105 protein-coding genes, 1 tRNA gene, 6 rRNA genes and 2 riboswitches (1 of these 114 running past the window's edge) are annotated in these 115,343 nt (G+C 47.2%); of the genes, 97 read left to right on the forward strand and 15 right to left on the reverse strand.

From position 1 onward, the window contains the following. The 6 genes from dnaA to gyrB all read left to right on the forward strand — a co-directional run bounded on the left by dnaA (position 1) and on the right by gyrB (position 6,431). Positions 1–1,347, forward strand: coding sequence for a chromosomal replication initiator protein DnaA (dnaA, locus tag NST33_RS00005; RefSeq protein WP_062327668.1), 1,347 nt, complete (start codon positions 1–3; stop codon positions 1,345–1,347). Positions 1,348–1,568: 221 nt separating this feature from the next. After that, on the forward strand, positions 1,569–2,711 hold the full coding sequence (gene dnaN / locus NST33_RS00010) for a DNA polymerase III subunit beta (RefSeq protein WP_017691408.1): 1,143 nt from the start codon (positions 1,569–1,571) through the stop codon (positions 2,709–2,711). Positions 2,712–2,727: 16 nt separating this feature from the next. Further along, complete coding sequence (yaaA, locus tag NST33_RS00015; RefSeq protein ID WP_036611994.1) at positions 2,728–2,943, forward strand: S4 domain-containing protein YaaA; 216 nt, start codon at positions 2,728–2,730, stop codon at positions 2,941–2,943. A 57-nt stretch (positions 2,944–3,000) separates the two neighbouring features. Continuing rightward, positions 3,001–4,113: a DNA replication/repair protein RecF gene (gene recF / locus NST33_RS00020; RefSeq protein ID WP_339306334.1), complete on the forward strand. Its 1,113-nt coding sequence runs from the start codon at positions 3,001–3,003 to the stop codon at positions 4,111–4,113. A 13-nt stretch (positions 4,114–4,126) separates the two neighbouring features. After that, complete coding sequence (locus NST33_RS00025; protein ID WP_017691405.1) at positions 4,127–4,375, forward strand: extracellular matrix/biofilm biosynthesis regulator RemA family protein; 249 nt, start codon at positions 4,127–4,129, stop codon at positions 4,373–4,375. Positions 4,376–4,520: 145 nt separating this feature from the next. Continuing rightward, on the forward strand, positions 4,521–6,431 hold the full coding sequence (gene gyrB / locus NST33_RS00030) for a DNA topoisomerase (ATP-hydrolyzing) subunit B (protein WP_076216622.1): 1,911 nt from the start codon (positions 4,521–4,523) through the stop codon (positions 6,429–6,431). Positions 6,432–6,525: 94 nt separating this feature from the next. On the opposite strand, the gene NST33_RS00035 is transcribed toward gyrB, so the two are convergent. Then, complete coding sequence (locus tag NST33_RS00035) at positions 6,526–7,473, reverse strand: YheC/YheD family protein (protein WP_339306337.1); 948 nt, start codon at positions 7,471–7,473, stop codon at positions 6,526–6,528. Positions 7,474–7,899: 426 nt separating this feature from the next. Between NST33_RS00035 and gyrA the strand changes: the two genes are divergently transcribed. The 6 genes from gyrA to NST33_RS00065 all read left to right on the forward strand — a co-directional run bounded on the left by gyrA (position 7,900) and on the right by NST33_RS00065 (position 17,903). Beyond that, positions 7,900–10,464, forward strand: a complete 2,565-nt coding sequence (gyrA, locus tag NST33_RS00040) for a DNA gyrase subunit A (RefSeq protein WP_339306339.1) — start codon at positions 7,900–7,902, stop codon at positions 10,462–10,464. 222 nt (positions 10,465–10,686) lie between these two features. Next, positions 10,687–11,805 carry an HD-GYP domain-containing protein gene (locus NST33_RS00045; protein WP_221820264.1) on the forward strand — a complete coding sequence of 373 codons (1,119 nt, stop codon included), beginning with the start codon at positions 10,687–10,689 and terminating at the stop codon, positions 11,803–11,805. Between the two features lie 466 nt (positions 11,806–12,271). Continuing rightward, a 16S ribosomal RNA gene (locus NST33_RS00050) occupies positions 12,272–13,824 on the forward strand. Between the two features lie 306 nt (positions 13,825–14,130). Beyond that, positions 14,131–17,058, forward strand: a 23S ribosomal RNA gene (locus NST33_RS00055). Positions 17,059–17,133: 75 nt separating this feature from the next. Further along, a 5S ribosomal RNA gene (rrf, locus tag NST33_RS00060) occupies positions 17,134–17,250 on the forward strand. Together the 16S, 23S and 5S rRNA genes form the textbook arrangement of a ribosomal RNA operon. Before the next feature lie 212 nt (positions 17,251–17,462). Beyond that, positions 17,463–17,903 carry a hypothetical protein gene (locus NST33_RS00065; RefSeq protein ID WP_221825878.1) on the forward strand — a complete coding sequence of 147 codons (441 nt, stop codon included), beginning with the start codon at positions 17,463–17,465 and terminating at the stop codon, positions 17,901–17,903. A 545-nt stretch (positions 17,904–18,448) separates the two neighbouring features. Here the strand turns inward: NST33_RS00065 and NST33_RS00070 are convergent. Continuing rightward, the gene (locus NST33_RS00070; protein WP_076216777.1) at positions 18,449–18,973 is read right to left on the reverse strand and encodes a hypothetical protein; all 525 of its coding nucleotides are present in this window, start codon (positions 18,971–18,973) and stop codon (positions 18,449–18,451) included. Between the two features lie 493 nt (positions 18,974–19,466). On the opposite strand from NST33_RS00070, the gene NST33_RS00075 reads away from it, so the two are divergent. The 12 genes from NST33_RS00075 to rsmI all read left to right on the forward strand — a co-directional run bounded on the left by NST33_RS00075 (position 19,467) and on the right by rsmI (position 29,089). Next, on the forward strand, positions 19,467–19,652 hold the full coding sequence (locus NST33_RS00075; protein ID WP_017691396.1) for a sigma factor G inhibitor Gin: 186 nt from the start codon (positions 19,467–19,469) through the stop codon (positions 19,650–19,652). A 259-nt stretch (positions 19,653–19,911) separates the two neighbouring features. Continuing rightward, positions 19,912–21,738: an aminotransferase class I/II-fold pyridoxal phosphate-dependent enzyme gene (locus NST33_RS00080; protein WP_339306342.1), complete on the forward strand. Its 1,827-nt coding sequence runs from the start codon at positions 19,912–19,914 to the stop codon at positions 21,736–21,738. 44 nt (positions 21,739–21,782) lie between these two features. Beyond that, on the forward strand, positions 21,783–22,325 hold the full coding sequence (locus tag NST33_RS00085) for a CidA/LrgA family protein (RefSeq protein ID WP_339306344.1): 543 nt from the start codon (positions 21,783–21,785) through the stop codon (positions 22,323–22,325). Continuing rightward, the gene (locus NST33_RS00090) at positions 22,295–22,987 is read left to right on the forward strand and encodes an LrgB family protein (protein WP_221825863.1); all 693 of its coding nucleotides are present in this window, start codon (positions 22,295–22,297) and stop codon (positions 22,985–22,987) included. Before NST33_RS00085 ends, NST33_RS00090 begins: the two co-directional genes overlap by 31 nt. A 217-nt stretch (positions 22,988–23,204) precedes the next feature. Further along, complete coding sequence (gene tmk / locus NST33_RS00095; RefSeq protein ID WP_221825861.1) at positions 23,205–23,852, forward strand: dTMP kinase; 648 nt, start codon at positions 23,205–23,207, stop codon at positions 23,850–23,852. Positions 23,853–23,913: 61 nt separating this feature from the next. After that, complete coding sequence (locus NST33_RS00100; RefSeq protein WP_017691391.1) at positions 23,914–24,243, forward strand: cyclic-di-AMP receptor; 330 nt, start codon at positions 23,914–23,916, stop codon at positions 24,241–24,243. Between the two features lie 343 nt (positions 24,244–24,586). Beyond that, on the forward strand, positions 24,587–25,030 hold the full coding sequence (locus NST33_RS00105) for a YaaR family protein (protein WP_076216772.1): 444 nt from the start codon (positions 24,587–24,589) through the stop codon (positions 25,028–25,030). Positions 25,031–25,039: 9 nt separating this feature from the next. Then, the gene (holB, locus tag NST33_RS00110) at positions 25,040–26,011 is read left to right on the forward strand and encodes a DNA polymerase III subunit delta' (RefSeq protein WP_221825859.1); all 972 of its coding nucleotides are present in this window, start codon (positions 25,040–25,042) and stop codon (positions 26,009–26,011) included. 117 nt (positions 26,012–26,128) lie between these two features. Next, the gene (locus NST33_RS00115) at positions 26,129–26,929 is read left to right on the forward strand and encodes a stage 0 sporulation family protein (protein ID WP_053778939.1); all 801 of its coding nucleotides are present in this window, start codon (positions 26,129–26,131) and stop codon (positions 26,927–26,929) included. 28 nt (positions 26,930–26,957) lie between these two features. Further along, the gene (yabA, locus tag NST33_RS00120) at positions 26,958–27,326 is read left to right on the forward strand and encodes a DNA replication initiation control protein YabA (RefSeq protein ID WP_017691386.1); all 369 of its coding nucleotides are present in this window, start codon (positions 26,958–26,960) and stop codon (positions 27,324–27,326) included. Between the two features lie 95 nt (positions 27,327–27,421). Then, complete coding sequence (locus tag NST33_RS00125) at positions 27,422–28,201, forward strand: tRNA1(Val) (adenine(37)-N6)-methyltransferase (RefSeq protein ID WP_221825857.1); 780 nt, start codon at positions 27,422–27,424, stop codon at positions 28,199–28,201. Continuing rightward, the gene (gene rsmI / locus NST33_RS00130) at positions 28,202–29,089 is read left to right on the forward strand and encodes a 16S rRNA (cytidine(1402)-2'-O)-methyltransferase (protein ID WP_221825848.1); all 888 of its coding nucleotides are present in this window, start codon (positions 28,202–28,204) and stop codon (positions 29,087–29,089) included. It abuts the gene before it with no gap. Between the two features lie 266 nt (positions 29,090–29,355). On the opposite strand, the gene NST33_RS00135 is transcribed toward rsmI, so the two are convergent. After that, positions 29,356–29,610: an AbrB/MazE/SpoVT family DNA-binding domain-containing protein gene (locus NST33_RS00135; RefSeq protein ID WP_017691383.1), complete on the reverse strand. Its 255-nt coding sequence runs from the start codon at positions 29,608–29,610 to the stop codon at positions 29,356–29,358. Positions 29,611–29,927: 317 nt separating this feature from the next. On the opposite strand from NST33_RS00135, the gene NST33_RS00140 reads away from it, so the two are divergent. The 14 genes from NST33_RS00140 (at position 29,928) to NST33_RS00205 (ending at position 42,886) form a co-directional block, all read left to right on the forward strand. Continuing rightward, on the forward strand, positions 29,928–31,205 hold the full coding sequence (locus NST33_RS00140; protein WP_237178564.1) for an HD domain-containing protein: 1,278 nt from the start codon (positions 29,928–29,930) through the stop codon (positions 31,203–31,205). A 332-nt stretch (positions 31,206–31,537) separates the two neighbouring features. After that, positions 31,538–32,308 carry a TatD family hydrolase gene (locus NST33_RS00145; protein ID WP_237178565.1) on the forward strand — a complete coding sequence of 257 codons (771 nt, stop codon included), beginning with the start codon at positions 31,538–31,540 and terminating at the stop codon, positions 32,306–32,308. Positions 32,309–32,549: 241 nt separating this feature from the next. Beyond that, positions 32,550–32,803, forward strand: a riboswitch (cyclic di-AMP (ydaO/yuaA leader). Positions 32,804–33,076: 273 nt separating this feature from the next. Then, positions 33,077–34,261, forward strand: a complete 1,185-nt coding sequence (locus NST33_RS00150; protein WP_339180974.1) for a ubiquitin-like domain-containing protein — start codon at positions 33,077–33,079, stop codon at positions 34,259–34,261. A gap of 155 nt (positions 34,262–34,416) precedes the next feature. Then, on the forward strand, positions 34,417–34,962 hold the full coding sequence (gene rnmV / locus NST33_RS00155; protein WP_076216767.1) for a ribonuclease M5: 546 nt from the start codon (positions 34,417–34,419) through the stop codon (positions 34,960–34,962). A gap of 4 nt (positions 34,963–34,966) precedes the next feature. Next, a complete protein-coding gene (gene rsmA / locus NST33_RS00160) occupies positions 34,967–35,869 on the forward strand; it encodes a 16S rRNA (adenine(1518)-N(6)/adenine(1519)-N(6))-dimethyltransferase RsmA (protein WP_307415471.1) in 903 nt (300 codons plus the stop codon). Positions 35,870–35,928: 59 nt separating this feature from the next. Next, entirely contained in the window at positions 35,929–36,825 is an 897-nt protein-coding gene (yabG, locus tag NST33_RS00165; RefSeq protein WP_017691377.1) for a sporulation peptidase YabG, read from the forward strand. 153 nt (positions 36,826–36,978) lie between these two features. Then, positions 36,979–37,254, forward strand: a complete 276-nt coding sequence (locus tag NST33_RS00170; protein WP_017691376.1) for a Veg family protein — start codon at positions 36,979–36,981, stop codon at positions 37,252–37,254. Positions 37,255–37,504: 250 nt separating this feature from the next. Beyond that, entirely contained in the window at positions 37,505–37,681 is a 177-nt protein-coding gene (locus NST33_RS00175) for a small, acid-soluble spore protein, alpha/beta type (RefSeq protein ID WP_017691375.1), read from the forward strand. A 150-nt stretch (positions 37,682–37,831) separates the two neighbouring features. Beyond that, positions 37,832–38,686, forward strand: a complete 855-nt coding sequence (gene ispE, locus NST33_RS00180) for a 4-(cytidine 5'-diphospho)-2-C-methyl-D-erythritol kinase (protein WP_036606140.1) — start codon at positions 37,832–37,834, stop codon at positions 38,684–38,686. Positions 38,687–38,783: 97 nt separating this feature from the next. After that, positions 38,784–39,611 (forward strand): pur operon repressor, encoded by an 828-nt coding sequence (gene purR, locus NST33_RS00185; protein ID WP_076216765.1) that lies wholly within the window; start codon positions 38,784–38,786, stop codon positions 39,609–39,611. 188 nt (positions 39,612–39,799) lie between these two features. Beyond that, entirely contained in the window at positions 39,800–40,084 is a 285-nt protein-coding gene (spoVG, locus tag NST33_RS00190; RefSeq protein WP_017691372.1) for a septation regulator SpoVG, read from the forward strand. Positions 40,085–40,167: 83 nt separating this feature from the next. After that, positions 40,168–40,362: a hypothetical protein gene (locus NST33_RS00195; RefSeq protein ID WP_221825846.1), complete on the forward strand. Its 195-nt coding sequence runs from the start codon at positions 40,168–40,170 to the stop codon at positions 40,360–40,362. Positions 40,363–40,430: 68 nt separating this feature from the next. Then, complete coding sequence (glmU, locus tag NST33_RS00200; protein ID WP_036606127.1) at positions 40,431–41,831, forward strand: bifunctional UDP-N-acetylglucosamine diphosphorylase/glucosamine-1-phosphate N-acetyltransferase GlmU; 1,401 nt, start codon at positions 40,431–40,433, stop codon at positions 41,829–41,831. 101 nt (positions 41,832–41,932) lie between these two features. Further along, positions 41,933–42,886 (forward strand): ribose-phosphate diphosphokinase, encoded by a 954-nt coding sequence (locus NST33_RS00205; RefSeq protein WP_017691370.1) that lies wholly within the window; start codon positions 41,933–41,935, stop codon positions 42,884–42,886. Between the two features lie 260 nt (positions 42,887–43,146). Here the strand turns inward: NST33_RS00205 and NST33_RS00210 are convergent, their stop codons facing one another. After that, the gene (locus tag NST33_RS00210; RefSeq protein ID WP_024633712.1) at positions 43,147–43,347 is read right to left on the reverse strand and encodes a hypothetical protein; all 201 of its coding nucleotides are present in this window, start codon (positions 43,345–43,347) and stop codon (positions 43,147–43,149) included. A 139-nt stretch (positions 43,348–43,486) separates the two neighbouring features. On the opposite strand from NST33_RS00210, the gene pth reads away from it, so the two are divergent. Both pth and NST33_RS00220 read left to right on the forward strand, forming a co-directional pair. Further along, entirely contained in the window at positions 43,487–44,047 is a 561-nt protein-coding gene (gene pth, locus NST33_RS00215) for an aminoacyl-tRNA hydrolase (RefSeq protein ID WP_221825843.1), read from the forward strand. A 98-nt stretch (positions 44,048–44,145) separates the two neighbouring features. Beyond that, positions 44,146–44,376 carry an anti-sigma-F factor Fin family protein gene (locus NST33_RS00220; protein WP_210110415.1) on the forward strand — a complete coding sequence of 77 codons (231 nt, stop codon included), beginning with the start codon at positions 44,146–44,148 and terminating at the stop codon, positions 44,374–44,376. Here NST33_RS00220 and NST33_RS00225 read toward each other — a convergent pair. Beyond that, positions 44,370–44,624 carry a hypothetical protein gene (locus NST33_RS00225; protein ID WP_339306353.1) on the reverse strand — a complete coding sequence of 85 codons (255 nt, stop codon included), beginning with the start codon at positions 44,622–44,624 and terminating at the stop codon, positions 44,370–44,372. The genes NST33_RS00220 and NST33_RS00225 overlap by 7 nt on opposite strands. Before the next feature lie 25 nt (positions 44,625–44,649). Between NST33_RS00225 and mfd the strand changes: the two genes are divergently transcribed. The 35 genes from mfd (at position 44,650) to NST33_RS00400 (ending at position 83,781) form a co-directional block, all read left to right on the forward strand. After that, positions 44,650–48,177 (forward strand): transcription-repair coupling factor, encoded by a 3,528-nt coding sequence (gene mfd / locus NST33_RS00230; protein ID WP_339306355.1) that lies wholly within the window; start codon positions 44,650–44,652, stop codon positions 48,175–48,177. Next, positions 48,161–49,321 (forward strand): peptidylprolyl isomerase, encoded by a 1,161-nt coding sequence (locus NST33_RS00235; protein ID WP_221825827.1) that lies wholly within the window; start codon positions 48,161–48,163, stop codon positions 49,319–49,321. Before mfd ends, NST33_RS00235 begins: the two co-directional genes overlap by 17 nt. Positions 49,322–49,652: 331 nt before the next feature. Next, positions 49,653–50,195 (forward strand): stage V sporulation protein T, encoded by a 543-nt coding sequence (gene spoVT, locus NST33_RS00240; protein ID WP_036606123.1) that lies wholly within the window; start codon positions 49,653–49,655, stop codon positions 50,193–50,195. Positions 50,196–50,362: 167 nt separating this feature from the next. Continuing rightward, positions 50,363–52,111: a polysaccharide biosynthesis protein gene (locus NST33_RS00245; RefSeq protein ID WP_221825825.1), complete on the forward strand. Its 1,749-nt coding sequence runs from the start codon at positions 50,363–50,365 to the stop codon at positions 52,109–52,111. 147 nt (positions 52,112–52,258) lie between these two features. Next, positions 52,259–53,752: a nucleoside triphosphate pyrophosphohydrolase gene (mazG, locus tag NST33_RS00250; RefSeq protein ID WP_339306358.1), complete on the forward strand. Its 1,494-nt coding sequence runs from the start codon at positions 52,259–52,261 to the stop codon at positions 53,750–53,752. Between the two features lie 307 nt (positions 53,753–54,059). Next, positions 54,060–54,332 carry an HU family DNA-binding protein gene (locus NST33_RS00255; protein ID WP_017691362.1) on the forward strand — a complete coding sequence of 91 codons (273 nt, stop codon included), beginning with the start codon at positions 54,060–54,062 and terminating at the stop codon, positions 54,330–54,332. Then, on the forward strand, positions 54,332–54,610 hold the full coding sequence (locus NST33_RS00260; RefSeq protein WP_017691361.1) for an RNA-binding S4 domain-containing protein: 279 nt from the start codon (positions 54,332–54,334) through the stop codon (positions 54,608–54,610). Before NST33_RS00255 ends, NST33_RS00260 begins: the two co-directional genes overlap by 1 nt. 172 nt (positions 54,611–54,782) lie before the next feature. Beyond that, positions 54,783–55,067 carry a sporulation protein YabP gene (yabP, locus tag NST33_RS00265; protein ID WP_076216757.1) on the forward strand — a complete coding sequence of 95 codons (285 nt, stop codon included), beginning with the start codon at positions 54,783–54,785 and terminating at the stop codon, positions 55,065–55,067. Further along, positions 55,064–55,633 (forward strand): spore cortex biosynthesis protein YabQ, encoded by a 570-nt coding sequence (gene yabQ, locus NST33_RS00270; RefSeq protein WP_237178573.1) that lies wholly within the window; start codon positions 55,064–55,066, stop codon positions 55,631–55,633. Before yabP ends, yabQ begins: the two co-directional genes overlap by 4 nt. Positions 55,634–55,644: 11 nt before the next feature. Next, on the forward strand, positions 55,645–55,980 hold the full coding sequence (locus NST33_RS00275) for a septum formation initiator family protein (protein ID WP_017691358.1): 336 nt from the start codon (positions 55,645–55,647) through the stop codon (positions 55,978–55,980). A gap of 198 nt (positions 55,981–56,178) precedes the next feature. After that, a complete protein-coding gene (locus NST33_RS00280) occupies positions 56,179–56,709 on the forward strand; it encodes a S1 domain-containing RNA-binding protein (RefSeq protein ID WP_017691357.1) in 531 nt (176 codons plus the stop codon). Between the two features lie 473 nt (positions 56,710–57,182). Next, positions 57,183–59,690, forward strand: coding sequence for a stage II sporulation protein E (gene spoIIE, locus NST33_RS00285; protein WP_221825818.1), 2,508 nt, complete (start codon positions 57,183–57,185; stop codon positions 59,688–59,690). An 85-nt stretch (positions 59,691–59,775) separates the two neighbouring features. Further along, positions 59,776–60,528 (forward strand): VWA domain-containing protein, encoded by a 753-nt coding sequence (locus NST33_RS00290; protein ID WP_221825814.1) that lies wholly within the window; start codon positions 59,776–59,778, stop codon positions 60,526–60,528. Next, positions 60,512–61,459, forward strand: a complete 948-nt coding sequence (locus NST33_RS00295) for a protein kinase (RefSeq protein ID WP_036668459.1) — start codon at positions 60,512–60,514, stop codon at positions 61,457–61,459. Before NST33_RS00290 ends, NST33_RS00295 begins: the two co-directional genes overlap by 17 nt. Positions 61,460–61,503: 44 nt before the next feature. Further along, a complete protein-coding gene (gene tilS / locus NST33_RS00300; protein ID WP_221825807.1) occupies positions 61,504–62,943 on the forward strand; it encodes a tRNA lysidine(34) synthetase TilS in 1,440 nt (479 codons plus the stop codon). 52 nt (positions 62,944–62,995) lie between these two features. Beyond that, the gene (gene hpt, locus NST33_RS00305) at positions 62,996–63,535 is read left to right on the forward strand and encodes a hypoxanthine phosphoribosyltransferase (protein ID WP_017691352.1); all 540 of its coding nucleotides are present in this window, start codon (positions 62,996–62,998) and stop codon (positions 63,533–63,535) included. Positions 63,536–63,635: 100 nt separating this feature from the next. Next, positions 63,636–65,681, forward strand: coding sequence for an ATP-dependent zinc metalloprotease FtsH (gene ftsH, locus NST33_RS00310; protein WP_036606115.1), 2,046 nt, complete (start codon positions 63,636–63,638; stop codon positions 65,679–65,681). Positions 65,682–65,980: 299 nt separating this feature from the next. Next, on the forward strand, positions 65,981–66,919 hold the full coding sequence (gene nadA, locus NST33_RS00315; RefSeq protein WP_091039121.1) for a quinolinate synthase NadA: 939 nt from the start codon (positions 65,981–65,983) through the stop codon (positions 66,917–66,919). Positions 66,920–66,954: 35 nt separating this feature from the next. Continuing rightward, a complete protein-coding gene (nadB, locus tag NST33_RS00320) occupies positions 66,955–68,604 on the forward strand; it encodes an L-aspartate oxidase (protein ID WP_339306362.1) in 1,650 nt (549 codons plus the stop codon). After that, the gene (nadC, locus tag NST33_RS00325) at positions 68,601–69,467 is read left to right on the forward strand and encodes a carboxylating nicotinate-nucleotide diphosphorylase (protein ID WP_339306364.1); all 867 of its coding nucleotides are present in this window, start codon (positions 68,601–68,603) and stop codon (positions 69,465–69,467) included. Before nadB ends, nadC begins: the two co-directional genes overlap by 4 nt. A gap of 6 nt (positions 69,468–69,473) precedes the next feature. After that, entirely contained in the window at positions 69,474–70,244 is a 771-nt protein-coding gene (locus NST33_RS00330; RefSeq protein WP_026081372.1) for a type III pantothenate kinase, read from the forward strand. Between the two features lie 73 nt (positions 70,245–70,317). Next, complete coding sequence (gene hslO / locus NST33_RS00335) at positions 70,318–71,238, forward strand: Hsp33 family molecular chaperone HslO (protein WP_339306366.1); 921 nt, start codon at positions 70,318–70,320, stop codon at positions 71,236–71,238. A 23-nt stretch (positions 71,239–71,261) separates the two neighbouring features. Further along, positions 71,262–72,212: a peptidyl-prolyl cis-trans isomerase gene (locus NST33_RS00340; protein ID WP_339306368.1), complete on the forward strand. Its 951-nt coding sequence runs from the start codon at positions 71,262–71,264 to the stop codon at positions 72,210–72,212. A gap of 344 nt (positions 72,213–72,556) precedes the next feature. Then, complete coding sequence (gene cysK, locus NST33_RS00345) at positions 72,557–73,495, forward strand: cysteine synthase A (RefSeq protein WP_036668448.1); 939 nt, start codon at positions 72,557–72,559, stop codon at positions 73,493–73,495. Between the two features lie 140 nt (positions 73,496–73,635). Beyond that, a complete protein-coding gene (locus NST33_RS00350) occupies positions 73,636–75,207 on the forward strand; it encodes an anthranilate synthase component I family protein (RefSeq protein ID WP_339306370.1) in 1,572 nt (523 codons plus the stop codon). A 50-nt stretch (positions 75,208–75,257) separates the two neighbouring features. Then, positions 75,258–75,833: an aminodeoxychorismate/anthranilate synthase component II gene (pabA, locus tag NST33_RS00355; RefSeq protein ID WP_036606106.1), complete on the forward strand. Its 576-nt coding sequence runs from the start codon at positions 75,258–75,260 to the stop codon at positions 75,831–75,833. A gap of 1 nt (position 75,834) precedes the next feature. Continuing rightward, the gene (locus NST33_RS00360) at positions 75,835–76,719 is read left to right on the forward strand and encodes an aminotransferase class IV (protein ID WP_339306372.1); all 885 of its coding nucleotides are present in this window, start codon (positions 75,835–75,837) and stop codon (positions 76,717–76,719) included. Continuing rightward, a complete protein-coding gene (gene folP / locus NST33_RS00365; RefSeq protein ID WP_221825802.1) occupies positions 76,716–77,579 on the forward strand; it encodes a dihydropteroate synthase in 864 nt (287 codons plus the stop codon). The genes NST33_RS00360 and folP overlap by 4 nt, the downstream gene beginning before the upstream one ends. A 115-nt stretch (positions 77,580–77,694) precedes the next feature. Then, positions 77,695–78,057: a dihydroneopterin aldolase gene (folB, locus tag NST33_RS00370; protein ID WP_036606103.1), complete on the forward strand. Its 363-nt coding sequence runs from the start codon at positions 77,695–77,697 to the stop codon at positions 78,055–78,057. Positions 78,058–78,066: 9 nt separating this feature from the next. Then, the gene (gene folK / locus NST33_RS00375) at positions 78,067–78,615 is read left to right on the forward strand and encodes a 2-amino-4-hydroxy-6-hydroxymethyldihydropteridine diphosphokinase (RefSeq protein WP_339306374.1); all 549 of its coding nucleotides are present in this window, start codon (positions 78,067–78,069) and stop codon (positions 78,613–78,615) included. Continuing rightward, positions 78,567–78,770 (forward strand): helix-turn-helix transcriptional regulator, encoded by a 204-nt coding sequence (locus NST33_RS00380; RefSeq protein ID WP_047844502.1) that lies wholly within the window; start codon positions 78,567–78,569, stop codon positions 78,768–78,770. The genes folK and NST33_RS00380 overlap by 49 nt, the downstream gene beginning before the upstream one ends. A gap of 96 nt (positions 78,771–78,866) precedes the next feature. Next, positions 78,867–79,886 (forward strand): tRNA dihydrouridine synthase DusB, encoded by a 1,020-nt coding sequence (gene dusB, locus NST33_RS00385; RefSeq protein ID WP_076216744.1) that lies wholly within the window; start codon positions 78,867–78,869, stop codon positions 79,884–79,886. Positions 79,887–80,132: 246 nt separating this feature from the next. Then, positions 80,133–80,612: a transcription elongation factor GreA gene (gene greA, locus NST33_RS00390; RefSeq protein WP_076216743.1), complete on the forward strand. Its 480-nt coding sequence runs from the start codon at positions 80,133–80,135 to the stop codon at positions 80,610–80,612. A gap of 116 nt (positions 80,613–80,728) precedes the next feature. Then, a complete protein-coding gene (gene lysS / locus NST33_RS00395; protein ID WP_047844500.1) occupies positions 80,729–82,240 on the forward strand; it encodes a lysine--tRNA ligase in 1,512 nt (503 codons plus the stop codon). 203 nt (positions 82,241–82,443) lie between these two features. Continuing rightward, entirely contained in the window at positions 82,444–83,781 is a 1,338-nt protein-coding gene (locus NST33_RS00400; protein ID WP_339306377.1) for a TrkH family potassium uptake protein, read from the forward strand. Between the two features lie 85 nt (positions 83,782–83,866). Here the strand turns inward: NST33_RS00400 and NST33_RS00405 are convergent, their stop codons facing one another. Beyond that, positions 83,867–84,457: a TetR/AcrR family transcriptional regulator gene (locus tag NST33_RS00405; protein ID WP_221825794.1), complete on the reverse strand. Its 591-nt coding sequence runs from the start codon at positions 84,455–84,457 to the stop codon at positions 83,867–83,869. Between the two features lie 87 nt (positions 84,458–84,544). Here NST33_RS00405 and NST33_RS00410 point away from each other — a divergent pair, with 87 nt between their 5' ends. The 15 genes from NST33_RS00410 (at position 84,545) to NST33_RS00480 (ending at position 101,129) form a co-directional block, all read left to right on the forward strand. Then, positions 84,545–85,096 (forward strand): hypothetical protein, encoded by a 552-nt coding sequence (locus NST33_RS00410; RefSeq protein WP_221825791.1) that lies wholly within the window; start codon positions 84,545–84,547, stop codon positions 85,094–85,096. A 439-nt stretch (positions 85,097–85,535) separates the two neighbouring features. Then, positions 85,536–87,088, forward strand: a 16S ribosomal RNA gene (locus NST33_RS00415). A 307-nt stretch (positions 87,089–87,395) separates the two neighbouring features. After that, positions 87,396–90,323: ribosomal RNA gene (locus tag NST33_RS00420) — 23S ribosomal RNA — on the forward strand. A gap of 79 nt (positions 90,324–90,402) precedes the next feature. Continuing rightward, positions 90,403–90,519, forward strand: a 5S ribosomal RNA gene (gene rrf, locus NST33_RS00425). Positions 90,520–90,886: 367 nt separating this feature from the next. Then, complete coding sequence (guaB, locus tag NST33_RS00430; RefSeq protein ID WP_237178627.1) at positions 90,887–92,344, forward strand: IMP dehydrogenase; 1,458 nt, start codon at positions 90,887–90,889, stop codon at positions 92,342–92,344. A 416-nt stretch (positions 92,345–92,760) separates the two neighbouring features. Beyond that, a complete protein-coding gene (locus tag NST33_RS00435; protein ID WP_221824802.1) occupies positions 92,761–94,149 on the forward strand; it encodes a D-alanyl-D-alanine carboxypeptidase family protein in 1,389 nt (462 codons plus the stop codon). 146 nt (positions 94,150–94,295) lie between these two features. After that, the gene (gene pdxT / locus NST33_RS00440) at positions 94,296–94,886 is read left to right on the forward strand and encodes a pyridoxal 5'-phosphate synthase glutaminase subunit PdxT (RefSeq protein ID WP_221824803.1); all 591 of its coding nucleotides are present in this window, start codon (positions 94,296–94,298) and stop codon (positions 94,884–94,886) included. 273 nt (positions 94,887–95,159) lie between these two features. Beyond that, complete coding sequence (gene serS / locus NST33_RS00445) at positions 95,160–96,443, forward strand: serine--tRNA ligase (protein WP_339306380.1); 1,284 nt, start codon at positions 95,160–95,162, stop codon at positions 96,441–96,443. A gap of 194 nt (positions 96,444–96,637) precedes the next feature. Continuing rightward, positions 96,638–96,726 (forward strand) — tRNA-Ser (locus tag NST33_RS00450). A 192-nt stretch (positions 96,727–96,918) separates the two neighbouring features. Continuing rightward, the gene (locus tag NST33_RS00455; RefSeq protein WP_036607297.1) at positions 96,919–97,257 is read left to right on the forward strand and encodes a hypothetical protein; all 339 of its coding nucleotides are present in this window, start codon (positions 96,919–96,921) and stop codon (positions 97,255–97,257) included. Between the two features lie 29 nt (positions 97,258–97,286). Next, the gene (locus NST33_RS00460; protein ID WP_017691325.1) at positions 97,287–97,463 is read left to right on the forward strand and encodes a hypothetical protein; all 177 of its coding nucleotides are present in this window, start codon (positions 97,287–97,289) and stop codon (positions 97,461–97,463) included. A gap of 21 nt (positions 97,464–97,484) precedes the next feature. Then, complete coding sequence (locus tag NST33_RS00465) at positions 97,485–97,637, forward strand: small acid-soluble spore protein P (RefSeq protein ID WP_036607296.1); 153 nt, start codon at positions 97,485–97,487, stop codon at positions 97,635–97,637. A gap of 234 nt (positions 97,638–97,871) precedes the next feature. Further along, a complete protein-coding gene (locus NST33_RS00470) occupies positions 97,872–98,966 on the forward strand; it encodes a hypothetical protein (protein WP_339306382.1) in 1,095 nt (364 codons plus the stop codon). Positions 98,967–99,120: 154 nt separating this feature from the next. Further along, complete coding sequence (locus NST33_RS00475) at positions 99,121–99,993, forward strand: AraC family transcriptional regulator (protein ID WP_237178624.1); 873 nt, start codon at positions 99,121–99,123, stop codon at positions 99,991–99,993. Positions 99,994–100,091: 98 nt separating this feature from the next. Beyond that, positions 100,092–101,129 (forward strand): ABC transporter substrate-binding protein, encoded by a 1,038-nt coding sequence (locus tag NST33_RS00480; protein WP_339306385.1) that lies wholly within the window; start codon positions 100,092–100,094, stop codon positions 101,127–101,129. A gap of 121 nt (positions 101,130–101,250) precedes the next feature. Here the strand turns inward: NST33_RS00480 and NST33_RS00485 are convergent, their stop codons facing one another. After that, the gene (locus NST33_RS00485) at positions 101,251–101,820 is read right to left on the reverse strand and encodes a GNAT family protein (protein WP_339306387.1); all 570 of its coding nucleotides are present in this window, start codon (positions 101,818–101,820) and stop codon (positions 101,251–101,253) included. Positions 101,821–101,869: 49 nt separating this feature from the next. Then, the gene (gene tadA, locus NST33_RS00490; protein ID WP_339306389.1) at positions 101,870–102,370 is read right to left on the reverse strand and encodes a tRNA adenosine(34) deaminase TadA; all 501 of its coding nucleotides are present in this window, start codon (positions 102,368–102,370) and stop codon (positions 101,870–101,872) included. 333 nt (positions 102,371–102,703) lie between these two features. Here tadA and NST33_RS00495 point away from each other — a divergent pair, with 333 nt between their 5' ends. Both NST33_RS00495 and NST33_RS00500 read left to right on the forward strand, forming a co-directional pair. Then, entirely contained in the window at positions 102,704–105,043 is a 2,340-nt protein-coding gene (locus NST33_RS00495; RefSeq protein ID WP_339306391.1) for a PAS domain S-box protein, read from the forward strand. 18 nt (positions 105,044–105,061) lie between these two features. Beyond that, positions 105,062–105,763 (forward strand): pseudouridine synthase, encoded by a 702-nt coding sequence (locus NST33_RS00500; RefSeq protein ID WP_339306393.1) that lies wholly within the window; start codon positions 105,062–105,064, stop codon positions 105,761–105,763. Between the two features lie 214 nt (positions 105,764–105,977). Here NST33_RS00500 and motB read toward each other — a convergent pair whose 3' ends face one another. Continuing rightward, complete coding sequence (motB, locus tag NST33_RS00505) at positions 105,978–106,796, reverse strand: flagellar motor protein MotB (RefSeq protein ID WP_237178619.1); 819 nt, start codon at positions 106,794–106,796, stop codon at positions 105,978–105,980. Continuing rightward, a complete protein-coding gene (motA, locus tag NST33_RS00510; protein WP_211085594.1) occupies positions 106,783–107,583 on the reverse strand; it encodes a flagellar motor stator protein MotA in 801 nt (266 codons plus the stop codon). Before motA ends, motB begins: the two co-directional genes overlap by 14 nt. A gap of 233 nt (positions 107,584–107,816) precedes the next feature. Between motA and NST33_RS00515 the strand changes: the two genes are divergently transcribed. The 4 genes from NST33_RS00515 to rbsK all read left to right on the forward strand — a co-directional run bounded on the left by NST33_RS00515 (position 107,817) and on the right by rbsK (position 109,685). Next, entirely contained in the window at positions 107,817–108,110 is a 294-nt protein-coding gene (locus tag NST33_RS00515; RefSeq protein WP_076216998.1) for a hypothetical protein, read from the forward strand. A 64-nt stretch (positions 108,111–108,174) separates the two neighbouring features. After that, a complete protein-coding gene (locus NST33_RS00520; protein WP_339306395.1) occupies positions 108,175–108,330 on the forward strand; it encodes a hypothetical protein in 156 nt (51 codons plus the stop codon). A gap of 30 nt (positions 108,331–108,360) precedes the next feature. Further along, positions 108,361–108,657: a 4a-hydroxytetrahydrobiopterin dehydratase gene (locus NST33_RS00525; protein ID WP_062838136.1), complete on the forward strand. Its 297-nt coding sequence runs from the start codon at positions 108,361–108,363 to the stop codon at positions 108,655–108,657. Positions 108,658–108,701: 44 nt separating this feature from the next. Then, the gene (gene rbsK / locus NST33_RS00530; RefSeq protein WP_339306397.1) at positions 108,702–109,685 is read left to right on the forward strand and encodes a ribokinase; all 984 of its coding nucleotides are present in this window, start codon (positions 108,702–108,704) and stop codon (positions 109,683–109,685) included. A gap of 77 nt (positions 109,686–109,762) precedes the next feature. Here rbsK and NST33_RS00535 read toward each other — a convergent pair whose 3' ends face one another. The 5 genes from NST33_RS00535 to NST33_RS00555 form a co-directional block, all read right to left on the reverse strand. Beyond that, the gene (locus NST33_RS00535) at positions 109,763–110,119 is read right to left on the reverse strand and encodes a cytochrome c (RefSeq protein WP_036607288.1); all 357 of its coding nucleotides are present in this window, start codon (positions 110,117–110,119) and stop codon (positions 109,763–109,765) included. 150 nt (positions 110,120–110,269) lie between these two features. Beyond that, positions 110,270–110,764 (reverse strand): GNAT family protein, encoded by a 495-nt coding sequence (locus NST33_RS00540; RefSeq protein WP_339306399.1) that lies wholly within the window; start codon positions 110,762–110,764, stop codon positions 110,270–110,272. A 355-nt stretch (positions 110,765–111,119) separates the two neighbouring features. Then, complete coding sequence (locus tag NST33_RS00545; protein ID WP_223199955.1) at positions 111,120–111,554, reverse strand: C40 family peptidase; 435 nt, start codon at positions 111,552–111,554, stop codon at positions 111,120–111,122. 39 nt (positions 111,555–111,593) lie between these two features. Further along, positions 111,594–111,731: riboswitch (cyclic di-AMP (ydaO/yuaA leader) on the reverse strand. A gap of 245 nt (positions 111,732–111,976) precedes the next feature. After that, positions 111,977–112,828 carry a hypothetical protein gene (locus NST33_RS00550; protein WP_339306401.1) on the reverse strand — a complete coding sequence of 284 codons (852 nt, stop codon included), beginning with the start codon at positions 112,826–112,828 and terminating at the stop codon, positions 111,977–111,979. A gap of 10 nt (positions 112,829–112,838) precedes the next feature. Further along, entirely contained in the window at positions 112,839–114,830 is a 1,992-nt protein-coding gene (locus tag NST33_RS00555) for a M1 family metallopeptidase (protein ID WP_339306403.1), read from the reverse strand. A gap of 101 nt (positions 114,831–114,931) precedes the next feature. On the opposite strand from NST33_RS00555, the gene NST33_RS00560 reads away from it, so the two are divergent. Next, positions 114,932–115,343, forward strand: the 5' portion of a protein-coding gene (locus tag NST33_RS00560; RefSeq protein WP_017691308.1) for a YwhD family protein. Its footprint extends 92 nt past the window's final position; only the first 412 of its 504 coding nucleotides appear in the window; it begins with the start codon at positions 114,932–114,934; its stop codon lies off the right edge, out of view.

Here is a 115,343-nt window from a genome sequence, read left to right on the forward strand (position 1 = left end):
GTGGACAGCCATACTTCTGATTTATGGCAGCAAATTTTATCAATCATACAAAACAAACTCAGCAAACCCAGCTTTGACACCTGGTTCAAAGCAACCAAAGCGACCAAGCTGAATGACCGTTCAATCGTCATTTCCGCACCAACCACGTTTGCCGTCGAATGGCTGGAGAGCCGTTACACCAAATTGGTTGGCTCGACGGTATACGAGCTGCTTGGCAAGCAAGTCGATGTGAAATTTGTCATCGAAGAGAACAAGCCTGTTGAACCGGATCCGCAACTGCCAGCACCAACGCCTACAGTTGTCCAGGAAGAAGCGGTACTCAGCATGCTGAATCCGAAATATACGTTCGATACATTTGTCATCGGGCCGGGCAACCGTTTTGCCCATGCCGCATCGCTGGCGGTCGCTGAAGCGCCCGCCAAAGCTTACAACCCTCTCTTTCTGTATGGAGGGGTAGGTCTCGGTAAAACTCACTTGATGCATGCGATCGGACATTATGTTCTGGAGCATGATCCGGGCAGCAAAGTCGTTTATTTGTCGTCTGAGAAATTCACGAACGAATTCATTAACTCGATCCGTGACAACCGCGGGGAGAGCTTCCGTAACAAATACCGGAGCGTCGACATTTTGCTCATTGATGATATTCAGTTCTTGGCGGGAAAAGAATCGACACAAGAGGAATTTTTCCATACGTTTAATGCGCTGCATGAGGAACGGAAGCAGATTATCATCTCCAGCGACAGACCACCGAAGGAAATTCCGACACTGGAAGAACGTCTTCGTTCTCGCTTTGAATGGGGGTTAATTACGGATATCCAGCCTCCAGATTTGGAGACGAGGATTGCAATTTTGCGTAAAAAGGCACGTGCGGAAAACTTGGATATTCCGAATGAAGCGATGATGTACATTGCCAACCAGATTGACACCAACATCCGTGAACTGGAAGGCGCCCTGATTCGGGTCGTTGCTTATTCTTCACTGACTAATCAAGATGTAACCACTCATCTGGCAGCTGAAGCACTGAAGGATATTATTCCGTCCAGTCGTCCCAAAATGATCACTATTCACGACATCCAACAAAAGGTCGGCGAGTATTATAGCCTTAAACTTGAAGATTTCAAAGCACGGAAACGGACCAAGGCAGTTGCTTTTCCAAGACAGATTGCCATGTATCTCTCTCGTGAACTGACAGACTTTTCTCTGCCCAAAATTGGGGAAGCATTCGGAGGACGAGATCACACCACTGTCATACATGCTCACGAAAAGATCTCCCAAGCGATTAAAAACGATCAGGATCTCTATAAAGTTATCAACAACTTAACCGAAAAAATTAAGAATCCAACCTGAACAAGTCCCAAGCCTATGCACAACGTATACACATGTGGATAGGCTTGGGTGTACGGGTTTATACCCACTTATCCACATATTCAGTGCCCCTATTACTATTATTACTAAAAAGATCTTAAAGATATCATCTCCAAAATAGCCATTTCGGAGCTTAGCCTTCGGCCTTGAAAAACACCTTTAAACACCCCAACACCCAAAAAAAATCAGCTAGGAGTGAAACCATGAAAATCAGCATAATGAAAAACTACTTAAACGATTCCATACAGCAAGTATCCAAAGCGATCTCAAGCCGTACAACGATTCCGATTCTGAGCGGTATCAAATTCGACGTGAATCATCAAGGTGTAACGTTGACAGCAAGTGACACCGATATATCCATTCAATCCTTCATCCCGCTTGAAGATGGGGATAAAAGCGTAGTTCAGGTAGATCAACCCGGCAGTGTAGTTTTGCCAGCCAAGTTTTTCGTGGAGATTATCAAGAAGCTGCCATCACAGGAAGTACACATGGAAGTCAAAGAGAACTTCAACACCTTTATCTCCGCAGGTGCTACCGAGATTCAACTGGTAGGTCTTGATCCGGAAGAATTCCCGGTACTGCCAAGCATCGAAGAAAACCAAACGGTCTCCATTCCAGGAGATTTGCTGAAAAATATGATCAAACAAACGGTCTTCTCCATTTCCACACATGAGACTACTCCAATCCTGACAGGTGTACTCTGGAGTTTGGGTGACAACGAATTGAAATTTGTGGCAACAGACCGTCACCGTCTTGCTACTCGATCAGCAATGCTGGATAATGCAGAAGGTATCCGCTTCAACAACGTGGTCATTTCCGGTAAAACGCTGAACGAGCTCAGCAAAATTGTTCCGGATCAAAATACCCTTGTGGATATCGTTGTTGCAGATAACCAGGTCCTGTTCAAAATCGACCGTGTATTGTTCTACTCCCGTATTTTGGACGGAACATATCCGGATACTTCTAGAATTATTCCAACGTCATACAAAACAGAACTTGTTTTAGATACAAAAAAATTAAGTGAATCCATTGACCGGGCTTATTTGCTGTCGCGTGAAGAGAAAACAAACATCGTGCGTATGCAGACGATGGATTCGGGATCCGTTGAAATTTCTTCAAGCTCTTCTGAGCTAGGTAAAGTAAGAGAAGAAATCGAACCTGCCGAGTTTACAGGAGATCCGTTAAAAATCTCGTTCAACTCCAAATACATGCTGGATGTGCTGAAAGTTGTTGAAAGTGAGCAGCTGATGATCGCTTTTACAGGAGTCATGAGTCCAATTATCTTGAAACCGCTGGATGACAGTCACAGCCTTTACGTGATATTGCCATATCGGACGACCAACTAACGAAAGGAAGATCACAGTGAACCAAGTTACGATTCGTACGGAATATATTAAGCTTGATCAATTTTTGAAACTGGCTGATTGCATCCCAACTGGAGGTATGGCCAAAGCTCTGCTTCAAGAAGGACTTGTACGTGTGAATAAAGAGCCTGAGGAACGTCGGGGACGGAAGTTATACCCTGGGGATATCGTTGAAGTGGACGGAGAAGGCACATTCGAAGTTGCTGCAGAATAAGAAGACCAGTTCGATCCTGCTGCCTCCTGACGGACGGGATAAAAGGGAGGTTACCGCGTGTTTGTGAACAGCATTGATCTGCAGAATTTCCGCAATTATGAACATCTGAGACTGGATTCTTTTGGTCCCGTAAACTTGTTGATCGGGCAAAATGCCCAAGGCAAGACCAATCTTGCAGAGGCGATTTTTGTACTCGCACTCACCAAAAGCCACCGTACATCCCGTGACAAGGAACTGATTCGTTTCGGTGAGGAACGTGCCAGACTTGCAGCAGAGGTCGACAAAAAGTACGGATCGGTCAAGCTTGAACTATCTTTGTCGCAACAAGGCAAAAAAGCAAAGATTAACGGCTTGGAGCAGCGCAAGTTAAGTGATTTTGTCGGAGCGCTCAATGTTGTGATGTTTGCACCGGAGGATCTGGAGATTGTAAAAGGCACACCGGGGGTCCGCCGCCGGTTTCTTGACATGGAGATCGGACAGGTTGCACCAGGCTACCTGTATCACCTGCAGCAATATCAAAAAGTGCTCGTACAACGAAATAATTTGCTTAAGCAGTTATGGGGAAAAGGGGCATCAGCCCAGACCATGCTTGAGGTGTGGAACGAGCAATTGGTGGAGCACGGTGTTAAAATCGTCAAAAAAAGGAAACAATTCATAAAGAAACTGCAAAAGTGGGCAGAAACGATTCATCAGGGGATCACCGGAGGCGGAGAAGTCTTGCGGCTGGCCTACCTTCCTTCCTTCAGCGAAGCCGCTGAGGAACATGAAGCTGTCTTAATGGACCAATTTATGATAAAATTATCACAAATGAAAGAGCAGGAGATTCGCCGAGGCACAACCCTTAGTGGGCCGCATCGGGATGACCTGTCCTTTTTCATTAACGATCGGGAAGTACAAACATATGGCTCGCAGGGGCAGCAGCGCACAACGGCGTTGTCCCTTAAACTTGCGGAAATTGAACTGATTCATGAAGAAATCGGAGAATATCCAGTTCTGTTGCTGGATGATGTTCTGTCTGAGCTGGACCCTTTTCGCCAGACGCAGCTGATCGAAACGTTCCAGAGCAAGGTGCAAACCTTTATTACGGCTACGGGGATCGAGAGCCTGAACGTTGACAAGCTCAAAGATGCCAGTATTTATCACGTTCATGCCGGACAGGTTGAACGCTAAGGAGTGAGGGCTTATGTACATTCATCTGGGCGGTGAGAAGATCATCCGTTCTTCCGAATTGGTCGCTATTTTTGATATATCGATTGAAAAATCCTCAAAGATCTCCAAGCAGTATGTCACGCATGCCGAGCAGGAAAAAACCGTGGAACATATCGGCGAAGAGGAAGCCAAGTCCATTGTGGTGACCAAAAACATTGTGTACTACTCGCCTATATCCTCAGCCACGCTGAAGAAGCGGGCTCACATTTTTCCGGATCTCTAGCATTGTATGGCATAAAAGATATCTCTTTTGCTGCTTGTCTTTAAATTTGGATAGCTGGCTGAAATGAAGGACGTTGCCTATTTCAGCAAACATTATTAGTTAACGCATATTTACGATATTGAATCTATAGAAGTAGGTGAAAGGCATGTCTATGAATCAACCGTCATATGATGCGAATGAAATTCAGGTCCTTGAAGGATTGGAAGCCGTACGGAAGCGTCCGGGCATGTATATCGGTTCCACCAGTTCCAAGGGCCTGCATCATCTGGTCTGGGAAGTAGTGGACAACAGTATTGACGAAGCGCTTGCAGGTTACTGCGACCACATTGAGGTCAGTATCCATGAAGACAATAGCGTAACTGTCGTCGATAACGGACGGGGTATTCCTGTCGGCGAACATACCAAAATGAAACGTCCTGCACTTGAGGTAGTTATGACTGTCCTCCATGCAGGGGGAAAATTTGGCGGCGGCGGATATAAAGTATCTGGTGGTTTGCATGGTGTTGGTGTGTCCGTTGTGAATGCACTCTCTGAAAAAGTGGTTGTAACGGTTAAACGTGAGGGACATATCTATCAACAGGAATATCGCCGTGGAGCTCCACAGTACGACCTGAAAGTGATCGGTACAACCGATGAAACAGGAACAACGGTTAGATTCCATCCGGACCCAGAAATTTTCACGGAAACAAGAGTTTATGAATATGACATCTTGCTGGCCCGTATTCGTGAGCTGGCGTTCCTGAACAAAGGTATTGGTCTTACACTGACGGATGAGCGTACAGGTGCAACCAACTCATTCCTGTACGAAGGCGGCATTATCGAATACGTCTCCTTCCTCAACCAGAAGCGTGAAGTACTGCATGAGAATCCAATTTACGTTGAAGGTTCCAGAGATAACATCCAGGTGGAAGTTGCTCTGCAATACAATGACAACTACACCGAGAATATCTATTCCTTCGCCAACAATATCAACACCCATGAGGGTGGAACGCATGAATCAGGTTTCAAGAGTGCCCTTACGCGGATTATCAATGATTATGCCCGTAAGGCAGGGGTAATCAAGGACAGCACGGGGAACCTTTCCGGGGATGACGTGCGTGAAGGCTTGACAGCTATTATTTCGGTCAAGATTCCAGAACCGCAATTTGAAGGACAGACCAAGACCAAGCTGGGCAACAGCGAAGTGCGTGGGATTGTCGAATCATTGTTTGCCGAGAAGCTGCAAGAGTTCCTGGAAGAGAATCCTTCCGTATCCCGTCGCATTTTGGAAAAAGGACTGCAAGCAGCACGTGCGCGTGAAGCTGCCCGTAAAGCCCGTGAACTGACACGTCGTAAAGGTGCACTCGAAGTAAGCTCACTTCCAGGTAAACTGGCAGACTGTTCATCCAAGGATGCTTCAATCAGCGAATTGTACATCGTCGAAGGTGACTCTGCAGGCGGATCAGCGAAGCAAGGCCGGGATCGTCATTTCCAAGCGATTTTGCCGCTGCGTGGTAAGATTTTGAACGTGGAAAAAGCCCGTCTCGACCGGATCTTGGGTAATGCGGAGATTAGAGCAATTATTACGGCAATGGGTACAGGTATTGGTGATGACTTTGATATTGCCAAAGCACGCTATCACAAAATCATTTTGATGACCGATGCCGACGTCGATGGTGCTCATATCCGAACACTATTGCTGACATTCCTGTATCGGTATATGCGCAAAATCATTGAGGCAGGTTATGTATATATTGCACAACCGCCATTGTTCAAGATTGAGCGTAACAAAGTGATTCGTTATGCCGGTTCCGAGAAAGAGCGTGATGAAATTATTGCAACGCTCGGCGAAAATGCAAAATTCAACGTTCAGCGTTACAAAGGTCTTGGCGAGATGAATGCCGGACAATTGTGGGAAACGACGATGGATCCGGAGAGTCGGACCATGATGCAAGTATCGATTAATGATGCCATCCTTGCTGATACCATGTTTGACACCCTGATGGGGGATAACGTTGAACCCCGTCGTGACTTTATCCAGGAAAATGCAAAATACGTGAAAAACCTCGACATTTAACATATTCAAAGAGGCGCCTGAGAGGGCGCCTTTTTTTATATTAGGGAAAGTATGGAACAGATAAGTCGTATACTTAGACTTCCGTATCCCTTTGTTATCTGCGTACACGTTTTTTGGCAGACGAAGCCTGTGCTTTAGGGGATGGACGGGAGCTCTTACCCTTTTTGGAGGGCAAACGACCGTACGCAATGGCATAACGTTTGATCTTCCGGTATGCCTCCTTGTCCGGTAATAAGCCAAAGGCATAAATGCCTGGCAGTGTGTTGACTTCAAGAATCCAGGGACGCCCTGCTTCGTCTAGTGCAATATCAATACCGATCTCTTTGAGCCTTGGAAATGATGTTTGCAACTGCACAGCGGTATGAATACCTAAGCGGTACAGCTCAGTACGAAGTTTTTTGAAGCCATCCTGGTGAAGATGGGGGAGTACGAGTTCTTCATACGTGGCCAATCGTCCACCACCATGAATGTTGGTGATGATTTTGCCCGGGGCAGCTACACGTCCCAAAATACCTGTTGTTTCCCAGTTGTGTTGCAGATTTTTCTGAGTTAACACACGCAAGTCAAAAGGTAATTCTCCATGCTTCATCAGCGAGATTCCCTGTTGAATGATATAATCACGTTCCTGAATGCGATCATTCAGTGCTCGTTCGAGTTCGTCTAGGGAATGAAATGATCTCTCCTCTGTACCGTATTGGAGATGATATGTTGTTGTGAGATAGGTAGCTCTGGAGATAACAGCACTTGCTTCGGGTTCATCAGGCAGGCTCCGATCATTGGTTTCTTCCGGAACCTCTGCATCTGTGGTGGAATCCTCGGAATGAACGACAGGTTCGTATAGACGGGTTGTTTTCACCCGCATGACCCCATTACCGTAAGTACCACGGTCCGGTTTGATATAGTTGGACTCAAATAACTCAGTCATTCGTTCCAGAGTTTGACGGCTATATTTTCGGGTCACTGGGATATATTCATTCACAATGCGACTGCGTTGTAACACAGCTGTTTTGGCCCATTTGCTGGAGACGCGTTGGATACCCAAGATTCATCAGTCCTTTCATGTTTTGTTCAGTTCTAAAGAGGGACAGACACGGAGAAATCAAAGGACAAGAGACGATTTCAGTGGTATAATAGAGAAATATGACGTTTTGTGCGATGAGCTGCACAATTTGCAGTTTGGTCGTAGGACGGGAATAGCTTTAGCCTCTGTAGGCACAGTACATATGCCGTTTTTCTAGCATTGTATGTGCAATTGGGGAGGAAGGCAGGGCGTATCCCCAGACACGCAGAAGTTCCCGGAAGAAAGGCTATTGCCCAGCGGACGTTTAATTGTGTAACTTTTGTGAAAGTAATATAATAAAGAGTAGCGTTCTTGCGCGGTTTTAGCCTTGTTAGGCTTTTCACATATAATCAATTTTTTTGCATGACGGAATGGAACGTTTGTTGAAGGACAAGAAGGAGGTCCAGCATGGCGGAAGAAATGAACTCTCAGATTACAGATCGGGATATAGGCGTCGAGATGCGTGAATCGTTTATGGATTATGCGATGAGCATCATCGTTAGCCGTGCCTTACCTGACGTGCGTGATGGATTGAAGCCGGTTCACCGGCGTATTCTGTACGCGATGTCAGAGCTCGGCATGACACCCGATAAACCACATAAAAAATCAGCCAGAATCGTCGGCGAAGTTATCGGTAAGTATCACCCACACGGTGACTCTGCTGTTTACGAGACGATGGTACGGATGGCACAGGATTTCTCCCTGCGTTATATGCATGTAGATGGACATGGTAACTTTGGATCAGTCGATGGTGATATGGCCGCAGCCATGCGTTACACCGAAGCACGTTTGTCCAAGATTGCTATGGAAATGCTCAGAGATATCAACAAGGATACAATTGATTTCCAGCCGAACTATGACGGTGAAGAACATGAGCCAATCGTTCTGCCTGCTCGTTTTCCTAACTTGCTTGTCAACGGGGTCGGCGGAATCGCGGTAGGTATGGCCACCAATATTCCTCCTCATAATCTGGGTGAGGTCATTGATGGTGTACAGGCCATGATTCAAAATCCGGACATTACATCCATGGAGCTCATGGATTACATTCAAGGACCAGACTTCCCTACGTCCGGCTACATTTTGGGCCGTTCAGGCATTCGCCAGGCGTATCAGACCGGACGTGGTTCAGTAACGATGCGGGCCAAAACCAACATCGAAGAGAATAACAACAAGGCGAGAATTATCGTTACGGAGCTGCCTTATCAGGTAAACAAGGCGAGACTCGTTGAGAAAATCGCCGAGTTGGTACGTGATAAGAAGATTGATGGCATTACTGACCTTCGTGATGAGTCTGACCGTAATGGTATGCGGGTTGTAATTGAGCTTCGCAGAGACGTGAATCCGGGGGTTGTCCTGAACAACTTGTACAAACATACATCGATGCAATCCACTTTCGGTATTAACATGCTTGCGATTGTTAATAAAGAACCTAAAATCCTGAACTTGCGTGAAGTGTTGTATCACTACCTGCAGCATCAGATTGAGGTTATTCGCAGACGTACACAGTTTGAACTGAAAAAGGCTGAAGCTCGTGCACATATTCTAGAAGGTTTGCGTATTGCACTGGATCATATCGACGAGATTATTACGTTGATTCGTTCATCCAGTAATGCGGATGCAGCCAGAGAAGGTTTGATTGAGCGCTTCTCACTCAGTCACGATCAGGCTCAAGCTATTCTCGATATGCGTTTGCAACGCCTCACAGGTCTGGAACGCGAACGTATTGAAAATGAATATAACGAACTGATGGTCAAAATCAGAGAGTATCGCGAAATTCTGGCCAACGAGCACCTTGTACTTGAGATTATCAGTACAGAGCTGCAAGAAATTCGTGATCGCTTCAGCGATGATCGTCGTACGGAGATCACTGTAGGTGAAGAAAGTATTCTGGATGAGGACCTGATTCCACGTGAAGAGGTTATCATTACGATTACTCATACAGGCTACGTGAAACGTCTGCCGGTATCCACATACCGCAGCCAGAAACGTGGTGGACGTGGGGTCGTGGGTATGGATACGAAAGATACCGACTTTGTCGAGCATCTGTTTGTGACCAACTCTCACAACTACCTCATGTTCTTCACCGACAAAGGTAAAGTGTATCGTCTCAAAGCTTACGAGATTCCAGAGCTTGGACGTACCGCACGGGGAACGCCGATTATCAACCTGATCCAGATCGAGCAGGGCGAATCGGTCAATGCCGTAATTCCGGTTCAGGAATTCGAAAGTGACAGATACTTGTTCTTTGCTACCCGCCAAGGGGTTGTGAAGAAGACGCCACTTGAGGATTACACCAATATTCGCAAAGGCGGCTTGATCGGTATTTCCTTACGTGATGATGACGTTCTGATCGATGTTAAGCTGACCGATGGATTGCAAGAGATCATCATGGGTACAGCTCACGGAATGTCTATTCGATTCTCGGAAGGTAACGTACGTTCCATGGGACGTAGCGCAACCGGAGTTAAGGGGATTACATTGGATGCACAGGATGCTGTTATCGGCATGGATGTAGTTGATAAAGAGCTTGATGTTCTGATCGTTACAGCCAAAGGTTACGGTAAACGTACACCTGTCAGTGATTATCGGATGCAGACTCGTGGCGGTAAAGGGATCAAGACTATTAATGTCACAGAGAAGAACGGCTCAGTCGTCAGCCTCAAAATGGTTAAAACCGAAGAGGATCTGATGATTATCACGTCTAGCGGTACGTTGATCCGGATGAGCATGGAAGGCATATCCACTATGGGTCGATACACGCAGGGTGTGAAGCTGATTCATATTCGTGATGAGGATTCAGTGGCTACAGTCAGTCGAATTGACAAAAATGAAGAGGAACCAGACGATGAGTCGCTTGAAGGCTTGGAAGGCGAGGAGTCCCAAGCTCCAGTAGTAAGCTTGGAAGAAGGCACCGTTTCTGACGCTGACGTTAATGAAGTTGAAGGCGACGACGATTCCGGTTCGGAAGCATAAAATAGAATTTTATAAAGACCAATCTCTTGAGATTGGAAGAAGATTGTGAGGGCTCCCGGTGGGAGCCCTTTTGTTTGTATAAAGGAATCTCTTCTTTTATTCTTACGAATCTGGGATGTACAGCCTGATTCCTGAGTAATATAATGGGAAATATCATGAAAAACCGGGACTATGGTCTTGTTTGTTATTAACATAGAAGAACGATGAGTGAGGGGAATATACATGGGATTAATCACCCTGTCAGAGGTCAAACCAGGACTCAAACTTGGGAGTGATGTGCAAACACTTCGCGGCAACGTTCTGCTTCAGAAGGGAAAAGTCATTTTACCCAAGGACATGGAAGTGCTCAGAGCCTTTATGATTCAACAGGTAGATATTGAACAAGAAAGATTGGGGTCGAGTAGTACAGGCAGCAAAGGTGCATCTGTGTCAGCAGGAAGTTCTGCCAATGACAACAATGGTGAACGGGCAGGGAAGACAGGGAACGTCACTACAGCTCCTGTAGTAACGTCTTTGCAGGATGAGTATGAGAAGATGGTCGGACTAACGAAAAATGCTTTCCTGTCCTCTCTGGCGGCCGAATTACCGGTCTATGAGTTACGTACACAGTTGGAGTCTGTGTTTGCACATCTCAAACAATATAATGTGCTTACCTTCACTCCACGAGTAATACAAGAACATGATTATGTATATCACCATGCCGTACTGAGTGCAATCACATCCTATCAACTGGCACAATGGATTGATCTCCCCTCCAAGGATTGGATGCAAGTGGCCTTTGCAGGCTTGTTCCATGATATTGGTAACAACAAGGTAGATCCGCAGATTCTCCATAAACCATCCACGTTGACCGCTGCAGAGCAGGAAGAGATTCGTCAGCATACGAAATATGGGTATCAGATCCTTAAACAAGCAAAGGCCATTAATGAGGGAGCCAGGCTTGCAGCTTTGCAGCATCATGAAAAAGTGGATGGATCAGGCTACCCGTTGCAGCTTAGTGGGACGCAGATTCATATTTATGCCAAGATTGTAGCTATCGCTGATATTTTCCACGCCATGACGCTGGAGAAGATCTACCGCAAGGCTCAATCACCATACCTAGTCCTAGAACAGATCCAAAGTGAGGCATTTGGGAAGTTGGATCCTGCAATTGTAAGAGTATTTGTTCAACGGTCAACCCAGATCCATAATGGCATCCGAGTAAAACTCAGCAATAACCAGATTGGTGAGATCGTATTCTCTGATCGAGATCATCCTACACGGCCTATGGTGTCAGTAGAAGGAAACATTATTAACCTGATGCAGCAACGGCAGCTTCACATCCAAGAGGTTATCGGATAACAATAGATATTAAAGTAACTTGATGAGAGGGCCTTTCTTTTATAGAGAGGCTTTTTACGTGAGATAAATGTGGAAGTGTAGAAAAAACAGAAAGATTGTAGAGTTATATATAATTACTCGAAAAAAGACTTGCAATGTAAATCTGTACATGGTATATTCTAATTCCGGCCAAGAAAACACAGTTTACACGGTGCGGCAAGCGAATGAAATAAGCTTCGAAAGAAACTTAAAAAAAGAGCTTGCAAAGTTGGTTCGGATGTGATAAGATATAAAAGTTGCTGAGGAGAACAACGCTCGGTAACAAAATAAGTTTGATCTTTGAAAACTGAACAACGAGTGAGTAAACATTCTGCTTGCAGAATGAACGCGAAAGTTAGAGACAAGCCTTGGCTTGGATCGACTGGAGCACAAATGAGATTTTTAATCTCGTCAGATTCAAAATGAGCTTATCGCTCTTTTCAATACTTTATTGGAGAGTTTGATCCTGGCTCAGGACGAACGCTGGCGGCATGCCTAATACATGCAAGTCGAGCGGAGTTGATAGGAAGCTTGCTTCCTTGATACTTAGCGGCGGACGGGTGAGTAACACGTAGGCAACCTGCCCTCAAGTTTGGGACAACTACCGGAAACGGTAGCTAATACCGAATAATTGTTTTCTTCGCCTGAAGGAAACTGGAAAGACGGAGCAATCTGTCACTTGGGGATGGGCCTGCGGCGCATTAGCTAGTTGGTGGGGTAACGGCTCACCAAGGCGACGATGCGTAGCCGACCTGAGAGGGTGATCGGCCACACTGGGACTGAGACACGGCCCAGACTCCTACGGGAGGCAGCAGTAGGGAATCTTCCGCAATGGGCGAAAGCCTGACGGAGCAATGCCGCGTGAGTGATGAAGGTTTTCGGATCGTAAAGCTCTGTTGCCAGGGAAGAACGCTTGGGAGAGTAACTGCTCTCAAGGTGACGGTACCTGAGAAGAAAGCCCCGGCTAACTACGTGCCAGCAGCCGCGGTAATACGTAGGGGGCAAGCGTTGTCCGGAATTATTGGGCGTAAAGCGCGCGCAGGCGGTCATTTAAGTCTGGTGTTTAATCCCGGGGCTCAACCCCGGATCGCACTGGAAACTGGGTGACTTGAGTGCAGAAGAGGAGAGTGGAATTCCACGTGTAGCGGTGAAATGCGTAGATATGTGGAGGAACACCAGTGGCGAAGGCGACTCTCTGGGCTGTAACTGACGCTGAGGCGCGAAAGCGTGGGGAGCAAACAGGATTAGATACCCTGGTAGTCCACGCCGTAAACGATGAGTGCTAGGTGTTAGGGGTTTCGATACCCTTGGTGCCGAAGTTAACACATTAAGCACTCCGCCTGGGGAGTACGGTCGCAAGACTGAAACTCAAAGGAATTGACGGGGACCCGCACAAGCAGTGGAGTATGTGGTTTAATTCGAAGCAACGCGAAGAACCTTACCAGGTCTTGACATCCCTCTGACCGGTACAGAGATGTACCTTTCCTTCGGGACAGAGGAGACAGGTGGTGCATGGTTGTCGTCAGCTCGTGTCGTGAGATGTTGGGTTAAGTCCCGCAACGAGCGCAACCCTTATATTTAGTTGCCAGCACTTCGGGTGGGCACTCTAGATAGACTGCCGGTGACAAACCGGAGGAAGGTGGGGATGACGTCAAATCATCATGCCCCTTATGACCTGGGCTACACACGTACTACAATGGCCGGTACAACGGGCTGCGAAATCGCGAGATGGAGCCAATCCCAACAAAGCCGGTCTCAGTTCGGATTGCAGGCTGCAACTCGCCTGCATGAAGTCGGAATTGCTAGTAATCGCGGATCAGCATGCCGCGGTGAATACGTTCCCGGGTCTTGTACACACCGCCCGTCACACCACGAGAGTTTATAACACCCGAAGTCGGTGGGGTAACCGCAAGGAGCCAGCCGCCGAAGGTGGGATAGATGATTGGGGTGAAGTCGTAACAAGGTAGCCGTATCGGAAGGTGCGGCTGGATCACCTCCTTTCTATGGAGAATCGTTTCCCGAGTGGAAACATTCAAAACTGCAGCTTAGCTGCAAAACACTCACTCGTTGCTCAGTTTTGAGAGCTCAAACTCTCAAAACAGCTTGCTTTTGCATGGAGCTTGTTCTTTGAAAACTAGATATCGAAACGAAACAAACGCGAATTAGAACATTCCTTTTTAGCTGAACTTGTGTTAAACAAGTTTAAATAAAAACGGTAGATTGCACGTACGATGGTATCGGGTGAGAGCGACTTTTGGCTTTGCGCAAGCAAAACAAGGGAAGCGAGCAGTCGAAACCGGAGCACGAGGTTAAGCTACTAAGAGCACACGGAGGATGCCTAGGCGCTAGGAGCCGATGAAGGACGTGGCGAACAACGAAACTGCCTCGGGGAGCTGTAAGCAAGCTTTGATCCGGGGGTGTCCGAATGGGGAAACCCAGCTGGGGTAATTTCCAGTTACTCATAACTGAATACATAGGTTATGCAGAGGCATACCAGGGGAACTGAAACATCTAAGTACCCTGAGGAAGAGAAAACAATAGTGATTCCGTCAGTAGCGGCGAGCGAACGCGGAGAAGCCCAAACCAGAGAGCTTGCTCTTTGGGGTTGTGGGACGTCTCACATGGAGTTACAAAGGAACCGGTTAAGCGAAGAGGTCTGGAAAGGCCCGCCAAAGAAGGTAAAAGCCCTGTAGTTGAAAGTCTGTTCCCTCCGAGACGGATCCCGAGTAGTGCGGGGCACGTGAAACCCCGTATGAATCCGGCAGGACCATCTGCCAAGGCTAAATACTTCCTAGCGACCGATAGTGAAGCAGTACCGTGAGGGAAAGGTGAAAAGCACCCCGGAAGGGGAGTGAAATAGAACCTGAAACCGTGTGCTTACAAAAAGTCAGAGCCCGTTTTAGGGGTGATGGCGTGCCTTTTGTAGAATGAACCGGCGAGTTACGTTCCCGTGCAAGGTTAAGGTGAAGAGCCGGAGCCGCAGCGAAAGCGAGTCTGAATAGGGCGATTGAGTACGTGGACGTAGACCCGAAACCGGGTGATCTACCCCTGTCCAGGGTGAAGGTGCGGTAACACGCACTGGAGGCCCGAACCCACGCATGTTGAAAAATGCGGGGATGAGGTGGGGGTAGCGGAGAAATTCCAATCGAACTCGGAGATAGCTGGTTCTCCCCGAAATAGCTTTAGGGCTAGCCTCGGAAAACAGAGTCGTGGAGGTAGAGCACTGATTGGGTGCGGGGCCCGCAAGGGTTACCAAGCTCAGTCAAACTCCGAATGCCATAGACTTACTTCCGGGAGTCAGACAGTGAGTGCTAAGATCCATTGTCAAAAGGGAAACAGCCCAGACCATCAGCTAAGGTCCCCAAGTGTGTGTTAAGTGGGAAAGGATGTGGAGTTGCACAGACAACCAGGATGTTGGCTTAGAAGCAGCCACCATTGAAAGAGTGCGTAATAGCTCACTGGTCGAGTGACTCTGCGCCGAAAATGTAACGGGGCTAAACACACCACCGAAGCTATGGCTTGATGCTTTGCATCAGGGGTAGGGGAGCGTTGTATAAGGGTTGAAGGTGTACCGTAAGGAGCGCTGGACATTATACAAGTGAGAATGCCGGTATGAGTAACGAAAAGATCAGTGAGAATCTGATCCGCCGAAAGCCTAAGGGTTCCTGAGGAAGGCTCGTCCGCTCAGGGTAAGTCGGGACCTAAGGCGAGGCCGAAAGGCGTAGTCGAAGGACAACAGGTCGAAATTCCTGTACCACCGTAAGCCGTTATGAGCAATGGGGGGACGCAGTAGGGTAGTGACGCGGACTGATGGATGTCCGTCTAAGCAGTGAGGCTGATGTGTAGGCAAATCCGCACATTGTAAGGCTGAGCTGTGATGGGGAGCGAAAATTATAGTAGCGAAGGTCATGATCTCACACTGCCAAGAAAAGCCTCTAGCCAGGTGATGGTGCCCGTACCGCAAACCGACACAGGTAGGCGAGAAGAGTATTCTAAGGCGCGCGGAAGAACTCTCGTTAAGGAACTCGGCAAAATGACCCCGTAACTTCGGGAGAAGGGGTGCCCCGGTAGTGTGAATAGCACGAGGGGGCCGCAGTGAAAAGGCCCAAGCGACTGTTTAGCAAAAACACAGGTCTGTGCGAAGCCGTAAGGCGAAGTATACGGGCTGACGCCTGCCCGGTGCTGGAAGGTTAAGGGGAGTGGTTAGGGAGTAATCCCGAAGCTGTGAACCGAAGCCCCAGTAAACGGCGGCCGTAACTATAACGGTCCTAAGGTAGCGAAATTCCTTGTCAGGTAAATTCTGACCCGCACGAATGGCGTAACGACTTGGGCGCTGTCTCAACGAGAGATCCGGTGAAATTTTAATACCTGTGAAGATGCAGGTTACCCGCGACAAGACGGAAAGACCCCATGGAGCTTTACTGCAGCTTGATATTGAATTTGGGTACGATCTGTACAGGATAGGTGGGAGCCTTTGAAGTGTGAGCGCCAGCTTGCATGGAGGCAACGTTGGGATACCACCCTGATCGTATCTAGGTTCTAACCTGGTACCGTAATCCGGTGCGGGGACAGTGTCAGGTGGGCAGTTTGACTGGGGCGGTCGCCTCCTAAAGAGTAACGGAGGCGCCCAAAGGTTCCCTCAGAATGGTTGGAAATCATTCGAAGAGTGCAAAGGCATAAGGGAGCTTGACTGCGAGACCTACAAGTCGAGCAGGGACGAAAGTCGGGCTTAGTGATCCGGTGGTACCGCATGGAAGGGCCATCGCTCAACGGATAAAAGCTACCCTGGGGATAACAGGCTTATCTCCCCCAAGAGTCCACATCGACGGGGAGGTTTGGCACCTCGATGTCGGCTCATCGCATCCTGGGGCTGAAGTAGGTCCCAAGGGTTGGGCTGTTCGCCCATTAAAGCGGTACGCGAGCTGGGTTCAGAACGTCGTGAGACAGTTCGGTCCCTATCTGTCGTGGGCGTAGGAAATTTGAGAGGAGCTGTCCTTAGTACGAGAGGACCGGGATGGACGTACCGCTGGTGTACCAGTTGTTCCGCCAGGAGCACCGCTGGGTAGCTATGTACGGACGGGATAAACGCTGAAAGCATCTAAGCGTGAAGCCCCCCTCAAGATGAGATTTCCCAGTATGTAAGACCCCTTGAAGACGACGAGGTAGATAGGCTGGGGGTGGAAGTGCAGCAATGCATGGAGCTGACCAGTACTAATCGGTCGAGGGCTTATCCAATAGCAAGTTGTAAATCGCATGTTTCGTTTCGAATCTAGTTTTCAGAGAACAACACTCTGAAATGTAAGCTACGCGTTTGGTGGCGATGGCGGAGGGGTTCCACACGTACCCATCCCGAACACGACCGTTAAGCCCTCTAGCGCCGATGGTACTTGGACCGCAGGGTCCTGGGAGAGTAGGACGCCGCCAAGCAAAGAACCACTGCCGATGTTATTCGGTGGTGGTTTTTATTTGTTTATAAGGATTAAATATGATAATCGGAAGCTCTGACATGATCGATACTGGAAGGTAACATTTTTGTTACGGATAACAGCGGCAAAACCAGTATAATAGGACTATGTTAAATATGCTAAAAGTACCTGACCACAGAGCTGGAATGTGCAGCTGTGAAAAGGAGGGTGTGTGTGTTAAGTTGGCGGAGACTTGGATTACAATCATTTCTGTTGCTTTGTTTGACCGTTGTTCTGGCAGGATGCGGTGAAGCTTCAGGATCTGTATGGACTTCATATGAAGGTGCGGTGAACGAGAAGAGTTTTCCGGTACCTAAAGTAGCGAATAAATCTGACCAGTCTGAAAATAATTCGGATATGGATTATGTTCGGTATACGCTGTCTGGTATTAGTGAAAGTACTAGCTTGCCTGAGGTATATCTAGACGAGATTAAAAGCTGGGGTTGGACAGAGAGGCAAGCCAAGGGTACATCCAATGAATCCAGTACCTTGCGTGTATTTGCAAAGGAAGGACATACTGTGCATTTAGCAGTACATGATGGTTCCTTTACACTAATGGTTCCTAGAAATGATGCTACTCAAGCGACAGTTAAATCATTGGCTGAAGACGATTGAGCTGTTGCGGGTAAGGTTGTATATGATTAATTAACGTTGTGATGTTCCTTATAATATAGTAAAGCTCCCGTGTACTTGATCGGGGGCTTTTTGTTATTTAGCGAAGTAGGCTTTAGTAATGATGGGAGAACCTATGACGTATGGTGGATCAGAGGTCATAAAGGTACAGAAGGAATGAAGTAATGAACGCTGATGGAAAGCAGCTAGAAGACAGATAGAGCTCAGAGTGAGCAACAGATCGGTCAAAGGTGTAAGATCTGCGAGATATCTGGAGTTATGAGGATATGGAACGCTGGAGGAAAAGAGGAGAAGAATGGAGCCGCGAGTGGGGATAACTCATTTTACTATACCCATACTGTGGATAAGGGATAAGAAGGGACGACAAATAAAGGTTATCCACAGTGGATAACCTTTATTTGAGCATATAAGGCTGAGTCAACTGAACGATACAAGATCATGTTTTTGCATCAGATTATCCGTTGGGCTCAGCGGTTATGTATTGCAGGTTAATGAAGTACATTTAGTATTGCATAAAAGAGGGGGTGTTATTGCAGATAGTATGAGACATCTTGTTCATTCAATTTGATGAGTCCATCTTTGCGCTCACGCGAGAGTACCATTACAACATACAAGCGAGGACCCAGCAACCACAAATGCCAGAAGATCAGCGAGAGGGTGAAGGACAATGGGGACCATATCAAACATACTGTAATGATACATAGTCCAATCCAGCTCATATTAAGGTGTACCCGGACAAACATACGGAAGCTAAAATGCTGATCAGGGATATAACCTAACCAGGGCATACGCAGATTCCAGCGCCAGCGCTTGGCGTAAGAGGTACGGACCAGCAGTAATATCGTTCTGGCGATGACATAATGAATCCAGATGGTGATTGGACCTGCCAGTACAAAAAAGAAGAGGCCAGTCCAGGAGAAGGCGAGTAGATTGAATAAGAGCATGATGACCGGCAGACACAGATAGCTGTAAATGACACTGCGGGCGATAGCCTTTTTTTTCAGAAGCCGGTATTGATAAAATGTTGCTTTATTCTCCGGTTCGGCGATCATACGATTATATATCCTCCTTCGGATTCACGTTTGTGTGGGTATTCGTTTTCTTACACGAGTAAAAGGAAATGAATCATGCATGTATGTATATATGAACCTTGTATCTCACGCCATGACAATTGTACAAGTTATTGAGATTCGACGGAACTTATCTCAGTATACTCCCGAATACACGGACTGTCAGGCTTTGATATCGTTATCATGTATTATATATCGGCTGAGATTCCAAGTTTTTTTAAGGAAATTGAATATAAGTTTGATTCAGACCAAGGGATACGTGATGTTGAGGTAAATGCAATGGAATATAGGATAACTGTATATACATAAGCAGGAGATATTCTTGTAGGGAGAATGAACGTATTTTTCGGTACAGACACCCAAGAGGTGGTGGGCGAATATATATATTTTATAGAAAGAAAGAACTATGAAAATGTTTAAAATAATAGAAACTGTGCAATACTGATAGTAAACGTAAAACAAGGTGGGATGGTTCATGGAAGAACATGCCGAACACACATGTATTATCTGCGAGCAAAGAAAAAGAGAAGGCATTTTTATTGTATCTGAATTCATATGTGACACTTGTGAAGCAGAAATGGTTCATACCGACGCGCAGGATGCCAAGTACAATTATTTTATTCATCAGATGAAACAGATTTGGGTACAAAAGAACGCATAATAAATGTTGCTAATAGAAGTAGAAGCGAAACATCACATTGTTAGCGATGCTGATGTGTATAGAGGCCCGATGGGCCTTTTTCTGTTTTGTATGAGGAGAGATTGTCTTGTATGCCATCTTGGGAAGGCGTATGCTGATATAATGGTATAGATCATTTGCAGTAGAGCGTGTGGAGATAGGGAAGAAGGGTGTTCCTTGGATTAGGAAGCATTTTGGAACGCATAGGACGCACATAATATATGTACAGGATGGTTATTTCATGGATCATAAAAATAAATCAAGTAGAGCCCCTTTATATGAAGCGTTGCTTGCGTATCGTGATTCGAAGCAGCGTTCTTTTCATGTGCCTGGGCATAAGAATGGACAAGCTTACCGACATTTGCTGGAACAAGCAGAATCAGGGCAATTTCCCTCTAAATATATCGTCAATGAGGAACATCAACACAACGGAGAGATTCAGAGCGATGCAGGGGGGAACGTTAACCGAAGGATAGAGCAATTCAGCTCGATGGATGAACATGGGACTGATCTGGAGAGCGGGAGACGTTTTGATGGCGAAGGGAATCTGTCGGAAATAGGATTGGTGCCGGATCGTTCATTTCTGGAGATGATGGAGATGGATGTTACGGAGATTACGGGCACCGACGATTTGCATCATCCGGAAGGTGTGATCCAGGAAGCACAGGAGCTTGCGGCAGATTGTTTTGGTGCTGAGGAGAGTTTCTTCCTTGTGGGAGGCAGTACAGCAGGTAATCTGTCCTTACTGCTCACCGTATGTGATGAGCCGAACAGTATTGTACTGGTGCAACGGAATGTGCACAAATCCGTTATTCACGGGTTAATGCTGGCGGGCGCAAGAGCTGTATTTCTGGAGCCGTGGGTTGATCCTGTGTCTGGACTTGCGGTCATGCCGTCGGTGGAGACGGTTCAGGCTGCTGTCCAGTCCTTTCCTGAGGCAAAGGGCGTGTTAGTTACTTTGCCCAATTATTATGGCATGGGCGCAGATCTGACGCCCATAGCCGAGGTGTGCCACGCTGCTGGCATGCCATTGCTCGTGGATGAAGCGCATGGCGCACATTATGGGCAGCATCCGGAGCTGCCTGTCTCTGCACTGTCATGCGGAGCAGACGGTGTCGTGCAGTCGACGCATAAGATGCTGACGGCTTTCACCATGGGTGCCATGCTGCACATTCAGGGATCACGGTTAAACCGGTCCCTGTTAAGGCAGCGCCTGGCCATGGTGCAAAGCTCAAGCCCATCATACCCGGTGATGGCTTCGCTTGATCTGGCGCGCCGCCTGCTGCACGTGCAGGGCGCGAACACCCTCACGGCGGGACTCGCCGCTGTGAATGCCTTTAAGCGCGGCCTCGCGGAGCTGCCGCGCTTCCAGTTGCTGCAGCCTGCACAGCCGCTGCAGCCAGAACCGCCAGCCGGAACAGCGAAGCCGGCTGGCATGTCCGTGTCCGCTGCGCAGCAGACACGGGAGGACCTGACCGCGGCGGAGCTGCCAGCTGCCGCGGGGTATACCGCTCAGGACCCATTCAAGGCCGTCATCTATGACGGCACAGGGGTGCTGAGCGGTTATGGGCTACAGCAGCAGCTGGAAGCATGCGGCTGTGTGCCCGAGATGAGCGACGAACGGTACGTCGTCTTGCTCTTCAGCCTGGGCTCAACGGTGCAAGATGCTCAGCACCTGTTGCAGGCTTTACACCATATCAGCTCTGCCAATGGGCATGAGCAGGTTCAATCTAATGCAGAGTCATCGCAACAGCTTGCGAAAGACTCGGCCCATTATATTTCCACGTGGAACAATTTACAAGAAAACACTCACTACTCGGAACCAATCTCCTTTACACTGCAACCGATTGTGGAGACGGATACGATCAATGTCCTGATAGAAGAAAGCGCGGGTTGTCGATCAGCCGAGATGGTTATTCCATACCCTCCAGGGATTCCGCTTGTATATCCGGGTGAGCGTATTAGTCCATCGATGGTGGCACGTATACAACTCCTGCGGGATGAAGGAGCAAAGTTTCATGGAGTATCCGATGTATCTCTACAGTCATTGAAGGTCATGAAGGATTGAAGGACAGATAAAAACTGAATTGCATTCACCAATAGGTAGGCAATATGACCAATACGGATAGCGATACCGGACCCTACACATGTGAGGGTCTCTTGGTCATTAATTTACTTGCTAGTTCAACCACCTATAAAGATAGACATAAGAAAGAAGGGAACACTTTGGGTATTCCGCTAAAAAAATATACAGGAATAGTCCTGCAAGTTTTGTTGATGTACGGTTTTTACTGGATTGGAAACTTGATTCAAGCTGTATTACATCTGCCGTTAACAGGCAGTATTGTGGGCATGCTGGTATTGTTTATCACCATTCAACTGGGATGGATCAAAATGAGCTGGGGAGAAGAAGGGTCGACGTGGCTTCAATCTCATCTGCAATTGTTGTTCATCCCGCCAACTGTGGGCATTATTAATCATTTTGATTTTTTTCGAGCTAACACATTATTATTGGTTCTGGGGTTGATCGTTAGCACATTAATCACATGTCTGATATCTGCCAAATTAAGTGAGTGGCTTATGACATGGAGATCGTCTCATTCAGGCAAAAAGGAGGCGATTACTTGTCAACATTCATCCTCGGAATTGGAATGATCGCGCTAACCATCGCTGTATATATTCCAGCCACTCGTCTATATAAAAGGTTAAAATGGCCGATACTGATGCCTGTACTCACAACGACTGCCATACTGATCCTGATTTTGGTGATCTCCAATATAAAGCTGGATACATACATGCTGGGTGGCAAATGGATACAGGAGCTCTTGGGTCCAGCAGTTGTATCTCTCGCTTTTCCCTTGTCCAGACATCTGAATGTGCTGAAGCAAAATGTCATTCCCATTGTGGGTGGAACAATCGGAGGCAGTATTACAGGTGTTTCCACAGGTGCTTTAATCGCCATTCTGCTTGGCTATCCTCAAGAGATGGTCATCGCTTTATTGCCAAAATCAGTGACAACTCCTGTCGCTATTCAACTCGCTAATCAGGTTGGAGGGAATGCCTCATTTACATCGCTGTTTGTGATGATTGCAGGATTCTCAGGGATATTATTGGGGCCGATGCTCTTGAAATGGGCCAAAGTCCGCAGTAAACATGCCTATGGAATTGGACTGGGTTCAGCATCTCATGCCCTCGGCATGGCAAGGTCTTTTGAATATGGAGAGAATGCGGTAGCCCTCAGTTCAGTTTCCATGATTGTCAGTGCCATTGCCGGATCAATTATGCTTCCATTATGGGTGTGGATTATCTACGGTTGAACGCTTTACTTTGTTGTTCATGTTGGAGTAACTGCTGACCTATAGTATGATAGAAAGAAACAAGCTTGTATGATCTTGGTGTTATTAATACGTACCGATATAGCTGTAGCTATACACCTCTGGGCAGGGGATATCATATCTTGTAGCAAGAGGGTCTAAGCATATTTCATTACAGCAGCAATAGATGCAATTATCGACATAGAAAGCAGGGAAGCATATGCAGGGCAGAGGTAAATTCATTACGCTGGAAGGGGGAGAGGGTTCCGGTAAAACAACGATGATCGGTAGAATAGGTTCTTATTTTGAAGAACGGGGTATACCTTACGTAGTTACGCGAGAGCCTGGCGGAATTGAGATTGCGGAGAAAATACGTTCAATTATACTGGACCCTCTTCATACGGCAATGGATGCTCGAACCGAAGCGCTATTGTATGCAGCTGCACGCAGCCAGCATCTGGCGGAGAAAGTAGAGCCTGCGCTGAGAGCTGGAAAAGCAGTCATCTGTGACCGATTTGTCGATAGCAGTCTGGTCTATCAAGGCTACGCCCGTGGACTCGGGATAGAGAATGTATGGGCCATTAATCGCTTTGCGATTGGTGATCTCATGCCGGATGTGACCTTATATTTGGACATTGAGCCTGAAGTGGGGCTTGGCCGGATCGATGCTCATGATGGCAGGGAAGTGAACCGTCTGGATCTGGAAAATCTGGAGTTTCATCGTAAAGTCCGAGAGGGTTACTTCCTATTAAAAGAGCAGTTCCCAGAACGGATCAGGGTTATCGATGCTTCCATGAAGCAGGAGGATGTCTTGGCAGCAATGATTTTGTCGCTGGAAACAGGAATTTTGAAGGATTTTGACGAGTAATTGTCTAATATGTAGACAGGGCATTTGATAAAGGTGCTTATTCTAAAGGAGGTTATGCAGGATGAAACTGATTGTTGCGATTATACAGGATAAAGACAGCAACCGATTATCCAGCGCATTGGTCAAAGCAAACTTTCGGGCAACGAAGCTTGCCAGTACGGGTGGATTTTTGAAGGCAGGCAACACGACGTTTATGATCGGTGTCGATGATGGTCAAGTCGAATCCGTAATGAACGTCATTCGCAGCAGCTGTAAGGTTCGTGAACAGCTCGTGACTCCGGTCACACCGATGAGTGGAACAACCGACTCTTACCTGCCGCTACCTGTTGAAGTTCAAGTAGGCGGAGCTACTGTATTTGTTCTCCCGGTAGATCGCTTCGAACATTTCTAATTCAAACTATTGCATGGATCCCATGAGGGTCCTTCATGATCGATAGCATGTAGGAAACGATGGATGCAAGAAGAATTAACAGAGTTCGTGCGTGCCACTTACGGAACGCCTTTCTTGATGAGAAGAATCAGCATACTCTTTCCGGATGAGCATTTCCCAGCTGGGGAATGGCTCATTTCGGGAAGAGGTTGAATACAAAGAACAAGTCCTTGATGGTGATGTGTATCTACCATTATATATAGAGTGTGATCAGCATATATAAAAGCCTCATTCTCACGCACAGGCGCAACGCGCACTGTGCTGATGGGCGATTGGCTAACTATGATAGAAAGCGGGCGTATCCATGAAAATCAATCCTGGATTCAGACCGATTCAGAGCGGGATCAGTACTACTGATTCAGGTTCCAAACCGGTTCAATCCAAAAATTTCTCTGATATGATGAATCACCAGGGGGAACGGGCCTCACAAGCTGAACTGAATCGCCGGTTTAGTGAAATCCAGCTTCAGGGCGATCGCTTGGCACGTTCCATGACGATTCGTGAACTGAAGGCGTATAAGCAACTTGTTAAAAGGTTCCTGGAAGAGACCGTTCGTCGCGGTGTATCCATGAAAGAGACAAGGGGTTGGGATCGTCGTGGCAGAGGCAAGCGGTATAAGCTGATTGATGAAATTGACTCCGCTCTGTTATCCATGGCTGATGAATTGCTGGATACAGAAGAAGGAAAAATCTCTCTATTACAACAAGTAGGCGAAATTCGGGGGATGCTTATTAATTTAAGCTTCTGAGGAGGAAGTATGTCCTTTCAACAGATTATGGGTCAACAAGCGGCCAAGCAAATGTTACAAAGCAGTTTAAGACGTCATGCAATAAGCCATGCGTATTTGTTTAGCGGTCCAGCTGGTAGCGGGCAACGGAAGACGGCAATTACCTTTGCCAAGGCAATATTCTGTACAGAGCTTGAAGATGACGCTTGTGGGCAGTGTCTTGAATGTCGTAAGGTGGATCATGGTAACCATCCGGATCTAACCATGCTTGCGCCAGATGGAAACAACATTAAAATAGATCAAATACGGGATCTGCAGCGTATCTTTTCATACCGATCAGAGGCAGGTCATCCCAAAGTATATATTATAGAACAAGCCGAGAAAATGACGGTGCAGGCAGCAAACAGTTTGCTCAAATTTCTGGAGGAACCGCAGGTACCAGCAGTCGGCATCCTGATTACGGATAATGGACAGGCCATGTTGCCAACGATCCGCTCACGCTCCCAATTGGTGCCGTTCAGTGCACTGAATCCGGAAGATATGCTGCAATCTCTGATCGAGGAAGGGCACCCTGCCAATCTGGCCCGCTCTGCCGTCCATTTAGCGTCAGGATTGGAAGCATGTAGAGAAATTCTCCAGCAGAATTGGTTTGCAGAAATTAGAAACGTAATGTTACAATTAGGGAAGGAGTCCCTGGGTAGAGGAAGCACATCATTGATCTCTGCACAGCAGAAGCTTTTTAAAACCGGACTCTCTGAACATCTGGACATGTTGCTTAGTTTGTTCCATCTATGGTTTAGGGACATGCTGTATGTTCAGTACGATAGGCATGAACATATCGTTTTTATAGATCAGTTAGACATGTTATCTCAGTTGGCACATACCCGCAGCACAGAGCAGTGGGTCTCCTATATGGATATGGCCGCAGGATGCAGAAAAAAATTGCGTTTCAACGTCAATGGCCAGCTTTGTCTGGAGCAATTTTTGATCGGTTTGGCATAAGACTGGGAGAGGGCAGAGTTAGCTCCAATCATATGCAAACGGTTATAACTTCGGCCGGTTCCCTAAGAAGACAGGGCTTCAGACGAAGTGGGGTTGGCTTACAAGGGGGTTAATTTTTTGTACAGTGTAGTGGGTGTCCGTTTCAAAAAAGCGGGCAAAATTTATTACTTCGATCCCCTGGACCTTCCCATTGAGAAAGAAAACTGCGTTATCGTGGAGACAGCGCGGGGGGTTGAGTACGGTAAGGTTGTCGTAGGTAAGAAGGAAGTGGGCGAGTCCGATGTGGTGTTGCCGCTGAAGAAAGTCATCCGCGTTGCGGGCGAGACAGATGCTCGTGTGGTTGATGAGAACAAGCGTGCAGCCAAAGAAGCATTCGGTACTTGTTTAAATAAAATCAAAGACCATGGCCTCAAAATGAAGCTGGTCGATGTGGAATTTACGTTTGATCGCAATAAAATTATATTTTATTTTACAGCTGAAGGAAGAGTTGATTTCCGGGAGCTGGTCAAGGATCTGGCAAGCATATTCCGGACACGAATCGAGCTGAGACAGATTGGTGTACGTGATGAAGCGAAGATGCTTGGCGGAATCGGACCTTGCGGCCGTGTGTTGTGTTGTTCTTCCTGGCTGGGAGACTTTGAGCCGGTATCAATCAAGATGGCTAAAGATCAGAGCCTGTCACTGAATCCGACGAAAATTTCAGGGTTGTGCGGAAGACTCATGTGCTGTCTGAAATTTGAGCATGATAACTATGAAAGTGTGAGAGAAGAACTGCCAGCTGTAGGCAAATTGGTCGTCACCTCATTGGGTGAAGGAAAAGTTGTCGGAATTAATGCCGGTAGCCGCACAGTCCATGTTCAACTGTTCGACATCAGTAAAGTCAAAGAACTTCCGCTGGATGACGTCGTTATCAAGTAAACCATAAAGGTTGCTTCGGGGTGGAAACTTGGAAAAGAAAAATCTGTTTACGCACATTCATGAAATGGAAACCCAACTGGGTCAGTTGCACGGTGATTTAGGAGAGTTAAAAATGATTGTGAAGGAGCTGCTTGAGGATAATCAGCGGCTTACCATCGAGAATGAGCAGTTACGCAAACTGCTCAAACGTGAGGCTCCGGCAGATCTGCCAATCTCCTCAGCACTCGCTCCTGTAGCGAGGCCAGCAGGTCCGGCTACAGGCGAGGATGTTGTGGGTGAAGGGTATGATAATCTGGCTCGGTTGTATCACGAAGGCTTCCATATCTGCAACGTCTATTATGGACATTTGCGGACGGAAGGCGATTGTCTGTTCTGCCTGTCTTTTTTGAATAAATGAAGTGACCGTAGGGATCCCCTACGGTTTTTTTTCAAGGTTATAAACCTAAACTAAACGAACATGAGATACAGAGTACCGGAGGATGAGCGTAACATATGAAAGCAAATGAAGTTGTGTTACATGAGTCAGAGCGGATTGATGATCTGCTCTCTCATGATCTGAGAATCATTCAAAGTGATGAAGTGTTTAGTTTTTCGATGGATGCCGTATTATTAGCCCGATTTGCTTCCGTACCTAAACGGGGGCGTGTACTTGATTTGTGTACGGGTAACGGGGTGGTTCCCATTTTGCTTACAACGCGTACGCAGGCCAATCTGGAAGGGGTCGAGATTCAGCCACGTTTGGCTGATATGGCGCGTCGAAGTGTGCAATTGAATGAACTGGACGAGTCGATTATGATTCGTGAAGGTGATTTGCGAGAATTGGTGAAAGAAACAGGACATGCTGTATACGATGCAATAACGGTTAATCCTCCATACATGCCTTTGAATGGCAGTGATCTTAAAATGAACACACATCAGGCCATGGCACGTCATGAGATCGGATGTACGCTGGAAGAAGTAATTCAGGCTTGCAGTCGACTTGTTCGTAATGGCGGAAAAGTATCGATGGTTCATCGTCCACAACGCCTTGCAGAGATTATCTCGCTCATGCGCGAATATAAGCTGGAACCCAAACGGATTCGGATGGTGCATCCCCGTGCTCATTTGGAAGCCAACATGGTATTAATTGAAGGAATGAAAGATGGTAAACCCGAAGTTAGGATGCTTCCTCCACTCATTGTCTACAATGAAGAGGGGACATACTGCGAAGAGATTATGGATATTTACTATGGTCAGCAACATGCTGAGCGTACTACGAAAGGAGGGCTTTAGATGACTTTGCATATTCAAAAAAGCTATGCGGAGCAGCCTGAAGGATCAGGCAAGCTATATCTGGTTGGAACACCCATTGGTAATCTGGAGGACATGACCTTCCGGGCGATCAAGACATTGCAGAGTTGCGACATCATTGCAGCAGAAGATACACGCCAGACCCGAAAGCTGCTTACGCATTTTGAAATTACACCTTCGATGCTGTTTAGTTATCATGAGCATAATAAGGGGGCGAGTGGACCTGAACTGATACGCTATATAATAGAAGGAAAAAATTTGGCACTCGTCAGTGATGCCGGTTTGCCAGCCATTTCGGACCCTGGTTCTGACCTTGTACAGCTTGCACTGGAGGCCGGAATAACGGTCATTCCCATCCCTGGACCCAACGCTGCGTTGTCTGCTCTGATCGTGTCCGGATTACCGACGGAGCGTTTTACATTCGGCGGTTTTTTGCCGCGGGAGAAAAAGGACATGCGAAAAGTGCTGGAGGCTTTTGACGAATCCAACGGGACTTTGTTATTCTATGAATCGCCTCACCGTATTCGGAAAACATTAGTCCACCTCGAAGAGATTCTGGGTGATCGTTCGATTGTCCTGGCTCGTGAACTAACCAAGCGTCATGAGGAATTCGCAAGGGGCACCGTGAAGGAATGTATAGACTGGCTTGAAGAACATCCGCCTCTTGGCGAGTACTGTTTGCTGGTAGAAGGCATTAAGGAAGAGGAGCGTAAGGCTGAGCGCGAAGCATGGTGGCAGCTCATGTCACTCGCGGATCATGTCAGCCATTATGAGGATGAAGGACATAACCGCAAAGATGCAATGAAAAAAACGGCTACTGATCGCGGTCTGACGAAGCGTGATGTATATAATGCATTAATTGAGCAGTAATCTAACCAAATATCTTCTGTTGTGGGGAACATAACCTGAAAAGAAGCTTATAACCAACCTTAGTGGAATATTAAAAAGAGCAGAGTGACTCAAAAAAATTTCATCGTTTCTTCCGGTTCTCGTGTGACAGAATTATTTTGGATAATGGAACCCATAACAAGGCAAAAAAATACCTTCCTCGGTGGGGTTCACACCGGGAAGGTCATTAAGGAATATTAAAAAGGTTAGAAATAACAATTTAGATAAGTCCAGTATACCTGTATTTTTTATTTTGCTACAGGTGCAGGGATTTCGGAAATACATTCGTTACAAACAATTTTACCTTTGAAGTAAGTAACGTTCTCTGCATTACCACAGAAGATACAAGCAGGCTCGTATTTTTTCAACATGATGCGCTCGCCGTCAACGTAGATTTCCAGAGCATCTTTTTCACCAATACCGAGCGTACGGCGCAATTCAATTGGAATAACTACCCGTCCCAGTTCGTCCACTTTTCTTACAATACCTGTTGATTTCATCATTATAATCAGTGCTCCTCTCAGCTAACTATCATTGTCATTATTCGACATTATTTTATGTTTTATGATACTCATCATACCAACGATTCCCAAATCAGTCAACCTTAAAATTAGCTTAAAATTAAGGCTGTTTTTCACAAGGTTACGGGTGGTAAGGGATTGGAAGCTGTTTTTCGCATTTAAACCTCAATGTCAGCTTTGTCGATTTGGAAAACGACAAAACTACTTCATTCGACAAAGTTCGTCATGTCGTGTCGAATCCTAGGTGAATCGTAGAGCTCAAAGCGTTAATATAAAAGAAATTAAAGGAGTGAGTCGACATGGAACAACGTTTAACGGAAGAGAAAGTATTCAAAGATCCGGTACATAATTATATCCACGTGCAAGATCCGGTTATATGGCAGTTAATTAACACCCCGGAATTTCAGCGTTTACGCCGGATTCGTCAGCTGGGTACTTCTTACCTTACCTTTCACGGAGCAGAGCATAGTCGGTTCTCACATTCACTAGGTGTTTATGAGATCACACGCAAGATCATCTCTCAATTTGAAAGAAGTCATTATTCGGATTGGCCGAAGGAAGAAAAGATTGTAGCTCTGTGTGCAGCTCTGCTTCATGATCTCGGGCATGGGCCATTCTCTCACTCCATCGAGGAAGCTTTTGACATGAATCACGAAGATTGGACTTGTCGCATCATTACAGGTGATACCGAAGTAGGGGCGATCTTAAGACGGTATGCTCCTGATTTTCCTGAGAAAGTAGCATCTGTCATTCAAAAAACGTATGAAAAGCCGATTGTTGTGAACTTGGTGACCAGTCCGCTTGATGCAGACCGAATGGATTATTTGCTCAGGGATGCCTATTTTACAGGTGTAAATTACGGCACGATTGACCTTGATCGTATCCTACGGATGCTGCGTCCTTATCATGGGCGGATTGTAGTCAAGGAGTCAGGCATGCATGCTGTGGAGGATTACCTAATGTCTCGGTATCAGATGTATTGGCAGATTTACTTCCATCCGGTAACTCGTAGTTCTGAAATTATATTGCGGCAAATATTCAAGCGAGCGAAAACACTCATACAACATGGTTTTCAATTCCGCTTCATGATTGATCCACTCCCTCAACTATTTGAAGGGGAATTATCCGTAGATGAATATTTGCAGTTGGATGAAGCATTAATTCAGACGGCATTTACGCAGTGGCGCAAGGAGGACGATACTGTTCTGAGTGAGTTATGCGAACGTTTTATGGATCGCAAGTTATATAAGTATGTAGAGCTTGAACAGGTCGACTTGACAATGATGGAAGAGATTCGGGAAGCTTTTGTACAGGCTGGCCTCGATCCCGAATATGATCTTGAAATTGATTTTCCTTCGGATAATCCGTATGATGTGTTTCGTCCGGATGAATCCACAGATAAGCAGATTCTTCTTCTGGATCGACAGGACAATTTACGTGAGTTGTCAGAAGTATCTGACATTGTCCGTTCCATCAGTGGGCTTCACCGAGGGAAACATCATTTGTATTACCCGCAAAACAAGGTGGATGCGATTATTCACGAATTACCGTCACATATACGCCCCTATTTCTTGTAATCGTGTGGGTATAATCCGATGAAGAATTTTGATATCAAAACACTTTCTAAAAGAGCTATTTTTCATGATACAGTAATCTGCTTTAATGGGGAGTATATGTAGATCGACATAATTTTGTAAATGCAAGCAGGCAAAATGAGCGCAATTAGCAATATATAGATCAGAATATCCGTATCTCTTCTATATATTGTAGTTGTGAAGAAACAAACGTGATGATGTAATACACAGATTACCCAAAATGTTTTATGTACGAGTCATTAAATTATTGGAATTTACAAATTAAATTTACAAAAGAAGATAGTCGTTATTTCGACATGAAGGGAGATACAGACATGATGCTGTTCGACACACATACACATCTGGATGCACCACAATTCGACGAGGACCGCGAGGACATGATTCAGCGTGCTGTGGATGCAGGAGTTGGTCGCATGATCAACATTGGCTTTAACCGGGAGACGATTCCAACCACAATGAAACTCGCTGAAACATATGATTTTATATATGCAGCTGTAGGGTGGCATCCCGTAGATGCGATCACAATGCAGGAGGGCGATTTGGAGTGGATTGCATCTTTATGCAAGCATGAAAAAGTGGTTGCGATTGGTGAGATTGGATTGGATTATCACTGGGACACTTCACCAAAGGAAATACAGCATCGCGTATTACGACAACAAATTGCTTTGGCGCGTGAAGTGAAGATGCCGATTGTCATCCATAATCGGGATGCACATGAGGATATCATAAGAATTTTGCGTGAAGAGAAAGCGGGTGAGGTTGGTGGTGTGATGCACTCGTTCTCGGGCAGCTGGGAAACAGCAAAAAGTTGTCTCGATATGGGCTTCCATCTCTCCTTCGGAGGACCAATCACATTCAAAAATGCAAAGCAGCCCAAAGAGGTGCTGGAGAAGGTTCCTATGGACCGGTTTTTCATTGAAACAGATGCTCCATATTTGACACCTCACCCTTATCGTGGGAAGCGAAATGAGACAGCGCATGTACGTCTGGTTGCAGAGGCAGCTGCGGAAATTAAAGGCATTTCGGTGGAGGAAATTGCTGCAATAACAACCAAAAATGCCATGGAACGATTTGGAATTCGTTAAAAAAACGAGTAAATGAGGTGAAAAAGGCAGGTAAGCGGAGTTAATTTGCCCTTTGATCCAAATAAATCAAGAATATTACAATATTTTAACCAAATATTCAGAAAAACGTACTTGATCAACGCTTTACAACATGCATCAAAACAGGATATCATCTTTTCAGTGAATTGTTGTGCGGAAAATTGGACAGATGTTCGGGGGATGAACAAAGGGACACTTTCCGATGAAACAACATTACTTTCATGAATCAGTCTCGCTGAGTCTCCGTTAACGGAGAGCGGGGGAACCAATAGGGCTTAAACATCGGTGTATTTGGCCGATGCGCAACGTTCGCTGACCCAAAAGCAGCGAAGGGAACTGCGAAGCCGTATTTGATTTCTTCTTTGGGTCTCGGGGTGAATTCAAGGGCGTCCGCCATGAGCGGGTGACCCAAGATAGGGCGGCTCTCTTTCGCCCGAACCCGACAGCTAACCTCGCAAGCGGAAAAAGAGAGGTAACCTCGTGCATGAATTTCCGATATTCAAAATCATTCGGAAGCCACGAAAGAGTTCCTCTTACACTCTTTCTTTGGCTTTTTTGTTTTTGAATAAAAGAAATATTGTCATCATACGGTAGGTATTCAGGAGGATGACATCATGTTGCGAAGATTGATTCATGGTGCAGAACCGGATTATGTTGGTCCAATCTGTGTTCTGTAGAAAATTTGGTATAGTCACGTCAAAGACATCATGCATTACTTTAGACGGCGAGGCTATGAAGGAGGACGGAGAAGTGGGCACATTCCAACCAGAAGAGACCCATGAGTCACGATCATCCAGTAAGTCTTTCGCGTTGCGGTGGAAGCATGAGAACATGCGTCAAATGGCATTGATCGCGATTTTCTCAATTGCGCTTACAATCATGATCTTGTTAGTCGTTTACGGTCAGGCCGGGAAACAAATTTCGCTGGTTATTGATGGCAAAGCTCAGGTGGTAGAGACTCGTACAGGAATGCTTCAGGAAATGCTGGAGGAGCAGTCGATCACAGTCAGCCCTCACGATAAGGTATCCATGTCCATGAATGGGGCGATTACAGATGGAGACCGAATCGTTATTGAGCGGGCCGTTCCAGTTAACATTACGGCAGACGGAGACACCAAGACTCTGTATACAACCGATTCATCGGTGGAAGATGCAATTCAAAAATCAGGTATTCAAGTTGAAAGTAATGATAAAGTGTATCCGGCGCTCGGAACTGCGATCAAAGCGGAGATGAAGATCCGTGTAGTGCGCGTAACAAAGCGTACAGTGGAAGTAGAGCAACCGATCGCTTACAAAGTTATTAAAACGGCTGACCCTAGCTTGTACAAAGGGGATAACCGTGTCGTTGTAAACGGCAAAGAAGGCACACTTGTACAGCATATCGAAAAGGTATTTCAGGATGGAGAATTGGTCTCCAAAAAAATGGTCGGCAAATCTGTCGCGAATAATCGTGTAGATAAAGTGATCGCTGTCGGCACCAAAGCAAAACCGGTCGTGAAAGAACCTGAGATTCAGACTGTATCGGCTCAAACTTCAACAACCAAAAAGGCTACAACAACGAACTCGAAGAAAACATCTGCCTCGGGCAGCAAAGTGATTACTGTATCCGGGACTTCTTTTAAATACTCCAAAGTACTTAAAAATGTATCCATGACTGCCTACTCTTCCGAAGAGCCTGGCATTGGTACTAAAACAGCTTCCGGTACTCGTGTAACGGAAGGTCGCACCATTGCGGTTGATCCCAAAGTCATTCCAATTGGCTGGTGGGTATATATCGAAGGTCTGGGATTCCGTCGTGCGGAAGATACAGGCGGTGCCATTAAAGGCAACAAAATTGATGTATATTATGACAGTGTGAAGCATGCCCTGAATTTTGGACGTAAGAAAGGCAAGACGGTCTACGTGATCGGTCCGGTGAAGCCGGAAGCGAACTAAAATCGTTTTACTTTGAAATGGGAATGCTATAAAATAGTTGCATGAATGATTCATGCGGAATATGCGGCGGAGGAGTCTGAATTCAGTCTCCCCCGCCGTTTGGCAGAGAAGAGGATATTCCTCTTCTTTTTGCGTTAGAAAGGAAGAAATGGAACATGATAAAAGAAGTCATTGTGGTGGAAGGCCGTGACGATACGGTAGCTATCCGTCGGGCCGTTGAAGCCGATACAATAGAAACAGGTGGATCAGCAATCAACCAACGCATTCTGAAGCGGATTGCGCTTGCTCAGGAGAGACGGGGAGTCATTGTACTGACAGATCCGGATCATGCTGGCGAACGCATTCGTAAAATTATTGCGAATAAGGTGCCTGGCTGCAAACATGCCTTCATTCCGGAAGCCGATGCAACGCGTAAAGGGGACATTGGGGTGGAGAATGCCTCACCTGAAGCGATCCGTCATGCTCTGGCGCGCGTACATACTTCATACGAAGGTGCTCCGAGCCTGATCGATTGGGAGGACCTGATCGCGGCAGGACTTATCGTGCATCCGCAGGCTGCTGCACGTCGCATGGAGATGGGCAATCTGCTGGGCATCGGTTATTGTAACGGTAAGCAGTTCCACAAACGTCTCAGTGTATTTCAGATTACACGGGAAGAGTTCTCTACAGCATTAGCGCAAATTGAACGTGAAGGAATGTGAGCATATGAAGGATATGGAAGAGACGATAGAAATTGCAACGCCCAAGCGAACCAAAGAGATTATTCAAAGACACGGATTCTCATTCAAGAAAAGTCTGGGTCAGAACTTTCTGATCGATCAAAATATACTGAACAAAATTGTTAATGCAGCCGATTTGGACGAGTCCAAGGGCGCGTTAGAGATCGGGCCGGGTATTGGAGCCCTTACGGAGCGACTGGCTCGGGTAGCAGGTCCTGTCACAGCCGTAGAGATTGATCAGCGCTTGATCCCAATCCTGGGAGAAGTGATGCAGCCTTATTCGAATGTACGTGTTCATCATGGGGATGTGTTGAAGCTTGATCTGGCTGAGTTGTTTAATACGGATTTTGCATCCGTGGACAAAGTCAGTGTCGTGGCTAACCTGCCTTATTATGTAACGACTCCAATTATGATGAAACTGTTGGAAGAGAAGCTGCCGGTAGACAGTATTGTTGTCATGATCCAAAAAGAAGTGGCTGAACGCATGGCTGCTGCACCAGGATCAAAAGACTACGGCAGTCTGAGCATCGCAGTTCAGTACTACAGTATGCCGGAGCTTGTGTGTATTGTGCCGCCTACAGTCTTCATTCCGCAACCTAATGTGGAATCAGCTGTCATTAAGCTGAAAGTGCGTGAGAAACCACCAGTGGAGATTCCGGATGAAGCACACTACTTCGAAGTGGTACAGGCTTCTTTTGCCCAACGGAGAAAAACAATCTCAAACAACTTGAAGGCACGTTTCTTCACAAAGGAGAACCGGGAACAGGCAGACATTCTGCTGGAGCAGGCAGGTATTCAACCGTCCCGACGTGGAGAGACGTTGAGTCTGCAAGAGTATGCCACACTCAGCACCGTAATGTGGGAAGCAGGAGTACGTGCAGCACTGTAAAATTTGAATGAACCAAACCGGGTCTCTGCCCATACGATGGGGTAGAGGTGATTACGTTGATGAATATCGGAGACTTGGTCGTTCGGAAGTCATACGGCGGCGATGTGACTTTTCGGGTGGAAGGCCTCCAGTTGGATGCTGCGGTCATTAAAGGGACTGAGTTCCGGCTGATTGCCGATTCCCCGGTGGACGATTTGATACAGGTTCCTTACGAACCACAAAGCGCCAAGACTAGACAGGCGCATATTAAAGCACATCAGACCCTGTCCCGTCTGCAGCAGAATCGTATGGAACAGGCTGAGCGGAATCGGGAAGGTCTGGTACAGGATTGGTCTGCTCAGCAGGAACCGGCTTATTTTGAGATGCCTGGAAAGGTGCTTCATCTGGATGGAGATCCGAACTATTTGAAAAAAAGTATGGATCTCTATGAGCAACTTCGTGTGCCCGCAGAGGGACAATATGTCCATGAATCGGCAATGGCAGATACCCTATACCGTTTATTACCCAAAGTACGTCCGGATATCGTGGTCATTACGGGTCATGATGGGGTCCTAAAGACACGTCAGCCCTATGACTTATATAGTCTTGGTAGCTACAAGAATTCGCAAAATTTTGTGTCGGCCATTCAGGTGGCCAGACAATATGAACGCCATCTGGATGCACTGACTATTGTGGCAGGGGCCTGTCAGTCCCATTTTGAGGCACTGCTGCGCGCTGGAGCGAACTTTGCCAGTTCTCCAGGCAGAATTCTCATTCATGCACTTGATCCGGTCTATGTGGCTGCCAAGGCCTCCTTTACCTCTGTGCGGGATACGGTCAACATGAGTGATGTTCTGCACAATACCATCAGTGGCAGCCAGGGTGTGGGTGGTGTCGAGACACGGGGGAGTTACCGGGTAGGTCTGCCTGGGCTGAATGATTTATCTACGCTAAAAGTGAACCCCTCGGCAGTCTGATGTAGGCCATTTAAAGTCCCAATTTGGGGCTTTTTTTGTTTGCAAAAAAATTCATTGACAACAACTTTTTGATGCTGATATAATAATTAGCTTTGATTTGACAATGACTGTAAAAACCGGTATAATGGACAAGAAAAGAGGTGGTCGTCGACAATGGCTAAAAACACGCTGTTGGATATCAAACGCAATCTCGATGCACATATTGGTCAGAAAATTATGTTGCGGGCTAATGGTGGCCGCCGTAAGACCATTGAGCGTACGGGTGTATTGGAAGAAACGTACCCTTCTGTTTTTATTGTTAAGCTTGATGAGGAGCAAGAAACCTTCAAGCGAGTTTCTTATAGTTATGCGGATATACTTACGGAGTCGGTGGAAGTCATGGTTTATGACCCGGGCAGCCAGACGCATAGCTCCTATATGGAGACGTAAGTATCGATTTACAGGCGATTCGCCCCACAAGGCGGATCGCTTTTTTGTTTTTTAAACATCAATTCGCCCTCTAACGTAACCCATACATACTCAGGAATGAGCAAGGAACGGTCGCGGCATACTATATGGACAGGTAAAGAGTCAGTTTCTGAAGCAATGCAGGGAAACTGAATTTGGCCTGATGGCAAGATGTCCAAAACGTGAACGAACTCATCACATTATGAAGGATACTTTGGAGGAGGATGGTTTCATGAGTCGCAGAAGAAGAAGTGTCATGTCAGAGGATCTGAAGAATGAACTTGCGAAAGACCTGGGCTTCTACGATACGGTCCAACAGGAAGGCTGGGGTGGAATCAAAGCCAAGGATGCAGGAAACATGGTGAAAAGAGCCATTCAACTCGCTGAGCAGGCTGCCCGCAAATCTTAATCTGGTTCAAGCTGACAGAAAAGCGGGGGAAATCCATCAGGAACTACCCCGCTTTTTCCCCTTAGATGCGGAATAGAAATGACTTGACAGCCCCATTTTGATATAATATGTTAAGTTGTCTTAGGGAAAAGGTGAGGACGGGTGAACGCCTTGAAAATTTACGAAAAAGCGCCTGCTAAAATTAATTTGATGCTGGACGTTTTACATAAAAGAAGCGATGGATTCCATGAAGTTGAAATGATCATGACCATGGTCGATCTGGCTGATCGGCTGGAAATGTCGGAGCTGCCGCGAGATACTATTTTCATCTCCAGTCAGGCGGGGTATATCCCGCTCGACGAGAAGAATCTGGCTTTCCAGGCAGCTAGACTCATTAAGGAGCGCTATAACGTGCGTACGGGCGTCCATATTCATCTGGATAAAAAGATTCCAGTTGCAGCCGGACTTGCCGGGGGCAGCAGTGATGCAGCAGCAGCGCTGCGTGGATTGAACCGTCTGTGGCGGTTGAATATACCGGATCACGAACTGCAGGAGCTTGGAGCTGAACTTGGGTCGGATGTTCCATTCTGTATCACAGGAGGGACTGCACTCGCTACAGGCCGTGGTGAGAAGTTAACTCCCATTCCTAATCCGCCGCAATGCTGGGTAATTCTGGCCAAACCTCCGATCAATGTGTCTACAGCCGATGTGTACGGAAGGTTCCGCAGTGACAAGATTGTTCGTCATCCGAGTGCGGCTAAAATGGAGCAGGCTATTCGCAATCAATCATTCACGGAAGTCTGTAACCAGATGGGCAATGTACTTGAAGATGTAACGTTGAAGCTGTATCCGGAAGTTCAGCATCTGAAGGATGCCATGATTCGATTGGGTGCAGACGGCGTGTTAATGTCCGGTAGCGGTCCAACGGTATTTGGGCTGGTCTCCAAAGAATCCAAGGTTGCCCGGATATACAATGGTCTGCGTGGGTTCTGCAAAGAAGTGTACGCTGTGCGTATGTTGACGTAAAATTCGCTTTTATAATGTACAAACACGTATAAAGGTGGTATATTCTTAAATAATTATTCGGATTTGGATGTTTCCGTGATCGTGAGGATGGATCTCTGTGAAGAAGTTAAAACGAAGCGCAAGGCTGGTTGAAATGACGCAATACTTATTGTCCAGACCGCATACGGTTATTCCGTTGACCACATTTGCCGAACGTTATGGAGCCGCAAAGTCTTCAATTAGTGAAGATTTGGCGATTATCAAGGAAGTGTTCGAAGAAGGTGGGTCAGGAGAACTGAATACACTGGCTGGAGCAGCCGGGGGAGTTAGATGGATTCCGAAGGTGTCTCGAGAGCTGGCATTGGCTTTTGCAGAGCGACTCTCGACCCAGCTCGCGCAGCCTGATCGGATCTTGCCTGGAGAATACCTGTACATGTCTGATCTGCTCGGACAGCCCGCATTGATGAATGAAGCCGGCAAGATCTTTGCAACGGCTTTTGGCAACATGAATATTGATGTGGTTATGACGGTAGAAACCAAAGGAATTCCACTGGCTTATGCGACCGGAGCCCAGCTCAACCTGCCTGTCGTGCTCGTACGCAGGGACCATCAGGCTACAGAAGGATCGGCCGTAAGTATCAATTATGTATCCGGGTCCCATAAAAGTCTGCATACGATGTCCCTCTCTCGTAGGGCGATGCGTGAGCATTCCAGAGTACTTATTGTGGATGACTTCATGAAGGCCGGGGGTACGGTGCAAGGAATGATCGATCTTTTGGCCGAGTTTAATGCTACAGTTGCCGGGGTAGGAGTACTGGTGGAATCTGGTTCTGTGGATTCAGAAGAACGCCTGCTAACAGATTACGTATCTCTGGCGAAACTGACAGCGGTTGATGCCAAGAGCAGACAGATTTCCGTCAAGCCGGGCAACTATTTTGACCTGTAGAAAGATGACGAATGTTATGTCGTTAAAAGGTCTTTTCCATCGACCTGGCACTAACGTTGTCGAATTGTGTATTAAATAAAAAAATTCCTGAAATTAGGAAATTTTTGTGGTTATAAAAAGAAGGAGTTCGTATATGCTGTGTGGAATTATACACCAAGTTCTGATGGAAAAAGGTGGTGAACACACACATGCAAATTACGGATGTCAGACTCCGCCGTGTTAACTCGGAGGGGAGAATGAAGGCTATCGCATCCATTACCATCGATAACGAATTCGTCGTTCATGACATTCGTGTCATTGATGGTAACAACGGAATGTTTGTTGCTATGCCGAGCAAACGTACTCCTGATGGAGAGTTCCGTGATATCGCCCACCCGATCTCTTCCGGTACGCGCGAGAAGATTCAGGCAGCAGTTTTGACTGAATACGATCGTGCGGCAACTGAGGAAGAAGTCATTGAAGAAGGTGCCTGAGAACATTATTGGGGTTCGAAGGAAAAGAGAGCCATGTCTTATGGCTCTCTTTTCTTTTTGACCGGAATAAGATATATTCAGTATTGAGTTTAATAGCAGAGAACAAAAAGCGCATCGTGCGCTTGGTGGCAGGGCGGCATCTTAGGAATCATTGGGATTCGGTTAAGCTCGCAGGTACACGGCGTATACATATAGGTCACGATTCGTTGGTGTCCGCGTTGTTACGTGTGATTACAGAGACAGCAGGCGATGAACAGGACCGGCTTGAAGCCGGCTGAACGATACTCATTGGATATGGATCAGCAATGCATTTCAATGGGATTTTCAGAACAGGAGGTCGTTAATTTTGAAACGAATGGCAATCGTTCTTGCCGCAGGGCAAGGGAAACGAATGAAATCAAAATTGTACAAAGTACTGCATCCCGTATGCGGTAAACCTATGGTTGGACATGTGCTGGATGCAGCACTCAGCGCAGGCGTTGAACGCAGTGTAGTTGTAGTCGGTCATGGTGCCGAAGCGGTGCAGTCATTTTTGGGTTCCAGAGCAGAGTATGCACTCCAGGCAGAACAACTGGGTACAGGTCATGCAGTGAAGCAGGTTAAATCTTTGCTTGGCGGCGAAACAGGCTCTACAATTGTGGTCTGTGGAGATACACCTCTTGTAACCAGTGAGACGTTGGAAGGTCTGATGAAGCTCCATGAGAGTAGCGGAGCAGCAGCGACAGTTCTTACGGCTCAGTTGGACAATCCCAAAGGTTATGGCCGCGTTATTCGCGGAGAAGATGGATCTGTACAACGGATTGTGGAACAGAAGGATTGCACGGAGCAGGAAGATGCTGTGAATGAGATTAACACGGGCACATACTGTTTCGATAATGCAAAATTGTTCGCTGCCCTGGAGAAAGTGACGAACCAGAACGCTCAGGGAGAGTATTATCTCACAGACGTAGTTGGCATTTTCCGCAATGATGGAGAAGTCGTTGAAGCTTACATGTCGGATGACATCGCAGAATCCATCGGGGTTAATGACCGACTCGCACTTTCGCAAGCCGAAGCCTTCATGCGTGAACGTCTTGCCGTACGTCATATGTTGAACGGTGTTACGATCATTGATCCGTCATCGACATATATCGGAGCGGATGTTACGATTGGATCAGATACAGTTTTGTATCCGGGGACGATTCTCAAAGGCACAACTTCCATTGGTGAAGCATGTCATATTGGTCCTCAGGCAGATGTGGAAGACAGCGTTATTCAGGACGGAGTTACGATTAAACATTCGGTAGTATCCAATGCCGAGGTTGGTTCTGATGCAACGGTTGGTCCATTTGCTAATTTGCGTCCAGGGACTAAACTGGGTCGCAACGTAAAAATTGGTGACTTTGTTGAAGTGAAAAATGCTACAATTGATGAAGGTTCCAAAGTATCTCATCTCAGCTATATTGGAGATGCCAAAGTAGGGAAAAACGTAAATGTTGGATGCGGGGCAATAACTGTCAATTATGATGGTTATAATAAAGCTGTGACAACGATTGAAGATGATGCTTTTGTAGGCAGCAACGTCAATCTGATTGCACCGATTACGGTAGGAAAAGGCGCTTATGTGGTTGCTGGCTCCACCGTTACCCATTCCGTTCCCGAGAATGATCTGGCCATTGCTCGTCCACGTCAGGAGAATAAACCTGGTTATGCGGAGAAGATTCGCGGACGTGCCAAAGCCAAGAAACAAAATGCCAAACCCCAATAAGGGGTTTTGATAACAAGATTGCCTCCCGAAGATCGGGGAGGTGCCGACATGTCGCAGACGCTTATTGATTCCAATGAACCAGCACGGAGGGTTTTTATTTTATGACTTATTTTGATTCGAAATTAAAAATATTTACTTGCAATTCTAACCCCAAGCTTGCCCATCAAATTGCTGATTATATCGGGATCCCTATGGGTGAATCTCACACAACCAGCTTTAGTGATGGCGAGATTCAAGTGAAACTCTCCGAGAGTGTTCGGGGTTGTCACGTTTATATCGTGCAGTCCACTTGCTTGCCGGTTAATGATAACCTGATGGAAATGCTCGTTATGATTGATGCACTCAAACGGGCATCTGCCAAGACGATTAACGTCGTTATTCCTTACTATGGCTATGCAAGACAGGATCGCAAGGCACGTTCGCGTGACCCGATTACAGCGAAGCTGGTTGCTAACCTGATTGAAAAAGCGGGTGCAACCCGTGTCATCGCGATGGACTTGCATGCAATGCAGATCCAGGGATTCTTCGACATTCCGGTTGACCATTTGCTCGGCGTGCCAATTCTGGCTCAATATTTCCGGTCGAAACAGATCGAAAATCCAGTTGTTGTGTCGCCTGACCACGGTGGCGTAGTGCGCGCACGTAAACTGGCTGATTTCCTGAATGCGCCCCTGGCGATTATCGATAAACGTCGTCCTGAGCCAAATGTGAGCGAAGTGATGAACATTATCGGTAACATCGAGGGTAAAACAGCCATCCTGATCGATGACATTATTGACACGGCGGGAACGATTGTACTGGGAGCGAATGCTCTGATGGAAGGCGGCGTAAAAGAAGTATACGCGTGCTGTACTCACCCGGTATTGTCCGGACCTGCGATGGAACGTTTGGAGAATGCACCATTGAAGGAAGTCATCGTAACGGATACCATTCCAATTACGCATGCTAATCCGACAAGCAAACTCAAAGTGTTGTCCGTAGCGCCTTTGCTCGGAGAAGCGATTATCCGGGTTCATGAGGAATTATCAATCAGCAAGCTGTTTGAAATTGAATAAGGATGTCTGCATAAAGTAGTAGAGGGGTTACGTTTTCCGGTTCAATGGAAAATGTAACCCCTGTCGGCGTGCCGTTTTATTAAAAGTGAAACAGACGCTGGTCAGTCCATATAATTTGAACTACTAATTTACACAATAATGGAGAGGGCAGAAAAGATCTGAAGAAGTGAAGTTAAAAGCTTTCTGAAAGAAAGCTGCTTCGGAAGATGTTTCTGCACGCGCAGTAATCCAGTGTAAAATGGTTCGTTCATCTTATATGGTTAATACCCGGGGCGGGAGATAAATCGGAAACGACGCCGATGAAAAAGCGTGTCAGCAATTTCGACGAATTGATTATCGAAACGTGTGATTAGACCAATCTCAATATGGGTGTCGCGGTCGTATACCTGTACAGGTACGTGATATTCGAGATGATAGATAAAATCGCTATGTTGAGTCAGTTGTCCATTGTCTTCGCGCAAAACCCGCTCACCTTCCTGGGTCGATAAAATATTAACTGTGAACACTACAGTAAATCGATCTTTACTTTCTTGATATTATATGAAATATAACATTCGAAGTCTATGCCTCACCTCAGGCTAATCCGAAGGAGGGAACAAGATGAAGTGGATTGTTGGACTTGGAAATCCAGGCTCGAACTATGCCAAAACTCGTCATAATATCGGTTTTATGGCATTGGATCGGTTGGCTAATCGTCATAATATCTCCATTACACAGAATAAATGTAAGGCGCTGATTGGAGAAGGCAATATTGGCGGTGTGAAAACCGTACTGATCAAACCAATGACCTATATGAACTTGTCTGGTGAATCGGTTCGAGCCTATATGGATTTTTATAAAGTTAGTCTTGAAGATCTGATTGTTGTGTATGACGACATGGATACAGAGATTGGCAAAGTCAGATTGCGTTATCAAGGCAGTGCAGGCGGACATAATGGAATCAAGTCCATTATTCAGCATACCGGTACACAGCAGTTTAACCGGGTACGCATGGGAATATCCCGGCCCGAACCAGGACATGCCATTGTTGATTATGTACTGTCAACATTCATGAAGAAAGAAAAAGAAGCCCTGGATCAGACCATTGAGCAAACGTGTGATGCCTTGGAGCATAGCTTGACTCATACGTTCGAACAAACAATGGCGAAGTTTAACGGTTAATTTTGTAGACATACTTGGTAAAATAATCATAAAAGACGGGTTCGATTCAGCCATACTGGACATACTGGATGTATAAACCATGTTCAGGAGGCATAAACATGTCAGTGAATTACGTATGTAGGCATTGCCGTACCTTTATTGGACGAATCGATTCTGCCCAGATAACGGAAGTAGAGCTCGGCTTTCATTTCTTGACCCCCGACGAGCGGAGGGATATAATAGCGTATAATTCCGGTGGTGACATTACCGTTCGGATTACATGTGATTACTGTAAGGAAGCCCTGGAGCATAATCCGGAGCTTAGCCTGCTCGCGAGTCCGCTTCAGTAGACATCGCCTGTAACAGGATCGAATGACAGTTGAGGGCGGTTGCGTAATAACGCTCCACCTTTTATAGCCTTGGCAGCCTGCTGAGGCTTCTTTTCAGTTTGCATGAAAGCCATCGCTATCTCGAAATCAGGCTCAGCCGCATCAACAGATGTGGCAATGTTGCGAGTAATCCGATATGATGAAACAGGACAAAAAGGAATTTGTATCCATTTTAATAGTGATGCTACGCGTTTGCGTGAGATAATCAAGTAAGTTATAAGAGAGGTGCCCCTTTTGTTACAAGCACTTATACAGGCTTTTTCCAAAGATCCGGACTTCGGGTCCATTACAGCCGGAATCAAGTCCGGCATGAAGGAACAATTGGTTTCGGGTCTATCCGGCTCGGCGCGTCAGATTATGCTGGCTGCTCTGCATCAGGAAATGAACCGACCATTGCTCGTAGTAACACATAATATGTTTTCAGCTCAAAAAATTGCAGAAGATTTACAGGAAGCGCTTTCACCTGATCAGGTGTTGATCTATCCTGCCAACGAACTTGTCGCTGCTGAAGCTGCTGTTTCCAGCCCGGAAACATTGGGTCAGCGTATTGATGTGTTGGTCCGCTGCGCCCAGGGATTCAGGGGCGTTGTTGTTATTCCTTTTTCCGGGGTAAGACGTTATGTTCCGCTTCCGGAAGTGATGGCCAATGCTCGAATTTTGATTAAACAAGGCAACACACTTCAACTGGACTCCTTCCTGCTGGAGATGGTAAAGCTCGGATATGAGCGTGTGGAACGCGTGGAATCTCGTGGTGAGATGAGTGTACGCGGAGGTATCATCGACTTCTATCCGGTTACTTCATCGATCGCATATCGGGTGGAGTTATTTGATGATGAGATCGACTCCATTCGGACATTTGATCCAGCAGATCAACGTTCGATTGAACGGATTGAAGAAATTACGGTTTTACCATGCAAGGAGTTAATTGCAGATCGTGAACGTATGGAAAAGGCTGCCGATGCGGCTGCTCTTTTGCTGGAGCAACAGCTGGAGAAAATGACGGACCGGCAGGCGAAGCTGCGTCTTCGTGAAGAAATTCACCGGGAGATCGAGCTTTTGCGGGAACACGTGTATTTCTCCGAAATGTACAAATATATTTCTCCGCTCTATCCGGAGAACAAAACGATCTACGACTATATGCCGGAAGATACCCTGCTGGTACTAGATGAGCCTGCCAGACTATCGGAGACATCGAAACAACTGGACCGTGATGAATCGGAGTGGAACCTGCATTTGATGCAAAACGGAAAAACACTTCCGGATCTTCCATTATCCGCAGACGGTGATGAACTCTTGTATGAGCGTCCATTCCAGACGCTGTTTATGTCGATCTTTTTGCGCCAAGTTCCACACACTCAACCACAAAACATTCTGAACTTCATCAGTCGTGGCATGCAGGATTTCCATGGACAGATGAACGTACTTAAGGCAGAGATGGAGCGTTGGCAGAAGGCCGGAGTCAAAGTGCTCATGCTGGCGAACGGTGAAGAGCGACTCGAGCGGATGCGCCGGGTACTGATGGACTATGATATTCCAGAGCCAGAGATGATGATCGGTAATTTGCAAACGGGATTTGAAATGCCGTCCATTCATTTGGCTGTTGTGACCGAGGGCGAGATGTTCTCGCAAAAACAGCGTAAAGTACGCAAACCGATTCGGAATGTAGATAATGCTGAACGGATCAAATCCTATAGCGAGCTAAAAGTTGGCGATTATGTCGTTCATCAGAACCACGGAATTGGTAAGTATCTGGGGATCGGTACACTCGAGGTTGGCGGTATTCATAAGGACTACATGCATATTCTCTATGCGGGTGGAGACAAACTGTCTGTACCTATTGAGCAGATCGATCTGATTCAGAAATATGTTGGTTCCGAAGAGAAGGAACCGAAAATATACAAGCTGGGCGGCAATGAATGGACACGGGTTAAAAATAAAGTCCGCACATCCGTACAGGATATTGCTGATGATCTGATTAAGCTGTATGCAGAGCGTCAGACCTCCAAAGGGTTTGGATTCGACAAGGATTCCGCGGAGCAGCAGGAGTTTGAGGACATGTTCCCTTACGATGAGACGCGTGATCAGGTACGTGCGATTGAAGAAATCAAGAAGGACATGGAACAAAACCGTCCAATGGATCGTTTATTGTGTGGGGATGTTGGTTACGGCAAAACTGAGGTCGCTATTCGAGCTGCATTTAAGGCAGCTATTGAAGGTAAACAAGTGGCTGTACTTGTTCCAACAACCATTTTGGCACAGCAGCATTTTGAGACATTCCGTGAGCGCTTCTCCGGTTATCCGTTCAACATTCATGTGCTTAGCCGGTTCCGCTCCCGTAAAGAGCAGAATGAAACAGCCAAAGGCATCAAGGCAGGCACAGTGGATATTGTCATCGGGACGCATCGATTGCTGTCGCAGGATCTGGTGTTCAAGGATCTGGGACTACTCATTGTTGATGAAGAACAGCGCTTCGGAGTAACTCATAAGGAAAAACTGAAGAAGCTGAAAACCAATGTGGACGTGCTGACGCTGACGGCAACGCCGATTCCGCGTACGCTTCATATGTCCATGCTGGGTGTGCGTGATCTGTCCGTTATCGAGACTCCGCCAGAGAATCGGTTCCCGGTACAGACCTATGTGGTTGAACACAGCCAGGCGCTTGTCCGCGAAGCGATTGAGCGTGAACTTGCCCGTGGTGGGCAAGTGTATTACCTCTACAACCGTGTTCAGGGAATCCAGGAGATGGCTGCCGAAATTTCTGAACTTGTGCCTGAGGCCAAAGTTGGTGTGGGACATGGTCAGATGTCGGAAACAGAGCTGGAGAAAACGATTCTCGACTTCCTGGATGGTGAATATGACGTGCTTGTGAGCACAAGTATCATCGAGACCGGGGTAGATATTCCGAACGTAAATACACTGATCGTACATGATGCGGATAAAATGGGACTCTCCCAGCTGTATCAGCTGCGCGGACGTGTGGGTCGTTCCAATCGTATTGCGTATGCCTATTTTACGTACCAACGGGATAAAGTCCTTACTGAAGTTGCTGAGAAACGTCTACAATCAATCAAAGAATTTACCGAACTGGGTTCAGGATTCAAAATCGCCATGCGTGACTTGTCGATTCGTGGTGCGGGAAATCTGCTAGGAGCGGAGCAGCATGGTTTCATCGCTTCCGTCGGGTTTGATCTGTATTCCCAGATGCTCGCAGAGGAGATCAACAAACGCAAAGTTACGATGCTTGGCGAAGAGCCGGTACTTTCAGACCAGTGGAACACAACTCTGGATCTCAGTATCGATGCCTACTTGCCGTCCGATTATATCTACGACAGCATTCAGAAGATTGAGATCTACAAAAAAGTGGCGGTCATTGCATCCTTCGACGATGCGATGGAGTTGGAAGACGAATTGGTTGACCGATTCGGTGATCTTCCGGAGGCCGTTATCAACCTGCTGGCTGTTGCACGGATGAAAGTATACGGCAAGATCTACGGTATTGAGTCGATTTCCCAACGTGGTGAGGACATTACCGTGAAGTTCTATGAAGGGCGTGAACATGCCTTTGAACTCTCGAAAATCGCGCACATTGGAAATCAGTTCGAAAGACGTGTACAATTTGAACAAGGACCCCATATGCTGATTCACGCTAAAGGCAAGGGGCTTGGGGATAAGCAACTGATGGAGCTGGTAGAGAAAATTCTGGAGTCCATGAAAACTGCTTTTAAATCAAAGGGGGAACTAAAGGATGTTACCAAAGTATAAAAAAGTAGGAAAAGTACTGTCTGTGAGCATGGTCGCAGTACTATCCTTATCACTGCTTGCTGCATGTGGCAAGAAGGAAGAAGCAAAAGCACCTGAATCGACGGATACAAGTGCTGTAGTCGCTACGTATGATGGTGGTACCATTACAGCCAATGAATTCGACATGGAGCAACGTGTCATGAAATTCCTCTATCCGGAGTATGCACAAATGATGGATATGGATGATTTCAAAGAGTATCTGGTGAAACAGGAAGTTGCTTATGAATATCTGAGTGGCAAAGCAAGTGAAGAAGCCAAAACAGCAGGTACCAAAACAGCAACCGAGCAATTTGATAAAATGAAAGCTTCTGTTCAGGCAGATCAATGGACTGAGATGCTGAAAGCTCAGAACCTGACTGACCAGAACATTAAAGATTATATGACTCGCATCATGACGGTAATCAAAGACAAAGAAACAGGCGTTACGGAAGATGCCATTAAGGCTGAGTTTGAGAAAAACAAAGATCAGTTCACTACGGCTTCCGTTCGTCACGTGCTGATTAACTTCACAGATCCAAAAACGCAAAAAGAACGTAAAAAAGAAGATGCACTTAAAATTGCAAAAGAAGTAAAAACCAAGTTGGATGGCGGAGCTGATTTTGCTGAAATTGCAAAAAAATATTCCGAAGATCCAGGTTCTGCTGAAAAGGGTGGACTGTATGAAAATACACCTGTAGGCAGCTGGGTAGAGGCATTTAAGGAAGCTGCAAAAACATTGCCACTGAACAAAATCAGTGATCCAGTAGAGACAGAGTACGGTTACCACGTCATGAAAGTGGAAGCTCGTACAGAAGCTGACTTTGCCAAATTGACGGCTGAACAAAAAGAAAGTTTGAAGAGCCAATTGGCTGCAGCCGAAATCGATACGTTCATGCAAAATGAATTGGACAAAATCGTAAAAGAAGTTAAACTGCCAAAAACAGAAAAAGCTGAAGAAGGTAAGACTGAAGGCACAACTGAAGGCACTACGGGTACAGGAACTGAAGGAGAGAAAACAACCGAACCAAAAACGGATGACTCCACAGGTACGGATACCAAGACTGACCAAGGTACGACTGGAACAGACAAAGATGCAACTACAGATGAAGGTACAAGCAGCAAGTAAGCTGGTAAAATTGCTGTGTTAGCATACGTTCAGGGGTTAAATTTGCCCGAATGAATGCTTTGTATGACGCAAATATGGACAACCATACAGAGAAGCAAGGGGAGGACTTAGGATCTCCTTCTTGCTTCTTCTTTTATATATTCAAGTCGTATGGGTACATGGTCGCCTTCTTCGAAAGTTACACAACTATATTCTCCGAAGCATGTATAAGGAAATGGGAACAGATGAATACTATGGTCAAGATATCACACTAAACGTTCTGGGACTTTCCTCTACCCATTAAGGAACAGTAGTTGAAAAATCTTCTCGAGAAAGTGGGGCAACATGTGAAATGAAAGCTACTGGTATTGTCCGCCGTATAGATGACCTTGGTCGTGTGGTCATTCCAAAAGAAATCCGCCGTACGTTACGTATTCGTGAAGGTGATCCACTGGAAATTTTCGTGGATCGTGATGGAGAAGTTATCCTTAAAAAATATTCGCCAATTGGTGAACTTGGTGATTTTGCCAAAGAATATGCAGAATCCCTGTATGAAAGTACAGGACATGTAACGATGATTTCGGACCGTGATACTATTATCACGGTGGCAGGAGGCTCCAAGAAAGAATATTTGGACAAACAGGTGGGTCAACTGTTGGAAGGTTGTATGGAAAACAGAAAGACCATTTTGGAAACAAACAATGGTTCTTATGAGCTTAGCAAAGATCATGACGAGACGTTATCCTCTTTTGTTATTGCGCCGATTATTTCAGGTGGTGACCCCATCGGAACGGTTATTCTGTTCAATAAGGACGAATCAGTTAAGATGTCTCAAATGGAAGTGAAGATGTCTGAGACGGCTGCTGGTTTCCTTGGCAAGCAAATGGAACAATAGACCGCAGACCAACTCCTGGTGCCCTGTCTTGGGCATACGGGAGTTTTTGCATTTTAAAGGTACAAAGAAGTAGATCCGGATGATTGTGATGGGGAAGGGTTAGTCTGTGTGCCTTCAGGCAGGTATAATAGCAAGGTATGGTTAAAAGGATTACGCAGGAGGGACTTATGAAACAGCCGTCTACAGGCTCAAGGCTGCTACAGGGTGCATGTATACTTGGGTTTGCTGCCATTATCTCTAAAATTATTGGTGCTTTTCAGAAGATTCCGCTGCAGAATCTGGGGGGAGACGGTGTATTTGGCATCTACAATACGGTATATCCGTTATATATGCTCATTATCACACTTGCTGCTGCAGGACTGCCGCTGGCCGTATCCAAATTCGTAGCAGAACAGAACGCACTCGGAAGACCAGACGAGAGCAGAAGAATTATTCGATTATCTTCCCTTCTGCTCGGGGGAATTGGAATTATAATGGCGCTCTTGATGTATGCAGGTGCGCCGCTGATCGCTGACATGATTGGCAACCGTCATGTGGTTCCATCGATTCGTGCAGCTTCATGGGCCTTGTTGTTCGTACCGGTGATGACAGGGCTGCGTGGATATTTTCAGGGATTACAGCAGATGGTGCCAACAGCGGTATCACAAGTGGTGGAGCAGACGATACGTGTTACCGTCATGATTGTTCTGCTTCTGTGGTTGATGAGACGGGACGCTTCGCTTGAGACTATTGCCGCTGGTGCCATGATGGGCTCTGTTGCTGGTGGAATGGTTGGTCTGTTAACCATGTTAGGGTACATGGCCCGACATCGGCGGAAAGACAAGGAAGTGGTCACAGGGCAATTGAATTCGGAATGGAGCAGCAACGTTGGAGAGGTTGGATCAGACAGGCATGAACGTCAGGAGCATAGGTCGGTTACGCCGCAGAAGAAAACGGTGAGTACTATTAATCCCGCTCTGGGAGAACGGTCACGATCCAACGGGGAATGGATCAGGACGTTGCTCATGTATGCCATTCCAGTCTGTCTCGGTTCACTGGCTGTGCCGCTGATGAATCTGGTGGATACTTTCACCGTGCCACGGCTGCTGCGGGGAGAAGGACTGGATGAGCTTCAGTCGATGGTTTCCTTCGGCATCTACAACCGTGGATTGCCGCTGGTTCAACTGGTGACGATGCTTGCCACGTCACTATCTGTGCTGTTTATTCCGGCGATGGCGGAAGCCCGATTAAAGGGCGGGCCAGAAGCCGTCCGGCAGCAAGCAGGCCTCGCGCTGCGCTGGTTCTGGTTGATCGGCCTGGCGGCATCCGCGGGTCTCGCGGTGCTGGCGGAGCCGATTAACCGCATGCTGTACGGAGATGCCGCAGGCACCGAAGCACTGCGGTACATGGCGCTGACGGCTGCGGGCAGCACCGTCAGCATCATTGCAGCGGCGCTGCTGCAAGGCCTCGGCGCCGTGCGTGCACCCGCGTTCAGCATGCTGGCCGCCGCAGGCGTCAAGGCGCTGCTGAACGTCATGCTTGTGCCGGCGCTGGGCATCAGCGGCGCGGCTCTTGCAGGCGCAGTCGCCTACATGCTGGCGGCTGGCCTGAATGTGGCGCTGCTGGCGCGACTTGTCGCCCTGCGCCCTGCCCCTGGCGCCGTCCTGGCGAAGCCAGCGCTGGTGATCGCCGCCATGAGTCTGGCGGCGGTAGGCACGGCCTGGGCCGCCGAAGCGGTACTCGGCGGCATGGGTATCGCGGCCGATCGCAGGCTGGCCGCGATGGGCGTGAGCCTGCTGGGCATTGCCGCAGGCTCGGCCGTGTTCTTGCTGGCGGCGGCCCGGACAGGGTTACTGACCGCCGCGGAGCTGGCGGCTGTGCCCAAGTTGGGGCCTCGCCTTGCCAAGCAGCTGCGCAGACTGCGTGTGCTGCGCTAGCTCCATGCTCACGGTGCTTCTACACCTGGCACAGCGAATATGCAATTATAGGATATCGAATGATTCTGGTATAATACGTGTAATTAGTCCTGTTCAGACACGATGATTATGAGCCTGGACAGGATAGTCCGGATGGAGGTTTACGTAATGAGTGCAGCTTTAACCGTAGTGGGTCTTGGATCTGGAGATGCAGACCAACTGACCGTAGGTATTATCAAAAAAATGAAACATGCAGCTACACTGTATGTACGTACCCTGGATCATCCCGTATTGAATGATCTGCAACAAGAGGGGCTGGAGATGACATCATTTGATGCTATCTATGAGGCGAAGTCCTCCTTCCCCGAAGTATATGATGAGATCGCGAATCAACTGATAGAAGCCGCTCGCAAGGGGGAGGCCGGAACGGAGATTGTGTATGCCGTACCCGGTCATCCGATGGTGGCAGAAGCAAGTGTACGCCTGCTCAAAGAACGTTGTCCGCAGATGGGTATCTCATTGCGTGTCATGGGCGGGGAGAGCTTCCTAGATGAAGCTTTTATACGACTTGGATTCGATCCAATCGAAGGGTTTCAACTTCTGGATGCCAGCAGCTTGAACACAGAACTGGTACAACCACAGCTACATACGTTGATCGGACAAGTCTACGATGTGTTCACTGCTTCGGACGTGAAGCTGTGCTTGATGGAAGTTTACCCGGATGATTATCCGGTATTTGTTGGTCACGCGTTGGGTGTACAGGACCAAGAGGTCATTCACAAGATTCCATTGCATGAACTGGACCGGATCGAAGGGTACGGCAATCTGTCACTGATCTATGTGCCGAAGAACACTGATGATGCCCTGCGTCGCCGTTCCTTTGCGCGTTTACATGAGATCGTCAATATTCTTCGCAGTCCGGGTGGCTGTCCATGGGATCAGGAGCAGACACATCAGTCCATTCGCAAAAACCTGATTGAAGAGACCTATGAGGTCATTGAGACGATCGATGAGGATGACCCCGACCATATGAAAGAAGAGCTGGGTGATCTGCTGCTGCAGATTTTATTGCACTCCCAGATGGAAGAAGAAGTGGGCACATTTAATGTGTATGATGTCATCGAAGGCTTGAACGATAAGCTGATTTTCCGTCATCCACACGTTTTTGGTGATCATCAGGCCGAAGATGCGAATGAAGCTCTTCAGAACTGGGAACAGATGAAGGCAGAGGAGAAGAAGCGCAAGGGCCAGGATCAGCAGAAGGTTTCCGTGCTGGACGGCATACCGCGTGATTTGCCTGCATTGATGAAGGGATACAAGCTACAGAAGAAAGCAGCCAAAGTGGGCTTTGACTGGGATGATGTTGAAGGTGTGTTTGCCAAGATCGAGGAAGAATTGGCGGAGTTGAAAGAAGCGGTGCAACAAGGCCAGTCTGCGGAAGAACGGAAGCTAGAACTGGGTGATTTATTATTTGCAGCCGCAAACGTTGCAAGATTCATCGATACGGACCCGGAAGAGGCGCTTGCTGCGACCAACCGCAAGTTCGTCGGGCGGTTCCAGTACATCGAGGAGCGTTTACGTGAACAGGGAAGAACACCAGTAGATAGCAATGTAGAAGAGATGGAGCAATTCTGGCAGGATGCGAAGAAGGCAGGATTATAACGGGTTCAATTTTCTGGGAAATACCGATAAACCTTATTCCATCATGTTATGCAGTGTGTTATGATAATACGAACATGTGTTCATCTGTGTAAACTGAGGTTGGTGTTTAGCGACAGATGGTTTCGGGTACTGGTCTTAGACTGTCCCTGCGGACCATCGACAAAAAGCTAAAAAAAGTCGCGGACCAAGGCAGGATTTCAGATACCAAGCCAGAATACATGTGTAGTAACCTAACGCGAAACCAGCGGCAATAACCTATTGCTCAGGCTCGCAGATACTTTTTTTTCAATTTGGGAGGCTTTTAAAAATGAACAAAACAGATCTGATTAACAACATTTCAACCAAAAGTGGTTTGACTAAAAAAGACGTTGAGTCCGTATTGAACGGCTTTTTGGGAGAAATTACAGATGCACTTGCCAGCGGAGACAAAGTACAATTGATCGGCTTTGGCACTTTTGAGACCCGCAAACGTTCCGGTCGTACCGGACGTAACCCACAAACAGGGAATGAAATCGTGATTCCTGAGTCCACTGTTCCTGCATTCAAAGCAGGCAACAAACTTAAAGAAGCCGTAAAATAATGCGTCTTGATAAATTCCTGAAGGTCTCCCGGCTAATCAAACGCCGCACTGTGGCCAAGGACGTCTCTGAACAGGGACGTGTTCTGGTGAACGGACGTGAAGCTAAGCCTAGCGCCGCTGTCAAAGTGGGCGATGAGCTGACGGTTCAGTTCGGTCAGAAACTGGTCACTGTGAGGGTGGAACGAATTGCCGAGAGTACCAAGAAGGATGAGGCGAGCAGCCTCTACACCTTGGTGAAGGAAGAGCCGATCGCCAAGGATAACGGAATGAACTGGTAACAGTACATCTGGTATTAAATATTCATTCAATGCAAGTTGAATCGAAACGTCCTCCTGTAACAGGGAAGGGCGTTTTTGTTTTTACTGGATGCCGGGTTATTTGTTCAACAACGCTGGTTCTATTCCAACCTCCACACCCATAAGCTAGGTGTAAGAAGGAGGGGTACATGCCATGGTTGAGCACGGTAAGGCCAAACAGCATCATCTGAGCATGCAGAATCGGAAACTGCTGGATCTGACGGGTGTCTCCAACGTGGAGAGCTTCGACAGTGAGGAATTTTTGCTGCAGACTGAACTTGGGCATCTGACCATCCGGGGGCACAATTTACATATCAAAAACCTGAGCCTGGAGGAAGGTTTGTTATCCATTGAAGGCACAGTCAGTTCGCTCCAATATCTGGACCCCGGTTCCCAGCCCAAAAATGGTAAGGGCCTGTTTGGCAAGATGTTCCGATGAGTCCGGATACTCAATGGATCACATTGATGTGGATGCTTACCTCGGGGGTCGTGATGGGAATGGCCTACGACAGTTACCGGGTACTGTCCGGACAGCTGCGGTTTCCGAGATGGAGTATTCACACGCTCGATCTGTTGTACTGGGTTGCTTCCGCGCTGTTCGTTTTTCGGATGCTATACGCCGGAAACCACGGGCAGTTGCGGTTTTATGTCTTTTTGGGGCTGATTATAGGGGTTTGCTTCTATTTTTGGCTTTTAAGTGTTACAACCCAGCGTTTTGTGGTAATGTTAATTAAACTCGCAAGAACGCTGATTCATTGGTGTGGACATATCCTTAACATCCTGATCGTTATGCCGGCTAAAGGAATTTATAAGTTAATTCGCGTATTATTCGGTTTTGTAATTGCGATACTATTATTCCTGGGCAGGCTGGTGCTGCAGTGTTTGGTACCTTTCGGCAAGTTGTTCCGCTGGATGTTTAGGCCGCTCCTGAAACATTGGGTAACGCCACGCTTCATGATCCGTGTGGGTACAAGAATTGCAGCGATATGGAAACGCTGGTTTTAAGGAGGTCCGTAATGGGTAAAACACCTGTGGGCAGATCAAAGGCTCCAACTAACCAAGGAAAATCTGCCGGTGCAAAAAGGCGCCTCATGCTTTGGATGACGTTTATGATTGTATTTGTAATATGGGCAGGATATACATTCCTTGTGCAGACTGCACAAATTTCGGACAAGAGTTCTCATCTGGCCACTCAGCAAGCTTCAAAGGAAGATACGTTGAAGAAGCTGGAACAGTTGAAGTACGAAGTCAGCCGGTTGAATGACCCTGAATACATAGGACAGCTGGCACGGAAAAAAGGATATTATCTTCCTGAGGAAACGCCGATCCAGGTTGAAGAGTCAGGGAACTGATGGAATTCGGTCCATTACCGAGCTAGGTTTGTTATCCGTGTGTCTGAAGCCGTTAAACCGGAAAAAATAGGCTCTCTGATGGGGTAGTGTTCAGTTGACCTTGGTTTACGGCATAAGGTATAATTACATTAGCGCAGCATTGATTTTGGCATTCAAAAAATCGGGTTGTATATTTTTAAGGGAGGATCATTTTATTCTATGGCAATTGAAGTGGGCACCAAGTTAGAGGGCAAGGTGACAGGAATCACGCATTTTGGAGCATTTGTGGATCTGTCAGGAGGTGTCACGGGTCTCGTTCACATCTCGGAAATCGCCGACAATTACGTCAAAGATGTCAACGACCACCTGAAGCTGAATGACCTCGTTACAGTGAAGGTTATCAACGTTGACAAGGATGGCAAGATCGGACTTTCCATTAAGCAAGCTGTTGACAAACCGGTTGAGCAACAAACCCAATCTAGACCCCCGAGAGCTCCTAGACCGGAACGCAGTGGAGGAGATCGCGAACGATTCAGCGGCGGAGGCCCAAGTGGTGGCCAAGGTCGTGGTGGTGGCGGCGGTGGATTTAACCGTGGTGACCGCGGAGGCCGTTCTTTCAAGCCCGCAGCAGGCAAACCTTCATTTGAGGATAAAATGTCACGCTTCCTGAAAGATAGTGAAGAGCGGATCTCTTCGCTTAAGAAGAACACAGAAGGCAAACGCGGAGGCCGTGGGGCCAAGCGTGTGTAATCTGTCACAACCTGATCTAAACATATAAGTAAAACCGTTAGCCCATGGGCTAGCGGTTTTTTTGCGTTTCTATCACAGATAAGGAGTTGAATAGCTTTTTTTGTAAGGTGAAGCTCCATATCCCCAGTTTTTCTGCACGGCAAAATGGAACCATAAGAACATTTGTCGTCTACCCTTTTTTACCGACAGGTTTCCGTGGCATTCCACAGTTATCCTGCTCAAATGATGGCGAGACCAAACCATCGCCGGTTCAAAATCAGACATTCCGATTGTCGGAATCAAGTAGGAGAATGAATGAAACCACAATAAGGCCGGGGGTTTCGCTCCACCGCGCCAGGCTTGTTTCTTTTGTCGTAAACTTTTTGGACCCTGCCCGCCTATTCTGACAAACTACGTCTTCTAATCTATCTATAATCAGAACCATCGAGAACGAAACACGAAAATTCAAATTAATCGAATGGGGTGCCTTGAGGATGATGGAAAAGTGGAATGTCATTCAATTTCCGGGAATGAAAGCAGGTAAAGGAGGTACGGAAGCTCGGGAGGAGCTGTCGGTACGTCTGAAACATTGGCTTGGCTCCCGCAAGGCTGTCCAGATGGTTGCTTCCCGCAAATGGGTACTGCTGCTCACATTCATGGGATTTCTGCTCGGAAAGGCGATGATCCTGAATGAGTTATCTCCCTTTGCCATTGCTTACTTCGCCGTAATTGCTTTCATGCGCAGGGATTACATCATTCCGGTAGGCGCCGCTCTACTCGCAGGTAGTCTCTTTGCACCGTTTCCGGTACCACTCATTGTTGCATCGGAGATCGCCATCTTTTATCTGCTCTTCCGTGGACTGGAGTCATATGATCGTGCTGAATTATCTTATGCACCAACGATGGTGTTTACGACTACATTTATGGTCAAATTATTCGCGGTTGTGATTGGACCATCCTTCAGCTGGTACGCGATGCTGATGCTTACGATGGATTCGGTATTAAGTTTCGTGCTCACCCTTGTTTTTATACAAGCCATACCGATCTTCACCTACCGCAAAAAAAAGTTCAGCCTAAAGAACGAGGAGATCCTCTGCCTGATCATATTGCTCGCTTCCGTTATGACGGGAGCCGTAGGGTGGACCATTCAGTCTTTATCCGTAGAGCATATGCTCTCCCGTTATCTCATATTAATCTTTGCGCTGGTGGGCGGAGCCCCCCTCGGAGCCTCAGTTGGGGTTATTACCGGCTTGATTCTGAGTCTGGCTGACATGTCAGCGGTGTATCAGATGAGCCTGCTTGCTTTTGCCGGGATGCTGGCGGGTATGCTTCGAGAAGGCAAACGTGCGGCGGTTGCACTAGGCATGCTGCTGGGTTCGTCCATTCTATCCATATATCTGGGCGGACCGGGTGATGTGATGAATTCATTATGGGAGACGTGTGCAGCTATCGTACTATTCATGTTAACACCTAAAAGCCTGATGACGGCGATATCCAAATATGTACCGGGTACGCAGGATCATACCAAATCGCAGCATGAGTATGCCAAACGAATACGGGATATCACGGCAGAACGGGTAACCCGGTTCTCACAGGTATTCCGTCAATTGTCACGCAGCTTCGATCAGATGTCCGGTGCAGGGGAGCAGGTACAGAAAGAAGGTGGAATGGACCATTTCATGAATGCGGTTGCCGAGGGCACATGTGCAAGCTGCTTCAAGCGTACACAATGCTGGGATGCAAAGTTTATTCAAACCTACAAATATATGACGGACGTGATGAGTACGATTGAAGGAAACCCGGAGATCTCAGGCAAGCAGATTCCAGTGGACTGGAACAGGGTGTGTGCGAAACCGGAAGAGGTCCTTGAAGTCATGCGTGCCCAGTATGGACTGCATCAACATAACATGCAATGGAAGCGTCAAATTATTGATAGCCGGCAGCTGGTTGCAGAGCAATTGTCCGGTGTATCTCAGGTCATGGAGGACCTGGCCAAAGAAATTCAGCGGGAAAGTGATGAGATGGTACAGCAGGAGGAGCAGATTCGGGACGCACTGGAGTCATTGGGCTTGTCCATTCACTCCATTGAGATCATCAATCTGGAAGCGGGCAATGTAGAGATTGAGATTGTACATGCATATACACGTGGATTTGATGAGTGCCGGAAAATGATTGCTCCGCTGATCTCGGATGTACTGGACGAGCATATTGCCGTCTTGCATGAGACCATGACCGATCCTCGTCAGGGATTGGCGACCGTTACGTTTGGTTCAGCCAAAACGTTCGAGGTAACCACGGGTGTTGCTGCCGCCGCAAAAGGGGGAGATGTGATGTCAGGCGACAGCTTCAGTACGGTTGAGTTAGGCAACGGTACATTCGCGGTGGCGCTTAGTGATGGAATGGGCAATGGGGAACGGGCACGCATGGAGAGCAGCGCGGCTCTGAACATATTGGAACAGTTGTTACAGTCCGGCATGGATGAGAAACTGGCGATCAAATCCGTGAACTCCGTTCTGATGCTGCGCTCCCCTGAAGAGATGTATGCCACAGTGGATATGGCGCTGATCGATGAATATACGGCAGAGACCACGTTTATGAAAATCGGATCGACGCCAAGTTTTATCAAACGAGGACAGGAGGTTATTCAGGTTTCGGCCAGCAATTTGCCAATCGGTATTATTAAAGATATTGAAGTGGATCTGGTAACGGTACAGCTTCAGCCGGGGGATATCCTCATTATGATGACGGATGGCATCTATGACGCACCGGGGTATGCGGTGAACAAAGAGTTATGGATGAAAAGGCTCATTCAAGAGATTGATACAGAGGATCCGCAAGATTTGGCCGATTGCCTGCTTGAAAGTGTTATAAGATATCAGCAGCATGAGATTTTGGATGATATGACCGTTGTTGTTGGAAAAGTAGAGCATTTCCGCCCTGAATGGGCCACACTGCGTGTGCCTGGCATCAACCGGATGGAGCGTCCACGGACCGTCAGTTAATTGCATATTCTTCTGTTTGAAGTCTCTTCATTCTGGCAATGCTAGTCATAGAGTTGGAGAGTAACGAATAACGGAGGGATATCGGATGAAGCAAATCTTATTGATCACCGACGGTTGTTCCAATGTAGGACCAAGTCCGGTGCTGGCAGCGGCCGAAGCGCTGGAAGAGGGGATTACGGTTAATGTGGTTGGCGTGATTGATTATGGAACCATTGGTGAGCTGGGTAGTCGGGAGATTGAGGATATTGCCAGAGCCGGAGGTGGAATCAGCCAAATTGTAGGTACACGTCAGCTTGCCCATACCATGCAGATGATGACAAGGAAAACGGTGGTTCAGACTATTCAGCAGGCGGTTAATAGAGAGTTAACACAAATTTTGGGAGAGAAGGAGCCCAAAACGGTAACGGATCTGGAGCCTTCACAACGCGCCCGGGTCGTGGAAGTGATGGATGATATGGCTGAAACTACAGCCTTACAGGTTATATTGTTAATCGACGTAAGTGCCAGCATGAAGCCCAAACTGGCTGCGGTAGAAGAAGGCATTCGTGATTTAATGTTAAGTTTGCAGGCGCGTATAGGTCAGAGCAAGCTTTCCGTATTTCATTTTCCGGGGCGACACAGTGGCGAAGATGCGGTAATGGATATTGACTGGACAACGGATCCAGGCCGTGTTCGGTCCTTGTTTGGAAGGTTGCAGATGAAGGGTGCAACGCCGACAGGTCCTGCAATTCAGAAGGTGATTGATTTTTACCGTTATGGTACACTGGAGAAACAGCAGGAAATAGAAGGGAACTATCGCATTGAAAGAGAAGGGATGCTCGGTGACAACGTTGTCTGACGCCTCTTTCCCGCCAGGAACAGTGGTTACAGGGAAATGGAATCGCAGTCGTTACACGATTCGGAAACTACTGGGCAAAGGAGCTAATGGCATCGTTTTTCTTGTCCAACGGGGTGAAAATGGCAAACACTACGCGCTAAAAATGGGATTTGATCCGGTTGATCTGCAATCGGAAGTTAATGTACTCAAATCCTTTCAACTACAGCGTAATCATGAGGCCCTTCGGCAGAGCGGCATTCCTTCCTATCTTAAAGATGTGGATGACTATGCCGTTCGTGGCCGGGATATTCCCTTTTATGTGATGCGTTACGTTCGAGGTGAGGCACTTCATCACTTCATTCGGCGTCAGGGAACAGACTGGACACTTCTGGTGGGACTTAGACTCTTGCAGAAGCTGGCACAGTTGCATCAGGCGGGATGGGTGTTTGGTGATCTCAAACCTCAGAATGTGTTGGTATCCGACTATGGGCAGGTGGAATTGATCGACTACGGCGGAGTTACGTCGATTGGTCGAAGCGTCAAACAGTTCACCGAATGGTATGATCGGGGCTTCTGGAATGCAGGCAGCCGTACGGCAGATGGTACCTATGATGTATTTGCATTTGCATTATTATTGATTCATGTACTTGAAGCAGACGCGCTCAAGGCACTGGCGGCCGAGGGATTACCGCAACTGCGAAGTGTGAATCAGCTCGTAGCGCTGGTGGAGCGCAGTGAACGACTGGGTCCTTTTCGCAATTGGACGACTCAGGCATTACGAGGTCAGTTTCGTGATGCAGGTCATGCGGCACAAGGGTGGAAGGAAATGATGGCACGCCCCACGCCTCTCCGCCGTCGTTCCAAAAGTACAACACCGCGCTGGCTTAAAAATGCATTCGCTGTATCTGTGATATTACTTATTGGAGTGCTCATCTATGCACTACTTTTCTGATCTGTGAGAGTGCATATACATAACGCAAGGAATGAGGAACAGGTATGGAGGCTTTACGCTGGAACATGCTGGTGAAGAATGTGCTGGATGCAGCGGAAGAGCATCAGTTATGGGTTCCCGGGGATCGGATTGTCGTCGCAGTATCGGGCGGGCCGGACTCGGTAGCTTTTTTGCATATCATGCACGAGATCAGCAAGCGGCATGTGCCACTTGAATTGATCTGTGCCCACGTGCATCATGGCTTCCGGAGTGAATCTGATGATGAAGCGGAGAAAATGATGGAACTGGCACAGCAGCTTGGTATTACATTTGAATGGACCAAGGCCGATGTACCTTCATATATGGAGCTTACGGGTCAAGGACCACAGGAAGCGGCACGCAACAAGCGATATGCCTTTCTGCACGAAGTGGCTTCCAAATATAATGCGGCAAGCATCGCTTTGGCACATCATGCCGATGATCAGGCGGAGACGGTCATGCTTCATTTGCTTCGTGGAACCGGCTTGTCGGGACTCTCAGGAATGAAGTTTAAAAGACGAGAAAAAAATGTGGAACTTATTCGTCCATGCCTTCGTATAAACAAGACAGACCTTGTAGAAGCTTGTAATACCCAGGGTTTTATGTATTTCAATGATGAGAGCAACGCCCTGCGTAAATATCGGCGTAATGCCATTCGCTTGGATGTGCTTCCTTTTTTGGGGCAGTATAATGGACAACTCACGCCGTCATTGAATCGGCTTGCCGAAATTGTGGGTGATGAAGACGATTTCATGGAGCAGAGTGCATATGACACATACAGGTGTCTAGTGCAGGTGAACGGCGGAAGGCAAACCTTTGAGGTGCCTTCCTTCTTGAAGTTACATGTCGCTTTACAACGAAGGTTGATTAAACTAATATTGAATTATCTGCCTTTGGACAGTGATTTTGTCGACTTTACCCGTATAGAAACCATTCGGCGCAAGGTCATAGAGACCCATGTGACGACCTGGAGCCTGGATATAGGACAGACACTCGCCTGCACTCGGGAGTATAATCTGATTTCTTTTGGCATACGGACGGACGTACAGGATCAATCTTACGAGTATCGTCTTGCGCAATGGAGTGGAACTTATGAGCTTTCACTCACCCCAATTAACCGGTATATTCGGTTGATGACGGTGAGTCCCGAGGACTATCATGTACCGGAATCGGCGGATCAAGCCGCGTTTGATGCGGATCAACTGCTTATGCCGCTGGTTGTGCGTTCACGGTTACCTGGAGATACCATGAAAGTGATGGGATTAAACGGAAGCAAAAAGGTGAAAAATATTTTCATCGATGAGAAAATCCCCCCATCTGTCCGTCCACGTATTCCTGTGGTATGTGATGGAGCAGGTCATATCATCTGGTTACCGGGTGTTCGACGGTCCAGTGTGGCTCCTGTCAGGGAGGGCACTTCCGCAATCCTGTACATGACTGTAGGCGATTCAGCGATTCAGGGGTAGTGGTTATGGTTCAGGTAAGGCTTTCATAGTATAACTTAGGAGGTTCGCACAGTTGCAGAACGACATTCAGGAAGTATTGATCAGTGAAGAAGAAATTCAGAGTAAAGTCAAGGAATTAGGCGCAACACTAAGTGCCGAATATGCAAATCGCAATCCTTTGGTCATTTGTGTGCTCAAGGGTGCGTTTATATTTATGGCTGATTTGGTTAAAAACATAACGGTACCTGTTGAAATGGATTTTATGGCAGTATCCAGTTACGGCGCTTCCACCAAGTCATCAGGTGTTGTCAAAATCATTAAGGATCTGGATGTATCCGTTGAAGGACGGGAAGTTCTGATTGTCGAAGATATTATCGACAGCGGACTTACACTCAGCTATCTGATTGAACTGCTAGAAAACCGCGGCGCCGAGTCGGTGCGTGTGGTTACGCTGTTCGACAAGCCTTCAGGCCGTAAAGTTGAGTTGGAAGCTCATTACACAGGCTTTGACATTCCTGACGCGTTCATCGTTGGTTACGGTTTGGATTTTGCGGAGAAGTACCGGAACCTGCCCTATATCGGGATTTTGAAGCCGGAAGTCTATAGTAGCTAATATCCTGCCCGACCCAAGCCTTGAGCTGTTCTTGGCTTCTGTTGAGAAGCCATGTCGGGCTATGTTAAAATAATTAAAGTGTCTCGAGAGGAGGTAGGGGATGAATCGGTTCATCCGGAATTCTGGTTTTTATTTGATTCTTTTTTTAGTTGTGGTGGGGATAGTCCAGTTCGTCAGCAATGGCGGCGAAGCCACCGATAATCCTAGATATGATCAGTTGCGTGCAGCGATCAAAGCCAACAATGTCTCTGAATTGACGGTTCAATTCAACGGTCAAACGTATCTCGTGACCGGTCAATACAAGAAGGCACCTGATGGCGCCAAATCAGAAAATTTCTCAACGTATATTCCTCCTACGGATGAGGCAATTAGTGAGCTTGTAGCTGCAAGTGAAACTAACAATTTCCAATATCATCAGGAGCCAATGAAAGGTGACAGCATCTGGTTGACGTTGCTGACTTCCTTTATTCCTTTGATCATTATGTTCCTGCTGTTCTTCTTCCTGTTTAATCAGGCTCAAGGCGGCGGCGGTAAAGTAATGAACTTTGGTAAAAGCCGTGCTCGTCTCTACAACGAAGAGAAGAAGCGGGTTACATTTGAAGATGTTGCGGGTGCTGACGAAGAGAAACAGGAACTTGTTGAGGTTGTAGACTTCCTCAAGGACCCTCGTAAATTCGCAGCAGTAGGTGCAAGGATTCCTAAGGGCGTATTGCTCGTAGGGCCTCCAGGTACCGGTAAAACATTGCTCGCTCGTGCCGTAGCCGGTGAAGCGGGTGTACCATTTTTCACGATTTCAGGTTCCGACTTCGTTGAAATGTTCGTCGGTGTCGGTGCATCACGTGTACGTGATTTGTTTGAAAATGCGAAGAAAAATGCCCCATGTATCATCTTTATCGATGAGATTGATGCTGTAGGACGTCAGCGTGGTGCTGGTCTCGGTGGTGGTCACGATGAACGTGAACAGACACTCAACCAGTTGCTCGTTGAGATGGACGGATTCGGAGTTAACGAAGGTATTATCATCATTGCCGCAACGAACCGTGCAGATATTTTGGACCCTGCCTTGCTGCGTCCTGGACGTTTTGACCGTCAAATTACGGTTGACCGCCCTGACGTAAGAGGTCGTGAAGCTGTCCTGAAAGTACATTCCCGTAATAAACCACTGACCAAAGATGTGAAGATGGATATTATTGCGAAGCGTACAACAGGTTTCTCTGGTGCGGATCTGGAAAATCTCTTGAACGAAGCGGCATTGCTTGCAGCGCGTCGTAACCGTAAAGATATTTCCATGAAGGAAGTTGACGAAGCGATTGACCGTGTCATCGTTGGTACGGAGAAGAAAAGCCGTGTCATCAGTGATCGCGAGAAACGAATCGTTGCTTATCACGAAGCAGGTCATACCATTGTAGGATACTTCCTCGAACATGCTGATATGGTACATAAAGTAACCATTATTCCGCGCGGACGTGCGGGTGGATATGTAATCATGTTGCCAAAAGAAGACCGTATGCTGGTTACCAAGCAGGAATTGCTGGATAAAGTAACCGGACTTCTCGGGGGTCGTGTAGCTGAAGAATTGTTCATCGGAGAAATTGGTACTGGTGCATACAGTGACTTCCAGCAAGCGACAGGTATTGTTCGCAGCATGGTTATGGAATACGGTATGAGTGAGAAATTGGGACCTATGCAATTCGGAAGTTCACAAGGACAGGTATTCCTTGGTCGGGATATCGGTCATGAACAGAATTACTCGGATTCCATTGCTTACGAGATTGATCAGGAAATGCAACGCTTTATCAATGACTGTTATGAGAAGTGTAAGGACTTGCTTGTTAAACATTCAAAAGAGATGCACCTGATCGCTCAAACTTTGCTTGAGGTTGAGACTTTGGAAATGGATCAGATCAAGCAATTGATCGAAACAGGTTCTTTGACTCCAAAAGCAGAGAATGACAATGATGGTGAAGGCACACCAACTGAAGGCGGAGAGCCAATCATCGACACCATCGGTGATGTGCGTGTTCGTATTCAAGGTAAAGATGAAACGCCTGAGCCACCAGCCGGAGATATTCCAAACGAAGCTCCGAATCTGGAAAAGGGTAATAACAATAACCCGGATGATGGCGGAACGAAGCCAACGTCTTAATGCACAATACATCTGGCTATGCTAGCAGGTAAATCAAGAGAGCCCTCGAGGCTCTCTTTTTTTATCCATTATTTTTAAAAGAGGATAGATAAAGATAAACGGGAGTTAGATGGCGAACCAGTTAGCAAACAGGTGGTTACAGCGGTGTTCCGGGTCTTTTTCATTTATTGACAGAGTCGTGAACGTTGTGTAAATTAGTTGTTAAACCGCTTGTGATTCGTTTCTCAAGCGAAGATAACGACTTAGGTTAGCCCACGAAACAGCGCATGACGCTGTCCCGATAAAGGAGAGGATCACAGGTGGAAGCTCTGGCTTTAGAGCGCAAGGCTGAGATGAACCGCGAGCTGCGTGCGCGGCTTATGGAGTTGAAGAAGGAACGTAATGCCATTATTCTTGCCCATTATTATCAACGTGACGAAGTACAGGAGGTTGCCGACTTCCGTGGAGATTCGTTTCTATTAGCCCAGAAGGCAGCCCAAACAGATGCAGATGTGATCGTTTTCTGTGGTGTTCATTTTATGGGTGAAAGCGCTAAAATTCTTGCGCCAAATAAAACAGTTATTATCCCGGACGAACGTGCGGGCTGCCCAATGGCAGATATGGTGAATGTGGATGGACTACGCAAATTGAAAGCACAACATCCTAATGCCAAGGTGGTTACGTATATCAATTCCTCTGCTGAGATCAAGGCAGAGACTGACATCTGTTGTACATCGGCGAACGCAGTCCGGGTTATTCAATCGGTGGATTCGGACGAAATTATCTGGGTACCGGATAAAAATCTGGGACATTATGTGCAGCAGCATACAGACAAGAAAATGATTATCTGGGAAGGTTACTGCAACACTCACGATATGCTTACAGTCAAAGATGTGGTAGAGATGAGAGCGAAGCACCCCAATGCAGAGTTTGTTGTCCATCCAGAGTGTCGCCCTGAGGTTGTGGAAATGGGTGATTTTGTAGGCAGCACAACAGCTATTCTGGAGTATTGCAAAAATTCATCAGCGAAGGAATTTATCGTAGGTACCGAAGATGGTACAGGATATCAGCTTCGTCTGGATAGTCCGGATAAACAGTTCCACTTTGCTACCAAGTTTCTCGTATGTCCCAATATGAAGGTGAACAACTTGAAGAAACTGGTGAAATGCCTGGAAACGATGAAGCCGCAAATCTACGTGCCACCGGCCGTTGCCGACAAAGCCAGAGAATCACTAGAGCGCATGTTGTTGGTAAAGTAGGATGCGCTACTCTTGCTCCAAGACAGGTGAATAACATGATACCGCAATATTTAGTTGATTTTGATCTGTCTGCGCTACCCATGGTAGAGACGGATGTACTGGTTATAGGCTCTGGGATTGCTGGTTTGTTTACTGCCATTAAGGCAAGTGAACAACAACGTGTATTAATGATCACGAAGAAGTCATTACTTGAAAGTAACACCAGATATGCGCAGGGAGGCATCGCTGCGGTTATTGCTGAGGATGATTCACCTGCTTACCACTTGCAGGACACACTTGTAGCAGGAGCGGGCTTATGCCGCTCCGAAGCGGTAGAGGTATTGGTGAATGAGGGTCCGGACGGAGTGAAGGAACTGATTCGTTTGGGTACTTTATTTGATCTGGAGAACGGCGAGTTGGCGTTGACGCAGGAAGGTGCGCATAGCCACCGCCGTATTTTGCATGCCAATGGAGATGCAACGGGATATGAGATTGTACGTGCGCTTGCTGTTGAAGTGAATGAGCATCCCGGGATTGAAGTATGGGATGAGCATTTTGTTGTTGACCTGATTACAGATCGAGATCGAGGGGAGTGCACTGGCGCTCTGGTTCAGAAGGATGACGGATCACAAGTGATCGTGAAGGCACAGGCAACTGTTCTTTGCTCTGGTGGGGCAGGACAACTATACCGATACACGACGAATCCGGATGTAGCTACTGCCGATGGTGTAGCCATGGCCTATCGGGCTGGGGCTATTGTTCGTGACATGGAATTTATCCAATTCCACCCTACCTCTCTTTGTTACCCGGGGGCCCCGCGTTTCCTGGTGTCAGAAGCCGTACGCGGCGAAGGCGCATATTTGCGCAATGTGAAGGGCGAGCGCTTCATGGATCGTTATCATGCCCAGCTTGAACTGGCCCCACGCGATATCGTGGCACGAGCGATTGTTAGTGAGATGGAGTCCACCAACAGTACCTTTGTGTATCTGGACATTACGCATGAACAGCCAGAGATGATCAAGCATCGGTTCCCTACCATATATGAGACTTGTATGCGTTATGGATTGGACATGACAACGGACTGGATTCCCGTTGCACCTGCTGCCCATTACATGATGGGTGGAGTGAAAACGGATCTTAGTGGAGAGAGCAGCATCTCCCGGTTATTTGCTTGTGGCGAGGTGTCTTCTACAGGAGTGCACGGAGCTAACCGTCTGGCAAGCAACTCTTTATCAGAAGCGATTGTATTTGGGCGGAGAATTGTTGATCGTATTCAATCTCTCCCTCCACTTGGCTTATTACAAGCAAGAGGGGTTGCGCCTTCATCTGTGGGCATGAATAACAAGATCAACAAGATCAACAAGATCACGGAAGAGCAAAAGCCGGTATCCGAACGACGCTTACGACTACAGAAAATGATGGTTCGTCAGGTAGGCTTGCGCCGGAATGGTGAGGACCTGCAGAAGGCCATGGACAAGCTGCAACAGGAATTGCAATTTTTTGATCAGACACTCACGCATAAGGAAGAGCTGGAGTATGCCAACCTTCTGACCTGTGCCTGGTTAGTTACCAGCGGAGCATTACACCGCGAGGAGAGTCGGGGGGCTCACTATCGTGAGGATTTCCCGGCGCGTGATGATATCGTGTGGCAGAAGCATAGTCTGCAGCAGCGAGAACAAGCGATTGTGGAGGAATTGATGTCATGATACTGAATGGATATAATGAAGGGCTTATCGAATCAATCAAAAACTGGCTTCGTGAAGATGTTGGTGCAGGTGACGTTACAACAAGTGTGACGATCCCGGCAGGCAATCAATCCAAGGCCATTATACACGCCAAAGACAATGGGATTATTGTAGGCATGACCGTGGCTGAACTTGTATTTCAGGTCGTTGATCCTGATCTTGTATTTACACCGAAGGTAACAGACGGAGACCAGGTTACCCATGGCACGATTTTGGCCGAGGTAGAGGGAAGTACACATTCACTGCTTACGGGGGAACGACTGGCACTTAACTTGCTGCAACGTATGTCCGGAATAGCTACGCGTACGCGTGCCTACGTGGATGTGCTGGATGGTCTTGAGACTAGGCTCGTGGATACACGTAAGACAACGCCGGGCCACCGATTACTTGAGAAATACGCAGTGCGCGTGGGTGGTGGAGCGAATCATCGATTTGGACTGTACGATGCCGTTATGATTAAGGATAACCACATCAAGGGTGCAGGCGGAATCACCGAGGCGGTACAGCGTGCGCGAACTGTTATCCCACATACGATGACGATTGAAGTGGAGACTGAAAATCTGAAGCAGGTGAGAGAAGCCTTGCAAGCCGGGGCAGATATCATTATGCTGGATAACATGCATCCAGAGCGGATGCGTGAAGCGGTTGAACTTATTCGTGAACAGGCTCCTCATGTGAAGGTTGAAGCATCCGGTAACGTGTCTCTTCAGACCATTCGTGGTATTGCAGAGAGTGGTGTGGATGTAATTTCGGTTGGCAGGTTAACCTATTCCTTTGAGAGCCTGGATATTAGTCTGGATTTAAATGAAAAGAAAGAGGGGTGAACCTCTTTGATTCTAGTTGTAGACGTGGGGAACAGCAATATGGTGCTCGGCGTATATCAAGGCCGGGAATTGCTGCACCACTTTCGTCTGAGTACATCACGTCAGTCAACAGTGGATGAATACGGCGTATTGATTTATAATTTATTTCATATGTCCGGCATCAGGGCAAGTGACATCGAAGGTGTCATCATCTCATCTGTGGTTCCACCACTGGTGAATGTAATTGAAGCGATGTGTGAGAAGTATGTAGGCAAAAAAGCTTTGCTCGTTGGGCCTGGTATCAAAACTGGCTTGAATCTGCGATACGAGAACCCTCGTGAAGTGGGTGCAGATCGTATTGTTAATGCAGTGGCAGCCGTTGAGAAGTATGGCGGCCCTCTCGTCGTGGTTGATTTCGGTACCGCAACGACCTTTGACTGTATTGACGAGAAAGGTCACTACCTGGGGGGAGCTATTGTACCTGGCATTCAGATCGCCACTGAAGCGCTCTATGAGCGGGCATCCAAGTTGCCTCGTATAGAGCTGGAGAAACCTAAAAAGGTTATTGGCCGTAATACTATTCATGCCATGCAAGCAGGTATTATATTTGGCTATGCAGGGCAGGTAGATGGTATTGTAGAACGTATTCGCGAGGAGATGGGGGCGAAGCCCCGAGTTATCGCGACGGGTGGTCTCGCTACACTTATCGCAGAAGAAACCCGTAGTATAGAGGAAGTTGATCCGCTGCTTACGCTTGAAGGGCTGCGTATTATATATGAGCGGAACCGGGAAAGGTGAGCATAGTGACGGCATACAGCGGGCTGAGATTACAGCTTAAGTGTTGTGCCGTTTTTTCTGTGTTACGACTATTATGGCGATACGCCAAAGGAGGCTGAATGACTTGGAAAACAACAACAAGCATGACCGGTTAATTCGTGGTACAGCAATGAATGGAAAGGTAAGAGCCTTTGCTATCCAGACTACGGAACTGGTTGAGGAACTACGCAGAAGACACGATACGTTTCCCACGGCTACAGCTGCCATGGGGCGTACGGTTACAACAGCAGCCATTATGGGTGCAATGCTCAAAGGTGAAGAGAAGTTAACGGTACAAGTCAACGGTGATGGGCCCATTGGACAGATTGTAGCTGATGCCAATGCGAAAGGCGAAGTACGAGGATATGTTTCTAATCCGCATGTACATTTGCCAAGCAATAGTGTGGGTAAACTGGACGTTGCAGGCGCGGTTGGAACGGAAGGTTTCATCAACATAACGAAGGATTTGGGACTGAAAGAACCATATCGTGGCAGTGTGCCTATTATTTCAGGAGAACTGGGCGAAGACTTCACGTACTACTTTGCGCAATCGGAGCAAACACCTTCTGCTGTAGGCGTTGGTGTGCTCGTTGATACGGATAATTCCGTTATTGTCTCAGGTGGATTCATTATGCAGCTGTTGCCGGGATTGACAGATCCAGAGATCACGGCGATCGAAAACGCCATTAGTACGTTGCCGCCAGTGACGACGTTGCTGGAGCAGGGACTTGAATTGGAAGAGTTGCTTCGCCAATTATTGCCAGATGTACAAGTGATGGAAGGATTGGATATTCATTTTAGCTGTGAGTGTTCACGTGAGCGGGTAGAGAAGACACTAATCAGCCTGGGCCAAACGGAGATGGAGCAATTAATTGAAGAAGAGGGCCAGGCTGAAGTGGTCTGCCAATTCTGTAATGAAGCCTATGACTTTAACAAAGAACAACTTGAGACCATCCTAGAGCAAGCCAAGAACTGATCTATGCGGGGACGGGATGCGGAATGACAAGACAGGAAAAAGGGTTGTGGACGGCTGTAATTGTCTTGACGCTAGGTATGATGGTCATGGGTAGTGTGATGGCTATGCATGGTCTCAGACAGGGCAAAGACGAGGCAGATGCATCCCATGATGCCAATACGGAAGAAGGAAGCACCGTAGCGACGATCAACGGAGAAGTCATCACGGACAAAGAGTGGACCGATGCGCTGAAACGACGTTACGGCAGTGAGTTATTACTCCAGATGTTAAACCGTAAAGCAGTATATGCCGAAGCAATCGAACGCAAGCTGATCGTCACTCCCCAAGAGATTGCAAGAGAACTTGCCGCCGCGATGGATGGGTATGATTCAGAGAAATCATATTTTGACGAAATGAGGTCTCAATTGGGCCTGTCGAAACAGGAACTTGAGTTGGAAGCCGGCTACAGGCTGCTGCTTGAGAAAATCGCAACGATCGGCATACAGATCAAGGATGCAGATATTGAGCATTACTGGACTGAACACCGTGAGGATTACGTTTCCCCCGAGAAATATGACTTGTCCATCATCGTAGTGAAGGAAGAAGATGAAGCCGATTCCTTACTGGATGCGTTGGAGAAGGGGGAGGACTTTGAAGAAGCTGCTCGCAAGCAATCGACAGACAGCTTCTCTCGTGATGCTGGTGGGAGGCTGGGGTGGATTGAGCGGAATGATCCATTCCAGTCAGAAGAAATCCTTCAACTTGCTGCCGGGCTGGATGTAGGCGATATTGCCGGACCGGTTCGAGTGGAAGAAGGTTATGTTATTATCAGACTTAATGATAAAGAAGAACGCCAGGTGCAATCTGCCGAAGAAGTCCGTGAGGAGATTCGAATGGAACTGGCTCTGAGTCAGGCTGATCCGTTGCCGCAGGTAGAGCAAATGCTGCGTAACAAGTATGAAGCCGTAATCCTGTCCGAGATTCCTGCCTCCTGAATTCAATGGAGAAGATTGTATAGTACTGCTGCATCTTGATAAAAATACTCTGTCTGCGGTCTTAGGGCCAAAGGCAGAGTATTTTTTTTGAGTACTCATATTGACAATAAGGGTTAACGTTGATAAGATGAAAATAATAAATACCTACTCGTTTACTCGGATATAAAAGATTTATTTATGAACAAAGAAACTTTCGGAAACCTCCGCCCTGCTAGAAATCTTGGCAGTAAGGGATAGGATCAACAGGATTTCCGCAGTTCTTCTATAACAGCTAGAGGCTATCGGCCGCACAGTATAGGTTAACAGGACTCAAGTTTTATTCATCCACTAAGGAGGGCATTCATATGGCTAAAGTAGTTAATAACGTAACAGAACTCATCGGAGGTACTCCGCTTGTTCGTCTGAACCGTATCGTACCTGAAGGCAGTGCTGAAGTATTCGTGAAGCTGGAGTACCAGAATCCAGGTTCAAGCGTGAAAGATCGTATCGCAATTAGCATTGTGGAAGAAGCGGAAAAAGAAGGCAAGCTAAAACCAGGTGATACCATTATCGAAGCAACAAGTGGTAACACGGGAATTGGACTCGCGATGGTGGCTGCAGCCAAAGGCTACAAGTCTGTTATTGTAATGCCTGAGACGATGAGCTTGGAGCGTCGCAACTTGCTTCGTGCGTATGGTGCTGAGCTTGTGCTTACACCTGGAGCTGAAGGCATGAATGGTGCTGTTAAAAAAGCCGAAGAACTGCTGAAAGAAAACCCTTCCTATTTCATGGCTGAGCAATTTAAAAATAAAGCCAACGTGAAGATCCACCGTGAAACGACTGGCCCTGAGATTGTTGAAGCAATTCAATCTGTAGGCGGTACGTTGGATGCTTTTGTTGCGGGAATCGGTACAGGTGGAACAATTACAGGTACAGGCGAAGTGTTGAAAGAAGCTTTTGCTGGTATTAAAATTGTTGCAGTTGAGCCAGCAGCTTCGCCAATTTTGGCGGGCGGCAAACCAGGACCACATAAGATCCAGGGGATTGGTGCCAACTTTATCCCTGAGATTCTGGATCAGGAAATCTATGATGAGATCATTCACATTGAGAATGATGATGCATTCGAGACGGCTCGTCAGGTAGCGAAGGAAGAGGGCATCCTGTCCGGTATTTCTTCCGGTGCGGCGATCCGTGCAGGTCTTCAGGTTGCGAAACAGTTGGGTGAAGGCAAGCGCGTTGTGGTAATCGTGCCAAGTAACGGCGAACGTTACCTCAGCACACCTCTTTACAACTTCGAAGGCTAAGTCTACAAATGACAAAACCAATCCTCCTTGCCCGTATGACGGGTATGGAGGATTTTTGGCGTAATGCTTTTAAAAGGCGCGACGCTTTAGTATACTATCAGACAATAGAACTAGCGACAGATGGAGGGCGGCACACCGCAATGACACACCTGATGACAACATACGCCGACTGGATGGAGTGGGCTGAACAAGGCTGGACCATGATGCCTTATATCACCAAGTCGGATGAGGGGCCGTATCATGGCGGTTTACCGTTATCGTGGGAGGCAGCCTGGGAGCAGGCGTCACCATACGCAATTGTGCTGGAGAATGGCAAAGGCGGGAGATATACATTTCTGGGGTTAGACCCCGTATCCGTTATTTCCGGTAAAGGTCAAGAAGCGGTCATTCATGATGTGACGCAAGGAACCACCTCGACGGACAGCGGCAAGCCGCTTGATGTATTGAAGAGATGGACTGCCCCGTATAACGCACCCAAGGTTAATGGGGCTCCGGACTTTGGGGGTGGATACGCAGGTTATCTCAGCTACGATGTAGCAAGATCATTGGAGAAGCTCCCAGATTTGGCTGAAGATAATCCGTCCCTACCGGATTATTGGTGGATGCGCTTTGAAGAAATATGGGCTTATGACCATGAGCAGCAGGCGCTTTTCTGCATGGTTCATCTGGCTATAGAGCCTAACCGGAACGAAACTGATATCCGTAGTCTATATTCAGCGGCAGAAGCACGAGCGACAGCGATGCAGCAACGTTGGCTTCACATTATGGGATTTGCACAGGCCGAGGAACAGCAGCAGGCAATGGAACGTCGCAACAAGCGGGTCAATCGTACCCCGCAGCCTGAAGATGCGGAAAGGGAATCGGAAGGATGGGAGACCTCCTTTCCCCAGGAGGACTTTGAACAGGCTGTACGCACGGTGCAGGAATATATCAGGCAGGGTGACGTGTTCCAGGTGAATCTGTCCTTGAGACAGGAGAAGCGGCTTCATTCGAGCGCTGAGCATATTTATGAATGGCTGCGCCTTGTGAATCCATCGCCGTATATGGGTATGCTGCGTAGTCCAGACTTCCAACTGGTAAGCGGATCTCCCGAGCTTCTGGTCAAAGTGGAGAATGGCAAAGTCAGTGCACGTCCCATTGCAGGGACCCGAAGAAGGGGCCGGGATGAAGCAGAAGATAAGGCTATGGCGGATGAACTGCTCAGCAGTGAGAAAGAACGGGCGGAGCATATTATGCTCGTTGATCTGGAACGTAATGATATCGGACGGATTGCGGCCTATGGTTCGGTTCATGTACCTGAATTGATGACCATCGAGAAGTATTCCCATGTCATGCATCTCGTTTCCCAGGTGGAAGGCAGGCTGGCAGAAGGGTTATCCATATTTGATGTGATCGCTGCGACATTCCCGGGTGGAACGATTACCGGAGCGCCGAAAGTCCGCACCATGGAGATTATCGAGGAACTTGAGCCTGTACGGCGTGGGCCTTATACGGGTTCCATCGGGTGGATGGATTACAGTGGAAATATGGCATTGAACATCGTCATTCGTACACTTGCCATCAAGGATGGTATTGGTTATGTACAGGCCGGGGCAGGAATTGTCATTGATTCCGATCCATATCGGGAATACAAGGAATGCCGCAACAAGGCAAGAGCCATGATGAGAGCTGTGAATTACAGCGAAGAGGCGGAAGCTGTTAAAATAAAATAAAACGAAGCAACCGTCACTTGCATTGACGGAAGATGAGGAGGAGCAGGCATATGATACTGGTTATCGATAATTACGATTCCTTCACGTACAACCTGGTTCAATATCTGGGTGAACTGGGTGAGACGGTGGAAGTTCGCCGCAACGATGAGATTGATCTGGCAGGCATAGAGGCACTGGCACCTGATCATATTCTGATCTCTCCGGGCCCGTGTACACCGAATGAAGCAGGCATTAGCTTGGCAGTCATTGATCATTTCAAGGGAAGCATTCCGATCTTTGGTGTTTGTCTGGGGCATCAGTCCATTGGACAAGCGTTTGGTGGCAATGTCATTCGTGCGGAGCGCATGATGCACGGCAAAACATCCGAGATGCACCACAATGGAACATCGGTATTTGCCGGATTGCCATCCCCATTTACAGCTACCCGTTATCACTCCCTGATTGTCGAGCGCAGCAGCTTGCCTGACTGCCTGGAGATTACAGCGGAGACAGCTGAAGGTGAAATTATGGGTCTGCGCCACAAAGAATATGCGATTGAAGGTGTTCAGTTCCACCCGGAGTCCATTATTACAGACCATGGTCATCAGATGCTTCGTAACTTTTTGTCCCAACAAGTGAAGGTATAACATGCAATATGCCGCGATAAATGGAGAGTTGGTCAATATGGCGGCGGCCGTGGTTCCTGTAACGGATCACGGCTTTTTGTACGGACTGGGACTGTTTGAGACGTTCCGGACGTATCGAGGTGTCCCATATCTTTTGGAACGGCATCTGGAGCGCATGGCCTCGGGGTGTAAGGAACTGGGCATTCCTTTTACAACGACCGCGGCAGAGGTGACAGATTGGATTCAACGTTTGATGGATGCGAACGGACTTCGGGATGCGTATGTACGTTATACGGTATCAGCCGGTGAAGCACCGCTAGGCCTACCTTCTGGTGATTATTCGAAGCCAAATCATATCGTACTGGCAAAAGCATTACCTGAACCATCTCCTTCTTTATATGAGTGCGGCAAAATGCTTCAACGGTTGTCTACACCTCGCAACACGCCCGAAGGGGAAGTTCGGTTCAAGTCGCTGCATTACATGAACAGCATTCTGGCAAAACGGGAGCTTAATGGGTACGGGAAGCATGTGCAGGGTGCGGAAGGGTTACAATTAACCCGGGATGGTCATATAGCGGAAGGGATCGTCAGCAATGTGTTTTGGGTACGGGAAAATGTGCTCTACACGCCAGCACTTTCAACCGGCATTCTGCCGGGTATCACGAGAGCTTTGGTACTGGAAATTGCCTCGCAGCAAGGAATCCCCTGTATAGAAACGTTAGATGCCTGGGAGGATCTCCTGCAAGCAGATGAAATATTTCTAACAGGCTCGGTGGCTGAACTGGTTCCGGTGACAACTCTGCGGGATCAGGACGGAGCCGAAACGATAATTAGCAACGGACATATTGGCCCGGTTACAGCAGTCCTTCTGGGTATGTACCGGCAGGAAGCGGGGTATACTTCATGACACTTACACCTGTCATCTATGAACGGAAATATGCATGGGGGCCAGCTGAATTAAAGCTGGGTACAAGAACACAGATTATGGGCATTCTTAACGTCACGCCTGACTCATTTTCAGATGGTGGAAGTTATACCAACGTGGAGCGGGCGGTTGCCCATGCCAAGCAGATGATGGAGGATGGAGCGGACCTGATTGATATCGGCGGGGAGTCTACCCGGCCAGGTTCAGATGTCGTGAGCGCCGATGAAGAGCTTAGCCGGATTATTCCGGTTATTGAAGCATTGCATCAGCAAGCCCCACACATTCCGATATCGGTAGACACGTATAAAGCCGATGTTGCACGTCAGGCTATTCTGGCAGGTGCTCATATTATTAATGATGTGTGGGGTGCCAAGGCAGATCCAAATATGGCCCGCACGGCAGCAGAGCTGGGGTGTCCCATCATTCTGATGCATAATCGGCAGAAGCGAAACTATACCGATTATCTGAGTGATGTCGTCAGTGATTTGCAGGAGAGCATACAGATTGCATTAACAGCCGGCGTGAAAGCAGAGCAAATTATCCTGGACCCGGGCATTGGTTTTGTGAAGGATCTCGGAGAAAATCTGAAGCTCATGTCATCGCTCGGTTTGCTCAATGAAATGGGGTATCCCGTTCTGCTAGCCACCTCACGCAAAAGATTCATCCAGAACACCCTGAATGTCGGGGCGGATGATGCGCTGGAAGGAACGGCTGCCACCGTTGCATTTGGCATTGCCCAGGGCTGCCAGATGGTTCGGGTTCATGATGTGAAGCCGATTCGGCGGACGGCAGACATGTGTGATGCCATGTTGTATGCTTCTCCGGGTCTACGGAGGAAATAATGCTGGGGGATCCGAGTGACCCGTCCAGTGAAAGCGAAGCGTTTTTCAAAGGCGAAGCTAAGGGATGACTTCAAATAGATTAAAATTTCAATATATATAGAGGGCAGGCGGACGTATGGATAGAATGGTATTGCATCGTATGGAGTATTACGGATATCATGGCGTTTTTGCAGAAGAACGGAAGCTTGGGCAGCGGTATTATATTGATCTGGAGATTGATATGGACCTGGGTGAGGCTGGACGTAACGATGATCTGACCAAAACGATTAATTATGCGGAGATCCATGAGCTGGTAAAACAGATTGTAGAGAATAAATCATTCCAGTTAATTGAAGCTTTGGGCGAACATATTGCATCTTCTTTACTAGACACTTATACTATTATCAATGCATTGACAGTCAAGGTGACGAAGCCACATCCGCCATTCGATATTCATTTTGAGGGCGTAACGGTAGAGCTTCGCCGCACAAGAAAGTGAGAACCGATCATGATTGCACATTCGACCTCTGAATTCTCAGAGGCTTATATTGCTTTAGGGGCCAATTTGGGTGACCGGGAACAGACGCTGTTTGAAGCATTGTCTTTGCTGGATGAACACCCTCATATATCCGTTCTGCGTTGTTCTGCACTATATGAGACGGAGCCTGTAGGATATGTAGATCAGCCTGCGTTTCTGAATATGGCAGTCGCCGTACAGGTGATGCTGACACCAGAGCAATTACTCACGGAATTACTGGATATCGAGAACCGGCTCGGACGTGTTCGTGATATTCGCTGGGGACCGCGCACCGTTGATCTGGATCTGCTCTGGATGCAAGGTGAGACGCGTGATACGGAATTACTTCAATTGCCTCATCCTCGTATGGGAGAACGCGCTTTTGTACTGGTGCCACTGTCGGATATCGTACCGGAGGGCGAGATTTCAGGTTTGCATACCTTTGTACACGCATCGTTGTCTGTACTGGATGGAAAGGATGGAATACAGCTTTGGAAAACATGCAATTGGCCAATCGAATTCGGGCATTCCGGAAGCTGAAAGGTTTAACACAACATGAACTTGCGGCCGAGACCGGCATCTCGCTGGCCATTCTGGGAACCATTGAACGGGGAAACCGTAAGGTATCACAGCAGGAGCTCGATCGAATTGCTGGTGTACTGGCAATTAGTATCGAGGAGTTGCGGGGTAACTAGGACCGTTTCGGTTTCGCCATGTTACAACAACCAAGACACTGATCGAACTTTATATCGTGATATATACAGAATTAAAAAAGGAGTGGAACGACTACCGTGCTTAACATTGGTGGCATTGAAATGAAAAACCAGGTCGTACTTGCGCCGATGGCTGGCGTATGTAATCCGGCTTTTCGTTTGATCGCAAAAGAATTCGGAACAGGCCTCGTATGCGCGGAGATGGTGAGTGGCAAAGCCATTGTCCATGGCAACCAGCGTACACGTGAGATGTTGTTTGTAGATGAGCGTGAGAAACCGCTGAGCCTTCAAATTTTTGGGGGAGATCGTGATTCCCTCGTAGAAGCAGCCAAAATCGTGGACCAAGAAACCAATGCAGACATCATCGACATTAACATGGGATGCCCTGTGCCAAAGGTAACGAAATGTGATGCAGGCGCACGTTGGTTGCTTGATCCAAAAAAAATCTATGAGATGGTATCGGCTGTCGTGGACGCAGTTGAGAAGCCGGTGACGGTCAAGATGCGCATCGGCTGGGATAACGAGCATATCTTCGCGGTGGAGAATGCGCTCGCGGTTGAACGTGCTGGTGGACAGGCGGTAAGTGTACATGGACGTACGCGTGAGCAACTCTATACAGGCACAGCGGACTGGTCACACATCAAAGATGTAAAAGAGGCTGTCTCTATTCCGGTGATCGGCAATGGTGATGTCCATACACCAGAGGATGCACGCCGTATGCTGGATGAAACGGGTTGTGACGGAGTTATGATCGGCCGTGCCGCCCTGGGTAACCCCTGGATGCTGTATCGTACCATTCAATACTTAAGCACGGGTGAATTGCTTCCTGACCCGAATGGCGAAGAGAAGATCCGTGTTGCCATCCTGCATATGGATCGCCTGATCGCATTGAAGAATGAGACGGTTGCTGTACGCGAGATGCGCAAACACTTGGCTTGGTATTTGAAAGGCTTGAAAGGATCTGCTCGCATCAAGGACGTTATTATGGAAGGTACCAAGCGTGATGAGATGGTACAGATTCTGGAGAACTTTGTGAGTCAGCTGAAAAGCGAAGGCAATTTGGAGTCAGAACCGGTAATTGCCGGAAGTGCATCGTAATTAAGACTGTAAAACGTTTACAGCTATAGAGGACGTAACATTGACTTTTCGAGATCGTTCCCCTATACTTTCACAGTATAAATTCGCCATGTGCGTTAATTAAAGGCTAGTCATCAGGAGGAATATTCTATTTCTCTGGAGAACTTCATATAGTTTTGAAGATGTATGCGGGCGGAGCTATGTAAGTAGCACTGATTCCGTTGCCGTACAATCCAAATTATTCCCATGACAGGAGAATCGGTTGAGATGAGCGACAAGGAAGTTATCCTTACACCAGAGGGACTTAAGAAGCTGGAAGAAGAACTGGAAACATTGAAATCAGTGAAGCGCCGCGAAGTGGCTGAACGGATTAAGGTAGCCATCGGGTATGGAGATATCAGTGAGAACTCTGAATACGAAGATGCCAAGAACGAACAGGCTTTCATTGAAGGTCGTATTATTACTTTGGAGAAAATGCTTCGGAACGCACGCATTATTAACAGTGATGAGATTGACACCGATGTCGTTAGTGTAGGTGCAACAGTTACTGTGGAAGATTTGGAATTTGGTGATATCACAGAATATACAATTGTAGGTTCTGCTGAATCTAACCCGCTTCAGAACAAGATCTCAAACGAAAGCCCTGTTGGTAAAGCGATCCTGGGCAAGAAAAATGGTACAGTGGTTGATGTAAGTGTGCCTGCTGGCGTAATTCAATATAAAATTGTAGATATTAAAAAGCTATAGTAACGAAGCAGTTGGGCACGGTAAACAAAAGCTTCCCTTGGGAAGCTTTTTCAACATTTGAGGAAGAGTGTCCTCACGGGATGCCTGCAATGTAAATAAGGAGATGAATACAGATCATGACGGATGAAGTCTTGAATCAGGAAACCGAACTTAGCGAGCTTTTACAAATTCGCCGTGACAAATTGGACGAGCTCCGCAAATTGGGAATCGACCCTTTTGGCCAAAAATACGTACGTACCGAAGAAGCCGGCTCCATTCTGAAGAAGTATGAAGAACTGACCAAGGAAGAGCTGGAAGAGAAGCACATCGAAGTCAGTATTGCCGGACGGATTATGGCGAAGCGGGGAATGGGTAAAGCAAGCTTCGCACATATTCAGGACCTGAGCGGCAGAATCCAGATCTATGTTCGTCAGGATAGCGTGCCTGAAGACAAGTATGCGGCATTTAGCCTGCTGGACCTTGGCGATATCGTTGGGGTAACGGGTGTGATCTTTAAGACCAAAACAGGTGAAACTTCTGTCAAAGTTAAAGATCTTGAAGTGCTGTCCAAATCGCTCTATCCGCTTCCGGATAAATTCCATGGTCTCACCGACGTAGAGCTGCGTTACCGCCAGCGTTATGTTGACCTGATTATGAGCCCGGACGTACAACAGACCTTTATCGCACGTTCCAAAATCATTCAATCGATGCGTCGTTATCTGGATTCCCTTGGATATCTGGAAGTGGAAACACCTACGTTGCATACCATCGCAGGAGGAGCGGCAGCACGTCCGTTCATCACACATCACAACGCGCTGGATATGGAACTGTACATGCGGATTGCAATTGAACTTCACCTGAAACGTCTGATTGTTGGCGGACTGGAGAAGGTATATGAGATCGGTCGTGTATATCGGAATGAAGGTATGTCCACACGTCACAATCCGGAGTTCACAATGATTGAATTGTATGAGGCATATGCCGACTACAAGGATATTATGCAATTGACGGAGAATTTGGTTGCTCATATTGCACAGGAAGTACTGGGTACGCAAGTGATCCAGTATGGAGATTATGAAGTGGATCTTACGCCGCAGTGGCGCCGTGTTACGATGGTGGATGCAGTTAAGGAAGTTGTGGGTGTAGACTTCTCCGTACACATGACGGATGAGGAAGCACATAACTTGGCGAAGGAACATAAGGTTCCGGTTGAGAAACATATGACATTTGGTCATATCCTGAACGCGTTCTTTGAAGAGTTTGTAGAAGAAACGTTGATTCAACCGACGTTCATCATGGGACATCCTCTTGAAATCTCACCACTGGCGAAGAAAAATGATGTAGATCCACGCTTCACGGATCGCTTCGAATTGTTCATCGTTGGACGCGAGCATGCCAATGCCTTCACAGAGCTGAATGATCCAATCGATCAGCGTCAGCGCTTTGAAGCACAGATGCTGGAGAAAGAACATGGGAACGACGAAGCTCATGAGATGGATGACGACTTCATCCGTGCGCTCGAATATGGTATGCCACCAACAGGCGGATTGGGAATCGGAGTTGATCGTCTGATCATGCTGCTTACTAACTCCCCGTCGATTCGTGACGTACTGCTCTTCCCACACATGCGTCCTCGTACGCAAGATTAAATAAGGAACGTAGAATACGTTCATAATAGAAGAGGAACCTGCCGTTCAGTATCATGCTGGGGCAAGTTCCTCTTTAGGTTTACATAGACGCTAAAAATAAAGTTTGTCAGATGGCCCTTGCTCTCAGCACACCATTAGGGTAACACCGCGTCTTGAATTTGTTAGATTAACCTGTTCGTATTTTGTTAAAAGAGGTGCCCTTCATGAAGTTCAGGCTTCACTTTGCCAAATTCTTATCTCCTCCGTTAATTCTGGTCGGTGGTTTTCTGCTTATCATTGCGATGGGAACGGTGCTTCTCATGTTGCCAATCTCCAACCAAAGCGGTATGCATTTGGCGTTTATTGATGCGCTCTTTACATCAACCTCTGCCGCTTGTGTGACTGGACTTGTCGTTGTGGATGTAGGGACGACCTTTAATTTGTTTGGTCAGATCGTCATTATGGTATTAATGCAGCTTGGTGGACTCGGCTTCATGACTATGGCTACTCTCTTTGCGCTAGTGTTGGGCAAACGAATCTCGCTCAAGGACAGGCTGTTGCTCAAAGAAGCCATTAATGCAGACAGTATGGAAGGGATAGTACGCATTATCCGCAAAGTGTTGATTTTCTCCTTTACCATTGAAGGGGTGGCTGCCGTCATACTGGCGCTGCGCTGGGCAACGGAGATGTCATTTGGTCAGGCTATATACTATGGAATATTCCATTCTGTTTCACTGTTTAATAATGGCGGATTTGATCTGTTCGGTAACAGCTTCCAATACTACACCGGAGACTGGGTATTCAATGTGACCGCTTCTGTGCTCGTTATCTCTGGTGGACTTGGATTTGTAGTATTGAATGACCTGTTTGAGTATCGTAAACGCCGTCGTCTATCTCTTCAGTCCAAACTGGTGCTGTCTGTATCCGGAGCACTGATCGGTATAGGAGCGATTGTGTTGTTTGTTTTCGAATTCACCAATGGACATACACTGGCTTCACTCACCTGGAGCGAGAAGATCTATGCGTCCTTCTTCCAGTCTGTCTCTACACGTTCGTCGGGAACAAGTACAATCGATATCACGGAGATGAGGCAGGCTACCCAATTTTTCTTCATTCTGCTGATGTTCATCGGCGCTTCCCCGGGATCGACAGGGGGTGGGATCAAGACGACTACATTCCTGATCATGATTGGTGCAGTGTATGCCATGATTCGGGGAAATAAGGATATTGTGTTTTTCCGCCAGCGTGTTCCGAAAGAACTACTAATGAGGGCGCTGACCATTATTATGGTTTCTCTGATCATATTCATGATTGTGGTGATGCTTCTGCTTACGACAGAGGATGCGCCATTCCTTTCACTGATGTTTGAAGCTGCATCCGCAATCGGTACCGTGGGTCTTTCTGTAGGAGTGACTAATGAGTTGACCAATTGGGGCAAAATCATTATTACCTTTACCATGTTTGTAGGTCGGATTGGGCCATTAACCATCGCGTATGCCCTTCGTCCGCGCAAAGAGAAGAAACTGTATCGTCATCCGGAAGGCCGGATCATTATCGGATAAAAAGAAAAACCGCCAGACATTCAGAACTAACTCCTGTTATCGTAACGGGCCTTAGTCACAACGAATGTGCTGCGGTTTTTTTGGTTTAACGACACAAGGAAGCAAGATGTAAGGTGAGAACATCGTCCATGAGCCTGCCATTCATCTGATCTGGTCTAAGCACGGTATGGATACCCAAGCCATCCACCAGTGCATACAATCTCTCGATCTCCAGTTCTTTGTCCAGATCAGGTTTGGAGAGATCGAGTTTAATCAAGTAGGTGATAACAGAACCTACAGCTTTTCTAAGTTCATCATATACGGTATTAGCAAGTCCCTTGAGTGCAGGATCGGTTTTCGATCTGGCTGTAAAAGCGTACCACACCTCCATTTCGGCCAGTTTTTCTTCCGTGTTTGGTAAGAACTCGAGCAATAAGCATTTCATATTGTCCATGGGAGAGCCGGTGAAGGACATTTGTTGGACTCGATGAGACACCCGTTCAGATACCAAATTCATAGCATATAGTAGTAATTCCGATTGAGTAGAAAAGTAGTGACGCATCGAACCGACCGAAACTCCAGCTTCTTCAGCGATATTCCGAACAGAGGCTTGTTCCATGCCATCTCTCCGTATAATACGCCATGCTGCCTCGGCTACGAGCATACGCTGTTTATCGTGATCAACAATTTTAGGCATAGGCATAGTATATCACTGTTGATTATTATAGTACACACGTGCTAAATTATATTTAATACATTTGTATCAAAAAAAGGAGAGGCTGAAATGATTGGTTATTTCATTATAGGTTGTGAGATTGCCTTTTGGGTGTTTGTGTTCACGGGTCTGAGTGTAAGGTATCTCCTTGGTATGAAGCGGTTAGGTATCGGTTTGTTAATGGCGACGCCGGTTATTGATCTGTTATTGCTGGTAGCTACAGTTATGGATCTACAGCGAGGAGCTACAGCAAGTATGATTCATGGCATAGCTGCGGTGTATATAGGAGCAAGCATTGCTTATGGTCACCAGATGATCGCTTGGGCGGATCGATATTTCCTATATTGGTTCAAGGGTGGAGAGAATCCTCGCAGAAACAAGTTATATGGTAGAGAACATGCGAGTCGTGAGCGTAGTGGATGGTTTAGACATCTATTGGCTTGGGCTATAGGAAGTGCTTTTCTATTCGCCATGATATGGTGGATCGGAGATGCTGAACGTACAGCTGCCTTCGATAATCTGATCAGAGTGTGGGGAATAATACTCGGAATCGATTTTCTGATAAGCTTTAGTTATAGTTTATGGCCAAGAAAGGTTCCTGCTAGGAATGTTAAACATTAAAAAGCTGGGTGAGCGTGCATACGAACTGGCTAAGTTGGGAGAATCCCGTATGTACGCCCCGTATTAAATCGAACCGATTGTTAATATAGATTCAAAAAAAGACTTGCAATGCAAATCTGTACATGGTATATTCTAAATCTGGCCAAGAAAACACAGTTTACACGGTGCGGCAAGCGAATGAAATAAGCTTCGAAAGAAACTTAAAAAAAGAGCTTGCAAAGTTGGTACGGATGTGATAAGATATAAAAGTTGCTGAGGATAACAACACTCGGTAGCAAAATAAGTTTGATCTTTGAAAACTGAACAACGAGTGAGTAAACATTCTGCTTGCAGAATGAACGCGAAAGTTGAGACAGGCCTTGGCTTGGATCGACTGGAGCACAAATGAGATTTTTAATCTCGTCAGATTCAAAATGAGCTTATCGCTCTTTTCAATACTTTATTGGAGAGTTTGATCCTGGCTCAGGACGAACGCTGGCGGCATGCCTAATACATGCAAGTCGAGCGGAGTTGATAGGAAGCTTGCTTCCTTGATACTTAGCGGCGGACGGGTGAGTAACACGTAGGCAACCTGCCCTCAAGTTTGGGACAACTACCGGAAACGGTAGCTAATACCGAATAATTGTTTTCTTCGCCTGAAGGAAACTGGAAAGACGGAGCAATCTGTCACTTGGGGATGGGCCTGCGGCGCATTAGCTAGTTGGTGGGGTAACGGCTCACCAAGGCGACGATGCGTAGCCGACCTGAGAGGGTGATCGGCCACACTGGGACTGAGACACGGCCCAGACTCCTACGGGAGGCAGCAGTAGGGAATCTTCCGCAATGGGCGAAAGCCTGACGGAGCAATGCCGCGTGAGTGATGAAGGTTTTCGGATCGTAAAGCTCTGTTGCCAGGGAAGAACGCTTGGGAGAGTAACTGCTCTCAAGGTGACGGTACCTGAGAAGAAAGCCCCGGCTAACTACGTGCCAGCAGCCGCGGTAATACGTAGGGGGCAAGCGTTGTCCGGAATTATTGGGCGTAAAGCGCGCGCAGGCGGTCATTTAAGTCTGGTGTTTAATCCCGGGGCTCAACCCCGGATCGCACTGGAAACTGGGTGACTTGAGTGCAGAAGAGGAGAGTGGAATTCCACGTGTAGCGGTGAAATGCGTAGATATGTGGAGGAACACCAGTGGCGAAGGCGACTCTCTGGGCTGTAACTGACGCTGAGGCGCGAAAGCGTGGGGAGCAAACAGGATTAGATACCCTGGTAGTCCACGCCGTAAACGATGAGTGCTAGGTGTTAGGGGTTTCGATACCCTTGGTGCCGAAGTTAACACATTAAGCACTCCGCCTGGGGAGTACGGTCGCAAGACTGAAACTCAAAGGAATTGACGGGGACCCGCACAAGCAGTGGAGTATGTGGTTTAATTCGAAGCAACGCGAAGAACCTTACCAGGTCTTGACATCCCTCTGATCGATGCAGAGATGTATCTTTCCTTCGGGACAGAGGAGACAGGTGGTGCATGGTTGTCGTCAGCTCGTGTCGTGAGATGTTGGGTTAAGTCCCGCAACGAGCGCAACCCTTATATTTAGTTGCCAGCACTTCGGGTGGGCACTCTAGATAGACTGCCGGTGACAAACCGGAGGAAGGTGGGGATGACGTCAAATCATCATGCCCCTTATGACCTGGGCTACACACGTACTACAATGGCCGGTACAACGGGCTGCGAAATCGCGAGATGGAGCCAATCCCAACAAAGCCGGTCTCAGTTCGGATTGCAGGCTGCAACTCGCCTGCATGAAGTCGGAATTGCTAGTAATCGCGGATCAGCATGCCGCGGTGAATACGTTCCCGGGTCTTGTACACACCGCCCGTCACACCACGAGAGTTTATAACACCCGAAGTCGGTGGGGTAACCGCAAGGAGCCAGCCGCCGAAGGTGGGATAGATGATTGGGGTGAAGTCGTAACAAGGTAGCCGTATCGGAAGGTGCGGCTGGATCACCTCCTTTCTATGGAGAATCGTTTCCTGCAACGGAAACATTCAAAACTGCAGCTTAGCTGCAAAACACTCACTCGTTGCTCAGTTTTGAGAGCTCAAACTCTCAAAACAGCTTGCTTTTGCATGGAGCTTGTTCTTTGAAAACTAGATATCGAAACGAAACAAACGCGAATTAGAACATTCCTTTTTAGCTGAACTTGTGTTAAACAAGTTTAAATAAAAACGGTAGATTGCACGTACGATGGTATCGGGTGAGAGCGACTTTTGGCTTTGCGCAAGCAAAACAAGGGAAGCGAGCAGTCGAAACCGGAGCACGAGGTTAAGCTACTAAGAGCACACGGAGGATGCCTAGGCGCTAGGAGCCGATGAAGGACGTGGCGAACAACGAAACTGCCTCGGGGAGCTGTAAGCAAGCTTTGATCCGGGGGTGTCCGAATGGGGAAACCCAGCTGGGGTAATTTCCAGTTACTCACAACTGAATACATAGGTTGTGTAGAGGCATACCAGGGGAACTGAAACATCTAAGTACCCTGAGGAAGAGAAAACAATAGTGATTCCGTCAGTAGCGGCGAGCGAACGCGGAGAAGCCCAAACCAGAGAGCTTGCTCTTTGGGGTTGTGGGACGTCTCACATGGAGTTACAAAGGAACCGGTTAAGCGAAGAGGTCTGGAAAGGCCCGCCAAAGAAGGTAAAAGCCCTGTAGTTGAAAGTTGGTTCCCTCCGAGACGGATCCCGAGTAGTGCGGGGCACGTGAAACCCCGTATGAATCCGGCAGGACCATCTGCCAAGGCTAAATACTTCCTAGCGACCGATAGTGAAGCAGTACCGTGAGGGAAAGGTGAAAAGCACCCCGGAAGGGGAGTGAAATAGAACCTGAAACCGTGTGCTTACAAAAAGTCAGAGCCCGTTTTAGGGGTGATGGCGTGCCTTTTGTAGAATGAACCGGCGAGTTACGTTCCCGTGCAAGGTTAAGGTGAAGAGCCGGAGCCGCAGCGAAAGCGAGTCTGAATAGGGCGATTGAGTACGTGGACGTAGACCCGAAACCGGGTGATCTACCCCTGTCCAGGGTGAAGGTGCGGTAACACGCACTGGAGGCCCGAACCCACGCATGTTGAAAAATGCGGGGATGAGGTGGGGGTAGCGGAGAAATTCCAATCGAACTCGGAGATAGCTGGTTCTCCCCGAAATAGCTTTAGGGCTAGCCTCGGAAAACAGAGTCGTGGAGGTAGAGCACTGATTGGGTGCGGGGCCCGCAAGGGTTACCAAGCTCAGTCAAACTCCGAATGCCATAGACTTACTTCCGGGAGTCAGACAGTGAGTGCTAAGATCCATTGTCAAAAGGGAAACAGCCCAGACCATCAGCTAAGGTCCCCAAGTGTGTGTTAAGTGGGAAAGGATGTGGAGTTGCACAGACAACCAGGATGTTGGCTTAGAAGCAGCCACCATTGAAAGAGTGCGTAATAGCTCACTGGTCGAGTGACTCTGCGCCGAAAATGTAACGGGGCTAAACACACCACCGAAGCTATGGCTTGATGCTTTGCATCAGGGGTAGGGGAGCGTTGTATAAGGGTTGAAGGTGTACCGTAAGGAGCGCTGGACATTATACAAGTGAGAATGCCGGTATGAGTAACGAAAAGATCAGTGAGAATCTGATCCGCCGAAAGCCTAAGGGTTCCTGAGGAAGGCTCGTCCGCTCAGGGTAAGTCGGGACCTAAGGCGAGGCCGAAAGGCGTAGTCGAAGGACAACAGGTCGAAATTCCTGTACCACCGTAAGCCGTTATGAGCAATGGGGGGACGCAGTAGGGTAGTGACGCGGACTGATGGATGTCCGTCTAAGCAGTGAGGCTGATGTGTAGGCAAATCCGCACATTGTAAGGCTGAGCTGTGATGGGGAGCGAAAATTACAGTAGCGAAGGTCATGATCTCACACTGCCAAGAAAAGCCTCTAGCCAGGTGATGGTGCCCGTACCGCAAACCGACACAGGTAGGCGAGAAGAGTATTCTAAGGCGCGCGGAAGAACTCTCGTTAAGGAACTCGGCAAAATGACCCCGTAACTTCGGGAGAAGGGGTGCCCCGGTAGTGTGAATAGCACGAGGGGGCCGCAGTGAAAAGGCCCAAGCGACTGTTTAGCAAAAACACAGGTCTGTGCGAAGCCGTAAGGCGAAGTATACGGGCTGACGCCTGCCCGGTGCTGGAAGGTTAAGGGGAGTGGTTAGGGAGTAATCCCGAAGCTGTGAACCGAAGCCCCAGTAAACGGCGGCCGTAACTATAACGGTCCTAAGGTAGCGAAATTCCTTGTCAGGTAAATTCTGACCCGCACGAATGGCGTAACGACTTGGGCGCTGTCTCAACGAGAGATCCGGTGAAATTTTAATACCTGTGAAGATGCAGGTTACCCGCGACAAGACGGAAAGACCCCATGGAGCTTTACTGCAGCTTGATATTGAATTTGGGTACGATCTGTACAGGATAGGTGGGAGCCTTTGAAGTGTGAGCGCCAGCTTGCATGGAGGCAACGTTGGGATACCACCCTGATCGTATCTAGGTTCTAACCTGGTACCGTAATCCGGTGCGGGGACAGTGTCAGGTGGGCAGTTTGACTGGGGCGGTCGCCTCCTAAAGAGTAACGGAGGCGCCCAAAGGTTCCCTCAGAATGGTTGGAAATCATTCGAAGAGTGCAAAGGCATAAGGGAGCTTGACTGCGAGACCTACAAGTCGAGCAGGGACGAAAGTCGGGCTTAGTGATCCGGTGGTACCGCATGGAAGGGCCATCGCTCAACGGATAAAAGCTACCCTGGGGATAACAGGCTTATCTCCCCCAAGAGTCCACATCGACGGGGAGGTTTGGCACCTCGATGTCGGCTCATCGCATCCTGGGGCTGAAGTAGGTCCCAAGGGTTGGGCTGTTCGCCCATTAAAGCGGTACGCGAGCTGGGTTCAGAACGTCGTGAGACAGTTCGGTCCCTATCTGTCGTGGGCGTAGGAAATTTGAGAGGAGCTGTCCTTAGTACGAGAGGACCGGGATGGACGTACCGCTGGTGTACCAGTTGTTCCGCCAGGAGCACCGCTGGGTAGCTATGTACGGACGGGATAAACGCTGAAAGCATCTAAGCGTGAAGCCCCCCTCAAGATGAGATTTCCCAGTATGTAAGACCCCTTGAAGACGACGAGGTAGATAGGCTGGGGGTGGAAGTGCAGCAATGCATGGAGCTGACCAGTACTAATCGGTCGAGGGCTTATCCAATAGCAAGTTGTAATTCGCATGTTTCGTTTCGAATCTAGTTTTCAGAGAACGATCTCTGAAATGTAAGCTAAGCTATGCGTTTGGTGGCGATGGCGGAGGGGTTCCACACGTACCCATCCCGAACACGACCGTTAAGCCCTCTAGCGCCGATGGTACTTGGACCGCAGGGTCCTGGGAGAGTAGGACGCCGCCAAGCAAAGAACCACTGCCGATGTTATTCGGTGGTGGTTTTTATTATATAGTTATATTATGCAGTATGGGATTAAAATACAGATTGAATTAGGTAATTTATCAGCACAATAGTATGTATAAAAGTAACGTTATTCGATACGAATTGACGTTTTTTTGCGTAATAACTAGACTTGTCCGCTCTGGAAAAACAGTTGTGTTCATCAGGCAATACACCTGATATAACCAAGTACTTTTCCTTGACAGTCTAAATATCGCTTTGCTAAGATGGCAATAATAAATTTTTCAGAAAACGTATTTTCGGCGTAAAATACAGCCTGGAATCTTCGGGTTTTGGACCGTAAAGCTGAGCAAACATAAGGAGGAACACTTGCGTGTGGGAAGATAAATTTGGTAAGGAAGGCCTCACCTTTGATGATGTATTGCTAGTGCCACGGAAATCCGAGACACTGCCTAAAGAAGTAGATGTATCTATTCGTTTGAGCGATACTGTAAAGCTAAATATTCCTTTGATCAGTGCGGGCATGGATACGGTAACTGAAGCGACATTGGCTATTGCCATTGCACGTGAAGGCGGTATCGGTATTATCCATAAAAATATGTCGGTTGAACAACAGGCAGAAGAAGTAGACCGTGTTAAACGTTCGGAGAGTGGTGTTATTACGAATCCATTCTCACTGACTGCAGATCATCTGGTATCTGATGCGGAAGCAGTAATGGCGAAATATCGGATCTCCGGTGTACCTATTATTGAAGGAGATCAGAAGCTGGTTGGTATTTTGACCAACCGCGATTTGCGTTTTATCCATGATTACGGCATCAAAATTAGCGAAGTCATGACTCGTGAGAATCTGGTCACCGCTCCTGTTGGCACCACATTACAAGAAGCTGAAGGTATCCTTCAGAAGCACAAGATTGAGAAACTTCCATTAGTTGATGAGACAAACACGTTAAAAGGTCTTATCACGATTAAAGATATTGAGAAAGCCATTCAATTCCCTCATGCAGCCAAAGACGCTCAAGGACGTTTGTTGGTTGGTGCAGCGATTGGTATTTCCAAAGATACATTTGAACGTGCTGATGCTTTGGTACAAGCTGGTGTCGACCTGATTACGGTAGACTCGGCGCACGGACACCACATCAATATCATTGAAGCTGTACGTCAGCTTCGTGAACGTTTCCCTACCCTGACTATCGTTGCAGGTAACGTTGCTACTGGCGCAGCCACTCGTGATCTGATCGAAGCAGGGGCTTCGGTAGTCAAAGTGGGTATTGGGCCAGGTTCGATATGTACAACACGTGTAATCGCTGGTATTGGTGTACCTCAAGTAACTGCAGTCTACGACTGTGCAACAGTGGCACGCGAATATGGAGTTCCGATTATCGCGGATGGCGGAATTAAATATTCTGGTGAGATTACGAAGGCGCTGGCTGCAGGCGCACACGCGGTGATGTTGGGAAGTTTGTTTGCCGGCACAGCGGAAAGCCCGGGGGAAACTGAAATCTTCCAAGGACGTAGCTACAAAGTATACCGCGGTATGGGTTCAATGGCTGCAATGAAACAAGGTAGTAAAGACCGTTACTTCCAAGATGATGACAAGAAACTGGTTCCGGAAGGAATCGAAGGTCGTGTCGCTTACAAAGGACCACTGTCTGATACAATCCACCAACTGATTGGTGGTCTGCGTTCGGGTATGGGATACTGTGGTACAAGTAACTTGGAGCAACTTCGTAACGATACAGGCTTTATCCGAATTACAGGTGCGGGACTGCGCGAAAGTCATCCCCATGATGTACAGATTACCAAAGAAGCACCTAACTACTCGTTGTAATCGGAAGAGAGTTAATCATTTCCAGGACAGGCTCGGTGATTTTCACCGGGTCTGTCTTTTTTTGCAGATACCCCTGTGATAGAATAGAACAAGCGGTGACGATCCAAGGGTGGATTAAGGCGTTGCGGCGGCTATTTGACGTGAATCTATGAATATGGTTTTGAAAAGCAAATGCAGTGCCAGAAAAGGCTGCGAGTTAAACAGAAGCGCGGACGTCCTTTTACATAAGCATTTGCAAAATGCGGACTAAGTGACAATCGATAACGAACTTTAGGAGCAATAATATTGCTCGTTCGATACAGCGCATATAGTACACATCTCATACATCAACCACGCAGGTTAGGGAACAAGAAAATCGCAGCATAAGCTGCACTGAAGCAATTAACAATGCTTTGGATCGAAGGGAGTATTCATCATTGAAAGCCAAACACATGAATAAAAAGAAACGCCAAATGCTCAAAAAGAGCGTAGCCTCGGTAATGCTAATTAACATGCTTTGCATGTCTGCAGTAATGCCGGTCATGGCTGCTGCGGATAACTCCGGTCAGGTCCTGACTGCTGCGGCAACAACAACAAAGACGGAGAAAGCTGTACAGGTGCCTGGGGTAGACTCACTTGGGCTTGAGGTTAGATCAGCGGTGCTTATGGAAGCCTCAACGGGACAGATTCTACTAAATGTCGATGCGGATAAAGCGATGCCACCTGCAAGTATGACCAAGATGATGACAGAGTACATTGTCGCAGAACAGGTCAAACAAGGTAAATTCGGCTGGGACGATATTGTAACTGTCAAAAAGAATGCTGCACAAAGTATCGGGTCGCGAATTTTCCTCGCGGAAGGTGACCAGCACACAGTTAAGGATCTCTATATTGCTATGGCTGTTGGCTCTGCCAATGATGCTACGGTTGCTTTGGCAGAACATGTTGCCGGTTCGGAAGAAGCTTTCGTGAAAATGATGAATGATGAAGCGAAGCGTATGGGCATGAAGGATACCTTCTTCATCAACTCTTCCGGTCTGGATCGAGCAGATATGCCTGCCGACTTCCGCCCAGCTGAAGACAAGGAAACTGTGATGTCCGCTCTGGATGCTGCAATTCTATGCCGATACATCATTATGGATCACCCGGACTACACAGAATTTACAACGATTCAATCCTACAAGTTCCGTCCAAATGATAAAGCCCCAATTATCAATTACAACTGGATGCTGGAAGCGAATAAAAATATAACCAATTTCAAAAGCTATGCCTATGAAGGTCTGGATGGAATGAAAACAGGCCATACCACGAACGCAGGTAATAACTTTACAGGTACAGCAGAACGTAACGGTATGCGTCTAATTAGTGTTGTTATGGGCACAGATTCGGAATCCGCACGTTTCAGAGAAACTAAAAAGGTATTGGACTATGGATTTAACAACTTTGAAGTGAAGCAGGCTGTCGCAGGCAAGACCAAAGTGACGGGCTGGGAAGCGGTACCTTTGAAAAAAGGTAAAGAAACAACGGTTCCTGTCGTAACAGATAATGCGGTAAGTTTCGTTGTTCCCAAAGGTACTCAGAACCTGGATGTGACCTTCAAAGCTAACGTAACTGAGGCTGACAAGCTGGTAGCACCAATCAAGGCAGGTACAAAGGTTGGTACAGTAACGTACACGTATAAAGCAGAAGGAATTGAACCTCAGGAAAAAACAGTGAACTTGATCACTGCTGAAGAGGCTGAAAAAGGCGGATGGTTCCGTTTGTTCTTCCGTGCTGTGAAAGATTTCTTCGTGGATCTCTTTGACGGAATTAAAAATCTCTTTTAGTCTATATTTCCGACCGGATGGATTGTATATTTACAATTTTTCCGGTAAAATATCAAGTTAGAATTCACGTATGATGAAGTAAAAAAAGTACAATGTTCGTTTACCATATGCAAGATCGTGGCTGGTAAGAGAAGGGGAATGAGCGTATGAAGATCGGCGTTTTAGCACTTCAAGGAGCTGTAACAGAGCATATTCGAAGTATTGAACGTGCTGGAGCAGAAGGTATAGCTATCAAACAGGTTCAGCAATTGGAGGACTTGGACGGTCTTATCCTTCCTGGCGGGGAAAGCACAACGATCGGTAAACTGATGCGCAAGTATGGGTTTATGGATGCCATTCGCGCGTTTGCTGCTGAGGGCAAACCGGTATTTGGTACCTGTGCTGGCTTGATCGTTATGGCTAAACACATTGCAGGGCAGGAAGAAGCTCATTTGGAGCTAATGGATATAACTGTATCCCGAAATGCATTTGGACGGCAGAGAGAAAGTTTTGAGACGGATTTGCCGGTCAAAGGCATTGAGGAAACGGTAAGAGCTGTGTTTATACGGGCACCCTTGATCGAGAGTGTCGGAGACCAGGTCGAAGTTCTCTCCACATACAAGGATGAGATTGTTACTGCTCGTCAAGGGCATTTGCTGGCTTGCTCCTACCATCCGGAATTGACGGATGACTATCGTCTGCATACTTATTTTGTAGACATGGCCAGATTCTACAAACATACGGTAGACTCTAAATAATGCATGATGTACAATCTATGATCTCCCGGTCATCGGATCACTTCCCCAGAAGCCTTGTAAGGCCGCTGGATGGCGGTTGCATCTGAACGGATGCCTGATGTTGCCTGTATCTGCTTCAAAGCGGGAATCGCAGCGGAGGGTGACACCGGGGATATAGGTTGTTTTTTGGGTTACAGGTTCCGATAAGTATATAGTAAGGTATATACAGTAGAGTTTTGAGAATGGATTTAACACAAGGCTTCACGTTGTGAGGTTATTTAGGAGGAGTATATCGTGCTTGATGTGAAAATATTGCGGAATGAGTATGCACGTGTAGAAGAAGCATTGACTAAACGTGGAAAATCGCTGGATCTTATCGCTGGATTTACCGAGATGGATGCCAAGCGTCGGGAATTGCTTCAAGAGAGTGAAACGCTGAAGAGTCGTCGGAATACAGTCTCGGCGGAAGTTGCTAGACTGAAGAAGAATCGTGAGAATGCTGATGATCTGATTGTGGAGATGCGCGAAGTCTCTGATCGAATCAAAGCTATGGACGAAGAAGTTCGGGAACTGGAAGTGAAGATCAATGATCTCACAATGGCGATTCCGAACATTCCTAACGAAAGTGTACCTACTGGAGCTTCTGAAGACGACAATGTTGAGATTCGTCGTTGGGAAGAGCCGAAGTCATTTACTTTTGCACCGAAAGCACACTGGGAAATTGCGCAGGATCTCGATATTCTTGATTTTGAGGCGGCTGCCAAAGTAACAGGTTCCCGTTTTACCTTTTATAAAGGTCTGGGTGCGCGTCTGGAACGTGCATTGATTAACTTCATGATGGATCTGCACAGTGATCAACATGGATATGAAGAGATTCTGCCTCCATACATCGTTAATCGGGACAGCTTGTTTGGAACAGGTCAACTGCCTAAGTTTGAAGAAGATCTGTTCAAGTTAAAAGATACTGAATATTATCTGATCCCTACTGCTGAAGTTCCGGTAACGAACTACCATCGCGAAGAGATTCTGAATGTAGATCAATTGCCTAAGCATTTTGTGGCATACAGCTCTTGTTTCCGCTCTGAAGCCGGTTCCGCTGGACGGGATACACGTGGATTGATTCGTCAGCATCAGTTTAACAAAGTAGAGCTGCTCAAGCTCTCTACTCCAGAGACTTCGTATGAAGAGCTGGAGCAAATGACTCAAAATGCGGAGCGTGTGCTTCAATTGTTGGGCTTGCCGTATCGTGTTCTGACATTGTGTACCGCAGATATGGGCTTCACTTCAGCTAAAACGTATGATATTGAGGTATGGTTGCCTGAGAGCAATACCTATCGTGAGATTTCTTCGTGCTCCAACTGTGAGGACTTCCAGGCACGTCGTGCCAATATCCGTTTCCGCAGAGAGCCAAAAGCCAAACCGGAATTTGTTCATACATTGAACGGGTCAGGATTGGCCGTTGGACGGACGGTAGCCGCTATCCTGGAGAACTATCAACAGGAAGATGGTACGGTTGTTATTCCTGAAGCATTGCGTCCTTATATGGGTGGCACAAGTGTAATTGCACGTCGCTCTTAAGAGTTAGTTAACCATCCTCATCAAGAGGAATACAAATTCAATCCGTCATTTCTGAATGGCGGATTGGAGTGTTTTGTATAACGGAGGCAGTTGTCTGATACAGGATCATCATTTTTAATATAAAAAAGGTTGCATTATAATGTCGAGATGTGGTATGATACTTTTCGTGGCAAGTTTATAAAAGTTAATTCCCTGGAGAGGTACCGAAGCGGTCATAACGGGGCGGTCTTGAAAACCGTTAGGGGGCAACTCCACGTGGGTTCGAATCCCACCCTCTCCGCCATACTACACTTATAACAAGGACTCGAGCGTTCTCGCTCGGGTCCTTTTTTGCGTTGTGAGTTTGTTAAACGTAGTGAGTATACAGGTTGGTGACTGATGTATACGTTGCACAGTACAACATTATATTTGGAATGAGGTTAATATGTATAAAAACATCCTCATCGCCGCACTTTATAGGAGTGGAGGTGGTAAGATGAACCGCGAGTTAAACATCGATCAGACAGAGCTTGTAGGGGCTTGGCAAGAACGTTTGCCTCAAGTCCTGAATGTTGGAGACCAGGCTCAGGTAATGGCCGATGAAGCCGATCAGCAGGCGATTCGGATACACATTGCTACAGCAGGGCACGAGATGTACTCTTTTGATTTCAAATGTGCATATGTCGATTCCCGTGAAGTCAGCGTACAGCTGATTGATGTGGAACGGGATGGACGAACGACGGATGAGCGTACAGAACCGATTCAGGAACTGGCTCACGATTATACACGGCACATTCATGAATGCGCCCAGTCGTTACAATCCCAGACGAGATAATAGCCTGAAATCTGAAGGAGTGAACTCAATTGACTAAAGCCAAAGCGGGAGTAGACAAAAACCTGCAAAATGTAGTGGATGATCTGGAGCAGCCTGCCGTAAACAGTCATCATGCCCAGCAAATTCAGCAAGATATCAATGATCGCCGTCATCAGGATGCACTGAATCATGACAAAACGGAAGATAGGGACCCATCCCATTCCTAACAATGATGAGGGGGCAATAATATGAGCAAACCAAAAACAATTCCCGTACCGGAAGCGCAAGCATCCGAACAGCATCGTCATTCATCCAAACGCTCTTCCATGCAGGAACCATTATCCGGTTCCAAAAAAGTAAAAAATCAAAATCATGTGGATCATTTGAATCCCCAAGGTTAATAGAAGAAACATATTCACGCAAAAGTCCCTTGTTACCTAACAGGGGGCTTTTGCGTATTCATACATATATAAAGACAAGGACATGCTTATTCCCAAAGCTGACATAGGTCTTTGTAGCCATTTTAAAGAGGAAAGATCACATTTTTCCCAAATTAGGTTTCGGTATCTGACGATATGGTATATCATTGATATTGAATTACTTTTTTTGGGGTTATCACGAGAGGAGAGAAACAAATGACTAAACGTATGGGGGCGCTTCTTCTTACGTTGCTGTTGACCGTATCTATGGCATTGACAGCATGTAGCAGCAAGCAGGAACCAAAAGAGGCATTGAAGACGGCTGCGGCCAATGCTTCCAAATTGACTTCGTATGAAATGAGTTCCAACTTTACAATTAATGAATTGAGCTATAAACCTGGGGATACTTCACAAACTGATCCTACTATGACTCAGTTTATGAGCATGCTGAAGGATGCTCAGTTGAATGTAACAGGTGTATACCAAAGTGAGCCAATGCAGACCGAGATGACTCTTGGCATCGAGCTTAAAGGTGATATGGGTATGACCTTTAACATTCCAATGGTGATGACGGCAGAGAAACTCTATGTGAAAGTGCCGAACATTCCATTCTTCCCGATTCCTGAGAACGTTGTTAACAAGTTCTTGGAGTTGGATCTGAAGGAATTGGCTGAGCAAGAGGGTACGGAATGGAACCCGGATGCTATGGACGCAGCCAAAACGCAAAAGCTGAGCAACGAAGTAATGGACGCAGTGCTGGGCGAGTACGATCAAGCTAAATTCTTCAAAAACCTAGACACCAAAGATGCACAACTTCCTGAAGGTGTAGATGCGAAGCAGGTTGTACAGTTCTCGGTGAATAATGACAATGTTAAAGAAGCAGTTACTGTACTGGTAACAAAAGCTATGCCTAAAGTATTGGATATTCTGTCCAAAGAAGAATATCGTGAAATGCTGCAAATGGATCAGGCTGATATCGACAAAGCTAAAGAAGATCTGAAGATCACTGAAGCAGATCAGGCTGAAATGGCTAAAGACTTGGACAAATTGAAAGATGTTCTGACAATTAACCAATTCAACATCGATTTCGCATTGGACAAAAACGACTTCCCGGTATATCAAAAGATGGTCGCTGATGTGCTGATCAAGCCGGAAGATACAAAAGACGAAGTGAAATTGGCATTTACCGGTTCCAATACGTACACCAAGATTAACGAAAAAGCAGCATTCAAAATCAACATCCCTACTGGCGATGACGTAATTACTATGCAAGAGTTCGAAGAACTGATGAACGCTTCATACGGATACTAATCTCGCTGAGTTCAAACCGTCTGTGATTCAAGTGAAGGATAATCTCCTTCCGCTTGGATACAGGCGTTTTTTTTGAATGAAAATATAGTCTATACAATGAATCGGACGGAGGATAAACTATTTATAAATGAAAGGGGATTAGGGGGAGTACTCAATGATAACACCGGATGAAGAGCAGCTTGCTTATGAATTCATTGAGCATCCTGTTCATGTATGTGGGATTTATCGTACTGTATTGCGTGCAGACATGATTTACGATGGGCACCGGGAGAAACGAACAGAAAAAAGTGCTTTGCTGCTGGTGTTACAAGGACAGGCAGAGTTTCATTTTACGAATACGGATGGTACGAAATATCTTTATCATATGCAACCAGGCAAGGCCTTTATCGGGGGTAAGAATATGCACCTGGAGATCCATGTCGGAGACAGGAACTTTGAGTATGTATTAGTTCATTACTTGCCGGCAATGCAAAAGGAAAAGGGGCTTCACTCGTTTCATACGGATCAAGTCTATGAGTTGCGGATGAGCTTGAATGGTTCAGAGTCTGGAGTTCAAGGGGAATTGATGCTGGCTCTCCTTAACGTTGCTTCCAATCCGGGGTATATGAACCAACTGGAGAAGCAGACCCTATTTTATCAACTGCTCATCTCGGTATTCCGTGGAGCGAGAAATGCAAGAAATACATCGAGTGTTAAATGGGTAGATTCAGCTCAGGAATTTATTCATCATGAGTATGCTGAACCATTGACGCTTGAAGGTGTTGCTGCTCAATTCGATATGAAACCGAAATACTTTTCACATTTGTTTCAAAAATACACGGGGATGGGTCCGATGCGTTATCTGATGCAGTATCGTCTGAATCGCGCACAGGAGTTGCTGGAGATCGGAAGTTACACCGTGAAAGAGGTATCTGCAAAGGTAGGTTATGCAGACCCCTACTACTTCAGTCGGGTGTATAAATTGCATAAGGGCTGTGCCCCGTCTGAAGTGAGAAAGATTATGGGACCTGGAAAGAATCCATCCTGAATCGGACAGTGTCCATTGTACAGGCGGATATCACTGATATAATTGATAATGATAATTGTTATCACAAATTCGCTAAAGTAATTGGAGGATCTCTAGAGATGCATAGAACAAGATATAAGGGTTGGGTCATGCTTGTTGCAGTATTGAGTTTAGTTTTACTATTGGCTGCCTGCTCGTCGGGTGAAAAAAAGTCAGAGCAAACGACAAGTCAGACGGAGCAAAGTGCTACCGGTACAGTCGAGAGTTCCGGCTCATCATCTGAATCCGCAGATGGGTCATCTAATAACTATCCACGTACGGTACAGACTGCTCGGGGAGACATGGAAATCAAACAACAACCCCAAAAGATAGCTTTAGCACATTGGGGATTGAGTGATGATCTGCTCGTATTTGATCTGGATTCCGTGGCTATCACGCTTCCTTTTACAGAAGATCAATCGTTGTTGAAAAGTAACTTGTACAAACCGTATGTTGAAAACAAAAACACGATTGATATCGTGGGTGAGAATACACAAGTGAATCTGGAAGCATTACTTGCTTATGAACCGGATTTAATTATTGCCGGCAATGAGACGAACAAGGACATTCTGGAGCAACTCGATCAGATCGCACCAACTGTTGTACTGGATGAGACCAAGCAGGATGTATTCAAAGAATGGCGTAAAGTCATTACAGATCTGGGGCAGATTTTGGGACAGGAAGAAACGGCTATACAGTATATTAATGATTTTGATCAAAAACTTGCAGATGGTAAAAGCGAGATTCAATCCATCGAGGGAACGGTTGCATTTATGCAGGTTCGTGAGAAACAGGCCTATCTTCAGGGTGCCGACTATATCTCGGAATATTATGAAGGTCTCGGACTAACGCCTCCGTCCACAGAGGCTGGAGAGCTTACACTGGAAGGGATTGCGAAGCTCGACCCGGATTATCTATTTTTGGGGTACTTCAATATGGAAGATCCATCTCTGTCTGCTGTAACGGATGAATGGGAGAAAAGCGCTGTCTGGAAAGGACTCAAGGCAGTTAAGAATGGGCATGTTTATAAGATAAATGGACAGGTTGCCTTTGGTTTTGGGCCGGTTAGTAAGTCTTACGGTGTAGAGCAAATAACGAATAGTTTGAAAGCCCAATAAAAAAGTGCCATACAAATAAAACCGCACTCTTCCCTAAATACTAGGGTAGTGCGGTTTTGTACATTGAATCTGTATATTGTTGAATTGGAAATGCAGACCGTTGTGTGGGGAGCTTCTAAAATTAGTTTGTAAGTTCATCCAAGTCTTCAGCAAGTACAGCGTAGATCTGATGATCCTGATATTTGCCGTTGATCTTGAGGTATTTGCGAGCAGTACCTTCAAACTGGAATCCGTTCTTCTCCAGTACGCGCTGTGAACCTTTGTTGGAGGGCAATACCGCAGCCTGAACCCGATTTAACTTCAGCGCACGGAAACCATAAGCTACGGCCAGTTTAACCGCTGCTGTCATTCGTCCTCCACCCTGATAATCTGGATGGATAAAGTAACCCATATCCGCATAATTGGCAACGCCCAGTACGACATTGTTGATACTTACTTGTCCAATCAACAGGCTGTCTTTAATGGTATAGATTCCAAATTGATATCCTGTACCTTCTTCTGCAGCCCTGACCCGATCCTCAATCCGCCGAGTCTGAGCATCCAGTGTATAGAATTCATCGTCTCGCACGGGTTCTACAGCCTGATAGGGGACGCGTGTGATCTGAATCAGGTCCAGATAGGACTGTGTATCCTGGGGTGTGAGCAACCGAAGGCTTATACCGTTGGCTGTATCATAGAGTGTTAGTGCCATTACAGCACACTTCCTTTCCGATTGGAATGTTGATATTCAATGATTAGTGTTACTTTTTACGCAGACGTCTGAAAAATTGAGTTAGCATCGTGGAGCATTCAGGCTGAAGGATATCCGGGATCACCTCGGTGCGATGGTTAAAACGAGACTCCTGTAGCAGGTTCATCAGTGTACCTGCACAGCCTGCCTTGGGATCAGCCGTACCATAGATTACGCGGGGGACCCTGGATTGTACAATTGCACCTGCACACATCGGACAAGGTTCCAGTGTGACGTACAGAGAACAATCCAACAAACGCCAAGCTCCGATGGTCTCGCTGGCCTGACGAATAGCCACCATCTCTGCATGGGCGGTGGAATCCAGGGTAGTTTCACGCAGATTGTATCCCCGACCGATAATTTGGTTATTTTGTACGATTACAGCTCCAATCGGCACTTCCCCAAGAGCCTCAGCTTTGTAGGCCTCGGCAATGGCCTCACGCATCCAGTGCTCATGTTGAGCCTCCTCAGATAAATTCCCAAGATCGGGCTGGAGAGAATAGTCAGTCATTACTTATATAACTCCTTCCAAAATCGTTTATTCAGCGAACAAGTATTCGGGTTGTTAACATGTTGTGTATAGAATTGTGGATAACCGTGTAGTTGCTCACATAGTTATAAACAAACTATCCACAAGCCTGTGGGTATGTGGATAAATATAGTGATTAATTTCATTGTAGAGTTCAAAAATGCAAAAAACAACGAATTTCGAGCTTTTCAGTCATTCGGTAACTTTTGGGCACAGGTCAATTATCCTTTTCAAAAAGACATACAAGCGTTATGATGGAGATAGGTTTTGCCATATATCGCCAGAGGGTACAAGCCGAGAGGTGAACAAAAAAACTTGTCTATTAAAACGAAATTATCCATGATTATGTCGTGCTCAGTGCTCGTTATTTTAGTGTTGAATATCGCACTGAGTTATTATACTACAGAAGAGAATCTGAGGCAGGACAGTGAAAACAAGATGGTGCTCACTGCAAAGCAGATTGCAATTGCTGTCGAACAGAATCAATACAGTTCGGATTATGTAAAACGGCAGATTGGAAACAATCTGTGGCTTGCTGCTGTCATGGCAGCGGAAGAATTGGACCCGAATATTAATAATATCACAAATGAAGAACTTGTACGCTTGAGCCAAAAGGTCGGCGTCTCACATATATCGTTAATGGAGCAGACGGATGATGACATCGTTGTTAGCCGCTCTTCAGATCCGAGAGAAATCGGGCTATCCACCAAATCCATGACCTATTGGTATCAGGCCTTTAAGCAGTTGTTTGAAAAACAACAGGTGACGATTCCCCAAGGGCAGAAGCTGGAGCATTTCTGGTCAGATGGATTCGAATATTCAACCTCCAGTCCTTCGGATATTGATATCTGGGGTTACTACCATGATGGAAAGAGAAACTACATAATCAATCCTTTCTATAATAATACGGAAGTTGATGACTATGTGAAAATCTCTAGTCCGGATGAGATTTTAAATAAAATTCGTGAGGTCAATCCCTCCATTCTGGAGATTACAGGCATCAATCCGTTGACTTTTGGCAGCCCGAATATGGGTGATGACGGAAGAGATTCGAACTTTAGCAAGTTGAATAACAGACCCATTCGCTTTGGTACATACCAGTATGGTTCTACGGATGAGGATCATCGTGCTGTGGTGCGCGCCATTCGAACAGGGCAAAATGTATCTTTTGTCAGTGAAACGCACGAACAGAAGGTATTGAAGAGTTTTATTCCCATTTTCACCCCCAATCAGTCTTCCTATGTGATCAGTATTGTCATGGACTATAAGCAAATATCCTCCATGGTATCTGAGCAGTTGGTGAGCCATGCCTCCATATCGTTGGTTTTGCTGGAGATCGTGATATTTGGCAGCTATCTGCTCGCAGGGTATATTACGCGTCCGATCCAATCCATACTGGGCAAAGTGAATGATGTAGCGGAAGGGCACTTTGATTTCCGTCTGAAAGTACGGAGGAAGGATGAACTTGGTCAACTGGCCAATCGTATTAATGCCATGATTCGTAATCTAGGCCATTATACGAGCCGTCTGAAACAGATGTATGAAGAGAATCGGGCGGTGAAAGAACATCTGGAGTCCATTATCAATCAGACAGCGGATGCCATTCACATTACGGATCTTGAAGGAAAAGTGCTTCGGGTTAACCGGGCATTTGAACAATTATATGGCTTTCGAAGTCGTGAGGTGGAAGGTCGTAATCTGAAGATCATCCCGCCAGAAGCAGAAGAAGAAATGAAACGTCAGCATGCCCAACTCGTTGAAGGGATGTCCATTACGTCCAACGAAACCACCTGGATGAAGAAAGACGGGACCCGAGTAGAGGTCAGTGTCAGTACGGCTCCGGTACGAGACGAGGCTGGAGAGATTACCGCGCTCATTAGTGTCTCCAGGGACATTACAAGTCGTAATCGGATGGAAGAGCTGCTCAGACGTTCTGAGAAGCTAACAACCGTGGGCCAGCTTGCAGCAGGTGTGGCACATGAGATTCGTAATCCACTGACCACGCTGCGCGGATTCCTACAGTTACAGCAAGAGAGCAACAAGCTGAATCATCGTCATCTGGATCTGATGTTATCGGAGCTGGATCGAATCAATCTTATTGTTGGTGAATTTCTGATTCTGGCGAAACCGCAGGCGGTTCATTTTCAGAATCGGGATATTCGTTTTATTCTTGGCGATGTCATCTCGTTACTGGATAGTCAGGCGCATCTGCATGGTGTAGAATTTGTACTGCGTGCCTCATCCGATTCGGCTATGGTACACTGTGAAGAGAACCAGTTGAAGCAGGTATTCATCAATTTGCTGAAAAATGGTATGGAGGCCATGCCAAATGGAGGAAGCATCCATATCAAGCTCAAGCATGACGAGCAGTTGAAACGCGTCAGAATTGAGATTAGGGATGAAGGCATTGGTATCCCGGAAGAGATGATGCCCAAGCTTGGGGAGCCTTTCTTTACGAACAAAGAGTCTGGGACAGGGCTTGGCCTGATGGTCAGTCAGCGCATTATTCAATCACATAAGGGCATGATGGATATTAAAAGCGTCATGAACAAGGGAACAACGGTTATCATTGAACTGCCTGCATCCGATCAACAACCGGAAGTTATTGAGGTAGATCAGATAACGGATGAACCATTTACAGATGAAGAGAAATAGATGAGGTGAGATTACCTTTTGCGTATTAATAAATTTATTAGTGAAACAGGTTACTGCTCCCGGCGCGAAGCAGATAAGTTGGTGGATAGTGGTCAGGTAACCATTAATGGAGTTAAGGCTGAACTGGGCAGTCAGGCAGAAGAAGGCGACGATGTACGAATCAACGGCAAGCCAATCAAGGAAAAGAGAAAACACGTATATATCGCGCTGAATAAACCGATCGGGATCACAAGCACAACCGAGCAGCATATTCAGGGCAATATTGTTGATTTTGTCGGACACGATGAACGTATCTTTCCAATTGGGCGCCTGGATAAGGACTCAGAAGGTTTGATCCTGATGACCAATGATGGTGATATCGTTAACCGGATTCTTAGATCAGAAGGACGCCATGAGAAAGAGTATATCGTTACTGTTGATCGATCTGTAACCCCGAGTTTCCTTAGAGGTATGAGCACTGGGGTGAAGATCCTGGGTGAAATGACCCTGCCTTGTACAGTGACCCGGATGACGGATCGAGTATTCCGTATCATCCTGACTGAAGGAAAGAACCGTCAGATTCGGCGGATGTGTAGTGCCTTTGGCTACGAGGTTCGTAAGTTGAAGCGTGTTCGGATCATGAACATTCATCTTGGAGAAATGGCGACAGGTGCATGGAGAGAGCTTACCGCTGCTGAAAAAGCGGAGCTGGGCGGTCTGTTGGACTATTCACTGGAATAGTTGATTCGACTTTGACTAATTAACTGATAGAAGCCCTGCTTCCCGAAAAGGAGCGCAGGGCTTTTTGGTATAGGGTCAATGACGACAGGTGAATCTTCACAAATAGTGTGAAAAAATGTAGAGATAAACCAAAGCATAAGCATTATATAAACCAAAAAGGCCGTTCTCCTTGTACTTGGAGAACGGTCTTTGGTTAATGAATCGCTGCAGGCCTCTAGTTTCCTTCGCCAACAGCTTTTACATTTGTATTGTTACTTTGATACTTCCGAATGATAGATACCTCTACACGTCGATTCTGTGCCCGTCCGGTATTGGTGTCATTGCTGGCAATCGGGTGATACTCTCCATAACCACTTGGTGTGAATTTGGAAGGGTCCAATTGCGTGTTCAGCAACAGGATTTTCAGGAAGTTGAGCGCACGATCTGCACTTAGATCCCAGTTATCCTTATATTGGTTGTTCGAAATGGGAATATTATCGGTATGACCGGATACAACCACTTCATATTCAGGGAACTCCTGCAGCATGCTTGAGATCGCTTTGGCCAGAGATCGTGATTCAGGCTTCACATCTGCTCGGCCTGAGGAGAACAGGGCGTTATCACTGATGGTGATCTTCAATTCAGACTGATTCAGCTTGGTGTTCAGCTGGTCCGAGAGCCCGTTCTTCGAGATATATTTGTCGAGTCGCTCTTTGAGTTTCTCCAGGTCTTCTTGTTCTTTCTTAGCCATCTGTGCATCTGTAATCTGAGCTGGTGTTTTCTTGGTGATTTCTGTAGGTTCCTGTTTGTTCTTACCTAAATCAGCACCTGGCGTATCCGGATTCATGGACGAATGGTCCAGAATTCCGGAACCTCCATTTAATGCACTGTTTAGTGCGGAAGCCATCTGCTCAAACTTGGCTGCATCGATTGAACTCATGCCGAACAATACAATAAACAGAGCGAGCAACAAGGTCATCAAGTCGGAATAGGGAAGCAACCAGCTCTCGTCTATATGCTCTTCATGTGGTTCGTGCTTCTTAGCCTTTTTCACCTGATGATCCCTCCTTCTCTTCCAGTTGTTTACGTTCGGAAGGTGTCAGGAATACGGATAACTTTTGGTTGATGGCGATGGTGGAGACACCGGATTGTATGGATAACAGTCCTTCAACCATCATCAGCTTGATCTCCATTTCTTGCTTGGACATCCGTTTCAGCTTGTTAGACATCGGGTGCCATAACACGTAACCACTAAATATACCAAGGAGTGTTGCGATAAATGCTGCCGCAATCGCATGGGAGAGTTTCTCCATGTCACTGAGATCGGCAAGTGCTGCGATGAGACCTACAACGGCCCCGAGAACCCCGAGCGTTGGTGCGTACATCCCCGCCTGAGCGAAGATCAAGGCACTGCCACGGTGGCGCTCCTCTGTAGCATGAATATCTTCCATGAGCACATCACTTACAAATTCCTGATCGTTGCCGTCTATAATCATACGCATACCGCCACGAAGGAACTGATCGTCAATCTCTTCTACTTTTGATTCCAGTGCAAGCAAACCTTCACGACGGGTAGTGGAAGCCCAATCCATAAATGTGCCGATCAGGGATACGCGATCAATAAGTACTTGATTTTTGAAAACAATCCCGAAAAGCTTAGGGATTTTCTTAACTTCAGACATCGGAAATGCGATAAAGATGGTTCCTGCCGTACCAACAAAGATAATAATGTAGGCTGCGGGATTGTTAACCAGGTTGATTAAGGGCGCACCCTTCAAGAACATACCAAATACAAGGGAGACCAGCCCCAAAATTAGTCCAATAATCGTTGAAATGTTCATCATACACCTCATCCATGAGATAAAATTGAATCCTTTCAAGCGGCTGTGTTCGGGCTTCCGGACGAATTTTTGGCCGCAATCCGTTCAATGTTAGGCATTCCTTACGGTTGCTAAAACAGTTAAAACGGTCATATATGTATTTATCGACCAGAAGGCCTTTTTTTTTAAGGGCTATTTTCAGGTATAATAAGATCAAATCCGCTCCTTAGGGGCCGAATAGGAGTGAAAAGCCAATGGGCGTAAAGCATGGACGGGATTATGAAGGAATTTTGACAGATCTGACAACGGCAATCGGGCGCATACCGGATCGGTATGTTTTCTTTGAAATGGACTCGGAAGAGTGGGAGAGACTGGCTGCATCTGACCAACTTGAAGTGGATGAGGCGTTGGCGGAGGATTTGTTCTATGCGCTGGGCGAGGAGTCTGTTATTCCAGTTGGAAGTGGCGTGGTCATCCATGATAAGGAGCAGCACCGCATTCATATTTTGATCGGGGAAGAAGAGTTGACGTTTGTACCTTTAATTTAGTATGTTTATATGCATTTTCAAGGGTATAAATGGAACTGAAATTTCCCTCAAAGCCTTATGGTTATTGGTTCTATGCCATGTAGGTGATTGGATTTTGAAGCTTGTCCGTGGTAAGATGTTAGTCGTGAAATGGGCCAACCGCATGGCGGTGAGCCTGGCCTTTGAGGTTGCTGTTGATCGCACCGAAGGTGTCGGTGGTTATACGGACATACGTCTGTAATGTACCATCCTATGGGGAGGAAGATAACGCATGGTTTTTTCGCAAGAGGAAGTCGAAGCTCATCTAGGGAGGCTGGAAGGCTGGGAACTGGAAGAGGGACGGTGGATTGTACGTAAATTCGTGTTCTCCAACTACATGAAAGGGATTGCATTTGTGGATGAGGTCGCTGCGATCTCGGAAGCATTCAATCATCATCCTTTTATTACGATTGACTATACAACGGTTACGCTGCGTCTGACGTCATGGGATGCGGGTGGTATCACATCTGTAGATATCAAGGAAGCAGGACAATATAACGAAGCTTATGACAAAATGAGGTCGGAATAACGAGGTCAGTTATTATCGCGCGGCCAGAAGTGAGTGAACCATACATGTCAGACTATAATCAGAAACAACCTCTCATTGCTGTCGTAGGCAGTCTCAATATGGATCTCGTGGTGAAGACAGACATGATTCCGGAAGAGGGAGAGACGGTGAGCGGTGAGGAACTGCATTATCTCGCTGGTGGCAAAGGGGCCAACCAAGCTGTTGCTGCTGCGCGTCTGGGTGGACAGACTACGATGATTGGTGCGGTGGGATCGGACGGTTTTGGCGAACGTCTGCTGCACAGTCTGACGGAAAGTGGTGCAGATGCCTCGCAGGTTCGCGTATTGGAAGACACGGTTACAGGGACGGCGTCCATTTGGCTCTCTAGGGGAGACAACCGGATTATTGTTATTCCTGGCGCGAATGGGCAAGTGGTGCCTGAGATGCTGGAAGAGGCGGATACGGTAAAAAGCCTGACTGCAGCCGCAGCGGTGCTGCTGCAGCTGGAGATCCCGCTGCCAGCGGTTACCCGCGCCGCCCAACTGGCGGCTGAAGGCAGCGCACTGGTGGTGCTCAACCCGGCTCCCGCGGTGCCGGGTCTGCCCCAGGAGCTCCTGCGGTGCGTCGACGTTGTCACGCCGAACCGCAGCGAGCTTGCCGTGCTTACCGGCCGGGATCATCTCCGGCCGGAAGACCTGGATGCGGCGGTCGCAGAGCTCGCCGCATCCCTCGGGGCCGCTGTCGTCACGACGCTCGGCCCCGAGGGGGCTGTATACGCGGCGGCGCCTGGTGGCCGCGTTCAAGCAGGGCGTGCCGGCGCGTGCCGTGCGCCCGGCTACGCCGTAAGCGCCGTCGATACGACCGGCGCTGGCGATTGCTTCAACGGCGCGCTGGCGGTAGCCCTCGCGCGCGGTGAGACTTTGGACGCGGCCGTAGGCTTCGCCATGGGTGCGGCCGCGTTATCCGTGACGAAGCTCGGCGCCCAGTCCGGGATGCCGTCCGCAAGTGAAGTTGAGGCCTTTCTGGCTGAGCAGGCGGCTGATGCCTAATAATTGGTATAACAAAGAGGCTCTTATTCTCCCAAAAGGGGATTAAGGGCCTCTTCATTATGTAGTGCGTGCAGAGATTATTTCTTCTCTGACAGCCACATGGCGATATTTGCAATCTCTTCATCCTGCAGTTTGCCCTTGAAGGAAGGCATACCACCTTTACCTTTGACAATCGTAGAATAGATCTTCTCCAGATCATCCTGACTGCCGATGTTTGCCAGAGCAGGTCCTACGCCACCTTGAAGCTGATCCCCGTGACAGGAGATACAATTGGCTTTGACCAGTGCCTCAGCCTGTCCGGCATCCAATGTTACTTCCGGCATGGTTGGTTTGGCTTCTTCAGCCACTTCTTCTTTCCCTGGAAGCGTAAACATTAAAACAATAGCTAAAGCGCATGCTGCAAAAAATACTCCGCTCATGATCCATTTGTGCATCCCTTATGTCCCCTCCAGAATGAAAGATCATCTAACCTGAAACTATCCATATCATTATAACGGAACCTGTACTGACATCATAGCATTTTGTGGGAATTTTTTGAACTAATCACATAACAAGGGGCAAATTTGGTTGTTTTGCAATGGATTCTAACCACGAGGCCCTTCATAAACCATACAGTGAAAGGGCTTCAAGCCGCTTGGGGTCTGTCGTTCGTATGTATCCTGGGTGACAAATCCACTCTTCAGATAGACTTGAATGGCACGAGCATTCCAAGTGAGTACTTCCAGATCAATCTCATTCGTGGGATTTCGGCGAATGGCTTCCTGTACAATGGCAGTGACAAAAACTGTCCCTTGACCCTGACCACACAGCTCTGGATGCATTCCAAGGCCAATCCGGGTTACCCCTTGAAGTGGGAAGTATTGAGCGAACCCACATATACGATCGTTCTGATCCAGGACGATCGCATATTGCTCCTGCCGCAGCTGTGCATCTCCGAATTCCACTTCCAGAGCCTTCATCTGCTCCCAGGGGAGCCAGCTGTAGATATTGTAAGGCGGATCATACTGCCAACTGCAGATAAGCTCCGCATGTTCTTCACGCATGGGTACAACGTGAAACGTCACAGGGGTTTCCTTCATACACCTGCATGCTCCTTTCCTTGAAACAGAACTCTTTGTCCACTCTACAAAAGTGATGTTCATTTAGCAAGTCTTCCTTCCCAAGAAAAAAAATGAAACAAAAGTTCCGGTAATTTCGTTTATATTATAACGGGATGGGTAAAAACATCATAAGGGCACGGACGAACGAACGCAAAATGAACCTGTTGATGTCGCAGGATATGCCCAGAGTATAACTTGCAACATAAATAAGGATTGAAGCACAAAAAAACCGCCGGATACATTCCTGCGGAGAATGTACCGGGCGGTTCTGTTATGCTTCTTGCTTCGTTCCAGTATGGTTAATGGTTACAGCATCATGTTGCTCAGCTTGTCCCTAGTCAAGGGCCAGTGATTCATATGCGTCCGTGCTCATAATCCGTTTCGCGCCAACATAACGATTGGCCCAATAGTTTTCACTCAATGCACTGATCGTAACGCCTTTGGAAGAAGAGGAGTGTGCAAACTTTCCATCCCCTACAAAGATTCCTACATGAGATACGCCTTTACCTGTTGTATTAAAGAACACCAGGTCACCAGCTCTCATTTCCATACGGGATACGGAATCACCCATGTCGAATTGGGAACTGGATTGGCGTGCCAAATCAATACCCAACTTGTCGAATACATACCGTGTAAATCCGGAGCAGTCAAAGCCGTTAAGCGTTGTTCCCCCACTTTTGTATGTAGTTCCCATTGCTGAATCAATTACTGTGTCCATCTTTGAATCTGCGAATGCGCTACCTGCACCAAGTGATAATGCGAATGTGATGCTAAGTACAGCTGCGGTTAATTTCTTCTTGAACAAGAGATATTCCCCTTCCAACGCCTGCGAGGTTAGCTTAAGGATTCGGTTGAAGGTCCCCTATGATCCCTCTGTAGCAAGATCAATTCACCCATAACTGGTTCCCCCGCTTCCCAGGTGCCAGGAATTTGGCTATGCTAGTTATGCACCTGCGAAATCAAGAAATGACGATTTAATTTTAAGTAGTTACAAATATGAATGTAAAGATTACAAAGTTGTTACTAAAAACTCACTGCGATTATTGTAACAGAGGAGTACGGCTTTGGCAACGTTTAGCAACAAATTTAGCAAAAAAAACCTCGACCTTTGACGGGGAAAGGTTGAGGTTTGCCTATTTATAAGGGCATATTAGGCCATGAGTTTAACATGTGATGGTAACAATTTTTAAACTATCTGCTCTCACCTTTGGATATTTTGGACTGCCATAATCGGAAATGGCTGCATATTTTCCACAGACTCAATAGACATCTGGCAAGTGGATACGTCTGTTGTAGTATAAGTCCGGTAAGTCCCGTTAATAACCATGAGGCTGAAGTGAAGGCCCCAAAGACGAGCAGGTGTACTCCGCCCAGCAGGAGTGCAATGCCGATTACAGCGATGAGATGACGCATTGCAATCCAGAGTGCTTTGAGGGTACCGTGAGCCCCGCCTTCTCCTTCTGGTGCCGACACACCGAACTGCATGTAGAGTATGGCATGGTGGATGATCCAACCATATACAATCCAGGCAGCAACATAAGGTATACCAGGCAACAGTAATTGAAGGGAATGAAATCCGTCCATGAGAATGGAGTAGAGCTTCGGTATGAGCCAGTAGGCGGGCAGAAGTATCAATAATGTACGTATGGTGTGGAGCAGCAGCATCGGTTTCCACAGATTTTTGATTCCGCGGACAAAGGGGATGCGCTCTTCTGTAGAATTAAAGTGCTGAAGTGAGTAGAGCAGTCCTGCCTGAATGAGGGGGCTGATCAACATGCGAACCAGCAGCATGCCCCCGAGAATCCATAGATAACGATGAACCTCCGGATGGGTAGACAGGTTAAGTTGACTTTCCATTTTGAACAAAAGTGTACTCAACTCCCCGGCATCAGCATCCGGATAACGCAGGAGTAGTGGGATGACCGCCGATTGTACCATTCGATAGAAGAAATATCCCCAAATGAGTTGATAGAGAAATAAAATTGCGGCAATGAACATATGCTGACGGACGAGAAACCAGCCTTCACGTATTTTCGCTTTCACCGTTTCCACCTCACCATGACAGACCTCCGAATATGGCTTCTATTAGTTTGGTTACACTCATGCTCCAGCGGGACTTTGCCTGCTCATCCAGTCCGGATTTCAGGAAATTGTTCATATGGCGGTTCTCCAGCACGATCGAGTACAGGGGATCGGTCATGGCCCAGGATACGGGGGATGTGTGAGTTAATTTATACGTGATGCGATCTTCTTTTCCATTCCATTGCTTGGTGAGGATATGCCCGTCTTCAAAAGCAATGCGAACAGGAACGGCGTTGTAATCACTCCCTTTTTTTGCTATCGTCACGGATGACTCGTACAATGTTTGACTGTCTTTCTGTACGGGCGTAACACGAATCTTCTCTACAGCAAAGTCAGCCATCCCGTTACCATAGACGTATTGATCAAAATAATCAGACCAGGAAGTGCGGGTCACTTGTTCCACAACGTTCTGGAAATCAGCCGAAGTGGGATGTTTGAAGCGGTATTTCTTCACATAGGTAGAGAGAATGCGTTCCATCTTTTTGGCACCGACTTGATGTTCGATACCAAGCAATACAAGCTTGCCACGTGTATAGACATTGGCGGCGTACTCATTCTGTGAATCGAACTTCCAAGATTCTTGTGTTAAGGATGAAGGAGACGTAATCAGTCCCGATTGTACCGGCAGATTCGGAATCAATCCGTATTCCTGCTCCATCAGTTTGTCTTCTGCATAAGAGGTGAATCCCTCATCCAGCCAGGCCTCCTCGAATTCGTTGCTGGCAACCATGCCGTAGAAGTACTGGTGTCCGATCTCGTGGATTACGGTACGTTCCAGGTCATAACCTGGCGTAGTGTCATCGGCTCCAAAGGCCGTAACTAGCGTAGGGTATTCCATACCTCCAGCACCGTTCCCCGCTTTGGGTGGAACTACGATGGATAAGGTAGCGTAAGGATACGGGCCAAACCATTTGCTATAATTGGCTAGAGCGGCCTTCGCAGCATGGAAATAACGTTCTTTCAGATCCTGATGAGCTGGGTCCAGATATAACTTGATTCGTACACCAGGCACATTGGGTGCGGAGAATGGCTCCTCTGCGTACACAAAATCGGGTGAGGCTGCCCATGCGAAGTCATGCACATCATCGGCGTAGAATTGATAGACTTTTTCTCCGTTCTTCATCACGGCTTGCTGCGTTGGAAATCCGGTAGCAGCCACTTTGTATGTTTCAGGCACCCGAATACGCACACTATATATACCGAAGTCGGCGTAAAACTCTGAATTGCCATGGTATTGGTGCAGATTCCAGCCTTCCGTTGTTCGTCCACGCCTGCCTACAGGTTCATAGGCACTTAATTTGGGAAACCATTGACCTGCCATGACAAAATGATCAGCAGTTCCCATCCGGGCAAAAATCTTTGGCAGATTCACTTCGAATCGGGTGTGGAGTGTGATACTTTCCCCGCCTTTGACGGGTTTGGGCAGGCGTACTTTAATGAGGGTGGTGTCCTTGATATTTCCGTCATCTGGTTGCACATACTGCATCCGGTGCAGCAGAGAGAGCCCGTCCTCCGTTTTCATTTCGGTAATGTTCATGGAGCCGTAACCATTGGTAGGCATGACATCACCCCGAAGCTTTCCGCCGGATTCCTTCATAAAGGTGGTGTCAGCAGAAGAGAAGGCGTTGGGATACATATGAAAATAAAGCTCGTTGACGGTTTTTTTACCTGGATGAGTCCAGGTGATCGTCTGAGTCCCTTCCAATACGTTTCCTTCGGCCAGCTTCACATCCATGTGGTATTCCACAACACGGTTGCTGTACACTTCGGCTGTAGGGGTCTGTACACTTTCTGGAGGTGCTGGAGTTGGAGCTATTGCCTTGGGCTTGCCCGATTCGGGGGCGAGTACTGGCAATTCGGAATGAGTTGAGCGATTATAACCCAGAGTGATCCATATCCCTCCGGCAAGTACACACAGGGCCAGGGATGCAGTGAGCCAGCTCTTGGCGCGTCGTGGAATCATCGTTAAATACCTCCCGTTGACAAGCATCTACAGCATGTATATGTTTGCAATGGGGCAATTATTAGTTAAAATATTTGTATCAACCCTTGGAGGCTATAAACATGGACCAAAACGAGCAAAACGGCAAAAAACAGATTGCCTTGAATATCGTTAGTGCAAAAAGCAAGCATAAAGGCTTCGGTGCAGGCTCCATTGAACTGAATAACCTTTCCCCGGTCATTATTGATAATGGCGAAGCCAAAATCGATATTGGTGCGATGCATGCGAAGAGCAAAGTGGAACGCAATATCAAGTTCTCTACCAATCGTGAGGATGTGCCCAACGGACGCCAGGTATGGCTGGTGTGGGTAGCTGTCGATCGCACGGAGGAAGGCCAACTGTATGGTGGAGCAACGGCATGTGAGATGTGGATTGATACGGAAGCAAGACGCGGATGGAAACTGTTGGCGGAACATGTGAATCGCATGGATTATGCCTTGAAGCGTCGCTTCATGCTGGATGAGCTTGGACCTG

Source organism: Paenibacillus sp. FSL L8-0435 (genome assembly GCF_037965655.1).
Lineage (GTDB): Bacteria > Bacillota > Bacilli > Paenibacillales > Paenibacillaceae > Paenibacillus.

What these genes read in the sequence shown, in the direction of transcription:
- pdxT (WP_221824803.1), top strand. Translation starts at nt 94,296, where the DNA reads ATGAAGATCGGCGTTTTAGCACTTCAAGGAGCTGTAACAGAGCATATT.
- NST33_RS00170 (WP_017691376.1), top strand. Translation starts at nt 36,979, where the DNA reads ATGGCTAAAAACACGCTGTTGGATATCAAACGCAATCTCGATGCACAT.
- folK (WP_339306374.1), top strand. Translation starts at nt 78,067, where the DNA reads ATGATTGCACATTCGACCTCTGAATTCTCAGAGGCTTATATTGCTTTA.
- rnmV (WP_076216767.1), top strand. Translation starts at nt 34,417, where the DNA reads ATGATAAAAGAAGTCATTGTGGTGGAAGGCCGTGACGATACGGTAGCT.
- NST33_RS00525 (WP_062838136.1), top strand. Translation starts at nt 108,361, where the DNA reads ATGGTTTTTTCGCAAGAGGAAGTCGAAGCTCATCTAGGGAGGCTGGAA.
- NST33_RS00350 (WP_339306370.1), top strand. Translation starts at nt 73,636, where the DNA reads ATGACACACCTGATGACAACATACGCCGACTGGATGGAGTGGGCTGAA.
- NST33_RS00220 (WP_210110415.1), top strand. Translation starts at nt 44,146, where the DNA reads ATGTCAGTGAATTACGTATGTAGGCATTGCCGTACCTTTATTGGACGA.
- cysK (WP_036668448.1), top strand. Translation starts at nt 72,557, where the DNA reads ATGGCTAAAGTAGTTAATAACGTAACAGAACTCATCGGAGGTACTCCG.
- NST33_RS00080 (WP_339306342.1), top strand. Translation starts at nt 19,912, where the DNA reads ATGGATCATAAAAATAAATCAAGTAGAGCCCCTTTATATGAAGCGTTG.
- NST33_RS00515 (WP_076216998.1), top strand. Translation starts at nt 107,817, where the DNA reads ATGGGCGTAAAGCATGGACGGGATTATGAAGGAATTTTGACAGATCTG.
- rsmA (WP_307415471.1), top strand. Translation starts at nt 34,967, where the DNA reads ATGAAGGATATGGAAGAGACGATAGAAATTGCAACGCCCAAGCGAACC.
- NST33_RS00205 (WP_017691370.1), top strand. Translation starts at nt 41,933, where the DNA reads ATGACTTATTTTGATTCGAAATTAAAAATATTTACTTGCAATTCTAAC.
- NST33_RS00470 (WP_339306382.1), top strand. Translation starts at nt 97,872, where the DNA reads ATGACTAAACGTATGGGGGCGCTTCTTCTTACGTTGCTGTTGACCGTA.
- NST33_RS00235 (WP_221825827.1), top strand. Translation starts at nt 48,161, where the DNA reads ATGTTACCAAAGTATAAAAAAGTAGGAAAAGTACTGTCTGTGAGCATG.
- NST33_RS00535 (WP_036607288.1), bottom strand. Translation starts at nt 110,119, where the DNA reads ATGCACAAATGGATCATGAGCGGAGTATTTTTTGCAGCATGCGCTTTA.
- yabG (WP_017691377.1), top strand. Translation starts at nt 35,929, where the DNA reads ATGAATATCGGAGACTTGGTCGTTCGGAAGTCATACGGCGGCGATGTG.
- tilS (WP_221825807.1), top strand. Translation starts at nt 61,504, where the DNA reads ATGGAGGCTTTACGCTGGAACATGCTGGTGAAGAATGTGCTGGATGCA.
- ftsH (WP_036606115.1), top strand. Translation starts at nt 63,636, where the DNA reads ATGAATCGGTTCATCCGGAATTCTGGTTTTTATTTGATTCTTTTTTTA.
- NST33_RS00360 (WP_339306372.1), top strand. Translation starts at nt 75,835, where the DNA reads ATGCAATATGCCGCGATAAATGGAGAGTTGGTCAATATGGCGGCGGCC.
- mazG (WP_339306358.1), top strand. Translation starts at nt 52,259, where the DNA reads ATGAGTGCAGCTTTAACCGTAGTGGGTCTTGGATCTGGAGATGCAGAC.
- rbsK (WP_339306397.1), top strand. Translation starts at nt 108,702, where the DNA reads ATGTCAGACTATAATCAGAAACAACCTCTCATTGCTGTCGTAGGCAGT.
- NST33_RS00140 (WP_237178564.1), top strand. Translation starts at nt 29,928, where the DNA reads ATGGAACAACGTTTAACGGAAGAGAAAGTATTCAAAGATCCGGTACAT.
- NST33_RS00025 (WP_017691405.1), top strand. Translation starts at nt 4,127, where the DNA reads ATGTACATTCATCTGGGCGGTGAGAAGATCATCCGTTCTTCCGAATTG.
- folB (WP_036606103.1), top strand. Translation starts at nt 77,695, where the DNA reads ATGGATAGAATGGTATTGCATCGTATGGAGTATTACGGATATCATGGC.
- NST33_RS00075 (WP_017691396.1), top strand. Translation starts at nt 19,467, where the DNA reads ATGGAAGAACATGCCGAACACACATGTATTATCTGCGAGCAAAGAAAA.
- nadC (WP_339306364.1), top strand. Translation starts at nt 68,601, where the DNA reads ATGATACTGAATGGATATAATGAAGGGCTTATCGAATCAATCAAAAAC.
- NST33_RS00085 (WP_339306344.1), top strand. Translation starts at nt 21,783, where the DNA reads ATGACCAATACGGATAGCGATACCGGACCCTACACATGTGAGGGTCTC.
- NST33_RS00280 (WP_017691357.1), top strand. Translation starts at nt 56,179, where the DNA reads ATGGCAATTGAAGTGGGCACCAAGTTAGAGGGCAAGGTGACAGGAATC.
- NST33_RS00455 (WP_036607297.1), top strand. Translation starts at nt 96,919, where the DNA reads ATGAACCGCGAGTTAAACATCGATCAGACAGAGCTTGTAGGGGCTTGG.
- nadB (WP_339306362.1), top strand. Translation starts at nt 66,955, where the DNA reads ATGATACCGCAATATTTAGTTGATTTTGATCTGTCTGCGCTACCCATG.
- greA (WP_076216743.1), top strand. Translation starts at nt 80,133, where the DNA reads ATGAGCGACAAGGAAGTTATCCTTACACCAGAGGGACTTAAGAAGCTG.
- motA (WP_211085594.1), bottom strand. Translation starts at nt 107,583, where the DNA reads ATGAACATTTCAACGATTATTGGACTAATTTTGGGGCTGGTCTCCCTT.
- hslO (WP_339306366.1), top strand. Translation starts at nt 70,318, where the DNA reads ATGGCGATACGCCAAAGGAGGCTGAATGACTTGGAAAACAACAACAAG.
- holB (WP_221825859.1), top strand. Translation starts at nt 25,040, where the DNA reads ATGTCCTTTCAACAGATTATGGGTCAACAAGCGGCCAAGCAAATGTTA.
- yabQ (WP_237178573.1), top strand. Translation starts at nt 55,064, where the DNA reads ATGAGTCCGGATACTCAATGGATCACATTGATGTGGATGCTTACCTCG.
- NST33_RS00555 (WP_339306403.1), bottom strand. Translation starts at nt 114,830, where the DNA reads ATGATTCCACGACGCGCCAAGAGCTGGCTCACTGCATCCCTGGCCCTG.
- NST33_RS00175 (WP_017691375.1), top strand. Translation starts at nt 37,505, where the DNA reads ATGAGTCGCAGAAGAAGAAGTGTCATGTCAGAGGATCTGAAGAATGAA.
- NST33_RS00135 (WP_017691383.1), bottom strand. Translation starts at nt 29,610, where the DNA reads ATGATGAAATCAACAGGTATTGTAAGAAAAGTGGACGAACTGGGACGG.
- NST33_RS00290 (WP_221825814.1), top strand. Translation starts at nt 59,776, where the DNA reads ATGAAGCAAATCTTATTGATCACCGACGGTTGTTCCAATGTAGGACCA.
- pth (WP_221825843.1), top strand. Translation starts at nt 43,487, where the DNA reads ATGAAGTGGATTGTTGGACTTGGAAATCCAGGCTCGAACTATGCCAAA.
- NST33_RS00410 (WP_221825791.1), top strand. Translation starts at nt 84,545, where the DNA reads ATGATTGGTTATTTCATTATAGGTTGTGAGATTGCCTTTTGGGTGTTT.
- pabA (WP_036606106.1), top strand. Translation starts at nt 75,258, where the DNA reads ATGATACTGGTTATCGATAATTACGATTCCTTCACGTACAACCTGGTT.
- NST33_RS00255 (WP_017691362.1), top strand. Translation starts at nt 54,060, where the DNA reads ATGAACAAAACAGATCTGATTAACAACATTTCAACCAAAAGTGGTTTG.
- NST33_RS00260 (WP_017691361.1), top strand. Translation starts at nt 54,332, where the DNA reads ATGCGTCTTGATAAATTCCTGAAGGTCTCCCGGCTAATCAAACGCCGC.
- spoVG (WP_017691372.1), top strand. Translation starts at nt 39,800, where the DNA reads ATGCAAATTACGGATGTCAGACTCCGCCGTGTTAACTCGGAGGGGAGA.
- NST33_RS00105 (WP_076216772.1), top strand. Translation starts at nt 24,587, where the DNA reads ATGAAAATCAATCCTGGATTCAGACCGATTCAGAGCGGGATCAGTACT.
- NST33_RS00405 (WP_221825794.1), bottom strand. Translation starts at nt 84,457, where the DNA reads ATGCCTAAAATTGTTGATCACGATAAACAGCGTATGCTCGTAGCCGAG.
- NST33_RS00540 (WP_339306399.1), bottom strand. Translation starts at nt 110,764, where the DNA reads ATGAAGGAAACCCCTGTGACGTTTCACGTTGTACCCATGCGTGAAGAA.
- yabP (WP_076216757.1), top strand. Translation starts at nt 54,783, where the DNA reads ATGGTTGAGCACGGTAAGGCCAAACAGCATCATCTGAGCATGCAGAAT.
- dnaN (WP_017691408.1), top strand. Translation starts at nt 1,569, where the DNA reads ATGAAAATCAGCATAATGAAAAACTACTTAAACGATTCCATACAGCAA.
- rsmI (WP_221825848.1), top strand. Translation starts at nt 28,202, where the DNA reads ATGACTTTGCATATTCAAAAAAGCTATGCGGAGCAGCCTGAAGGATCA.
- NST33_RS00100 (WP_017691391.1), top strand. Translation starts at nt 23,914, where the DNA reads ATGAAACTGATTGTTGCGATTATACAGGATAAAGACAGCAACCGATTA.
- gyrA (WP_339306339.1), top strand. Translation starts at nt 7,900, where the DNA reads ATGGCGGAAGAAATGAACTCTCAGATTACAGATCGGGATATAGGCGTC.
- NST33_RS00340 (WP_339306368.1), top strand. Translation starts at nt 71,262, where the DNA reads ATGACAAGACAGGAAAAAGGGTTGTGGACGGCTGTAATTGTCTTGACG.
- lysS (WP_047844500.1), top strand. Translation starts at nt 80,729, where the DNA reads ATGACGGATGAAGTCTTGAATCAGGAAACCGAACTTAGCGAGCTTTTA.
- NST33_RS00400 (WP_339306377.1), top strand. Translation starts at nt 82,444, where the DNA reads ATGAAGTTCAGGCTTCACTTTGCCAAATTCTTATCTCCTCCGTTAATT.
- NST33_RS00485 (WP_339306387.1), bottom strand. Translation starts at nt 101,820, where the DNA reads ATGGCACTAACACTCTATGATACAGCCAACGGTATAAGCCTTCGGTTG.
- spoVT (WP_036606123.1), top strand. Translation starts at nt 49,653, where the DNA reads ATGAAAGCTACTGGTATTGTCCGCCGTATAGATGACCTTGGTCGTGTG.
- tmk (WP_221825861.1), top strand. Translation starts at nt 23,205, where the DNA reads ATGCAGGGCAGAGGTAAATTCATTACGCTGGAAGGGGGAGAGGGTTCC.
- NST33_RS00070 (WP_076216777.1), bottom strand. Translation starts at nt 18,973, where the DNA reads ATGATCGCCGAACCGGAGAATAAAGCAACATTTTATCAATACCGGCTT.
- NST33_RS00245 (WP_221825825.1), top strand. Translation starts at nt 50,363, where the DNA reads ATGAAACAGCCGTCTACAGGCTCAAGGCTGCTACAGGGTGCATGTATA.
- NST33_RS00475 (WP_237178624.1), top strand. Translation starts at nt 99,121, where the DNA reads ATGATAACACCGGATGAAGAGCAGCTTGCTTATGAATTCATTGAGCAT.
- NST33_RS00045 (WP_221820264.1), top strand. Translation starts at nt 10,687, where the DNA reads ATGGGATTAATCACCCTGTCAGAGGTCAAACCAGGACTCAAACTTGGG.
- NST33_RS00480 (WP_339306385.1), top strand. Translation starts at nt 100,092, where the DNA reads ATGCATAGAACAAGATATAAGGGTTGGGTCATGCTTGTTGCAGTATTG.
- tadA (WP_339306389.1), bottom strand. Translation starts at nt 102,370, where the DNA reads ATGACTGACTATTCTCTCCAGCCCGATCTTGGGAATTTATCTGAGGAG.
- NST33_RS00145 (WP_237178565.1), top strand. Translation starts at nt 31,538, where the DNA reads ATGATGCTGTTCGACACACATACACATCTGGATGCACCACAATTCGAC.
- NST33_RS00275 (WP_017691358.1), top strand. Translation starts at nt 55,645, where the DNA reads ATGGGTAAAACACCTGTGGGCAGATCAAAGGCTCCAACTAACCAAGGA.
- NST33_RS00125 (WP_221825857.1), top strand. Translation starts at nt 27,422, where the DNA reads ATGAAAGCAAATGAAGTTGTGTTACATGAGTCAGAGCGGATTGATGAT.
- spoIIE (WP_221825818.1), top strand. Translation starts at nt 57,183, where the DNA reads ATGATGGAAAAGTGGAATGTCATTCAATTTCCGGGAATGAAAGCAGGT.
- NST33_RS00465 (WP_036607296.1), top strand. Translation starts at nt 97,485, where the DNA reads ATGAGCAAACCAAAAACAATTCCCGTACCGGAAGCGCAAGCATCCGAA.
- gyrB (WP_076216622.1), top strand. Translation starts at nt 4,521, where the DNA reads ATGTCTATGAATCAACCGTCATATGATGCGAATGAAATTCAGGTCCTT.
- folP (WP_221825802.1), top strand. Translation starts at nt 76,716, where the DNA reads ATGACACTTACACCTGTCATCTATGAACGGAAATATGCATGGGGGCCA.